Source organism: Flavobacterium psychrolimnae (assembly GCF_003312425.1).
GTDB classification, from domain to species: domain Bacteria; phylum Bacteroidota; class Bacteroidia; order Flavobacteriales; family Flavobacteriaceae; genus Flavobacterium; species Flavobacterium psychrolimnae.
Genome location: NZ_QNUX01000002.1, coordinates 57,672 through 173,014, shown reverse-complemented (window position 1 = coordinate 173,014; position 115,343 = coordinate 57,672). Strand labels below are relative to the sequence as shown.

Sequence of the window (115,343 nt, the reverse complement as noted above, 5' to 3'; positions counted from 1 at the left end):
TTTGTCAAGCTTTTTGGAAACTGACATATATGCTTTAGTCTTAGGCTTGTTGAGTCTAGTAAAACCATTTTTATTTTTGAAAACTGATTCAAAAACAGCAATCATTTCATTAGTTATTTGATTAGCTTTTGATTTCCCATATTCTTCTCCTGCAAAGTTTATTTTTAAAGTATTACCTTGAAATTGAAAGCCTAAAAAGAATGGTTTATTTCCTAAAATAATTTTTTTCCTATTTACTTGTAATAATGCAACACCATGGGTTTCTGATATATGATAATCTTTAAGATTTAAATCAGAAACTACTTTTTTTATAAATGCTTTTTGAAAAATTGTTTCCAATTGATTCTTACGTATGTACTCTTTTTTTGAATAACTTTTATATTTTTCATCTTCTGGATCTTTTTCATGTTTTTTCTTATGACCGTCCATAAATACAGTTTCGTATTCGTGATGATTTTGCATAAAATGATTAAAAGCACCCACCAAATTTTCGAGAGTCTTTATATACTCCTCAATAAAAGTATAAGATCTGTCCTCTTTATTCCATTGTATGCACTGTAAACTTTCTAACAAATTTTCAAATGAAACTGAGATCCATCTAGAGTTTTTTGGAGATTCTGCAGTCAATGATAGAAAAGCAAAGTAGGTATTCTCTTCACAACTTCTTAAATTAACTGGAAGTGCATTTAAATATTTGTCGGACTGAAAACTGTGTTCTGATGACTTAAGTTTATTTTCTATGACCAAAGTAGTGTCATTGGTTCTAATAACAATATCAAGATTGTTTATCTCGGTACCAACAAAATAATTATCCTCAATTATGATATTGTTTGATAAATTAAACAAACTTTTAAAAAAATATTTTTTCTCTTGTTTCGGAAAAATAGTTTCATGCAAATTTAATATCCATGCAAGTGTTTGCGAATGAATTCGCTCCGCATCAGCAAGCATTAATGATTCAAAAAAAGTAGATTGCATTTTCATGGTATTTTTCATATAAATTCGAATTAATACCTACATAAAATAGGATGACCAAATTCCAAACGCCAAAGCTTTTCTATATCAGCAGCATATTCTTGATAAGCATTATCCGTTTGTAATAATTGTACAATCTCATGATTTTCCTGAGCGTCAAAATCAAAAAAACTCACCGCCCAGTCTGCGCTATTAAAATTCCGGTTGCAAATATTTAATGTTCCTGTTCTAAAGTCATTAGAATTCAACTCTTGTAAAATTCGCTCCCTAAGACCAAAACTTCTTGGATTATTGAGATATCCACCTTTGCCATTGTAAACAATTGTGAAATCATCTTTTTTTACTTCGCAGATATGTGCCAGCCCAGAACGCTGTTGCACTAACTTTGTAATCGGGACTTCGCTCTTATGATTTTCCTTTATTTGATTTTGTACCACTAAATCTAAACGAGTCCATAGCCAATATAATCCTCTTCGGTATTTCGGTAATATCAATGTCCCAGAACTCAGAAATATATCTAAAGTACAAAAAGTGTTTGTTTGGCTTTGTTCAATTTGATGGAGAATATCTTTATAATTCATTTTTTTTGTAACTAGAATATAAATCCAAAGTGGCTGTTTGTCTCTTATATTGATATTCGGGATTTATATCCGCTTATCTATTTTTATTTATTTGTGGTCTAATGCGGATTAAATAGTCAATTAAGACTTTCCAATTTTCACCATTCTTTCTGCAACTTCAAGAATCTCTTTTATTGAAAAATTTTCAATTTTATTCTCCACCAGTTTTTGATCTCTTTTTCTCAATGGGTCTTTATGAATTTCTTCCAAAGCTACTTTCATGTAATGGATATATTCACCTTTATCGTCAGAAGGATCTTTTTTAAGTTGTTCTGAAAAACCAACTATTGATTTGGCTAAAACCATTTTATAGGCGTAATCTTCAATAAGATTTTTTTGTTTTACGTATTGATTGGCACAAAATACTGCTGCAATAATTGGAAGTGGAATCAAAGCGATTCTCCCAATAATTAAATGAAGATCATTTGTCTTGTCAAAAGCTACCCAAATGCCTAACAATATTGCTGTTATTATAAAAATGGAAGCACCTAAAATCCATAAAACTGAAAAATACCATTTACGAGCATCTTTTAATTGTGTTTGAAATGATTCACTAATTCCTTCTGCAGTTTTGTAATTTAAAGCTGTCTTAGCACTTTCAATTAATTTTTTTGCATCTTCCAGTATTTTAGCTCTTTCAATATCATAGTCGTTAAGTTTCTGTTTATTTTCTTCGGTTAATTGCTGTAATTCTCCTAAACGATTGTCTCTTTCCTGAACTTTTTGGGCAAAAGAATTTATAACCTTTTCATTGCTTTTTACTTCATTGTAACTTTCAACAATACCTTCAAGGTTTTCGTCAGCTTCGTCTTTAACTTTTAGAAGTCCTGTATTTATGGTTTTTAAATTCTCAGAATTAGTGACTATTTCAATTTTTACCTCATCAACTTCCTCAATTTTTTTTTCAAGATCTTCGAACTTTTTAGTAATGGCTTCTAATTTCTCAGAAACGGAAGTATTTGAATTAGTTGCTTTTTCTTTAATTTCATTGATGAATTTTAAAGCTTGATGAAACTCATCTCTTTGTTCCAAAAGTCCTTTGTTAGCTTCTTGAAATAATTCCCATCTTGCAATATTGGTACGAAGATTATATTTTCGTAGTTTGACTTTTAAACTATCAATGTATTGAAACAGAGATTGAGGTATTTGAATATAGCTCAGGATAGAGTCGAGATCGTTTGCTATCTCATTTCTTTCATCTAAGGTTGAAGCCTGAATGAAAATATTATGCGATTTAACAAAATAGGAAATATCAACCAGTATAGCATCAAGACCTAAATAAATACTTTTTCCGTTGTATTCATTTTCGTTACCAAATTTGGTATTGTAGAATTGAACAGGGTCAAATGAAGTTAACTTTCCTTTGATTTGATCTCGCAAAGTTTTGATTTTAAGTACTGATTGTGTTTCCATATTTATGCCTTTGTTTTTATTACACTAACTCCCCCTTAAACGCCCGTTGCAACAAACTCTGAAACAAATTCTCGCTTTTTGCTAAAGCTTCTTGGGCTTGTTGTTTTTGGGCTTCTATCATTTGTACTCGCTCTGCAAATAAATTTTGGATCTTGAGAGGTGGTAATGGAATGAATATTTTTCTAATAATACCGACATTTATGATATCCATTGTTCCTCCTCGTGAATGATTTTTTAATTGTTTTTCTACGTGAGAACTTTGCAGTAAAAATTTCAAAAAATCGGGTCTAATAATATTTTTATTTGGAGAAATTTTCATTAATCGAGGGTTAATTATGCCTTTTTCAAATACTTCTGGAATTATAGAAACTTTACCATAAGTACCAACTAATGAAATTAATACATCTCCATTTTTTACTTTACAACTCTCTAATTCTTTATACTTTTTTTCATCAATATAATAATTACCAAATGACATATTGTCTTTTATAACCTGTTCTTGACCATATATTTTATATCCATTTTGAACATAAAATTCTTTTTTCAAAGAAGAACCGAATGGACCAGCTTTGATGCTATGTTTTTCTTTTGAAGCGACACTTTCAACTTGTACCGTTTCCCATCCCTTTTCATTCCTCACCGGATCCCCAAACATCTCCATAAACAAACTTTGTATCAAGGCATCATATTTTTCAATAAGTTGCTTGTTGTATTGGCGCAATTGGTCCGCGGTGTCGAGAATTTCGGCTATTTTTTGTTGGGTTAGTAGCGAAGGAAGGGGGATTTCTATGTTTTCAAGTTCTGATTTTGAAATGTGCGGAATTGTTGCTCCAGAACAATTATCTCTTAAGCTTTTGGATTTAGTTTGTAAAAATCTACCTAAAAAATTCGGAAATATTTTGTAATTATCATTAATTACTAATTTGGCTAAAGTACTACCAACAGCACCTTCAAGATTATATCCAATTGTTCCAGCATTTGCGCCGTCCCAAGCAATTAAAACGTCATTTTTTGTGCAAAGAACATTAGATTTGCTATGTTCAGCATATTTAAGATTATTGTCATTCCTTAGATCTCCAATTTGAATATACCTCAAATTGGATGAGTTTACTTCAATGGATTTTTTCCCTTTTGATATTTTTACTATATGTTTTAGTCTAACTTTCTGCATTACTTCAACATTATTTGCAATTCGTTCATTTACTGTTAATTCCATATCTTTATGCTAATTACCCTTTCAAAAGTTTTTTTAAGGATTATGTTTATAGCACCTGCCTTCTAAGCAGGCGTTCAAAGGTTCGTCTCTCGACTGCGCTCGGGATGACAAGCTCCACTTCTGCGATTACAATATAACTGTTAAGGTTATAGGTTTGAATCCAGTCAAGGTCAAGTTGTAACTTTAGGGTTTCTGGTTCGAACCCTGTCGCGGTATTCGAATCCCATCCTCTCTGCTATTTTGTTTTGAGTAGGAATCTAACCAGGAGCTAAAATCCCTCTTTCTCCGCCAATTATTCCAATTGCTTTAGTTCATTTTCAATAAAGGCTTGCAATACTTCTTTGCTAGGCAGTTGCAGTAAATATTTAGACACAAACAGTTTTTCGTCCATTCCGGAAAGGGCATATTCTACCAGTTTTGTTCCTTTTTGGGTACATAACAAAATACCTATTGGCGGGTTGTCATCGGGTTGTTTTACTTCTTCCCTGTAATAGGAAACATACGTATTGAGCTGTGATAAATGCTCGTGCTTAAATTGATCCGCTTTCAGTTCTATTAAAACATGGCATTTTAAAATTCGGTGATAAAAAACTAAATCTACAAAATAGTTTTCCTCGTCTATAAGGATTTTCTTTTGTCGTGCTTCAAAGCAAAAGCCGTTTCCTAGTTCTACAATAAATTCCTGTAAATGGTTTATCAATGCTTGTTCGAGCGTGTTTTCTTCTATTAAATTGTAGTTGCCTAATTTTAGAAAATCAAAAATATAATGGGATTTTATGGAATCTATTGGGCTCGAAGGCTCAATTTTTTGTAACAATTCTTCGAATCCCAAGGCATTATTTTGAGACAAACCGACTCTTTCAAATGCCAGAGAATGAATTTGTTTTTTTAATTGTGCAACTGAGGGTTGCGTTTTTAAAATTAGTAATTCGTAAAACTGTCTTTGTGTTGGGTCTTTTATTTTGATAAGCTCTATAAAGTGGGAGTAAGAAATTCGTTGAATTACTTTTTTATTATACTCTAATAGTTCAATATCATTACTTTGGAATTCTTGGGATGCCATCCCAAGAATGTTTTTACCATCGTTTTGAAATTCTTGGGTTGACAACCCAAGAATTGTTTTTTCTTCTAATTTGAATTTTGCGGATGGCATCCGCAAAATGTTTTCAGTAATCAAATGATTATATTTCTGATAAATTATTGGTGCGTAAAAAGGATAGGTGTTGTAGAATTGCCTACATCTTGATAATTCGGGGGATGTTAATCCTTTAATAGCAATTGTATTGGCTAAGTTAGCCAATAACTTATTTCCATACGTTGCTCTATCCTCTCCATTTTGTTCAAATTCAACAATATAAAAACCAACCAGCCAATTACGAACGGTCATAGAAATATTAACCGCTTTTACAGCTTCTTGTTGCAAAATAGCGTGTGTATGTTGTATGGATTCGGCTAAAGAATTAAAATTTGTCATAGCATTCTTCTTTATAATAGTATTTTAATGTTGTTTTGAATTGGGCAGTTGGCATCTGCCTAATTTTGGGGTTGGCAACCCCAAAATTCGTTACTTCAACAATTGTTCTAACATTTCCAGTGCTCTTGCTCTATCATAATCTAGTTGTTTGATGTCAGCAATGAGTGTTTCGGGTTTATCATAGACCACTTCATCATAGACAATTTCTTTGTAGCGGTTAATGCTCAGGTCGTAATCGTTGGCTACAATATCGGCTTTTGGGATTAGAAAGGATTTTTGAGTACGATCTTGCCCTTCGACTGCGCTCAGGGTGACACCGCTAGTAAACTTTTTCCAGTCTAACAAAATGTTAGGAATGTCGCATTTGCCTTTAAACTCTTCTAAAACACTTTCCGGATCAGCGAAACATTGTTCAAATACCTCTTCCGAGAGTTGAGCGTTGCGTTTGTCGTCCAGACTAAATCCATCAGCTTGCATGTCATAGAACCAAACGGTATCCGTACCACCCGAGTTGGTTTTAGTAAAGAATAAAATAGCAGTGCTTACTCCGGCATAGGGTTTGAAAACGCCGCTTGGCATGGAGATTACGGCTTGCAGTTGTTGGTTTTCTACCAATTCTTTACGAATGCTTTTGTGCGCCCCACTACTACCAAATAACACACCATCGGGCACAATCACGGCAGCACGCCCGCCAAGTTTTAGCATTCTCAAAATCAAAGCTAAGAATAGTAATTCGGTTTTTTTGGTTTTGGTTACGTTTAGTAAACTGCTTTCTACCTCATCATAATCCAGCGCCCCTTTGAACGGTGGATTAGCCAAGATTAACGAGTACTGACTGCTGATGGCGTTGCTTTCGCTCAAGGCAGAATTACCAATAAGCGTTGGGTTTTCCATGCCGTGCAATTGCAAGTTCATGGCGGAAATACGCATCATCGAGGGATCGATTTCTATGCCGTTGAACATATTTTTGTTGTAATGTTCGCGGAATTGTTCTTCTATAAACCAGTCTTCGTGTTTTTCGTGAATAAATTGAGAAGCAGCCACCAAGAAACCTGCTGTTCCACAAGAAGGGTCGCAAATAGTATCGTCTTTTTTGGGTTGGGTCATCTCGACCATCATACGGATAATATGGCGCGGGGTACGGAATTGCCCGTTAGTTCCTGCTTCGGCAATTTTGCCTAACATGTATTCGTATAAATCTCCTTTGGTATCGCGGTTGTCTAAGGGCAGTTTGTCAATTTGTTGTACCACACGGTCTAATAATTTTGCCGTTGGAATCATAAAGGTTGCACCTTTTATGTATTCGGTAAAAGCACCGCCATCTTTACCTAATGTTTTCATAAAATCAAAAACGGTAACATCATTCAAATGACGTTGCGGACGTGTAAAAAGTTCAAACATCACTTCTGAATCCTTGTCTCTGAAGCTGCTCCAGCGTAATTCCCTTTGTTCAGGAGAATAGATGGGCTTATCGGTAGTTACTCCCAGCATATTGGCTCTTTTCTCAATAAGGATTTGTTTGTCGTCCAGTTGTTTCAAGAAAATAAGGTAGGTGAATTGTTCAATTACCGTTAAAGGATTTGATATTCCACCTGTCCAGAAGTCGTTCCAGATTTTATCTATTTGAGATTTTAAGTCGCCTGTGATCATTGGGTATGTTTAATTATTTTGTGATATTGAATTTAATTTTGAAGTGCTCAAATATGGAACTTGCGCCGAAGGTACTACTTTTGAACTTTCTACTAAATTATAATCTTGATCATCGAAGAAAATTTGTTCTCATTGCTTTTAAAATATTATCATTTGCGAAACCTCCTAAAAAGTAAACTTCATCCATATAAACTCCCCATTTTCTTAAGGTTTTAATCATACGTTTATGAGATTGTGCATTTGGAGCTGTAACTATGGTCAATTAGACCCTTTTTTATTCCGTCAATCGTAGCTAATGAGAATTAAGTAGCTAGCCAATCTTCTTTAGCTAATTCCATTACTTGGCCATGAAATTGCATATAACCACTCTATCTTTGCTTTCCTCTTCCACTTTTTTTAATCTTTCTAGTAATTTCTTTTCCAGATACTTTTTATATTGTTCTAAACTATTAGCAAAATTTCGTTTTCTTGTTTCTTTTTTGCTTAAAAATTGGCTTTGACTTTTTACAAAGCTTCCTTTTTAAATATCATTTCTTTTGCTTGTTCGCTCATTTTCTGTTGGTACTTTAGTCATATTTTATCATCTAATTGGTGTTTTAGAATATCATTTACATCAATTTAAGTAACATATTCAGTACATTGGATAGAAATTTTGCCAGCCATAATTTAATTTTTTTATTGGTTTACTTTGTAAAGGAAAAACCAGTATATGGAATGCGTCTACATCAATATAAACTATATTTGTTTAAAACTTATTGCAAAAAATGGATACTTATCTTTTGTTGTACTTGTGTTTTCTATTGATTTGGTAATTTCAAGTTTATCACCAATATCATAATTTCCATGAATTTTGCGATATTGTAAAACATATTTCCCAATATGATAATGTCCTTTTTCATCCTGCTCCAATTGCCCCATTCGATAACTCTCATTTGTTGCTATTTCAATATTTTTATCCTTGATCCATAAATTTGCATTAAGTTCTCTATTAGGATTTTCATCAATAAATTGTTTTAACCATATTAAATAATCTAATAGTTGAAAAACTAAACTTTTGAATAGATAAGGAGATTTAATATTTGAGATATACTCATCCACATTTAGCTTTAAACCTTTTTTATCGTGCTGACTATCTTGAGTAATAAATACAAGATTGTCAAAGAAATACGCCATAGAAGGATGCATAAAATCTTTAACTAAACTATATCCGGAATTATTTTTGTTATTACACAAAAACTTAACTGTTGGATTTAACCCAGTTTTATAGATTTCTTCTGGAATGATACTCAATTCAAATAATCTATCAAAACTGTTTTCTATAATTTTTCTTAATGGCAACAAATTATCTTTTGTTGGTTCAAAATCATTTGTTGTTTTAATTTGTTTCAATAGATTGCTTATTGGTTCATAAATTTTTGAACCTAAATACTTTTCGTTACCAATTTCAAATACTCGTTTGTATTCATTTCTTATTTGAAAATCTAACTGACCTTCAGCCGAAACTTTCAAACTATTAAACAATGCCTCTACATCTTCAGAAATCCCTTTTTTAAACACTTTCTTAAAAGCTTTTTTAAAATCGCTACTATCAAAAGCTTCAGCTTGACCTGTTAGAATATGAATGTCAAATTTCTTTGGAAGTTGTAAAATACGCTCCTTTGCCCTATGAACATAATCTGTATCTTCCGTATCAGCAACATCATCTTCTTTCTCAAAGAATTTTGCATCTAACAGAACACTATCATATAAAACTAAATTCCTTTCCAATTCAGCCATCCCAGCATCTAAAGATTTAAACGGGACCAATTTTAAATCAAAATCTAAAGCTAGCCGTTTAAATGCAGGCATATCTTCATGTTCATCATCTACCCAAAGAATATTATATACTTTATTGCTCATTTACACTATTTTTAATAGGGAATAAAAATTTAAAAACTACTGGATATAGTGGATTAGTATTTAAGTCAAAAGTCCAATCCTCATTTCCAAAATATGCGGCTATTCTATTAATATCGTAACCACCAATGCCTTTTCCTTTATTAACATTATTCGTGCTAAATTTTGAAATAAACTTTTCCTTACTATAATTTTTTGGGAAAGGTTTACCATTATTTTTTATTGAAACTTCTAATTGATTACCAATTAATCCTAATTCAATAACTACTTCATTCGTTTCATCGAAACTATCGAAAGCATATTTATTTGCGTTTGTAAAAATATTATCAAAAAGGATTTTCAATAATGTTAAATTACACTCTAAATATTTTTCAATAGTATCAACATCACTCAAAGGTTTGGGGTTGATTTTGAAATTAAAACCATTATTTGATAGCCCTTTTATAAATTCATTAATTTCAAATAAAGAAATTAGTTCTTTCTTATAATCATTAACTAACAAACCATTTTCTCCTTTTTCAAGAATAGTACTTATTTGATTAATATCATTTTTAAATTGATTAAAAACTTCTTTCAATTCGATACCATAACGCTCAAAAAACTTTGCATTAACAACTTTAAACTCATTGGAATTATTATTCTCAAAAAATCTAATTAAAGTTTTTGCATTTGATAAAATATTTTGTCTTGGCGCTCCTAAAGAATGCTTTAACGAAGCAAATTCGTCAAATTGATGTTTTTTAATACCACTCTTTAGATTGTCTCTTTGTTGCTCTAAATCATAAAGTTTAGAAGTCAATTCAATAAAATAATCTAATTGTTTTTGCTGTTCAAGCAAATTAGGTAAATCAAATTTTATAGATAAAATATCAGAAACTTTTAAAAATGGTATAACAGCCCCTTTTCTAAATGAGTTGGCTTGCTCTATAACATAATCTTTGTAGAATTCCATTACAACAAAAATTGGTAAGGCAATTTTCTTATCTACTCTTAATGCTAAAATATCATCATTAATATATATTGATTCACCACTAAATTCAAAAAAAGTAGGTTTTAATGTTCTACCAATTTTAGAAATCAATAAACAGCTCTCTTCAATTTTACTTACCCGTCTGATAAATGGAATTTCTTCAATTTTATCAATATCTAAATAGAAATTATGGTTATCGTCCTTAAGGTCTTTAATTTTAACCCATTTACCATTTTCACCAGAATTGAATCTTTGTCCTCTTATTCTAGTGACAAATTCATTCAATTTCACACCATCAAAATTTTCTAAAAAGTATCTTTGACAATCTAAAACTCTGTCATGCGATTTAACCTCTTCATTGGAGATTTTTTTTAAAAAACTACTCTCTTTTCCTTTCGAAATAGTTTCAACAAAATCTAAATCTTTAAGTGTTTTAGATTTATTCACACCATTAATTACAAAATCATCAGCAATAATGAAATTTATAAATCCTTTACTTTTTTTAGCTTTATTAATCACTAAAACAGAAGTTTTAATAGCAGTATGATGCAAAATTCCATTTGGAAATGAAATAACCGATTCTATTAAATCTTGTTCAATTAAATGGTATCTCAAATTTGCAATTTGTCCACTAGAAAACAGGAAGCTTTCTGGAACTAAAATAATCATTTTACCATCATTCTTTAAATCATCTAACCCTTTTTCAATCGCAAAATTTTCAAAGTTTCTGATTGTACCCCATTTACCTGATATTCCAAAAGGTAATCTCATTCCAAAAGGTGGTGATGCAATAATTAAATCAAACTTTAGGCTTGTTGGATTCCATTGTTTAATAGAGTCTCCTAAAATTAATGATTTGGAATGAAATGAATTGGTCGCTAATAATCTTAAAACCCCTACAACCCATGTTGTTTGATTAATTTCTTGACCTATGTAATTACTTTGTTCAGGAGCTAAAACTCCGAAAGAAGCTGCTCCTGCAAACGGATTATAAATAATTGCATTGTGTTTAGGATTAGCAATATTTATCATGAACCTACTTAACTCAATAGGTAAAATAAATTCGCCTGAAAATTTACCTAAAGATTGTAAAAACTTATATAAAATGAAATCAAATATTTCTAAGAAATTATCATCTAGTATTTTAGAATCTATAGAGTCTATAACTTCATATAATTGTACGAGTTTTTCCTTTGGTAAACGATAGATTAAAGAATCATAAACGCCATAAATGTCAACAATACTTGAAGCATTAACATTATCAGAATGTCGTAAAAAATCAAGAATAGAAACTTGATTCTCAACAGGATTTGATAAAAACTCATATTTAAAACCAATTCTCTTGATAGTTAATAAAAATAATACTAAATGAAAATCATCAGCACTTATCTCACCTCTTAAAATATTAAAAGAGGACCAAATTTTCTCTGAAATTTCATCCAGCATTTTTTTCTCTACCTTACCAACCATATCAGACATAAATCTTTGTTTTAATAATTACTTCGCAAATGTATTTATTATTTGTGCGGTATATCTGCACAGTTAAATATTTTCAATACTGATCGTATATAAAATAGGGTGATTGTTCATTTTAATAATACCAAATTGAATATTCAAAGTATTGATATCTTCTACTTTTAAATTATTATCATGAAGTCTCCATCCATGTTCTACTCCTGCATCTGGTCGAATTATTATTTTAATTCGATCATTACTAAATTCGAAATATCTATAATGTGGAATTGAATCAGATACGGTATTTACCGTAGATGCATCTAATTCATAACTTAATAATTTTATGTAACTGTCGCGTGATTCATAATCTTTGAATTCGTGGAAAAGCCTTACTGGAGTCCTTTCATTATAGAATTTTTGACCATAAAAAGTAAAATTATCTATTTCAAAATTTAATATTGCTTGCAGTTTATTTAAGAATTGTAGCATTAATAAACAGGCAAATGGTGTTTTTAAATAGCGGTCAGAATAGGATACATCAAACTTTTGCCCTCCCATTTTTGATTTTAAATCTAGTTTATTCGCTAGTTTATTAAGCACTTCATCAGCAATATTTACAGAACTTACAACTGAATTTGTATTAAGATAAGCTTCAAAAATAGTCGCTGTATTTACTAATTTATCTGTTTCTAATGGTTGAAAAATGGCGATATTTGTACTATCTACTCTATAAAGCTCTCCGTTATTAGATTCTCCCCAATTATTATCTAAATCTAGATGTACAGTATCGTTTACAAAATATTGGTAAAGAGTTCCGTCTTGTAGTTGAACAAAAGAAACCGTAGGCAATACTTCGTTTTCAACATTCTTTTGAATCCATAATTTATAACCCCTAGCCACCAATTGAATTAATGTCATTGTATCTTGGTTATTTGCAATTATGGGATCCCCTTTAAGAACTAAATTGACTACCGATTTACTTTTTAAATTCTCTAAAAATAAAATACTATCTAAATCCCAATTTTGTACCAATGGGTTTACGGTTAACCAAACTTGTTTGATTTTTGAAGCGTAGTTTAATTTAGTTAGTTCTTGTTTAATGCTTCCTATCATTCTCTTTGCTGTAGGATAGTTGTTTATTATTTCAGCAGGAATTGTAAAATTATTTATGTTATTCAACCATTCTAGTGCAATATTTCTATCTAATAGATTGATATGCCATTGTGTTTTTCTGTCAATTAAACATTTTGTACACGCATTTTGGCATAAACATTCTAACTTGTTTTTAGATTGTTTAAAAATTTCGTCTGCATATAAAAAGAATTGATTAGCATATCCAGCACCCCCTTTAGTTGTATCAAAGATGAAAATTGTGGAATAATTATCATATCTCTTAATACCAAAATCAAGTTCCCCTAATTCAATAGCTAGATAACTGGCAAGTTCTTTCACAAAAACCGAACCCAATGAATATAATAAAATTTCATTCTTTGAATAGGCATTATTTTCTCTAATTCTAATTTCACAAAAATCCGTTTTGAAGCGACCTCCTAAAATTACATTTGGTCTTATGGTTGATGTTGAAAAATTACCAGAACATGCAGCCCCCCCCTTATCATCTTTACCTCCTCTTAATCTTCTATGATCAATTAGTTCTTCTAATGACAAAGCTGTTTTACCACAATGCAAACACACATGAAAACCACTTCCATTCCCTACATTATAGTATAAAATCTCTCCATTCTCTTCACTTTCTCTAACATCGTAAATAGTATTGCTGTTTTGCTCCCATGGCTTAACATTAATCAACAATGGATCAACATATTGAATTCTTGATGATTCCGATATTTTCCTGTTTGGTGTTTGATAAATATCGACAGCAAAACCAGCAGGTTGAATCATTTCTGTAAAAATACCTTTGTTCCCATCGTTATCAGAAATTAAGCCTCTAAAGTTTTGGTTGTGACAATGTGGACATTCGGTTTCAATATTCTGACCTTCTGATACTTCGACAATTCTTTGATACCCACAAGAATTACATAATTGGATTATTTCTTTGGAAGCTTGATTCCCTCTATTATCATCTAAAATAATCCCAGAAGAATGGTAATTCATACCATCAATAACAATATTATTTCCTGGTGCAAATTCCGTCAATGCTCTTGTTATAAAATATGACGGATTTTCTTTTTTCCTATTATTACTTTTATTTAAAGTTTCAATATTCGTTGTGTCAAATTCAACAATACCAGTTGGCAAGCCTGCAGTTGGCAAAAAACCTTCTTGGGCCAAAAAAGTCAATGCGTTTTTATTAAGAAACTGTAGATATTGAATATTAACAGCTTTAAAAGCGATGGTGGTTTTACCAAATTCATCTTCCATCTCCTTTAGTTTACTTTCGAAACCTTCTTTCTTACTTCTAGCTTTATTAAGTATTTGATTGAAATTTGAAAATACTTTATTCAAAATATAGGTGAAGTTTTTATCTTCATAACTTGTATTTCTTACAATATTAGTTACTTGATTTGAAAAATTTATCACTTCATTGCTCATTAACCAACTTACGAATTTTATGGCAATTGGTTCTACTTCATCAAAAAAGAAGCTTTCGATTTTATCGGTAACTCTAATTCCTTTTACTTCATCAGTTTGTACAAACTTCCCAAGAAAGAAAGCATTTATGTGACGTTCTATCACTTGTGAGCTATTAAAGGAAATAAAAGGAGGTGCAATTTTGTGTGTTAAAGCCCAAGTTGGTGTATTAAAAGCATTCAAACCCACTGGATTTGGAGCACAAACTGTAAAAGCTATTGATTTACTTTCTTTTCTACGCCCCGCTCGTCCTGCTCTTTGTAAATAATTTGCTGGACCCGGTGGAACATTATTCATTACCACTGTCGAGATACCACCAATATCTACACCCATTTCCATAGTTGTAGAACAGTTGAGTATATTTATCTCTGCTTTTTCAAATTTATCTTCTAATTGCTTTAATCTTTTTTCATTTTGTTGTGCCGAATGTTCCCCAGATAAATATAGTGGTCTATTTAAAATTATCTTTTCGTGAATATCATTCCATAAACCGTTTTGCTTCCAATCTACTGAATTACTGCTAATCCAATCTTTTGTAGCTGAAAGATCTAATTCATTTTGCTCATTTCTATTAAATGGTAAATTGAATTTTGGAAATGTGTATGGTTGTGATTGCTTTATCTCAAAATGCCTGATATTATCTTCGGTAAAAGACCCCGTAATCCAAGGAGAAAAACCTTTAAATTGGGTATCTATCAAACGTTTCTTGACTGGACAAAGCCAAAGCTCTTCGGGAATTTGAAGTCTTGTTTTTTGTTCTAAATTTAATTTATATCCTGTATCGTCAATTTCTAAAACATTAGCTCTTATCGATTTCCATATTTCAAGAAGTAGTTCATTGATATCTTCTTCAATCTTATTAGTAATTTCAACTAGACTGAAATAACCCAACCCGGCACATAACAATAATGAAAGTCTATTAGGTCTAGCTTCATTTTTCTTGAATGTAGGCCATTTTTTAGCATTTGTTATAGACGAATCCGCATTGTGAATTTGAAAACTTTTAAGAAATGATGTTGAATAAGGATACATAGAATTATCAATAAAAAAATAAAACTGATTTCTAATTACATAATCAAGTCCAATTTTTAGTAAACTCTTCCATTCTTCAATTGTAATATTATATTGCTCCGCAATTCTTGGCAATTGAACATTGTCTAAATCAGGATAGACTAAACTAACCATTCCTAAATTTTCTAGAGAACGTTCTCTAGGTAATCTTCTGGCAAAATTATCAAATAGTAATGCTCTTGAATATTTTTCAAGATTTATGAAATTATCTTCTCGTGGATTGTTATTTTTAAAAAGTGTCTTTAAGTCGGATTTAGAATTTAAAAAGTCATATAATTGCTTCCATGATAATCTTGCATTTACTGTAGAAGTAGGTTTTAATATATCGATCTGTTCTTGAATCGCTCTTTTTTGAACTGAATTAGTGGCGTGTTCTAAAGATTGTTTTAGAATATTCAATAAAGCATCGTTTGAATTATTTTCAGTTAATCCTAATTGTTCTTGCCACAACTTGTGAAATACTTGAGAACGAATCCAATTGTTTTCATTGTCAATATTTATTAATGCTGATATTTTTGCAGTTCCTTGACGGCTATCAGTAAAGGAAATGTATTTATGTCCTTCCCAAAGCATTTCAGAACGGATTTCATCAGCACCAGGAGTATTCTCTAGAAATATATCTGATAAAATTCTGTTCATAAATGAAGAAGAAATCCTGAAGTGTAAGGGATTTTCAAGATTATTTGAACAATGAGGGCAGACACATTGACCATCACGATCCGCTTCAATAAAAACTTCTTTACTACGATCTATTTTACCATTATTATCAATACCAAATTCCAATGTTTGAGGAACATATCTTTTATTATTATTTCTTTTCGTAAAGAAAAAAGATTGTGTAGTTGCACTTATTTCATCATTATCATCACTATCAATATCATCCACAACAAAATTATCTTGACTGATTGATGTTGAAAGTGTTAAAACTTCATTGCCGTTTCTTTCCAGTTGTTTTTCTGCTTTTAGTAATTCATTACCACAGGAACGACAAGCCACTAGTTCAAACATAGGAAAATTACAATACGAGCAGTTTTTTTCGGCATAAGTGGTCATTGTCCCCATTACACTTTTTGAATCAAAATCTTTATGTTTATCACAATTTGGATTTGAGCAAACATAAACACCACCGATACCACGAGAAAACAAATGAGTCCTTAAGGGTAAAATAGAAACATCATTATTTTTATTTTCAACAATGGTATCTACAATTTCTAGTTTTTCATATATAGAACTTTTCTTTACGTTTAGACTATCTGTTATTTCAGTTAATCTAATAGCATCTGCATTGTATACTTTTATTCTTAAAAGCTCAATTTCCTTTTTATTATCAATTTGAAAAGTATCTGGAAGATTTTTGAATTCTCTTTTACCTGTAATTACTTCTATTTGATGCTTTTCAATCCCACATAGATTAGCCATAAACTCTTTTAAGCTTTTTTCACTTTCTTCACCACTACCAACAGTTGCAGAAGTAATTGCAAATCGTAAGTCTTTAATATCAACCTCAAAAGCATCCACAACTCTTCTTATTAATAAAGCCATTTCTGACGCTGCTGAACCTACTAATGTATGTGCTTCATCTAATAAAATCCAACGTAATTTCCCTTTAGAATTTTCTAAAAGCGGGACATCTTTATCACGGACTAAAATATATTCCAACATTGATGGATTTGTGAAAAGAATTTGAGGAGGCGTTTCTCTAATTTGCTTTCTTGATATTAATTCAGACTTAGCTTCCTTTTTTTTAGCAGCCGTTGAATCTTCATCGGTATTACCATTATAAACTGCATATTTCAAACCATCCAGTGCATTTACCCAGGCACCCATTCTTTTTTTCTGACTCCCAATTAAGGCATTTAACGGATATAAGAAAATTGCTCTGACACCAATTTCGTTTTGACAATTCTCGTACAAATCATGTAATACTGGTAACATAAAACATTCTGTTTTACCAGAACCCGTACCTGTTGTAACTGCAATAGATTTTTTTTCTTTTAAAAGTGTATTCCAACTTGTGATTTGATGGACATAAGGACTTCTATTTTTTGGAAACTCATATTCTCCTTTAATTTTATCAAGTTTTTCAATGAAACTAGTTTGAAACAAATTACTTAAATCACCAAAAGACTCTTTAGCAGGGGTCCATGGAAATGTATTTTGAAAAACTGGCTCAGCGAGCAATTTTTCTTGTTCAAATAAATTTGTTAGATAGTCTTGAAATTGAGCGTCTCCTGTTGCCCAAAGGGATAAAATAGAATCTTTTAATCTTTCTTGAATTTCAGTATATATTTTTTTGAATTTTATTTCTTGGCTCATTCTGCTTTTAGTTTAAATAATAAATTAATGATTCTTCATACCATTTCTTATCAAGGTCTTCTACATACTTAATTCTTCTCCTAAAATTATCGCCATTTACATGCCATAACCCTGTATTAAGACCGTTTATTGAAGATGCTACAGTTAAAGGTGCTATTACAAGAATATTAACTTGGTCGTGCCATTGCTTTTGAGGTATCGGTTTAGTATATTTATTCCTGTCTTTACTAATATCATAAGAAGGAAGTTGACTCATGACACTTTCTCCCAATCGTTGCCTAACGTTATTTAATTCTGCATTAAACACAAAAGTATTGGTGTTCCTTTTTTGAAGTAAACACAGGCTTAGTTTGTTCGATTTAAAATTTAGCATTACAGCAAGTGCTTCAAATATTTCTGGGCAACTTTCACAAATATTTTCCCAATCTGATAGCTTAACCCAATGGAAAGAAAATCCTAAATCATTTTCTAATTCTACAAAATCATTTCCAGAAAATCTGTATTCTTTTACATCAAATTTTATAGCTAAAAAGGCAAATGCTTTTGATGCTAATTCTGATGATGTTGTAATGGCTTTTATAATATCAAATGTTGCAAAAGGCAGGTCATTCTCTTTGCATAAATAATAATAAATCCAAAACCGATTCCATACTTCACTGCTGAAATCTTCGGATAAAAGTAGCTGCGAGTAATTAACAATTCTATTATTTCTATCATCAATTGACGTTAATTCATTATCTGGATTAACACATATAAACTCAGGTTTAATTTTGAATTTTGAATTCTTATCTGAAAAGAGAATAAACTTATTAACGTTAGTAGCATTAATTGAGTAAAAGTCAGAGTCTTTTTTTATTTCAACTTTATCAATATATTGTAAATCACAATCTAATGGTAAAGCATAAACACTGTTTGCAATATCTATACTTTCAATCTCATTAAATCGTATTACATTTTCATCATTTACTTCCCATGTTATTGTTTCTGAAAACTGTTTGATCTTGTAGCTCTTAATTGTTCTACTTCTCCTATTTGGAATTATTTCGCAGATATCCATTTTTAAATAATTATCACAATCGATAATATTAAAAAGCTGAAAAAGAGCTTTAAAAGTATCATAAAACTCAAATAAAGGCTTAATTTTTTTTTCGATCTTTTTTGAAATAATAATTTCTTGATTCTTGTTATTAGAAATTCTGACTTCAAATTCTTTCCCAAAAGAATGTGCAATCAATCGCCAACCTTTTATTTTATCTAGGTATATTTCCTCTTCTTTTATAATATTCTCCTCTTGGTCAACTAATATAACCCCTTGAAAAGGTGAAATTACTTCAGCAATTAGCCCTAAACTTTGATTATTCGCTTTTATTCTAGTTTTAATTGAAGTTGGAAATTTTGAAGGATTTACAATTTTAAAATCAATATTATTTAGATTTATATTGACATCATACAAATCCGATTTATATATTTCTAAAATGAAAGAATTGTTATTTACTCTAATCTGTGGATTATTATTATCTGAACTCGTTGCCAAACATAAATCACCAATATTAAAAACTCTTTCGAACTCATCAATCCCATCATGTGAGATTTTAATATCTAAAACTCCTAACTCTAATGATATGTGTTTTGAATTCCATGACTCTTTATTAACAGACTTCCATTGTAAATCTGGATTATTAATCCTTAAACCCATTTTGTCAAAAACAAGTACTCTCAAGTTGTTTTTTACAATATTTAGGTTGCTTCTAAGTAACCATTTTGGGTTTTCACTTAAAAATGTCCAATCAAATGTATTCTCCGTATTTGTCTTAAACTTAATTGTATTTCCATCAGATTTCTTTAAATTAATTTCATTTTGAAATTTTACTATCGAATACGGTTTATTGCTGATCTCAATATCTGTTTTTTCTTCAATATTTCCTTCAATTGAATACGTATTATCTACTACTATAAATCCAAAATTATTATGGGTATGTCTAGATTTTTCCAAAACAAAATTTTCATTATTATCTGTTGCCCATAATCTTGGGGAATCCAAGTTTAACTTAGAATGAAGTAAATGATTTGAGTCATAAATTTTGTCAAAACTATCAATTAGATAAATTTCTGTCTCAAAATTTTCCTCAAAATTGACAAAAACTTTGAACTGTAAAATTTTGTAAGTATCATTATTTCTTTTAATGAACTTAGCGACTAAATCAGTACCGACAAATAATCTATATTCATTTTGGCAATCAATTTCGTTATCATTTAAAATATATTTAAGTTCATCAATTCCTATTCTTGATGTAATAAGAGTATTAAGGTAAAAAGAGTTACTTTTAGAATTAAAGTTCCATTTGAATTTAATAGCATTATTTGTTTTTCTTCCTTTATCTCTTTCAATAATTAAGTCCTCCGTTAATTGTTTTAAATCTTCGTTCTCTTTAAAACTCAATAACTCAGTTTCATCTTCATCCAATACAGCACGTACAATTTCTAAACAACTACTATATATAATATCATTTTGACTTGATCTAGGCAGCAGATTAATTAAATCCATATTCGTAGAAAAATCACCAATTTCACGTGGATTTAAATGAATAATACTTAAAAGGAAATCCCTATACTTTCCTTTATTATTTTTGATATGATTAAGAGGAAGTCCTCCTTGCAGTAATAAAGTTTTTAGATATAGTGTATTTTGTATTTTTATCCATTTGTATTTTAAAAGGTAGCCTCCTTTTTTCGCTAATTCATATAATTCATCTGCATCAAAACAAAGTGTTGGATATCCAATTGAAGAATATATCTCTTCTTTAGAAGGATATTTTCCGTTGTAACATCTTTTCCACCACTCTGCAAAATATACAGCACATGTACGAGGATCTAATTCAGAGATGCGTTGTACAGTTTTGAAACGCTCTTTTAACTGATTAAATTCAAAATCAGATAGATTATATTTCCAGATAGGTTGACCAGTATGAAAATCTAGATTTCTAGTCTTTAATATTTTGTGAAATCCACTCATACATTTTTTTTTGGTAAAAGTAAAACAGATATGTGCGCTACATGTGCACTAATAATTTTTTGTCATTTTGTTGATTCTATCCTTAACTTTTTGAACTAGAGTAGTTGGCTCTACAACCCGAATTTTTTCACCAAAAGATAAAATCAATGTTTCTAATTCATAATTAGGAATTAACTTTAAATGAACTTCAATATTATTGTTTTTTTCTTTGATTTTTTGAGAACCATGTAATGGTTTTGTTGTTATGTAAGGAATTAGTGTTTTATCCACTTCGAGAATAATGTCTACTACATTTTCATTTGGTATTGTCACCCCAATGATGTCTTCAAAATATTGACTAAAATCAATATCTGTTTCCATATATACTTGGCTACCTGAATCTATTTTTTCTATTCGGTCTAATGCCAAATTTGTAATAGTTTCATAGCCTTGCGATTTTCCAAATAAAAACCAACGCATGTTATATTGCTTTAGATAATATGGATTGATTATAATAGTAGTTAAATTTTCCGTTTTGAAATTCTTATAATCAATATGTAATACTTTTTTATATAGGATTGCATTATAAATTTCTGGAATATATTCTAATCCTTTTAAGTATTCATTTTGTTCAAAACTGATTATAATATCGTTTTGCTGTTTTAAATTAAATGAAGATTCTAACCTTGCATTTATTTCATTAATCCAATTGTATTGTGGTAAACCTTTGAATCTATCTAATGTTAATAAAGCTTCTCTAAGTTGATTAGCTTCTGTTTCATTTAATGGTTGATTTGTAATTGAGAAATTTGAATCTTCATATTTGTAAAAAACTCTTCTACCATCTTTTACTTTTTTTAGTTCTATACTCCAGCCTTGATCGCTTTCCATAAATCTAATATCATCGTAAAGCTGTCTTTTCTTTATACCTTCTTCTTTTCCAGTATATTCACAAATTGATTTGTTGCATTCATTTACAAGATCTTCAATAGAGTAATTTCTTCCGACGTTACGGAAGCACTTGTCTAGAGTTTGGTATCTAATTATAGCGTGTTTATTAGTTGACAAAAGAAATTGATTTTAATAATAATGTTATTCTCACAATAGTACGAAAAAGTAATGGAAATAAAATGAGGAAAACCGTAAACGGACGAAAATAATAAAAAGAGGAAAAAAGATTTATATAGCTTTCTCTCTACAAATTAAAATGGCTACGATAGTGATTTTTTTTAATTTATTTAATGTTTCTAGATTGTTAGAGAACAAAATAAAAAACATTAGTAATTGTTAAGTTAGAATTCAAATCTAGATTTATTAATTCTGAGAAATTTGGGTTATTTTCTTATGTTAGGAATCTGTCTTTCTTCTTATAAATTCACTGCACACGAGTTTCAGATTAAGGAGTAGAAAGATATCCTTTGTGATACGAACGAACACCTTTCTGTTGTAGGAACGTGGTAATCTTTCAGCTTTTTAAAAGTCAGATACTAATTTATGATAGATAAAAGACATATCTAATTATAGATGATTTTATGACTAGAATAGATTGAAACGGCTACAGCATAAATCACTTTTTCAAAGAAAAACGAAAAAAAGAAAACAGATTTGAAATTGGACAATTAGGGAAACGAAGCGCTATAAGTCCCGAAGGGTGACAAAACGAGGAACGAGGCATTTCATTATATATATTCACTGATTTTCAATGCCTTGTTTTGTTCTTTCTCCTTTGGTTGGAGATTTTTACCCTCATAAAAAAACTTTAAAAATAATTTTTAAATATCTTTTGAAAATGTACGCTTCTCAAAATCATATGAAGATAACAGGAAAAAGAAGCGTACTTTTTCAAACAATATTACTTTTGAAATCCACAAAATTCTGACTGCTTTCGGGAAGATTTTTGTGGATATCTTGGGAGGATTATGCAAATCAAAAAATCTTTAATTCTTTGTGCTAACGAGAGTAATAGTATCTTTAAGATTATTATCTGAAATGTAATCCAAAACAAAGTGTTCCGCCTCTTTTTCATTCTCGGAGGAAGTAGAAAATGAGTTAAGATAGAAGTCTTCATTTTCATCAGCAATGTGAATGATTTCAGTGTACTTCTTAGTAATTAAGGCGCCTTTTAATTTCAATACCTTAAGCTCGTCATCTTTGCCAATTTCCTTTTTCACACGGAGTTTAATAGTTTTATCCATCTTGTTAATCTTTTATTATGATTGTAAAATAAAAATATTCTGAAACAAAAGAGAGACCCTGTCTAGAGTCTCTCTTTTGGAATTAATATATCTTCTATAAAAGCCTATTTCGCTTTTAGTAACTTTTCCAAATACTCGACTTTATCTTTTTCAGCCTGAACTAAACGCTCATATAACTCAACTACTTTATCTAGGGGATTAAATGTGCAATTTTGGTTTACTGTAGGACCACTATTAATAACAGATCCTTCATAATTATTCTGAATATTATTTAATACCGTTTCATCGCTATAGTTTTTAATTGCCTCAGCAGAAACGCCTAACACTTCAGCAATTGCTTGTAGTTTTTCTTCATCAATTGTTTCGCTTCCTTCAATGTTAGAAACTGACTGTTGACTTACACCAATAGCAATAGCCAATGCTTCTTGTTTCATACCTCTAAGCTCTCTGATTCGGCTTATATTCCTGCCAATATGTTTTGGTTTTGTTGCTGTTTCCATAGTTCAAAGATATTTAAAATTCTCTAATTTTTTTTAGATCGGTAAAATACAAGTTTGAATTAGTATGATACAATTCCGTTTAGTTCGGTACGGTACAATCTATTGTTTACTTGCATTGTGTTTTGAACAAAAATACAATTTTTCAGATAAGTATTAACTAAAATTTAAAATTATGAATGCAATTGAATTTTCACAGCAAAAAGAGTTGAAGGAAGTAATTACTGAGCACATTAAAACATCTGCGATTTATTGTTTTGGCAGACATGCAACAGCTTATAGTTCGAGCAGGAAAATTTATCCTGATAAAGAACTGCAAAAAGAACATAGTCATTTATACCTCTTAGTTTTTGTACAGGAGACCAAAGATAATGCTGTCAGTGATATAACTGATAAGGTAAAAGCAAAGACTCAGGGTACTTTGACCGCTACTGTTCTTATACACCACGTACAGAGTCTTAAAGACCTCTGCCAAGACCAGCAGTTTTTCTTTTGGCAGATTATGCAGAACGCAGAGCTGTTATTTCAAGATATTAACAAGCCTCCTTATTTAAATATTAGCGAAACTCCCAAAAGAAATTTAAAATCAACATCCCATTACATAGCATGGAGGAGGAATAATATTGTTACAATCTGGGGCTGGGTATATAATGATGATGATGCTTCTAGTTCGGATGAAGTAAAAATGTCCGCTCTTCATCAAATAGTGGAGCAAATCTGTTTGTCTTTGATCCGTGTCTTTGTAGGCTACACTCCTAATCATTTTGCATTAGAGTATTTATTTAATCTCTGTGAATACTTTACTACCATAACTGCAGATTTTTTTCCCCGACAAACACGGGAAGACAAAGCCATATTTAAACTTCTTAAGCAGCAGCCCAACACTTTACGTTTTAGTAAGACTAACGATGTTGATTATTTATATTATCAGGTGGTGGAAGAAAGATGCAAAAATTTTAAAAATCAAGCGGAAATTTTGATTCAAAAGGAAATCAATCGACAAAACCAAGTTGAAAATGAAGCCGAGAAATAAAATAAATAATATGGAAACGGATAAAAATAAAGAACTAGACGCTTTTATTAAAGAAATAACCACATGTGGTTACTTTACTACTTTGAAACCTGATGATAGAAAAAATTATCTCTTCAACGCAAAGATAATTTTTGACAGGTACTCTTCTATGCTTATTGCAGTACAGGATTTATTAAAAACCTGTCTGAATACTATTTATAATGATGAGAATGGAAACGCAACAGAAGTTGAAGATCCTATAAAGCATCTTAAAACCTTGTTAGAAATAGCAGTGCAATTATTGCCAATTAACGAAGGTGAGGTATTTGATGCAGTTCATAAGTTTGTTTTAAAAACTATAGAGTTTGAAAAGACTGATACATTATAACTAGATAAATTATTAATAAAAATATAGATTATGGAAAATGATAAAATCAAATTAAATGAGCTCATAGAAAACCCAGAGCAATATTTTCTACTACTTAAACCATCATTAGAAACAAGAGATGACAATTACATTATTGAATTAAAAGTGGAAGGATATAGAGACCTGTTTTGTATACTATCGGATTTACTTCAAACAACAAGATTAGCTTTAGACGGAATTGAGCTCAGTACTGGGAGTATCGTAAATATTGAAAGATATATTGGAAGTCTTTTGAGAATAATAGAAATGCTAATTCCATTGGAAGAGGCAGAATTACTGGACATCCTACATAGAAAATATTTAAATGAAAACAATAAGAACGCTTCCAATTAACCTGTTTCTATTTAGAATTTTAATAAAACGCCGACTTTGGAGATGTTTTCCAGCTCCCTGCAAGGGCAAGTGGTTTTGAGCTGCGGAAAGTATTTCAAGCAGCTCAAAACACAACTTGCTATTTTCTCTCGAAAATATTATTACCGATGGTTTTAATGGAAAGGGCTTGAGGCCCTTTTTTTGTTTTGCGGATATTTAGGAATTGTTATGTGTTGTGATTGGTTTGAACAAAATCAGTCTTGATAAGGCTGTGTACAAATAGGATAGTGTTGGTATTCCTGGCTTTAATGGGGTCAACTCTATAAATTCCAGAGAAGCTTAACTGCAGTTATCTGCCGAATTAGAAAATATGCATATATGTACCTTCAAACATAAATATTTAAATATATCTTCTCATGCATATTGAGGTATCAATGCAATTCTGTACGGATGCACTCATTTAAAGAAGTATTTAATCCCATAAGTAAATGCGCTTTTATAGCTATATGTATGTACATACGTTTTTACAGTTTTATGCTTTTACATATGTATGCTTTTACGCAAAGACATGAATGCTCCCTTGTGTAAATAAGCAAATAAATAGACTTTTAGATACGCACATATACCCATATCTTGATACATAAATATATTTTCCAAAGAAAACAGAAAATCGGAAAAAAGAAAAAGAAAGCAATTTCAAAGGACGGGATGCAGACAGGACAAAAGGAAACGGAATAAGTCCCGAAGGGTGGTTTGTGAGGAACGAGCAAACCATTATGCCGTAGTCTTTTGGACAGACTGATCCAGCACGTCCTACCTTGTTTTTCTTTTTATCATTTCTTTAGGTAAAATATAAAGTCCAATCCGTACAAAGAGACTGAACAAAGCAAAGATGAGGAATTAAATAAACCAAGAAAAACCCGTTTAGGGATTTAGGTATTCACTAAATCCAGTGATAGGGTTTGTCTTTGCGGTTCAGATAGCAATACATCTCTTCCTTTTTGAGTTCGGGAAAGAATTTAAGAGCATTCTCAATGGCATAGTTGGGAAGAAAGAAAATCTCGTCACGGATAGAAGTAATTATTTTTTCACGACCATAAAAACGGACGATTTCGTCAATTTGATCCTGACCTCCACGCTCAACAATACGGGCAATTACCATTTTATATCCTCCATCCCAGTCAATACTGTCGAATCTAAAATCCCAGAAGAATTTAGGGTGAAGATTAGGTATATGTTTGGTTAATGGCTTCATTGTTTTTTTAATTGGTGTAGTATCAAATATAAGTATTTTTTGCTGAATTACCTGCGAAATCCTCTCTTTTTGTTGGGATTAATCGGTAAATCCTGGCTTTCTGATTTAAATTTATACAAAGGATTTTTTACTGCCAGTTCCAGCCGTTTTTGGATAATTTTCCAGTTTTGCTCTTTTTCTTTCAGCATATCTATACCTTCAAAGGTACTAATCTTGTCATATGTATTCAGACCTATGGAAGCCCAGTAGGGATCCTTATCATATTTTCTCTGATAGGCTTGTAGGTAGAACTTTAATGGTTCTCGTTCAAGCATAAAGTACATGTCAACAAAATCCTTGTACCTGTCTCCGCTCTGATGAATCGCATGGAGTTTCATTGCTCCAATATCTTCATTGGAAATCATGCGGACTCCTTCAGCTGTTTCCACGGAATTCAGAAGAGGGTAATTGTGTGTAACAATATCGACTTTTATATCATCGATGTAGGTAAGAACAGTGTTCGGGAAGAACTGGCTTTCCTTTTCATTTACATCGTAAGTGTCATGCAGATATTTGAGCATCATCTGCGAATTAAAAGTTTTTGTTGTAAAAAGATCTAGATCCACTGATAAGCGATGTCCCAGTCGTAAGGCTAACGCCGTACCGCCGACCAATATATAGTCTTTCAATTTTTCATCTTTCATAAGCCTTTGGAGAAGTTCCCACATCTCCTTGCTAACTGTTTCTTTGTAAAGCATAATTTCACGTTTCTCATGAAATTAATCCCGAAAGCGAGGCACTCTTAGAAAGGGTCCTGTCGTGGCTTTGTTTGACGGAAGTTGTCCTTAAGGCGAAAATCAACATGCGGAAATAGTAAGCCAAATGCTTCCATATTCTCCAATATCCAGAGGCCATTACCAATGATAAAGTATATTGGTTTTTAAATTGTTTAAACGAAACCAGTAATAACGGTAATGGAAAGCAACGGCAAAACTACCTCGCATAAAGGAGGCAGGCATCCCAAGAAAGATCCCGCCGTTCACCGCTATTCTATTAGCCTTAGTGCTGAGGAAAATGCACGATTCCTTTCTCTCTATGAAGCTTCACGAATGGATGTAATGGCCCATTTTATTACGGCATGTGTCTTCCAAAAAGGCATTACAATCGTAACGGTTGACAAGGCAACCATGGATTACTATATGCGCCTGACCACCCTATTCGGACAGTTCAGGGCTGTAGGAACCAATTATAACCAAGTGGTAAAAATACTGTACCGCAATTTTTCTGAAAAGAAAGCCGCAGCCTATCTCTATAAATTGGAAAAACAGACAGCAGAAATGGCGGTATTGTGTCAAAAAATCATTCTACTAACTGAAGATTTTGAAGCAAAATACCTGAAAAAATGATAGCGAAAATCGGAAGAGGGAGCAATCTTTATGGTGCATTGGTGTACAATCAACTCAAAGTGGAAAATGATAATGGGCAGGTTTTGTATACCAATAAGATAATTGAAACTCCTGATGGCAGTTATGCCACCAGTCAACTGTTGCGTTCTTTTGAACCGTACTTGCTTGCCAATCGAAAGACTGAAAAACCAATATTACATATCTCTCTCAATCCTGATCCGAACGATAAAGTAAGTGATGAACAATTTGAAAAGCTGGCTCAGGAGTATATGCAGAAAATGGGTTACACAGAACAGCCTTTTGTGGTATTCAAGCATACAGATATTGACCGTACCCATATTCATATTGTATCGGTTTGCGTGGATGAAAATGGCAGGAAAATATCGGATAAATTTGAAAAAAGACATTCGATGAATGTCTGTCGGGAATTGGAAAAACAATTCTGCTTGATATCGGCTATCGAGAAAAAGCAAAATCCACAAAATCAAATATTCAAACCAGTTGATTATAAGGCTGGTGACATAAAGAGCCAGATGGCTTCGGTAATCCGTCATTTACCAAAGAACTATAAATTTGAGGGTTTCGGCGCCTACAATGCCCTGCTTTCCCTTTTCAATATTACCGCTGAAGAAGTCAAGGGTGAATTTGATGGAATCCCAAAACAAGGACTGGTATATTTTGCATTAAATGAAAAGGGAGAAAAAGCAAGCAATCCTTTTAAAGCTTCGTTGTTCGGTAAACAGGCAGGATATGTTCACCTTCAACAACGCTATGCCCAGTCCAAAGAGTTGTTGAAAAATGAGCCATCCAAAGCTTTGCTTAAGACAACCATTGAGATGTGCTTGCAGACGGCATCGGATGAAAAAGAATTCAAAAAAAGGTTGTTGGAACGAGGTATTAATACCGTTGTAAGACGAAATACCGAAGGCAGAGTTTATGGAATAACGTTTATTGACCATAGTTCAAAATCCGTATGGAATGGTTCGCAATTAGGCAAAAACCTTTCGGCTAACGTATTCAATGACTGGTGGAATAATGGCACTAAAATAGAGCAGCCTGTACAGGGAAATGGTGTTTCAAAGAACAATGCGACTATAAATGAAGATGTCAAACAATCACACAAGCTGTTTGACTTTTTGGTTAAGGAAAATATGTCCTATAGCCACGAAGAAAACAACCTTATTGAAGTCTTTGGAGGGTTATTATCCAATGGAAAAGCAGAAGACTATGATGAAGAATTATTTGCCAACCAAACGAAAAAGAAAGCCAGACGCAAAAAAAGATAGTACATACTATCAATTTTAATCGCTAGCCTTTTTGTTGATTCACGACAAAGGAGTGATTCATCAAATTGGCTGTACCAACTCTTTTTAAAAACAAAGACTGTCCCGACTATAAGAAGGGATTGTCTTTATTTTTTTTATAACTGTTACTAATATTGCTTTGAGACTAATGCAGCCAAAGAGTTCCTAGGTGAGACTGTAATTACTCCTAAGCTGTCAGATGGTTTAAATTCATAAAACTTAAAAACAAACATCGTTTTAACAAAAGGCAAAGGAGGTGAAAAATGAAACAGGAATTTATCAATCAGACTGATGTAGAAGAATATATCTCAAAAAATTATGAAGATATAGAACGGGAAAAAGAACAAAAATTCGTAGATTTAATGATTGAAATTATTGTGTCATTAACATTGAAAGAATTATATGAAGAGGGCGATTAGATATTTAAGATTTAGTCAATTAGGGCAAAGTAATGGCTCGATTGAAAGGCAGGAATTGTATACCGATCAATACCTGCAATATAATAATATACAGTTGGTGGATTCGTTCATTGACAGAGGTAAAAGTGCCAAGACTTTTGACCGTCCAGATTTTATAAAATTACAGGCATTCATTGCCAAGCATTATAAATCGGTGGACTACCTTCTTGTAGACCAGCTTGACCGCTTTAGCAGGGATGCTGGTGAAGCTATGAGTTTGGTCAAACAATTCCAAAAAAAATACAGTATTCAGATTATCAGCGTGACCGAAGGGATCGTTTTTGATTATGATACACCGGGAAGCTTTTTCCGAGCAGGCCTACAATTGTTGCTAGCTGAAGAAGACAATATCAACAGGAGTATAAAAGTGCGTGGCGGACTCTATACAGCCCGTGCAAAAGAAGGTCGTTTCCTTACTAGAGAAAAACCTTTCGGCTACAGCAAGGTTGGAGAAGGAAAACAGCGCCACCTTGAAGTAAATGAGATAGAAGCTAAAATTGTCAAAACAATTTATGATATGTATCTGCGTGATGTGCCGTTATATAAAATCAAAGAAATAGCTTATCAATCAGGTTTTGACAGGAAAGGCAACATGGCTATTGATCGTGTGCTTGCAAATCCTGTTTATGCAGGGCTTGTAAGGGTTGAGCCGTTCAAAGATCTGCCGGGAGGTCTTTTTCCAGCCATTCATGAGCCAATAGTTGATAAGACAACATGGACAATGGTACAGTCCAAAATGAAGAAAGTTGATAAAGTAAAGGTAGTTATCGATGATGAAATACCGCTACGGGGCGTTGTAAAATGCCATTGTGGAACTCCGCTTACTGGTGCGCCTTCTCGTGGTAAATCTGGAAAATACTTCTACTATTATAAATGCAAGCATTCAAAACATAACAATATAAGTGCAATCAAAGCACATGAGCAATTCTTAAACGTCTGCGATCTCATGAGCGTTCCCGAAAGACAAATTAAAGAGATAAGAGATGGCAGTTACGCCTCAATTGAACAGGAAGTAAAGGCAAACAAGAAAAAAGTAGCAGACAAAAAACATGAGCTGGAGGAAGTACAGCGGCTATTAAATGCAGTAGAAGAAAAATGGTTTAGGAACGAGATAAACAAGGATACCTACGAAAGATGGTATTCAACCTACAGTGACCATATATTGACCATTACAGCAGCAATAGAAAGACTTAGCCCAAATCAAGGGAAGGCCTTCGAGATTTTAGACCGTAATCTGGATTTATTGGGTGATATCAAACATGTCTACACAAAGTCAGATACTTTGCAAAAGCGTGAGTTTGTAAAGATGGTGTTCAATGGCAACTTATACTACCAAGAGGGTATATATCGAACACCTACAATTTTAGATATATTTTCTCATAATGCCAGTAAAATGGAGGAAAAGGGATGTCTTATATACAAAAAAAAGAGGGAAAACCTTTCGGTAATCCCTCACAGTGGGCGATGAGGGGTTCGAACCCCCGACCCCCTCGGTGTAAACGAGGTGCTCTGAACCAGCTGAGCTAATCGCCCTAATGCAATTTAGTAATTTTCATTTCCGTATTGCGAGTGCAAATATACAGCTAGAAATCGTATCTGCAAGCAAAAAAGCAAAAAAAATAAAAAAAATATTGCACCTATTTGCTTTCATACTCTATAATAGCACTTTATGTTTCTCATGAATAGCTCCTATTTTTTTGTATTGATTCGTTATAGTCTTACATTTGTAACATAAACAATAGATAATGGCCAGGTTCAAAGAAAATGATTTACCAAAATCAAAAATTACTGCAACTTCACTCCAAAAAGCAACTGTAATATTTCAATATGCAGGAAATCACCGCTGGAAATTTTATGTAGGTTTAATTTTTTTATTATTTACCGGAGCAACTGCTCTTGCCTTTCCTAAATTGATGGGAATGCTAATTGATTGTGTGAAAAACAAAGACAATTCTCAAGCTAATACTATCGCTTTAGGATTGATTGTAATCTTATTTCTTCAATCGATTTTTTCGTTTTTTAGATTGTATCTATTTGTCAATTTCACTGAAAATACCTTAGCCAATCTTAGAGTATCGCTTTACAGTAATTTGGTAAAACTACCGATGTCTTTCTTTTCTCAAAAACGTGTTGGAGAATTAAATAGCCGAATCAGTTCTGACATAACCCAAATACAAGATACTTTAACATCAACCATAGCCGAATTCCTAAGACAATTTATTCTAATTATTGGTGGCGTCCTTTTATTGGCAAACGAAAGTATAAAATTAACGTTGTTGATGTTATCAGTAGTTCCGCTTGTGGCAGTTGCTGCAGTTATTTTTGGAAGGTTCATCAGGAAATATTCAAAAAATGTTCAGGATAAAGTTGCCGAAAGTCAAGTAGTTGTTGAAGAAACCATGCAAGGCATCAGTATTGTTAAGGCTTTCGCCAATGAATGGTACGAAATTGCCCGTTACAACGGAAAAATAAAGGAAGTCGTTAAGATTGCTATCAAAGGTGGAAAGTACCGAGGTTACTTTGCTTCATTTATTATATTCTGTCTTTTTGGAGCTATTGTTGCCGTAGTTTGGTACGGCGTTCGATTAAGTATCAGCGGCGAAATGAGTGTGGGACAATTGATTTCGTTTGTGTTGTATTCTACATTTGTAGGTGCTTCTTTTGGTGGAATCGCTGAACTTTATGCCCAAATCCAAAAAGCAATTGGCGCAACCGAACGTGTTTTTGAATTATTGGACGAAACTCCTGAAAAAATTAATTCGGTTCGTGATCTTGCTACAATTGAAAAAATAAAAGGAAACGTTGCCTTCAAGAATGTAGCGTTCAGTTACCATTCGAGAAAAGAAATTAAAGTATTGAAAGACGTTAGTTTTACGGCTAATTTTGGTCAAAAAATAGCCATTGTAGGTCCTAGTGGAACCGGAAAATCAACTATTGCTTCCCTATTATTACGTTTTTATAATATTGATGAAGGAGAAATATTGGTTGATGGAAAAAATATTTATGATTTTGATTTAGAAAGTCTTCGTGGAAACATGAGTATTGTACCGCAAGATGTGATATTATTTGGAGGAACCATCAGAGAAAATATTGCTTATGGAAAACCAAATGCTACCGAAGAAGAAATTCTTACCGCTTCAAAACAAGCTAATGCTTATAATTTTATCGAAAGTTTCCCAGAAAAATTTGAAACAATTGTGGGCGAAAGAGGAATTAAACTTTCCGGAGGACAAAGACAACGTATTGCAATTGCCAGAGCATTATTGAAAAACCCAAGTATTTTGATTCTGGATGAAGCCACTTCATCATTAGATAGTGAAAGTGAAAAACTGGTTCAGGAAGCGTTAGAAATTCTGATGCAAGGAAGAACAAGTATCATAATTGCACACCGTCTTTCAACTATTCGAAGTGCAGATCAAATTTTGGTTTTGGATAAAGGAAAAATTACAGAACAAGGAACACATCAAGAATTAATAGCTTTAGAAAATGGTATTTATAAAAATTTAAGTAATCTGCAGTTTAGCAATTCTTAAATTTCAGTAGTAATTTGACATAAAAAAACTCCATTCAATAAGATGAATGGAGTTTTTTTTTTATAGATTTTAATACATCTGAATATTAAAAAAACTGAAATTTTACTTCCCTTTTCTGCGGTTGCGTTCTGCTTTTATCATCTCTAATTCACGGCTGGTCTGTCCCGCTACAGAAGTATTTTCTTCTGCACGACGAATCAAGTACGGCATAACATCTTTAACTGGACCAAAAGGCAAATATTTTGCTACATTATACCCATTAGCAGCCAGATTATAACTGATATTGTCACTCATTCCGTACAATTGACCAAACCAAATTCTGTCATCGTTTGTTTTGATTCCTTTTTGTTGCATCAATTCCATTAAACTATACGTACTTAACTCATTGTGAGTTCCTGCAAAAATTGACATTAAATCTAAATGCTCAATCATATAGCGAACTGCTGAATCATAATTTTCATCTGTATCTTCTTTTGAAGCGCATATTGGTGATGAATATCCATTCTCGTTAGCGCGAACAATTTCTTTTTCCATGTAAGCACCACGAACTAATTTCATCCCAATGAAGAATCCATCTTTTTTGGCTTGCTCATGTAATTTTTTCAAGTAATCCAAACGATCCCAGCGATACATTTGCAACGTATTGAAAACAATTGCTTTTTCTTTATTGTATTTACGCATCATTTCGGTAACTAAATCATCCGCTGCATCTTGCATCCAACTTTCTTCACCATCAATCAAAAGGGCAACATTTTTAGAATGAGCATCTTTACAAACCAAATCAAAACGCTCCACTACTCTATTCCATTCTGATTGTTCTTCCGGAGTTAAAGTTTGTTTTTCTCCCAATTTCTCATACAATTCAAAACGACCAAAACCGGTTGGTTTAAAAACTGCAAAAGGAATAGCCAAACGTTCTTTTGCAAATTCGATGGTTTTTAATGTCATTTCAAGTGCCGCATCAAACTGATCTTCCTCTTCTTTTCCTTCCACAGAATAATCCAAAACAGATGAAACTCCTTTGGTGTACATTTTATCTACAACCGAAAGACAGTCCACTTCATTTACACCACCGCAAAAGTGGTCAAAAACCGTAGCGCGTATCAATCCTTCAACAGGAAGATTGGCTTTAAGGGCAAAATTTGTAACCGCAGTTCCAATGCGAACTAGTGGCTGATTAGCAATCATTTTGAAAAGAAAATAAGCTCTATCCAATTCGGTATCACTTTTTAATGAAAAGGCAACTTGCGTATTATTGAATATTTTTTCCATTATTTGTTAAATTTTTGTACAAATATAGACAGAGTTTTGAATATTATTCCCCAAAAATTACCTTATTTTGCGGTTCCAATTAATCCATAAAGATGCAATCAATTCAAGCCAACAGTTATCCAATTCATTTCAACGAAAAAGGATACGAAGCCTTAAACATTCATTTGACAGAAAATAAGTATTCCAAACTATTTATAATTGTAGACAGTAATACTAATGAGTTTTGCTTACCTAATTTTCTACCATATCTGGAAACAGAACTTACTATTGAAATTATAGAATTTGATGCCGGTGAAGAAAATAAAAATATTGAGACTTGCGTCCAAATTTGGAATGTACTCACGGAACTTGGTGCTGACAGAAAAAGCCTTGTGATTAATCTTGGTGGCGGTGTTGTTACTGATTTAGGTGGTTTTGTAGCTTCAACATTCAAGCGTGGAGTTGATTTTATACATATTCCTACTACGCTACTATCAATGGTTGATGCTTCTGTAGGAGGGAAAAATGGGGTTGATTTAGGAAATTTAAAAAACCAAATTGGTGTTATAAATGTTCCAATAATGGTTCTTATTGACACCCAATATCTTGAAACGGTGCCTCAAAATGAAATGCGTTCCGGTCTTGCCGAAATGTTGAAACACGGTTTGATACATGATAAGAAATATTGGGAGCAATTTTTAGATTTAAAAACCATAGATTTTGCTGATTTTGATGCATTAATTTACCGTTCGGTTGAAATAAAAAATGAAATCGTCCTTCAAGATCCTACTGAAAAAAATATCCGAAAAGCATTAAATTTTGGTCATACCTTGGGCCACGCCATTGAAAGCTACTTTTTGGAAAATGAAAATAAAACTACTTTACTGCACGGAGAAGCTATTGCCGTTGGAATGATATTAGAAAGTTTCATTTCATTGGATAAAAAACTAATCAATAAAGAAGAATATTCTGAGATAAAATCCTGTATCAAGTCTATATATGACGACATCATTTTTGAGGAAAAGGACATTGAACCTATCTTGGAATTACTGATTCACGACAAAAAAAATGAGTACGGTAACATTCAGTTTGCATTAATTGAAGGTATCGGAAAAATAAAAATCAATCAATCGGTTGAAAATGAATTAATTCTTAAGGCGTTTCTGGATTATAAATCTTAATTATTTTTTATAAAAAGGATTGCATTGCGTATATAATATTTTTTACATTTGCACCGATGAAAAAAAGTCAAAACAAGCCAAATTATAGTTCCAGTAAAACCCGAAACAATATGTCTTTTCTAAGGATATTGAAGCGGTTTTATTCTATTAAAGGAAACTTTAGTTTTGATGTTTTCCAATACTTAAAAGCAGACCACGAGAAGCTTCAGATCGTATATGCGAACATTCGGGTTTGAATTATAGGTTACTTTATTTTACAATATTTTAATCTATAATCACAACATCTAATGAATACAAAATATTCTGATTTAATCAATCAAACCTACTATTTTCCCCAAGAAGAATTTACATTAAACAAAGATAATCTTCAGTTTCACAATATCGATTTGATGAAATTGGTAGAGCAATATGGTACGCCATTAAAATTTACGTATTTACCTCAAATTTCCAACAACATCAACAAAGCCAAAAGTTGGTTTCGTAAATCGATGGAAAAAAACAAATATGAGGCAAAATATTACTATTGTTATTGTACCAAAAGTTCTCATTTTGAATACATTATGAATGAAGCGTTCAAGAATAACATTCATATTGAAACGTCATCAGCTTTTGACATTAATATTGTAGAAAATCTTTTGGCAAACGGTAAAATCAATAAAAGTACGTATGTAATTTGCAATGGTTTCAAAAGAGACCAATACATCGATAATATTGCGCGACTGATCAATAATGGTCATAAAAACACCATTCCAATTATTGATAATTACGAAGAACTTGACTTGCTTCAGGGACAAATAAAAAGTAAATTTAAAATTGGAATTCGTATTGCGGCTGAAGAAGAACCTAAATTTGAGTTTTATACTTCCCGTTTAGGAATTGGATACAAAAATATTGTTCCATTTTATAAGAAGGAAATCAAGGAAAATAAGAAATTGGAACTGAAAATGTTACACTTTTTTATCAATACAGGAATTAATGACAATGCCTATTACTGGAATGAATTAGTAAAATGTATTAAGGTTTATGTAGCTTTAAAGAAAGAATGTCCTTCGCTTGACGGATTAAATATAGGTGGTGGTTTTCCAATAAAAAACTCACTGGCATTTGAATACGATTATCAATATATGATTGACGAAATCATCAATCAGATCAAAATAGCTTGCGATGAAGCCGAGGTTGATGTTCCTAATATTTTTACTGAATTTGGTTCCTATACTGTAGGAGAAAGTGGTGGAGCTATTTACCAGATTTTATATCAAAAACAACAAAATGACAGAGAAAAGTGGAATATGATTGACTCTTCTTTTATCACTACTTTACCAGATACTTGGGCAATCAACAAACGTTTTATCATGCTGGCAGTCAATCGCTGGAACGATACATACGAGCGGGTTTTGTTAGGCGGAATGACCTGTGATAGCGATGATTATTACAATTCCGAACAAAACATGAATGCTATTTATTTGCCAAAATACAACAAAGAAAAACCATTGTACATCGGATTTTTCAACACGGGTGCTTATCAGGAAACCATTGGTGGATACGGTGGTTTACACCACTGTTTGATTCCGCAACCTAAACATATATTGATAGATAGAGACGAAAACGGTATATTAGCCACTGAGGTTTTCTCCGAACAACAAACCTCTGAAGACGTTTTAAAAATATTAGGTTACGACAAAAAATAAATTACCAACTATTCAATTATTCAATATAAAAATTCGTTAAATTTGAAATTATATTTTTAACGTTTTGATTTCTAAGTATTTAAATTTTAAAAAATGAGCAAAGGACCAATCAGTCAGTTTATAGAAAAGCATTATTTGCATTTCAACTCTGCATCTTTAGTTGACGCAGCTAAGGCATACGAAGAACAATTAGCCAATGGTGCAAAAATGATGGTGAGCATGGCTGGCGCTATGAGTACTGCCGAGATTGGAAAAATATTTTCTGAGATTATTCGTCAGGATAAAGTACATATAATTTCGTGTACCGGAGCAAATCTAGAAGAAGATATCATGAATTTAGTTGCTCATTCTCATTATGAAAGAGTTCCAAATTATCGTGATTTGACTCCGCAAGACGAATGGGATTTATTGGAAAGAGGTTTAAATCGTGTAACGGATACTTGTATTCCGGAACATGAAGCTTTCCGTCGTTTGCAAAAGCATATTTACAAAATCTGGAAAGATGCAGATGACAAAGGCGAAAGATATTTTCCGCATGAGTTTATGTACAAAATGTTACTTTCAGGTGTTCTTGAAGAATATTATGAAATTGACTTAAAAGACAGTTGGATGTATGCAGCTGCTGAGAAAAATTTACCTATTATTGTACCGGGATGGGAAGACAGTACCATGGGAAATATATTTGCATCGTATGTAATTAAAGGAGATTTGAAAGCTTCTACAATGAAATCCGGTATCGAATATATGGTTTTCTTGTCAGACTGGTACCCAAAAAACAGTACCAATGGTGTAGGTTTCTTCCAAATTGGTGGTGGTATTGCTGGAGATTTTCCAATATGTGTGGTGCCAATGTTGTACCAAGATATGGAAATGCATGATATTCCTTTCTGGAGTTATTTCTGTCAGATTTCAGACTCAACGACCAGTTATGGTTCGTATTCTGGAGCGGTGCCAAATGAAAAAATTACTTGGGGTAAATTAGACATTAAAACTCCTAAGTTTATTATTGAGTCAGACGCTACCATTGTAGCACCTTTAATTTTCGCTTATTTATTAGATTTATAGAATATTTTATGAAAAGAGTAATTGTTGATTACGCAAAACTTACCAATGAAATTTTAAACCTATTGGTGGATAAATTTCCAGATGGTTATGATGATTCAAACATTATTAGTTTTAGAAACGCTAAAAATGAATTGGTTGAAGCAGTTGAAGTAAGAACTGAAGACACTATTTATTTAGTAAAAGTGAGCACTAAGCTTGCTGATAGAATTGAAAATTATGATGAAGATGACGAAATTATCATCGATGAAGTTGTTGAACCTATCAAAGGTCTGGATTTAGACGACGATATCGACGATGACGATGAGGATGACGCTATCGACAAACCGGATTCTGATTCAGGAGATGATGAGGATGACGAAGATGCTGATGAAAAAGATTTTTCAGATGAAGATGATGACGAAGATGAGGATTAATTAATCCTGTTTTAAATATACTTATAAAAAGGAACTCATTCACGAGTTCCTTTTTTTATAACTTTAGACTTCTAAATATACGCCAAAATGACTCATGAAATTTTACACGCCAAACTCAAAGAAAACTTTGGTTTTGAAAAATTCAGACCCAATCAGGAAGAAATAATAAACTGTATTATTTCCGGACAAGATACATTGGCAATAATGCCTACAGGTGGAGGAAAATCAATTTGTTTTCAATTACCAGCATTGGTATTTCCTGGAATCACAATCGTAATTTCTCCGCTTATTGCTTTGATGAAAGATCAAGTTGATGGCTTGAAAGCGAATGGAATTGAAGCCTGTTTTATCAACAGCAGTCAAACCGAAGACGAACGTCAATTTTATATTGAAAGTTTAAAATCCAATGCGATTAAGCTCGTTTACATTGCTCCGGAAAGCTTGTCTTTTCTTGACAATATTTTCAATAGTTTGACCATAAGTCTTATCGCTATTGACGAAGCGCATTGCATTTCATCTTGGGGACATGATTTCCGACCAGCTTATACAAATCTTGGATATCTAAAAAACCGCTTCCCTTCTACCCCAATCTTAGCTTTAACTGCAACTGCTGATAAAGCTACACGTAAGGATATTAGTGAACAATTAAACCTTAAAAATCCAAAACTATTTGTTGCTTCTTTTGATCGAAAAAATTTAAGTTTAGAAGTTCGTCCCGCTTTGGACAGAGTCAAACAAATAATAGATTTCATACAAGAAAAACCTAACGAATCCGGAATTGTATATTGCTTGAGCAGAAAAACAACCGAAGAACTGGCCGAAAAGTTACAAAAAATAGGCATTAGTGCTAAGGCATATCACGCCGGTTTAGACAATCAAATTCGCTCGAAAACACAAGATGAATTTATCAATGATGATTGCAAAGTCGTTTGTGCAACCATTGCTTTTGGGATGGGAATTGATAAATCAAATGTGCGCTGGGTGATTCATTATAATTTACCAAAAAATATCGAAGGCTATTATCAGGAAATTGGTCGTGCCGGTCGCGATGGTTTGCCATCAGAAACGGTATTATTTGAAAGTTACGGCGATGTAATTCAATTGCAAAAATTTGCTTCTCAAGGTTTAAACGCTGAAGTACAACTTGCCAAACTGGAGCGAATGAAACAATATGCCGATGCGTTGAGTTGTCGCAGAAAAATATTGCTCTCCTATTTTGGCGAACTCGTTACAGATAATTGTGGAAATTGTGATATCTGTAAAAATCCGCCGCTTTTTTTCGATGGAACCATAATTGCTCAAAAAGCATTATCGGCAATTATTCGGTTACAGGAAACCGAACCACTGCCTGTAATTATTGACTTTTTGCGCGGTTCTAAAAATGCTTATATTTATGAAAAAGAATACCAAAACCTAAAAACATATGGTGTTGGCGCAGATCTTTCGTGGTTTGACTGGAATCAATATTTGATACAATTGATTAATTTAGGCTATTGTGAAATTGCTTTTCACAAACAAAATAAAATTCGACTAACTTCTTTAGCGAAAAAAGTACTGTTTGAAGGCGAAAAAGTACAACTGACCACCATTCAGAAAATCAATATTGAGAAACAAGAAACCAAAGCAACAAAAACTAAATCAGTAGCAAATTCGCTTTTTGAAACTTTACGTAAATTACGTTATGAAATTTCTAAAGAAGAATCCGTTCCTGCTTATGTAATCTTTAGTGATGCGGCTTTGCGCCAAATGGAAACTGAAAGACCGATGAGCGTTACCGAATTACTGGCAATCGACGGTGTTGGAAAAGCAAAACTGGAAAAATATGGAGATGCTTTTATCAAAGCGATTATTGATTTTCAAAAATCTAAAGTTCTCAGAAAAAAGAAAGAAGCCACTACTTATAAAGAAACATTGGAACTTTATAAAAATGGATTATCAGTGGAGGAAATTGCCCAAAAAAGAAAATTAGGATTAAGTACAATTATGTCACATTTAGCGAAATTGTACATTGATGGCGCCGAAATAGATTTGGATTCGTTTATCTCAAAAGAAGAAGTTTCTCAAATTGCCGAAGCGCAAGTAAAACTAGAATCACCAAATGCCTTAAAACCCTATTTTGATTATTTTGAAGAAAAAATAGATTATGGAAAAATCCGATTGGCATTGGCAATATTAGAAAAAGAAAATGCTGTACTTTAATTCATTTATATGATAAAATCCTTTCCTCCTTTTGTAAATTCTCAAACCAAAATTTTGATTTTGGGAACCATGCCTGGCATTGCTTCATTGGAAAAACAGGAATATTATGCGCACAAAAGAAATCATTTTTGGAAAATAATGTACACGTTGCTGGATAATTTACCAATAGCTGAAATCTTTGAAGAAAAGATACAATTACTCCAAGCTAATAATATTGGGCTTTGGGATGTTTTAGAAAATTGCGAAAGAAAAGGAAGCTTGGACATCCATATCAAAAATCAAAAAGAAAATGATTTTGAAAGCTTGTTTAGAGAATTTCCAGAAATTACTACAATCATTTTTAACGGAAAAGAAAGCCATAAATACTTTCTGAAAAAATTTGGACAAATAAAAGGCATCACGTATTATGTGATGCCTTCAACTAGTCCTGCAAATACTATGTCATTTGACAACAAGCTAAAAATCTGGTCAACAGGTTTTGAATAAATTATAAATACCTTTCCTGAAAAACCTTTTGATGGTATTTTTGATGACCAATCATAATAAAACCAATCGCACGAACCGATACAGCTGCATTCGAAGCAGTTCCAATTCTCTTTAATTGTTCTTCAGATAAACTTTTGAAAAGAAACAAATTCGAATGTCGCACAGCTGAAAATTCAGTTAGCAAATCTTGAATACTTCTATTGGCAGCTTCAGTATTATTTACATAATCATTTTCATCAAAACCTGGTAAAGGCGTTTGGTCATTTCGGGAAATACGCAAGGCGCGATACGCAAAAATACGCTCGGTATCTATGACATGCTGAATAATTTCTTTGATATCCCACTTCCCTTCTGCATATCTATAATCAAATTTATCCATTGGGATATTTTGCACAAAGCGGATAAAATCATGCAATGAAATTTCTAATTCTTCTATTAAATTTACGTCTCCCAAAGCGTTTACATAAGGAGCATAAAAAGGAGCATATTCATTTGTTGGCAATTGTGTTGACATCATTTTTTTTATCGTTTAAGCGGAATTTCTACTAGCATTTGTATTTCCAAAAAGAGAACGAGTCACTATTTTTTCGTACACTTTTATTAACGCTTCATCAGGTTGAGCCTCTTTGTTTAGTTCATTAATTCGCAATAAAGCATATTGCTGTATTGTTAACAATGGCAAAACAATACGTTCTCTTATTTGTATTGATGCTTTACCATCAGGGTAATTTTCCATTAACTCTTTATGACCCGCAATTTTCAAAAGCAATCGTTTTGTTTCTAAAAATTCGTCATAAATTATTTGCCAAAATTCACCAAATTGAGGATCTTTTTTCATGTAAGCTGTCAGTGGGAAAAATGACTTAGCCAATGACATCATACTGTTTTCTAACAAGGTTTTGAAGAACAAAGAATTGTCATATAAGTCCTGAACTTTACTCCATTGATTTGTATCTTCAAAATGTTTCAGCGCCGTCCCTACACCAAAAAATCCGGGTACATTTTGCTTCAACTGGCTCCAAGAACCCACAAAAGGAATCGCACGTAAATCAGCAAAATCTAAATGTTCTGATTTACTTCTTTTGGATGGTCGGCTTCCAATATTCGTTTTAGCGTAATATTTCAGCGTACTCATTTGTTCCAAATAAGGAATAAATTTAGGATGGTTTTTAAAGCTTAAATACTTTTCATAACCAAATCCTGCCAATTGATCCAATATATTTTTCTCATCCAAAGTCAATTCATTTTGTCCTTTACTAAAAACCTGATTGGTCACACCAGCACTTAGTAAATTCTCCAAGTTATAACGACAGGAATCTAAAGTTCCAAAATTAGAACTAATCGTTTGTCCCTGTACCGTAACCTGAATTTCATTGTTTTCAATATTTGGCCCTAATGAAGCATAGAATTTATGTGTTTTTCCACCACCACGGGCTGGAGGTCCACCACGACCGTCAAAGAAAATTGCTTTTACACCATATTTTCTGGAAATTGCAGTAAGCTCTTCTTTTGCCTTATAAATACTCCAATTCGCCATTAAATAGCCTCCGTCTTTTGTTCCGTCAGAGAAGCCAAGCATGATGGTTTGTTTGTTGTTTCTACTGGCTAAATGTGCCGCATAAGTTGGATTGGTGTACAATTTCTCCATGATTTCATGCGCATTTTGCAAATCATCAACCGATTCAAAAAGCGGAATAATATCAACTGGAGGATTCTCCCAATCACTCAAACGGAATAGCGCAAAGGTTTCCATAACATTCAGCGCGCTTTCATTATTACTAATTATATAGCGGTTGGCGCCAAATTCGCCATTATTTTCCTGAATTGTTTTAATTGCCTGAATGGATTCGATTGTCAAACGAGTCATCTCATTCGGAAAAACAGCTGCATCAAGATTTCCGCTTACATTTGACAAAACCTTGAGTTTCTCTTCTTCTTTTAATTCAAAATAATTTTTCGGAAAAACATCAGGATCAGCTTTCAGATAAAATTCAACAACGTCATTAAACACAGCATCATGAATTTTACTATTCTGACGAATATCTAAAGATGCAAAATGAAACCCAAATAAATTTACTTTTATCAGAAGCGCATCCAATTCATCTAAATATAACGATTGATGTTGATCAATAATAATTTGTTTTATTTTACTCAACTGTGATTTAAATTCGTCAAGAGTAATGAAAATTTCTCCTTTGGAATAAAAGACAGACCTGTAAAGTTTTTGTTCCAGTTCAGTAACCAAAGTATCTACACCAGAGAAAGTTAGTTTTCTTTTTAAATCTCTCATTTCGATGTAATAACATTTCAAAATCGAAGTTCGCAAGCGTTCCGCTACTTTCAAAGTTATTTCGGTTGTTACAAATGGATTCCCATCACGATCACCACCGGGCCAAAAACCAAGTTTAATCAAAGGATTTTTTATGGAGTTTCCTTTAAAAATATTTTTTTGAAGATAGTGCACCATCTCACCGGAAGTATGATAAAATACATTTTCAAGGTACCAAATCAGACTTACTGCTTCATCAAAAGGATTTGGTTTTTCGTTTTGAATAAAGGGAGTTTTACCTAATTGAGCCAGTAATTGCTTAATGTTCAGTAAGTCATTTTTACGAATCGCTTCAGTTAAATCATTGATAATTCCAAGCACAGCACCAGGATAAAACTGTGTAGGATGCGCAGTTAAAACTGTTCTAACATTGAAATCTTCCAGAAAATCGACCAATTCGTCTTCTTTGTCTTTTGCATCTGATTTTTCCTTAATATCTCTCAACGATCCTCTTCCCTCCATATTATTAACAACCGGAAAAGCAGCATCTTCAATAGCATCAAACAAAACAATCTGACGTTCGATATATTGAATAAAACGAAACATGATATCAATCTTATCCGATTCTGAAGGATCGTGTAAATACCTTTTTGCAAAAAAATCAACAATCTCCTTAGGAGTTTCTTGTTTTTTGAATCCTGTATCGCAAATATCTGTAAATAAAGGCAGTAAAGCTCCTGTATTATCTATGGATTGAAAGGGCAATGTAATAAATACACTATTATAAATGTTGTATTTAGAGAGAACATCCTGGTTGAAACGTTCAATTTTAGGTAATGTGTACATAGTCTAGTTGTAGTTGGTTTAGTTAATTTCTCATAAAAAAAACCCCAAGAATTAACTTGAGGTTATATTTATATATAGCGCATTCAAGATTAATTACATATTTTTGAAAATAGTATGCATCAACCGCTTCTTATCATTTATGCTTTCCTCTAGTGAGATCATCGTTTCAGTTCTGTAAACCCCATCAATATCGTCAATCATAAAGATAACATCTTTAGCATGTTTAGTATCTTTTGCTCTAATTTTACAAAAGATATTAAATTTCCCAGTAGTAACAGAAGCTACCGTTACAAAAGGAATTTCATTAATTCGTTCCAAAACAAATTTTGTTTGAGACGTATTGTTTAGAAAAACACCTACATAAGCGATAAAAGAATATCCCAATTTGTCATAATCAAGCACTAATGAAGATCCCATTATGATACCGGCATCCTCCATTTTTTTAACTCTGACATGGACAGTTCCTGCAGAAATCAATAATTTTTTTGCAATATCCGTAAATGGAACTCTTGTATTGTCTATCAACATATCTAAAATCTGGTGATCTACTTCATCTAAACGAAATTTACTCATAACTCTTTAATTAATATTATTAATTGCTTTAACAAAGTATAAAAATATACATAAAAACAATAAAAAGACAAAAATATTATATTTTTATCATTCCGTTAACAATTTTTATGTTATTATCTAAATAAAAATCAGCTTTTTGGTTTAATTTAGGAATTGAATCAAAATCATCTTTATAAAGTGCTCCTTTAGCATCGTATTCAAAATGACCAAAATAATTTTCTAAATCGCCTATCTGTGATACATAAGCATTAAAACAAATCTGATTTTCAATTAACTCTTCTTTGTATTGTGCTGCAAAATTGGTGATTATTTCGATACCATCATAATTTATTTTGATGTTTTTATACATTAAATCATAAAAAACGACTTTATTTTGAGGAATATTCAAATATTTGTCAATTCCGTTGCTAACTATATCGTTTTCGCTAAGTATGGTAAAACTTGAAATTAGCGCCATAAAAACATATTTACGCGTCTCCTCTCTTTGATAATCGTTTGCAAAATGACCCGCTTCAAATAATAATGTAGGTACTCCCAAACATTGAAACGTGTCACCAATACAGTTTATATTGAAAGAATCATCAAAACGACCAATTTGATTCGGTAAATACTTCTGAAGCTCTTCATTTATACTCGCAATCAAATTAATAGCCTTTAATCTCGATTCGTTTATTTCTCTTTCTTCATTATAAGAAGGCGCCAAAAATGATAATGTAGCCGGCTTACCCGTATCGCTTACGCCAAAAATAGTACGCTGATCATGAAGATTAAAGCAATAATCCGGTTTGAAAGATTCAAAAACCTCTCTTAAAATCTTGCTCTCTGGTTGTGTAAGCGCTTGCGAATCACGATTTAAATCTACTTTATTAACATTTTCCCTTGTATATAATGTAGCACCATCAGGATTCAACATCGGAATGATGCAAAAAGTAAAAGCACTTAATAATTGTTGTGCCAATTGCGAACCGCTTTGTAACACATTCAAAAAATCAAATAACGCTTTTGTAGTCGTACTTTCATTTCCATGCATTTGTGACCAAAGGAGAATTTTAGTTTCACCTTCTCCAATTTCATATGAATAAATCGACTTTCCTAAAACTGATTTTCCAGTAATTTGAAGTTGATTATTGGTATTTAATTTTTGTAATAACGGTTCAATAGAATCTAAAGTGATGTAACGACCCTGAATAGTTTCTTCTTTATACTGACTGAATAATTGTTCTAAATCCATGCTGTTTAATTTGATTTACAAAAGTAAACATCTTTATATTTACATTTGTAATCAAATTAAATTAAGAATATTTCAATCCTGTAAACAAATTTTTATGTTTTAAGTTAATCCTTTTATTACTTGTAGTTGACAAATGTTACTTAATAACTCAATAATAACTAAAATATTAATTATCATATATTTAAAATACATTACATTATTCTATACTTTATATTAATTAGTAATGTAAATACTAATTACATTTGTAATTTTGGTATTCTGATTGGTTTTGATTACATTTGTAAATAGTTAATTCATATCAATAATTTACAATGGTAAACATAGAGGAATTTATAAAAAGATTAGAAATCATACTGGATTACTACAGCTTGAATGCTTCTTCTTTTGCGGATAAAATTGGTGTACAGCGCTCCAGTTTGTCTCACCTACTCTCAGGAAGAAACAAACCTAGCTTGGATTTTATTCTTAAAATATTAGAAGTTTTTCCTGATGTAGATTTGCACTGGATTTTAAATGGAAAAGGAAATTTTCCTAAAAATTCACAACAGTCAGTCATAAAAGAAAATAATGTTGAGCAAGTTGTAAAACAAAATATTCCTGCTCCATCTTCTGCTGAAATAATTCCTGAGAATTTATTTTCCGAAATTAAAATTCCACCTGTAATCCCAACTTTGGAAACAAAAAAAATAGAAAATAAAAATAGCGATACAGAATCCGATTCTACTGAAATAGATAAAATCGTTATTTTTTATAAGAATGGAACTTTTAAAAGTTATGTTCCCGATTAAAAAAAGAACCCCATTTCGGAATTTCGAAATGGGTTCTCATACATTATTTTGCTGTAAAAATTATTTCAATAGAAACTGAATTTATTTTTTACATTATCATTTATTCAAATGAATATCCGTTTTCCGGAATTTTACCTTTTACACCTTTATAGTGTTTCTTCAAAACTGCCATATCACTTTCAATATCTCCAGAAGGTAAAACTGGATTTCCTAAGTTCACTTCTTTTCTTCCAAAATCAAACGTGACAGGAATTATAGGAACATTTGCTTTTAAAGCGATATAATAAAATCCTGTTTTTAATTCGGTAACTTTTTCACGGGTTCCTTCAGGGGCAACAGCCAAACGAAAAATTTCTTTCCTTTGAAAAATAGCCGCAATAGAATCGACTTTATTCAAACCGCCAGAACGATCCAGTGGTTCGCCGCCCATATATCTAAAATAAAATCCGAAAGGAAAACGAAACAATTCCTTTTTACCAACCCAATTCATTTCTAATCCGGTAATGCCTCTGGTGAAAATGCCCAAATAAAAATCATGCGCACTTGTATGCGGCATAACCATCATGACACATTTTTTTATATTTGCGTCAATTCCTCCAACTATTTTCCAACCCATGAGCCTGAAAAATATCCATTTGTAAAATTGTTTCTTCATTCTTTCATATTTCACACAAAATAAATAATTTAAATCTTATTTTTGGGTAAAACTGCCTCTAATGATTAAAAAAATATTCAGTTATCTCATTCCAATAAAAATTTACGAAACAAAATCTTTGTTGAGTAAATCGATTGAAGTGACTTGGGCAAATGGCGAATTAGTTTTAGATTCTGAAAACGCCAATTATTCGTATGGTAGTTTGCAACGCATATTGAGATTAGGATTAAAAAACATAGGTTTTGAAAAAATAGTTTCCATGAAACATATTCTTGTTCTGGGAGTTGCCGGCGGAAGCGTTATCAAAACATTAGTGGACGAAATAAAATACAATGGAAAAATTACCGGAATTGAAATCGATCCCGAAATAATTAAAATAGCCAACACCTATTTCAAGCTAGACGAGGTAAAAAATCTTGAAATTGTAATTGATGATGCTTTCGAATTTGTTCTAAAAACCAAAACCAAATACGACCTAATTATTATTGATATTTTTCAAGATACCACAATGCCAAATTTCTTATTTGAAACTTTTTTCATTAATAGAATCTGTTTTCTTTTAAAGAGTCATGGTTTTATTCTTTTCAATACTATGTTACTGAATGAAAGTCAAAATATAAGAAATAAAAAATACGTATCCGAGTTCTTCAAAAGTGAATTTCGAATAAAAACTATTCCCAGATTAGAAGTTCACAACGAGTTGATTTTAATTGAAAAACTAACTTAAATAGTACAAGTTTTTTATGAAAATTTACAATACAATTCTGGCAAAGCAACACAATTATTTTGTACACTTACATGGCGCTATTTAACACTTTGCTGGAATGAAAAAAATTTTAAAAAAACTGCTTCTTGGAAAAACGTCAAAGGGCGCTCAACCTAAGTTTAATCCCATCCAAAAACGGATTCAGAATATTCAATCCATTTGGAATAACGATCATCAGGAAGACAATGGAATTGAAAAAATTGTCCGTTTAATATTGGCTTCGTCCCAATTACTTTTTCCAGGGATTTACATTAAATATTGGGCTAGCAAGAAAGGTGTTGAATACCAAGATTTAGCGTTAGACTTTTATGTTTTATTAAAAGTGATTTTTCCAATAGTGATATTAATAAATCACTGGCAAAGCCATCAGTGGATTATCTGGATTCTTGTTTATGTTTTTTTGGAAACTGTTTTTTATATTCCAACACTGATTTTTGCATCTGATTTATTTTCAAAACCACGCTCATATAAGAGATCCATGTTGCTGCTTTTCTTTAACTATTTAGAAATTGCATTTGCATACGCCGTCTTTTATTCTGTTGGAAATTACATGAACAAACCGTTTTTCCATTGGTTTGATTCGGTTTACTTCAGTATTGTAACTTCCTCTTCCATCGGCTATGGCGACTACCATCCCATTACACCAATAGGGAAATTTCTAGTTACTACACAAGCCTTATTGTTTCTTTTTTTCATTGTGCTTTTCTTGAATTTCTTTTCCACCAAAGTAAAAACGAAAGGCTATTTCGATCATGAAAATCTGGAATAATTACAACATTTTTCTCGCTTTTTCTAAATCTTCGGGAGTATCAATTCCGATACCGACATGTGTCGTTTCCACCATTTTAATTCGTTTTCCAAATTCCAGATAACGTAATTGCTCCAGTTTTTCGGATGCTTCCAAAGATTGCATCGGTAAACTGTAAAAATCCAATAAAGCTTGTTTTCTAAAAGCATAAATCCCGATGTGTTGCATGTAGCGAACGCCCACATTTTTCTCTCTAGGATACGGAATTACCGAACGTGAAAAGTACAAAGCGAATCCGTTTTGGTCCACAACCACTTTTACATTATTGGGATTATTGATGTCGTATTCATTAGTGATTTCGCGCATTAACGAAGCCAAATCCACTTTTTTATCCAAATCATTTCTAAAAACTTCAATGACTTTTGCCAAAGGTTCTGCATCGATAAATGGTTCGTCTCCTTGTACATTGATTACAATATCAACGTCCAGATTTTCGACTGCTTCCGCAATTCGATCGCTTCCTGATTCGTGTTCTTTAATACTTTTGATGGCTTTTCCGCCATGAGAAACGATTTCGTCATAAATTAAATCCGAATCCGTTACCACAAAAACATCATCAAACAATTGCGTGTTTATAGCTGCTTCATAGGTTCTTAAAATGACCGTTTTGCCTCCCAAATCCTGCATTAGTTTTGCGGGAAATCGTGTCGAAGCGTAACGGGCTGGAATGACTGCTATTATTTTCATTTTTGATATTTTATTTTACCGCTAAGGCACTAATTGCAAAGGATTATTTTAATTTTTTATTTTCTACCTCTTTTAAAATACTCATTTGCTGTATCGCTATTTGATTGAGTTTTACTAATCGTTCTTTTTGTGGTAAATTTTCGTTAATAAAAAGAGCATTTAAGTTTTCAAGATTAGACAAACAAATTAATTCATTTATTGAGGCATAATCTCGAATATTACCTTTTAGATCAGGATTTAATTCACGCCATTGTTTAGCAATTATTCCAAACAAAGCCATATTCAAAACATCAGCTTCATTTGCATACACGATTGAAATTTGCAAGGCATTAAGTGTTTTGGGTATCAAATTATGCTTTATGGCATCCGTATGTATGTGATAGTTTATTTTTGTTAATTCCCTATGTGCGGACCAGCCAATATGTTTTTGCTCCTCTTCTTTTAAACGCTGAAATTCTTTAACTATATAAAGTTCAAATTCAACCGAAATCCAACTGGCAAATTTAAAGGCAATATCCTTATGAGTAAAAGTCCCTCCATATCGTCCTGATTTTGAAACAAAACCAATTGCATCTGTTGTATTTATCCATTTTTGTGGTGACATCGTAAAGGCGTTCAAACCCGCGTCTTTTTTAAACCCCTCGAATTCGAGGGGTTTAAAATTTGGGTTATATAATGTTTCCCAAAGTCCTAAAAACTCTATTGTATTTCTATTTCGCATCCAATTTCCAATGGTCGCACTTGTGTCGTCAGTTTTGTGTTTTGCAATGTCTGTAATAGAAATATAATCGTTCTCATTGATTAAAACTACAGTAACTTCAGTATTTATAACTTTAATTTTAGCCATATAAATTATTTGTAATCCTTATAATAACAGTAGTATGTGCAAAAATTGCACTTACTGAATTCTATTTAATTCCCTTAGCTGCTGTAAGCAATCCTCTGGATTAAAACTCTTATCTTTTATGAGTATGTTCCAAAACGGAACTAACTGAATTATTGAAAGGCAATTGTTTCATAAATGTTTATCAGGGAAATGTAATTACTTAGAATTACTAACAGTATTATAATTTTGATTAGTCTCAAACTCTTTTAATGTCTTACCAGATTTAAGCTTCCATTCGGTAAGACCATTTGCACTTCTTCCCATTACTATTGCAGCAGCAGCTGAAGGACTACTAAATAAAAAATCTTCAGAAAACTCAAGAAATTCAACTTTATCAATAAAAATTGCGTCATAAGTTAGCTTTTCTCTTAATTTAACAAGATTAAAATTCATTGAGTTTGTTGTGTCTTTCGCTGCTTTTGAACCTTTATAAACTACGAAACCATCTGATGTTGGTTCACCTGTAGCTTCGGCACCGCGAGCCCCTCTTAGATAAAAAACATCTGTAATCTGCTTTTGTTTAATTTCTCTTTTTTCATCAAACACTTTATGACCAAGAGTATTAACAAGCATTTTTATATTTTCTATAAATTCTTCCATTTCAGATCTGTCAGATTCAGAAATCGATGATTGCGTTGGAATAATTGAGTTTTCAACTTTATAGCGTTTAGCTGAGTGTGCTATGTTATGAAGTCTATTTTCTAAATATTTTACGTGAGCTTTATTTAAATTTTCATCTTTACTTATAAAAACAATAGTCTCATGCCAAAAGTCCTTTTGGTTTAAATGTTGATTTAGTCGTTTTAATATTGATTCTGCTTCTCCAATATAAACTAAGTCTTTCCCCTCTTCATCTTTCCCGAATAAAAGATATACTCCAGTACTTGTTAAATCATTACGATCAATACAATCTTTTACTTTTATACGTGGGATTTTATATGCTTTTCCAGACCAATTAGAAAGTTCGCAACTCATTCGTCCGTTTGGCTCTCCATCTATTAAAAATATTTTTATTGTTTTACCAAATTTCATTTATCTTTTATTTTTTTCTTAAATTTTGTGCAAGGAATGTCAAATATAAGATTTATTTTATAAAAGCCTCCTACATAATCTTCACCGAAGTCATACTCAATGAACCTGCCAATAACTTATCATTAAACAAACTGAGTTCTTCGGATTTCCCTTTTAATCCCAAAGTATAAATCAAAGGTAAATAATGTTCTGGCGTAGGAATCGCTAATTGAAACGCTTTGCTTTGCTTTTCAAAATCAATCAATGGTTGAAAATTTCCATCCAGTAAATAATTATTTACTGATTCCCTTGCTTCAATTGCCCAATCATAACCGTAATTATCTTTATTGAAATTGCGATAATCGACCAATCCCAAATTATGAACAATGTTTCCGCTACCTACAATCAAGATTCCTTTGGTAAGCAAGGCGCTTAATTTCTGAGCCAAGTCAAAATGGTATTGACCGGATTTAGTATAATCAATACTCAACTGAATCACGGGAACATTTGCTTCTGGATATAAATGCTTAATTACACTCCATGCACCATGATCCAAACCCCAATGTTCATCCAGCTCTACTTCTACTGGCGATAATAAATGTTTGGTATCTACTGCTAATTCCGGACTTCCTTTTGCTGGATATTGGACATCGAACAGTGCTTGTGGAAAACCGCCGAAGTCGTGAATCGTTCTTGGCATTTCCATTGCGGTAACCTTTGTCCCTTTGGTAAACCAATGCGCTGAAATACACAAAATGGCATTGGGTTGCGGCAACGTTTTAGCCAAATTTCGAAAACCAGTCACAAACTGATTTTCTTCAATGGCATTCATCGGGCTGCCGTGTCCTAAAAACAGCACCGGCATTTTTTCGGTATTCGAAAAAGAGCCTGAAATTTTATGTAAATCGTTTAAAGTGTTCATTACAAAACTATTTTAAAATTATTGAACCATTTAAGTCATATAAGGTCATTTAAGTTTTTCTTTGATTTTAGCTTATATGACTTATATGTTTATCAAATTTACTCTACAAAATTCTCATCTTTAAATCCTATCAAATATAATTTATTTTTTGCTCGGGTCATAGCAGTGTACAACCAGCGAATGTAATCTCTATTGATGCCATCCGGCAAATACGGTTGTTCTATAAAAACAGTATTCCATTGACCACCTTGTGACTTATGACAGGTTATTGCATACGAAAATTTAACTTGAAGTCCGTTGAAATATTCGTTGGCTTTCACTTTTTGGAATTGCTTGAATTTGGTTTCGCCTTCATAATCTTTCAAAACTTCCTGATACAATCTATTTGATTCTTCATAGGTCAACGATGGCGATTCACTTTTTATGGTGTCCATTAATAATACCGTTTCAAATGGAATCTGATTGGGGTAATCAATCATTCGAATTTTTACTTTGGCAAACTTAAAACCATACAATTCTTTGATATTGAAAATTTCCAATATTTCGATAATATCACCATTGGCAATAAAACCCGCTTCATCCGAATCTTTCAACCAAAAATAATTGTTCTTCACCACCATCAGAAAATCGCCAGTGGAAAGTTCACTTTCTTTATCGAGGATTTTGGTTCTAATTTGCTCATTATATTGATTCGCTCTTTTATTCGAACGAACAATAAAAGCAGTGTCTTCTATACTATAATTACTGTAGGCGGAATTGATGGCATCCTGAATATCATAGCCATCTGTCAACCGAACTATATCTTTGAATTTCTTGACATCAAATTTGAATTCATCAATAAAGGAATCCTTCAATAATTCCCGAAGTTCAGTTGCGTTATGCAAAATCCCAGAATTTTCTTCCTGACGCATGACTTCGTCTAACTCGATATGCTCTACTTCCTTATCATAATTCATTCCCAAAGTGCGAATGTCCAGTGCGGGACTGATATCTAAATTAACCGGAGGCAACTGAGCCGTATCTCCCAATAAAATCATTTTGCAATTGGTTCCCGAATATACATACGAAATCAAATCATCTAATAAGGAACCGTTTTCATACAACTTAGAATCGGAATTCGTGTCTGAAATCATAGAAGCTTCATCGACGATGAAAATAGTGTTCTTGTGTTTATTTTGTTGCAACGTAAACGAAACGCCGCCACCGGAAGATTTCTTTGGAAAGTAGATTTTTTTATGAATCGTAAAAGCCGGTTTATTTGAATAATTGGCAATCACTTTTGCCGCACGACCTGTTGGCGCCAACAAGACATATTTTTTATTGATGTTCAATAAACTATTTACAATCGTAGAAATCACTGTTGTTTTTCCCGTTCCCGCATATCCTTTTAAAACAAAAATGGTTCTATTATCGATTTCAGTCAAAAAAATAGCAATTTTTTGAAAAAAAACATCCTGTTTATACGTGGGTTGAAAAGGGAACTTTTTTTGTAAAAGACTATAAAACAGGGAGGAATTCATTTCGTGTTATTTGACTGCAAAGTAAAGAATGTTTTTTCAATTTCAAGGTCAATAGCAATTTCAATTTTCAAATACTGTTATTGTTTTTTTGCCACTGTGATTGATATTGATAATGAAATTGATTTTTAAATTTGTAAGTTTGCGTTGTTGAAAAAATCAATAGTATGATAAACATAGCCGAAAAAAAATATAAAAAACTTTCCATTCAAGTTTCCTTGACAGGACTTTCTTTTTGTTGTTTTGACACGCTAAATAATACCGTAATTTCATTCAACGAAGTTCATTTTGATACGTTCCATAAAGCTACAAAAATTGAAGATTTGTTTGCCGATGCTTTCAACAATCATCCAGAATTAAAGGATTCCTATGATGAAATTCTTGTAATTCACAATAATAATCTTTCAACGTTTGTTCCGGAACCGTTATTTGACGAGAACTTTTTAGGCAGTTATTTGCAATACAACACAAAAGTTTTTGAAACTGATTTTTTCGCTTTTGATGAAATTCCAAACTATCAAATGAATGCGGTGTATATTCCGTATGTGAATATTAATAATTTTTTCATTGACCAATTTGGAGCTTTCGATTACAAACATGCAAATAGTATTTTGGTTTCAAAACTTTTGGTTGCCTCCAAAAATAAGGATGAGAAAAAAATGTTTGTACATATTAATACAGGTCATTTTGAAATCATTGCGGTTCAGAACCAAAAATTATTACTTTTCAATTCTTTCGATTACAATACACCAGAAGATTTCTTGTATTACATTTTATTCACCGCTGAACAATTAAACTTAAATCCCGAAAACTTCCCATTGGAACTAATCGGAAATATTGATACCGTAAGTGATTATTTCAAAATCGCTTACAAATACATTCGCAACGTTTCCCTCATAGATGTGGAAGATTTGCGATGGAACAATTATTTTTCTGAGGCCGAAAACAGAAATCATTTTATACTTTTCAACTCATGAGAATCATTTCAGGAAAATACAAAGGAAGACGCATTTTTCCACCAAAAGGATTACCCGTTCGCCCTACAACCGACATGTCTAAAGAAGCGTTATTCAATGTTTTGAACAACCATTTCAGCTTTGAAGGACTTAAAATATTAGATTTATTCGCAGGAACAGGAAATATCAGTTACGAATTTGCCTCAAGAGGAAGCACACCAATCACTTCTGTTGATGGTGATTTTGGTTGTGTAAAATTCATCAAGCAAGTAGCTGCCGAATATGATTTTAATATTGCTGCCACAAAAAGCGATGTTTTCACGTATTTAGAAAAATGTAAAACGTCCTACGATATTATTTTTGCAGATCCACCGTATGCTTTGGACCAAAAAACTTTCGAAAAAATTATCTTATTAGTTTTCGAAAAAGAATTGCTTAATGAAGATGGAATGATGGTAATCGAACATTCGAAATATACCAAACTGGATCACATGATTCACTTTTCGTTCCAAAAAAGTTACGGAGGTTCTATTTTTAGTTTCTTCGAAATTGGCGCTGGTGATTCAGAAGATTCTGAAAACGAATCAGACCAAAATGATGGTGAAGAAGAATAATTTAGGTTTAGGAATTACGATAATTTTTCTAGTATTTTTTGATAAACGGGAGTTGCAATACCATGTTTTACACCTTCATTAACCACATATTTTGTTAGGGAATTCGCTTCCGTTTTATGCCCGGCCAATAAGTCTCTGTGCATGGATGACGTATTATCCTTTGGCGATTTTTCGAGTTTCGTTATCGTTTGGGCAACAATATCATTGGGCAACTTTAACCCTTTTGCAACAGCAACAGCAGTAATCTCATTCAACAATGAAATATAAAATTCCTTATATTCAGGATTGTTTAAAACACCTCCTATATTCTCATTCAAATACGAAGTTGCTGAAGCCAATGCCGAAATAAAAATAAATTTTTCCCAAACCGTTTCTTCAATATTTTCGACAAGATAACTTTCTATATTGGCGTTTTCGAAAATAGATTGTAATTCGTTCAATCTAGAAATTGATACTGTTTGCGAACCAAAGAATAATTTTTCGTAAGAGCCAACTTTCTTGATAATGCCGGGAGATTCAATCATTGAAACAATATAAACACAACCTTGCAATACTGTATTTTTAGGAAATACTACTTGAATGCGTTCTGTAGCATCAACTCCATTATATAAAGGTAGGATTGTGGTCGTTGCCGAAATACATTCTTTTATGGATTCAAAACTGGTTTCAATATCATAGGTTTTAGTGGCGCAAATAAGATAATCGAGATTCCCGATTTCATCTGGGTTATCAGAAACTAAGCTCGGAAAAACGGTCATTTCATCCGTATCAGTTTTTATTTTCAATCCATTCTTGGCTATTGCTTTTTGGGTTTCGCCACGAGCAATAAACACGATTTCGATTACATCTGATTCAAAATAAGCCTTGGCCAATAATCCACCAAAATAGCCGCCTACTCCACCTAATCCTAAAATTCCAATTCTTGTTTTCATAAAAATATCTGTAATGCTTGGTTATGAATGTCTTTAATATTCATACAAATTACTTCAAAAGTACCAAAATCTTTAACATAAACTTCTAAACTGTTGTATCGAAAGAATAAATCAAAATGGTAACTTTGCTTTTTTGCAAAAATTATGTTAGACAAAGACAATACCATTGAAGTTCAAGGCGCTCGCGTTCACAACTTAAAAAATATAGACGTTTCTATTCCTCGTGAAAAACTGGTCGTTATTACTGGCCTTTCAGGTTCCGGAAAATCCTCCTTAGCTTTTGATACCATTTATGCCGAAGGGCAACGTCGTTATGTAGAAACTTTTTCTGCTTATGCACGTCAATTTTTGGGAGGCTTAGAACGTCCTGATGTCGATAAAATCGACGGGCTTTCTCCTGTAATTGCCATCGAACAAAAAACAACCAGTAAAAGTCCGCGTTCCACCGTGGGAACTATTACTGAAATTTATGATTTCCTGCGATTATTGTACGCTCGTGGCGCTGATGCCTACAGTTACAATACCGGCGAAAAAATGGTTTCCTATTCTGATGAGCAAATTAAGGATTTGATCATTCAGGATTTTTCAGGAAAACGAATCAATATTTTGGCTCCAGTTATTCGTGCTCGTAAAGGTCATTATGCGGAGCTTTTTCAACAAATTGCGAAGCAAGGTTTCCTTAAAGTTCGCGTAAATGGAGATGTGCTGGATATTACTTTAGGAATGAAATTAGACCGTTACAAAACACATGACATCGAAATTGTTGTTGACCGAATGGTTATTGAAGATACTGCTGACAATGAAAAACGTTTGACAGAAAGTATTAATACAGCCATGCATCACGGTGAGAATGTGCTGATGGTTTTAGATCAAGATTCTAATGAAGTTCGGTTTTTCAGCAGAAATTTGATGTGTCCAACTACTGGAATCTCCTATCAGAATCCAGAACCGAATTTATTCTCTTTCAACTCACCAAAAGGTGCTTGCGACCATTGCAACGGATTAGGAACGGTAAATGAAATTAATCCGAAGAAGATTATCCCAAACCCAAAATTATCTATAAAAGCAGGTGGTTTTGCTCCTTTGGGAGAATATAAATCATCCTGGATTTTCAAGCAATTGGAAATAATTGGTGAAAAATATGGCTTCAAATTGACAGATGCAGTTAACACCATTCCTGCTGAGGCGATGGAAATGATTTTGAATGGCGGAAAAGAAAAATTCACAATCAACTCCAAAGATTTAGGCGTTGCCAGAGAATACAAAATTGATTTTGAAGGAATTTCACATTTCATCAAAAATCAACATGACGAAAGCGGTTCCACAAGTATAAAGCGTTGGGCAAAGGAATTCATGGACGAAATAAAGTGTCCGGTTTGTGAAGGTTCCCGTTTGAAAAAAGAAGCGTTATTCTTTAAAATCAATGAAAAAAATATTGCCGAATTGTGCGATATGGACATTTCGGATTTGACCGCTTGGTTTAATGATTTAGACATCCATTTATCTGATAAACAAAAGCGCATCGCTACTGAAGTAATCAAGGAGATTAAGGACAGATTGAATTTCTTGATGAATGTAGGTTTGGATTATTTGGCTTTAAGCCGAAGTTCAAAATCCCTTTCAGGTGGTGAAGCACAACGTATCCGTTTGGCTACTCAAATTGGTTCGCAGTTGGTTGGAGTTTTGTATATTTTAGATGAGCCAAGTATTGGTTTACACCAAAGAGACAATGAAAAATTAATTCATTCTCTCGAACAATTACGTGATATTGGAAACTCAGTGATTGTGGTAGAACACGATAAAGACATGATTGAACGTGCGGATTATGTAATTGATATTGGTCCAAAAGCCGGGAAATATGGCGGTGAAATCATCAGCAAAGGAACACCTGCCGAAATTCTAAAACATCATACTATTACAGCGATGTACATGAATGGTGAAATGAAAATTGAAGTTCCAAAAAAACGTAGGGAAGGAAATGGAAAATTCCTAAAACTGACTGGAGCTACAGGAAACAACTTGAAAAATGTTTCAATAGAATTGCCCTTGGGCAAAATGATTTGCGTGACTGGAGTTTCGGGAAGTGGAAAATCAACTTTGATTAATGAGACGCTCTACCCTATTTTGAATGCGTATTATTTCAACGGTGTCAAAAAACCGCAGCCCTATAAAAAAATTGAAGGATTGGAACATATCGACAAAGTGATTGATATTGACCAAAGCCCTATTGGTAGAACACCTAGAAGCAATCCGGCAACGTACACCGAAGTTTTTACAGAAATCAGAAATCTGTTTACGATGACTTCCGAAAGTATGATTCGGGGATATAAAGCAGGACGATTTAGTTTTAATGTAAAAGGCGGACGTTGTGAAACCTGCGAAGGGTCAGGAGTTCGTACGATTGAAATGAACTTTCTGCCAGACGTTTATGTGGAATGTGAAACCTGTCAAGGGAAACGTTTTAACAGAGAAACATTAGAAATTCGATATAAAGGGAAATCCATTTCGGATGTGTTGAATATGACTGTAGATGAAGCGGTTCCATTTTTTGAAATGATTCCGAAGATTTATAGAAAAGTAAAAACGATTCAGGATGTTGGTTTGGGTTATATTACCTTAGGTCAACAAAGCACCACACTTTCCGGCGGTGAAGCGCAACGCATCAAACTGGCGGGTGAATTATCAAAAAAAGATACCGGAAATACGTTTTATATTCTGGACGAACCTACAACAGGATTGCATTTTGAAGATATTAGAGTCTTGATGGAAGTGATCAATAAACTGGTTGATAAAGGAAATACGATTTTGATTATTGAGCATAATATGGATGTTATCAAACTGTCAGATTATATTATTGATATTGGTCCTGAAGGAGGAAAAGGTGGCGGACAGCTTGTTGCCAAAGGAACGCCTGAAGAAATTATAAAAAATAAAAAAAGCTATACGGCGCAGTTTTTAAAAAAAGAATTACTTTAGTATTTAGAAGCCCTAGCCCAGATTGCAGTAAAAATCCTTATGAGCCGGGGTTCGGCGATTAAGATTGAAACGAATAGCTGGAAGTAGCTCCAAAAAAATAAGATTATAAAATAGAGAATATGAGATTAGAAGATTTTGATAATGACGAGGATAAAGTTATCCAAGACCGATTGAAAAGAAAGACGTGGAATGAGATTAGAACCAATGACAGTTGGGCAATTTTTAAAATTATGGCCGAATTTGTTAACGGTTATGAAAGTATGGGACGCATTGGTCCTTGCGTTTCTATTTTTGGTTCCGCAAGAACGAAGCCTGAAGATCCTAATTATTTATTGGCAGAAAAAATTGCATACAAAATCAGTAAAGCCGGTTATGGCGTAATTACTGGCGGCGGTCCTGGAATTATGGAGGCCGGAAATAAAGGTGCACATCTTGGCGGTGGAACATCAGTGGGATTGAATATTGAATTACCTTTTGAACAACATTTTAATCCGTATATCGACAACGACAAAAATTTGAACTTTGATTATTTCTTTGTTCGAAAAGTGATGTTTGTCAAATATTCACAAGGTTTTGTGGTGATGCCGGGAGGTTTTGGAACGATGGATGAATTGTTTGAAGCAATCACTTTGATCCAGACGAAAAAAATTGCCAGATTTCCTATTATCCTTGTGGGTACGAGTTTTTGGTCCGGATTGATTGAATGGGTAAAAACTGTTTTAGTTGAAAAAGAACGTACGGTTAGTGCTGACGATTTGAACTTATTCAAAATTGTAGATACAGAAGATGAAGTGGTCGATGTATTGAATGCCTTTTATAAGAAATACGATTTATCACCAAATTTTTAATAAAAAGAAGCTGCCTCAAAAACAGCTTCTTTTTTTTGCTTAATTTTAAGGTACATCTAAACAATTATATCGAATTATAAGTATATTTATTTTTTTAATAAATAATACCGAAATTTGAAAGCATATCTTAAAATAACACTCCATTTCCTTATTTTATTAACTTCATTCAATCAATATGCCCAGCATCAATCTAAGATGAAAGTTGAGCTTAATGCTGCTAATAAAACACTGGCTATCAAGCAGGAAATTATTTTTGTAAATCAGTCGGATGACACTTTGAACTCGATTGTTTTGAATGACTGGAATCATGCATTTTCCAACAAAAATACACCACTTGCCAAGCGGTTTTCGGATGAATTTTACAGAGGCTTCCATTTAGCCAAAGAAGAGGAACGCGGAAGTACAATAAATTTGATTGTTAATGATGCAACTCAGCAGTTTTTATCTTGGCAAAGAACAGAGAAAAACCCTGATTATATTGTTGTTGAACTTAAAAATCCGTTACTTCCAAATCAAAAAGTAGCTTTACATCTTTCCTATATTACCAAAATTCCCAACGAAAAGTTTACCAAATATGGCTACTCTAACAATGGTAGTTTTAACTTGAAAAACTGGTATCTCACTCCTGCCCGATATGAAAATCATTCTTTTGTAAAAAACAGTAATAACAATCTGGATGATATTGCAAATGCCGTTTCTGATTTTGAAATTGATCTTAAAATCCCGAGAACCTTAGAAGCCAGTTCCGACTTAAACAGTGAGAAAACATTTGGGAATGATGACTTTTTATATTACCGATTATCGGGAAATAACAGAACTGATTTCAGTTTGATTATTGAAACCAAATCAAGTTTTGAAAGTTACAGAAATAGTTCTGTTGATGTGCTTACTGATTTAAAAAACAACAAAGTAGATAATATTCAAAAAGCGATTGTAATTGACCGAATTGTAAACTTTGCCAATAATTTAATTGGAAAATATCCATACGAGAAGATTATAGTTTCGCAAACTGATTACGAAAAAAATCCTTTTTATGGATTAAATCAACTTCCGTCATTTTTAAGTCCCTTTCCAGATGAATTTATTTTCGAAATTAAATTTTTAAAAACGTATTTAAATGAATATTTAAAAAAGAGCTTGCATTTGGATCCAAGAAAAGATAATTGGATTTATGATGGAATTCAGGTTTATGCAATGATGAAATATATGGACGAAAATCATCCCAAAACAAAAATGATGGGAAGTGCCTCTAACATCCGCTTGCTTAAAAGTTTCAATCTTACTAATATTGATTTTAATGGTCAATACAGTTATTTTTATATGTTGATGGCTCGAAAAAATCTCGATCAGCCTTTAGGGGATCCAAAAAATACTTTAGTAAAATTCAACGAACAAATAGCCAGTAAATATAGGGCGGGACTGAGCATTCGGTTTCTTGATGACTATTTACAAAACAATGCTGTCCCAAACAGTATTAAACAATTTTATGAAAAAAACAGAATTACGCAGGTATCCAGATCTGATTTTGAAACAATTATAAAATCAAATAGCAATAAGGATATCAATTGGTTTTTTAATACCATTATTAATTCAAGAGATATCATTGATTATAAATTTTCGAGCGTAACAAAAACCAAAGACAGCATCACTTTTTCTGTCAAAAACCGCACAGGAACTCCTATTCCGATTCCGATTTATGGTACCAAAAAAGGAGAAATTGTTTTTAAGCAATGGCTGGATATTGAAGAATGCGACAGCACCTTTACGATTCCAAGAAATAATATTGATAAGATCGTATTAAATCTGAAAAACGAAGTGCCAGAATACAATTTAAGAAATAACTGGAAGAAATTAGAAGGTTTTTTTCCAAATAATCGCCCCGTTAAATTTGTATTTATGAAAGACTTGGAAGACCCGTATTACAATCAAGTATTGTATGTTCCATCAATATATTACAATTTATACGATGGTATAACTCCGGGACTTCGACTGCACAATAAAACCATTCTGGAAAAACCTTTTATTTTTGATGTGAATCCGTCCTACTCTACTAAATCGAATAATTTATCCGGTTCAGCTGTATTTGTAGTCAACCAAAATTTTAGAAAAAGCAACCTATATAATGCCCGATATTCTATCAGCGGTTCCTATTTTCATTATGCGGAAGATGCGTCATATTTTAGATTAAATCCGGCCATACAGTTGCGCATTAGAGAACCTAATTTTAGAGATAACAGAAAACAACTTTTCTTGTTTCGACAAGTAATTGTAAATAAAGAGAAAAGTGCTTTGGTTATTGATAATTCCCCTGAAAATTATTCGGTTTTTGATGCGAGATACATTAATACAAAAACGGAGGTTACAAATCATTTTAATTTCACTACAGATTTACAAATTTCTGGAAAATTTGGAAAAATCACTAGTGAAATTGAATACCGAAAACTCTTTGAAGACAATCGCCAAATTAATTTACGCTTCTACGCAGGAAGTTTTTTGTACAATAAAACGCAATCCGATTTTTTCAGTTTTGCATTAGACAGACCCACGGATTACCTTTTTGATTACAATTATTTTGGTAGATCCGAAAGTACGGGACTATTTAGTCAACAATATGTAGTTGCAGAAGGTGGTTTTAAATCAAAAATTGCAACTCCATTTGCCAATCGATGGATTACCAGCTTTAATGCAAGTTATAGTATTTGGAACTGGATTGAAGCGTACGGAGATGTTGGGTTTATTAAAAATAAGGATGTGAAACAACGATTTGTTTATGACAGTGGGATTCGGCTAAATCTTGTCACAGACTATTTTGAATTGTATTTTCCGGTGTATTCCAGCAATGGATGGGAAATTTCACAAGACAATTACAATGAAAAAATACGTTTTATTGTAACTTTTTCTCCTAAAACATTAATCAATCTTTTTAATCGAAAATGGTTCTAATCTAATATTATTACCCCTATTTATTAAACTATTCTCAGTAATTAAAGTATAAAATTACATATAGCAAAAAAATAAAGTTCTTTTTCATGGAATAAATTATAAAAATTAAATTCTATTTTTTTCAATGTATTATGAAAAGAGGTTGTTTTTAAGTAAATTTGCAATTCAAAGTTATACTTTTCAATTATGATAAAAGAAAAAACCAATACTACATTGACATTTGAAGATTTCAAAATCGAAGTTTTAAAGGACTATACAACAGCCATAATAAGCAGAGAATGCAGTTTATTAGGACGTAAGGAAGTATTGACTGGAAAGGCCAAGTTTGGGATTTTTGGTGATGGAAAAGAAGTGCCACAACTGGCAATGGCAAAAGCTTTCAAAAATGGCGATTTCCGTTCTGGATATTATCGCGATCAAACTTTTATGATGGCTATTGGTGAACTTACAATGCAACAGTTTTTTGCCGGACTATACGGTCATACTGATATTGAACAAGATCCGATGTCAGCCGGAAGACAAATGGGCGGTCATTTTGCAACGCATAGTTTAAATGAAGATGGTTCATGGAAAGACTTAACAAAACAAAAAAATTCAAGTGCTGATATTTCTCCTACAGCGGGACAAATGCCAAGATTATTAGGTCTTGCTCAAGCATCAAAAATATACAGACAAGTTTCAGGAATACCAGATGCCTCTAATTTTTCTAATGAAGGAAATGAAATTGCATGGGGAACTATTGGGAATGCAAGTACATCCGAAGGCCTGTTTTTTGAAACAATAAATGCCGCCGGAGTTTTACAAGTTCCTATGGTAATGAGTGTTTGGGATGATGAATATGGAATTTCTGTTCACGCCAGACACCAAACTACAAAAGAAAATATCTCCGAAATTTTAAAAGGATACCAAAGGGAACACGATACCAACGGTTTTGAAATTTTAAGAGTAAAAGGTTGGGATTATGCGGACTTGATTGCTACTTATGAGAAAGCTGCTGAAATTGCCAGAGAAAATCATATTCCAGTTTTGATTCACGTAAATGAATTGACGCAACCTCAAGGACATTCGAGTTCCGGTTCACATGAAAGATACAAAAACGCAGACCGATTGGCATGGGAAAGAGATTTTGATTGTATTCGTCAAATGAAATTATGGATGATTGCGATTAATATTGCATCGCCTGAGGAAATCGAAGCTATTGATGTGCAAGCTAAAAAAGACGTTTTAGAGGCTAAAAAAGCCGCTTGGAATGCTTTTATAGAACCTATCGTTGAAGAGCAAAAAGAATTAGTTGCTTTATTGCAAAAAATAGGGGAATCTAGTAATAATAAGGAAACAATATTAAAATTCATTGCTGATTTAAGCGGAATCAAATCTCCTTTGAAAAAGGAAATTTTGGTAACAGCCCGAAAAGTATTGCGTTTAATCCTTAATGAAAATGGAAAGCAAGAATTATCGCAATGGATTACAGATTATACAATTAAAACCCAAAAGAATTTTAGCAGTAATTTATTTTCAGAAACTGAATTAAATGTGTTTTCTGTTGAAAAAGTTTTACCGGTATATCCTGAAGATGCAAAAGAAGATACTGATGGACGAATGATTTTGCGTGATAATTTTGATGCTATTTTCACTAAATATCCTGAAGCATTAATCTTTGGAGAAGATGCAGGAGCTATTGGTGATGTAAACCAAGGTTTAGAAGGGATGCAGGAAAAATACGGAGAACTTCGCGTTGCCGATGTTGGAATTCGTGAAGCTACCATTCTAGGTCAAGGAATTGGAATGGCTATGAGAGGTTTACGTCCAATTGCTGAAATTCAATATTTAGACTATTTATTATATGCCATTCAAATCATGAGTGACGATTTGGCTACACTCAGATACAGAACAGTCGGTAAACAAAAAGCACCATTAATTATACGTACGCGTGGCCACCGTTTAGAAGGAATTTGGCATTCTGGTTCTCCTATGGGAATGATTATCAATGCCATCCGTGGAATTCACGTTTTGGTACCGAGAAACATGACACAAGCAGCCGGTTTTTATAACAGTTTGTTAGAATGTGATGAACCTGCTTTAGTGATCGAATGCTTGAATGGCTACCGATTAAAAGAAAAAATGCCGTTGAATTATGGTGAGTTCAAAACGCCAATTGGAGTTGTAGAAACCTTGAAACAAGGAAGTGATATTACATTAGTTTCGTATGGTTCTACTTTGCGATTGGTTCAGCAAGCCGCCAAAGAATTACTTGAAGTTGGAATTGATTGCGAAATAATCGACTTACAGTCTTTGCTTCCATTTGATATCAATCAAGATGTGGTTAAAAGTATTGCTAAAACAAATCGTCTGTTGGTAATTGATGAAGATGTTCCTGGTGGCGCTTCAGCTTATATTTTACAACAAATAATTGAGCAACAAGACGCTTATAATTATTTAGACGGTAAACCGCAAACCCTTACTGCAAAAGCCCACAGACCAGCTTATGGAACAGATGGAGATTATTTCTCTAAACCTTCTGCAGAAGATATTTTTGAAAAAGTCTATGAAATGATGAATGAAGTAAACCCTTCAAAATATCCTAGTCTTTACTAAAATCAATTTATTTTAAGATATAAATCCTAATCAGCAATGGTTAGGATTTTTTTTATTTTAAATTCGAATTCAGATAAACAAATAAAATGCTATCTTGTTCTTTAATTTAATAATTTTAATACAAACAAAATGAGAAAAATAAGCTTGATTTTAGGAATGCTGGCAATGATTACTATTGTTTCCTGCAAAGAAAAAGAAGAAGTCGCTGTACCTGCAACACAAACAGAAACTTCAAGCGAAGTTACTACTAACGAAAAAACAACCACAGTTACAACCAAAGCTGAAGACAGTACTGCCATAAAAATAAGTACTGACGGAGTAAACGTGACTACCAAAGATGGGAAAACTAAAACTAGCGTGAATGTTTCTGGTGGAGAAGCTAAAGTGGAAATAAAAAAATAGTAATCGAATATAATTCACAAAAGTGAAAGTCGTTTTTAAAAAATAAAGACGCTTTACGCTATTTTGAAATTAGTTTTCTAAAAAAATTGAAAGCATTAATTCAAAATTATAAGTTATAATGCCAACGTAAAATTTTTATGTTGGCATTTTTTATTTAATTTTAGTGTTTTAAAAAAATTACTATAAATGATAGCATTAGAAACGCTCTTGCACGACATTGAAAATGTTAAAGTGATAGACGCAAAAATTGATTATAATCAATATATTCCTTTGGATTTATCCAATAAAAATGAAACTCTTAGAGAACGTAATATTGATAATGCTGTAGATTTCGAAAAATATATCGAAAGCTATTTGATGGAAAACAATGCCAAAGTAGCCTACGGAGGCTATAACGAAATTAGAAATTTATATAAAAGAAGTGAAATCTTCAACGATTCGAAAACCGAAGAACGCAACATTCACATTGGTTTAGATTTATGGATTAAAGCGGGGACACCTGTTTTAGCTGCAGTTGACGGATTTATCCATAGTTTTAATTACAATACGGGCGTGGGAGATTATGGTCCAACTATAATTTTAGAACATAAAATTGAAGAGCACACTTTTTATACCTTATATGGACACTTATCCTTAGAAAGTATAAGTCACATTGAAATTGGAGATGCTTATGAAAAAGGACAGCAAATAGCCACTTTGGGTGATGCTTCTGTAAATGGGGATTATGCTCCACATTTACATTTTCAAATTATAAAAAAAATTACAAATTCCTTTGGCGATTATCCCGGTGTCTGCAGCGCAAGTGATTTAAATCACTATTTAGAAAACTGTCCAGATCCTAATATCTTATTAAAAATAAAATAAATCATGAAAAAATTAATTATTGTTTTGACTATTCTTTTACTTGTTGGATGTAAATCAAAAAAAGTAGTCACTGAGCCAGAACCAGAAGTAGCTAAAATCGAAAAACTTGGATTAGCTGAAATTAGTGAAACTCAAAAAAGTAAAGCCTATGAATTAGGAAAAAGAGTTTTGATGACCTGTAATACCTCTAAATTCAAACCTTTTACTTCAAGTGAAGCAACACCATCAGTAATAAAAAACACGACTGTTGAGCGATTATCAAAAACATGTAATAGATTTCGTCAGTATTATGGAACTTTTATTGATCTTCAATTAGTGGAGGCCTACAGAAATAACTTCGAAAACACAACCGTTTTTCGCTACAAAGCTTTGTATTCGAAAAAAGTTGCAAATAAAGAACTTCGTGTCACGATGAACTCAGAAAACAAAGTTTCTTCCATAAAATCATTAGATTGGGTTAATTCTTTTCCAATGAATTAATTACCAATTAAATTCTTCTTATAAAGTTTGTTGTCTAATAATTCTTGCTTTAATTTAAAAATAAGAGTAAAGCAAAATATTTAATATAGTTGTAAACTAAAAAATAAGAATTTACATATTAAAAAAAATAGCCAATTAAGATAAAAAATTAAAGTCATAATTAAGTAAGCTTTAAAAATAATTATATAACAAATTTTTAATTCACCAAAATTACCTTTAAACCCTTATATATTACCCTAAAGAAATAAAAAAAATATGTCCCTCAAGATCAATTCAGTCGACAATAGCGAGTTAAAAAAATCGCAATCCCATATAATTGTAGAAATTATTCAATATGTTCCCAATGCCGTTTTAAGTCGAACTATCATCAAAAAAACAACTGGCAACATAACTGCTTCTTCATTTGATGCAGGCGAAGAATTAGCAGAACGTACTTCCCCTTTTGATAACTATGTGCAAATAATAGACGGTACAGCCGAAATATTTATTGATGAAATAAAACACTCTCTCAAATTGGGAGATGGAATAATTATACCAGCACATTCCACACATTCATTTAATGCGAATGTACAGTTCAAAATGATTTCAACAACGATAAAAAACGGATACGAGGATTAAACTATACTTTATAATTAAAAATGATATCAGTTTCTTTATTGAAGAAAACTATGATAAGAGAAATAAATTTAAAAAAAAAATAGAAAAAAAGAAGTGATTCTTTTCTAAATAATTATTTATTTTAGTACTAATAAAAACAACATAACACCAACAAAATCAGATAATTATATGCGTTTAAAACGTAATTTAATTTGAGAAATAAGTCTGAAAAAACAAATAAGCCTTGACTACAGATTATTTTATAACTTAAAACTATAATTTTATAATGTATCTTTAATTTGAAAAAGTAAATTTGCGCAAACTGTAAAATAAAAATATTTGAAACTATATATAAAATACATGGTAAGCAATCGCTGCAAAATGGCAGTGAAAGAGGAATTGAAAAAGCTGAAACTTCACTTTATGGTTGTTGATCTTGGTGAAGTAGAAATCATGGAAAATATTTCTATGGAGCAAAGACAACTCTTAAAAGCGGCACTTTTAGATTCAGGACTTGAATTGATGGATGATAAAAAATCCATGTTAATCGAAAAAATTAAAAATGTAATTATACAAATGGTGCACCATACGGTTGAACCCATTAAAATTAATTTTTCGGATTATTTGAGCCAACAATTAAATCATGATTACACCTATTTGTCTAACTTATTTTCTGAGGTACAAGGAACTACAATTGAACAATTTATAATTTCCCATAAAACGGAACGTATTAAAGAGTTGATTATTTACGGAGAATTGAATATTACGGAAATTGCATGGAAAATGAATTACAGTAGTGTTGCTCATTTATCCAGTCAATTTAAAAAAGTTACTGGCCTATCCCCTTCTCATTTTAAACAATTAAAAGACAAAAGACGCAACCCAATTGAGGAAATTGGTAAGTAGGAAAAATAATTAAATCAATTTTTTAATAAAAATAGAAATCATATATAGTCACGTATCAAAATATGCCAGAAGCTTGATTGAAGCTAGTTTAGACCCTACAATCTCAATAAATACTGCAGGGAAAATTACGGACGTTAATGAAGCAACGGTAAATATTACGGGAATAAATCGTAACATTTTGATTGGTTCTGATTACTTTAATTATTTTACCGACCCTCAAAAAGCAAAAGCAGTATATCAAGAAGCTTTTGTAACTGGATACGTGACGGCTGCTCCTCTTACGCTTCATCACAAAAAAGGCAAACTAACTGATGTATTATTTAATGGGTCAGTTTATAAAGACGATCTTGGAAATGCATTAGGATTAGTGATTGTATCCAGAGATATAGCCGAACAAAAATGGGCTTTAGATCTAAAAATTGCGAACAAAGAACTTGCGTATCAAAACAATGAAAAAGAAAAACGGGCTGCTGAATTGGTACTTGCCAATGAAGAGCTTACTTTTCAAAACACATTAAAAGAAAAACGAGCAGCGGAATTAGTGATTGCCAACAAAGAATTGGCATATCAAAATGATGAAAAAGAAAAACGTGCCGCTGAGTTAGTAATTGCTAATAAAGAATTACTATTTCAAAATAAGGAAAAGAAAAAGAGAGAAATTGTAAATAAAGAACTCAATGAGCTCAATTATACTGCAAAATTAGCTTCTCAATATTCTTTAAGTCTCATTGAAGCAAGCCATGATCCATTGGTCACAATAAATACCAAAGGAAAAATTACCGATATGAACGAAGCATTGGTGAATAGTACTGGTATGACACGACTAGAACTTACTGATTCTGATTTTTTTGATTATTTTACGCAAAAGCAAAAAGCGAGAGAAGTATATCAAGAAGTATTTGAAAAAGGATTTGTTGCTGATTCACCTCTTACCATCAGACATAAAGACGGAAAATTAACCGATGTTTTATTCAACGGTTCTGTTTATAAAGATGATAAAGGAAATGTTTTAGGTGTTGTAATTGTTGCTAGAGATGTCACTGAACAAAAAAGAATCGCTACTGAATTAATTGAGGCTCGTGTTTTTGCTGAATTGGCTACTGAAATTGCCGAAGAAGCAAAGAAAAGTGCAGAGAGTGCTACTATTATTGCTAAAAATGCTGTAAAGACAAAGCAACAATTTTTGTCTAATATGAGTCATGAAATTCGTACGCCGATGAATGCTATTATCGGTTTTACAAAAGTAATTTTGAAAACAGACTTAACTACTAAGCAAAAAGAATACTTAGAAGCTATAAAAATGAGTGGCGACGCATTAATCGTTCTTATTAATGACATTCTGGATTTAGCAAAAGTAGATTCCGGTAAAATGACTTTTGAAAAAATACCATTCAAAATGAAAGCTTCAATAAGTGCAATGTTGCATTTGTTTGAAACTAAAATTCAAGAGAAAAACTTGAACCTGATTCAGGTATATGATGATAAAATTCCAACAAATATTATAGGCGATCCGGTTCGTTTGCATCAAATTATTTTAAATTTAGTTAGTAATGCAGTAAAATTTACAACGAAAGGAAAAATAACTGTAAGTGTTGATTTGTTACATGAAGATGCTGAAAACGTAATTCTACAATTTGCTGTAACAGACACAGGAATTGGTATTGCCGAAGAAAAAATTGAAAAAATATTTGAAAATTTCCAACAAGCATCCAGTGGAACTTCAAGATTGTACGGCGGAACAGGTTTAGGACTTGCTATCGTGAAACAATTAATAGAACCACAAGGCGGTAACATTATTGTGAAAAGTAAAGTTAATGAGGGTTCAACATTTAGTTTTACTCTTCCTTTTCAAAAAGCTAATGCTGATGCTGAATTAGAAAATGAAATACTAGAATTAGATTCTGAAGTAAAAAACATAAAAGTACTGGTCGTTGAGGATATTCCTCTCAACCAATTGCTAATGAAAACATTATTAGATGATTTTGGATTTCAGTACGATATGGCTGAAAATGGAAAAATAGCCATTGAAAAACTAAAAAATAATGATTACGATATCATTCTGATGGATTTGCAAATGCCAGTAATGAATGGTTTTGAAGCTACAGAATACATTCGGAATACCATGACGTCAAAAATACCAATTATCGCTTTAACTGCTGATGTAACCACAGTCGATTTGGCTAAATGTAAAGCAGTTGGAATGAATGATTACCTTGCAAAACCAGTTGACGAGAGATTGCTATACAGTAAAATTGTAACGATATTAAAAAAACCTGCACTAGTTAAACTTGCTGAAAAGCAAAAAGACATGACGGTTGTAAAGGAAAAAATAAAATATATTAACTTGGTTTATTTAAACCAAAGAACTAAATCGAATCCCGCATTAATGGTGGAAATGATAGCTTCATATTTACAACAAACGCCGCCATTAATCAATACTATTAAACAAAGTTTTGAAGAAAAAAACTGGGAATTATTAGGCGCGGCAGCACACAAAATGATTCCATCTTTTTCAATAATGGGTATTAGTCCTGATTTTGAAAATATGGCCAAAAAAATCCAAGACTTTGCAATGGCACAAGAAAAAACCGAAGGAGTAGCAGATCTGGTTTTGGAATTGGAAAAAATTTGCTTACTAGCCTGCGAGGAACTTCAAGAAGAATTAAACATAATTAAAAATACCATATAATGAACACCAACGATAAAGTGAAAATATTTCTTGTAGACGATGATGCATTGTTTTTGAAATCACTAGAAATTGAATTTTTAGAAAATGCTGATTTTATAGTCGAAACCTATCCAACCGGAGAACTTTGCATTGCAAATTTGTCTAATAATCCTGATGTAGTAATATTAGATTATCAACTGGATGGAATTGTTGAAAATGCAATGAACGGTCTTGAAACCCTTGATCAAGTAAAAGCTTTCAATCCTGAGATTCCGGTTATAATGTTATCCTCTCAAGATAAAATTGAAGTGGCGGTAAATTGCATGCATCACAAAGCGTTTGATTACGTAGTGAAAAGCGAAACAGCTTTCGTTAGATTACAAAAAATAATTACCGCTATTTTTAAATACCAAAAAATGGAGAAAGAATTAAATTGGTACATGGATCGTATGTAATACATGCTGTTTTGTTCAAATTTAAGGTAAAGATTAAAACTGGTTTTTTTGATTTGTTCCAAAATAAAAACCAAAATTGTTAAAAAAAGATGCGAAATAAAGAGACATCAGACTTGGAAATTTCATTGCTATTGGAAGCTATCTTTCAGAAATATGGTTATGATTTCAGAGAGTATTCCCAAGCCCATATCAGGCGCAGGATTATGAATAGAATGGCGGTATCGCAATTCGAAGATATTGCTGAAATCCAATCAAAGGTTTTAAATGATGCCACATTTGCATCAGAAATCTTACAGGATTTATCTATTACAGTAACAGAAATGTTTCGTGACCCTTTATTTTACAGGTCATTACGAGAAAATGTTATTCCAATTTTGAAAACCTATCCCTTTATAAAAATATGGCATGCTGGCTGTGCCACTGGGGAAGAAGCTTATTCCATGGCTATTCTTTTACAAGAAGAAGGTTTGTATGAACGTACAACCATATACGCAACTGATTTTAACCAGATGGCTTTGAACCGCGCCAAAGATGGTATTTTTTCGAATAAAATGATTAAAGAATATACGTCTAATTATCAATTAGCTGGAGGAAAAGAATCTTTTTCGAATTATTATACTTCCAATTATGATAATGTTATTATGAATCAGTCCTTGAAAAAAAATATTGTTTGGGCAAATCATAATTTAGTAACCGACAGTGTATTTGCAGAAGTAAACTTAATTTTATGCCGGAATGTGCTGATTTATTTTGATAAAAATTTACAAAATAAAGTTCAGACTCTTTTTTATAACAGCCTCATAAATGGTGGTATTTTATGTTTGGGATCAAAAGAAAGTTTACGATTTTCTGATTTGTACGCCCATTATATCGAGTTAGACACAAAACAAAGAATATTTAAAAAGAAATATTAAAAATGTATTATGAAGCAATTGTAATAGGAGTTTCTTCTGGTGGAATGAAAGCTTTAAAGTTTTTATCTTCATCCTTACCAATACATTTTAGTATTCCAATTATCATTGTACAGCATTTAAGCTCAAAATCTGATAGTCATTGGATTCATCTTTTAAATGAAAAAAGTCAACTGAATGTAAAAGAAGTTGATGAAAAAGAAAAAATTACAAAAGGCTACATTTACATTGCTCCTCCAAACTATCATTTGATGATTGAAAAGGATCAAACTTTTTCACTTACAATTGACGAACGTGTAAATTTTGCCAGACCATCAATCGATGTGTTATTTGAATCAGCCGCCGAGGTCTTTAAAAATAAATTAATTGGAATAGTACTTACAGGATCTAACAGTGATGGAACAAATGGAATTATTCGAATAAAGAAATACGGTGGTTTAGCTATTATTCAAGATCCAACAACAGCTGAATCTGAATATATGCCAAAGTCAGCAATTGCAGCCATAATCCCGGATCATGTTTTATCATTAGAGAAAATAATTGAGTTACTGCTAAAAATAGATCACAAGAACAAATAATCAGCATCAATATTACAAATAATACTATCAAATGAACCTAGGAAGAAAAATAATTATTGGATTTATTGCTTGTGCGATAGTACTTTTTTGTGTTGCGATTTTTTCATTTAAAAACACTGAAAAATTTGTTGCTTCAAATAATTTAGTAAACCATTCCAATCAGGTTTTATATGAATTCGAACAAATACTCAAATCTTCCATTGATGCAGAAACTGGCGTGCGAGGATATATAATAACAGGCGATGCTATTTTTTTGACACCTTTTTCAACAGCTAATTCGAAGATAATTGAGAAAATTGAAAAGGTAAAAGAACTAACTAAAGACAATTCCACTCAACAAAAAAACATTGAGGAACTTACAAAGCAATTCAAACTTAGGTTAGAGAATTTAAATAAAGGAGTTATCCTTCGGAAAAATAACTTTGAAAAAGCCAAAACTTTTGTTGCTTCACGTGAGGGAAAACAAATTCAAGATGAAATAAGAAAAAGAATTGAAAAAGCACAAGCAGTAGAACGTATATTACTTGCTCAAAGAGTTCAGGAAAGTCAGAATGATGCGAGTAAGTTTAATTTTGTTTTTGCGGTATTATTGTTGGTTATTGGGATGATTCTTATCGCAGTATACACCATCATTGCTAAAAATTTGAAGGCTTTAAAAAATTCAGAGTCGGAAACTGCTGAAAAAAATTGGTTGCTTACAGGTAATGCTGAACTTAACGAAAAACTTATTGGCGATCAAAACATAATTCAACTGGCAAATAATACAATCAGTTTTTTATGTACCTACATGAAAGCCAATATTGGCGCCGTTTACCTATTTAATGAAAAGGATAATACTTTGAAATTAACTGGAAAATTTGCTTTTAGTTCAGCCAAAGACACCACCGAAATTTTCAAATTAAATGAAGGATTAATTGGTCAGGCTGCGTGGGAACAAAAACAAATTTCTTTGACAGATATATCAGAAGATCAGATCCGAATTACGTCATCGGTACTGAATGCGAAGCCAAAAAATTTGCTCATTACTCCTATTTTACTTGACGGCAGAACCATAGGTGTTATAGAAATTGGTAAGCTTAGTGATTTTACCGAAACTGAAAAAGAATTCATCAATGTTTCAATGAGAAGTATTGCCATCAGCATAAATACTGTTCAACAAGCTGAAGAAAAAGAATTGAGAGCTGCAGAATTAGCTATTGCTAATAATGAATTGGCGTATCAAAATGACGAAAAAGAAAAAAGAGCAGCTGAATTAGCGATTGCAAATGAAGAACTAGCGTATCAAAATGAGGAGAAAGAAAAACGAGCTGTTGAATTAAGTTTTGCCAACAAAGAGCTTTCAAATCAAGCGGAAGAACTTCAAATACAGCAAGAAGAACTGAGACAGCTAAATGAAGAACTTGAACAACAAGCACAAAATCTCAAGCAACAGCAAGAGGAATTGCAGATGACCAATGAAGAATTGGAAGAGCAAACCCAATCATTGGAAGAAAAAAATAAAGAAGTTGAAGCTTCCAAAAATGATATTGAGAAAAAAACAAAACAACTTGAAATCAGCAGTAAATACAAATCGGAATTTCTTGCAAACATGTCGCATGAATTAAGAACGCCACTGAATAGTTTATTAATTCTCTCAAAAGATTTATCCGAAAACAGAAAGAAAAATTTAGACGAAGTTCAAGTTGAAAGTGCAGAAATAATTTATAAAAGTGGTCATGATCTTCTTGTATTAATAAATGAAGTGTTGGATTTATCCAAGATTGAAGCCGGGAAAATGAATGTAAATATTGAAAAAGTATACATCAAAAATTTCAGTCATAATTTACTTCGTGATTTTAAACATCAAGCGGAACAAAAAGGATTAACGATATTGTGTGAATTAGCATCAAATTTACCTGATTTCATAAATACTGACTCGCAACGATTGAATCAAATATTGAAAAATCTTTTATCCAATGCAATCAAATTCACCGAAAATGGAAGTGTAATTATACGCATCGAACTTTATACGGAAACTACTTTGAACATTTCTGTTACTGATACAGGAATTGGAATATCAGAAGACAAGCAATCGGCTATATTCGAAGCTTTTCAACAAGCGGAAGGCGGTACTTCCAGAAAATATGGCGGTACAGGTCTCGGACTTTCTATTTCACGAGAACTTGCTAAATTATTGGAAGGAGAAATAAAAGTAGACAGTAATTTAGACCAAGGATCAACATTTTCGCTTATTATTCCACTAGCAATTTACCCTACGCAAGAAGCTGAGCAAGAAATTCCCGTGCAACCAATTTCGACTCCGCGACGCTCCGAGAATGATGTTAAATATTTAAATTATCCAACCATTCAAGACGATAGAGAAGTCATAAATGCCGATGATAAAATAGTACTAATCATTGAAGATGATCGAAATTTTGCTGCTATACTTTTAAAACAAGCGAACAAAAAAGGATTCAAATGCTTGTCCGCTTCATCTGGCGAAGACGGGCTTTTGCTTGCTGCAAAATACAAACCACAAGCCATCATTCTCGATATGGGATTGCCGGGAATCAAAGGAAAACAAGTGTTACATGAATTAAAAGTTAATCCTTCCGTAAGACATATTCCGGTGCATATTATATCCGCAAATGACCGTTCGCTGGAACCCATCAGAGAAGGTGCGGTAGAATATTTGATGAAACCAATAGCAAAAGACGAACTGGAACAGGCATTCAACAGGATTGAGAATTTTGTGGATAGAAAAATAAAAAAACTGTTGATTATTGAAGACAGTGAAAATTCCAGAAAAGCAATGAAAATACTCATTGGAACCGGTGATGTAGAATGTTACGAAGCGGCGACTGGAAAAGAAGCGATAGCAATATTTGAAAATAATCACATAGATTGTATTATTCTGGACATCGGATTGCCTGACATGACTGGCTTTGAACTGATCCATACGCTAGGCGAAATGAAAGGCCACAACCTTCCTCCTATTATCGTATATACCGGAAAGGAACTTACTAAAGAAGAAAATAATCTTCTACACAAATACTCAGACAGCATTATTATAAAAGGCATAAAATCAGAAGAACGATTGCTGGATGAAACTGCCCTTTTTCTTCACCGAACCGTCAGTAATTTGCCAAAATCAAAACAAATTATGATTCATAATTTGCACGATAAAGAGGCAATTTTTCAGTCTAAAAAAATCTTGCTGGTAGATGATGACATGCGAAATGTTTTTGCTTTATCAAAAATATTGCAAGAACGTGGAATGGAAGTCATAAAATCCGAAGACGGAAAAAACGCATTGAATATGCTTGAAGTTCATAATGATATTGATTTAGTTTTAATGGATATTATGATGCCAGAAATGGACGGTTACGAGGCAATGAAACGCATACGATCCCAAATAAAATTCAGAAACTTACCCATAATTGCCCTAACCGCAAAAGCGATGAAAGACGATAAACAAAAATGTATTGATGCTGGCGCTAATGATTACATCACTAAACCAATTGATGTAGATCGTTTACTGTCATTGATGCGAGTTTGGTTAAGTAAATAATAAAATAATATCAAAAAGGCGGTAAATCCCCAAAGTCATTACGTTAAATTTTTTGTTGCTATTTCAATATTCATAAAGAATAAGCAACATTCAAACTTTTATTTTACAATTAAAAATGAAAATAAATAGCCCTGTTAAAATTTTATTAGTCGATGACTTACCCGAAAACTTATTCGCCTTAGAAGTTATACTTTCTGACGAAAATTATTCATGTGTCAAAGCAAATTCCGGTAACGAAGCTTTAAAAATTCTGTTGCATCAACAAGATTTTGCACTCATATTAATTGATGTGCAAATGCCGATGATGGATGGATTTGAAACCGTAGAATTAATTCGACAAATTGACAAACTTAAACATGTTCCCATTATTTTTTTGACGGCTAGCATGGATAATTCGGTACAAATTTTCAAAGGATACCAAGCAGGAGCTGTTGATTACATGATCAAACCACTTTCTCCAGAAATATTAAGAGCAAAAGTGGCTGTTTTTGTGGATTTACATACAAAAAATCAAGAATTATTATTTCAGGCGCAACAACTTAAAAAACTGAATACCGATCTTAATGCCCAAAAATTACGGTCTGACTATTCTCTTAGCCTTATTGAAGCGAGTCATGACCCTTTATTTGCAATTAGCCCCGAAGGAAAAATCACCGACATGAATAATGCATCGGTAGAAGTAACTGGTATCGGGCGTCAGGAATTAATTGGCACTAATTTTTTTGAATATTTTACGGAACCGGAAAAAGCCCTCGAAGTTTATCAAAAAGTATTTGAAAAAGGATTTATTGCTGATTCTCCTTTAATTCTTCGTCATAAAAACGGCAAATTGATTCATGTTTTATTCAATGGTGCCGTGTACAATGATGACAAAGAAAATGTGCTTGGAGCAGCAATTGTTGCCAGAGATGTGACTAATCAAAAAAGAATTGAAACAGAATTAATTGAAGCTAAAATATTTGCGGAATTAGCAACGGAAATTGCAGAAGAAGCAAAAATAAATGCTGAAAATGCTAAAGCCATTGCTGAAAACGCTATGAAAGCAAAACAGCAATTCTTGTCAAACATGAGTCACGAAATACGTACACCAATGAACGCAATCATTGGCTTTACAAAAGTATTGTTCAGGACAGATTTGACCTATAAACAAAAAGAATATTTAAGTGCAATTAAAATAAGTGGAGACGCATTAATCGTGCTGATTAATGATATTTTGGATTTGGCAAAAGTAGACGCCGGAAAGATGACTTTTGAGAAAACGCCTTTCAAAATGGAATCTTCTATTACAGCGATGCTTCATTTATTTGAAAACAAAATTCAGGAAAAAAACTTAAAATTAGTAAAAGAATACGACAATAAAATTCCCGATGTTTTGGTTGGAGACCCGATTCGTTTGCATCAAATCGTTTTAAATTTAGTTAGCAATGCTGTTAAATTTACATTCAAAGGAAAAATTACCGTAAGTGTTGATTTGTTGCATGAAGATCATGAAAAAGTGATCCTTAAATTTGCTGTAACTGATACTGGAATAGGAATTTCCGAGGAAAAAATAGGAACAATATTTGAAAATTTTCAACAGGCAACCAGCGGAACTTCAAAATTGTATGGTGGAACTGGACTTGGACTAGCTATTGTAAAACAATTAGTCGAACCGCAAGGAGGAACTATTCGTGTAAATAGTATTATTCATGAAGGTTCTACATTTAGTTTCACCTTGCCTTTCCAAAAAACGAATGACAAAGCTCAGCTGGAAAACGAAGTGACAAAGATAGAATCTGAATTAAAAAATATAAAAGTATTAGTGGTTGAAGATATTCCGTTGAATCAATTATTGATGAAAACATTACTGGATGATTTTGGATTTGAGCGTGACATAGCCGAAAACGGTAAAATCGCTATCGAAAAATTAAAAGAAAAAGAATACGAAATTATATTGATGGACTTACAAATGCCGGAAATGAACGGATTTGAAGCTACAGAATACATTCGTAAAACAATGAAATCAACTATTCCAATAATTGCTTTGACTGCGGATGTTACGACAGTGGATTTAGCAAAATGCAAAGCCGTGGGAATGGACGATTACCTTGCAAAACCAGTAGACGAAAAGCAATTGTATAATAAAATAGTTAGTATTTTAAATCAGTCAAAACTTAATAAGCTTCCTCAAAATCAGATTGACAAATTTGAAGATAACATTGTGACTGAGGAAAAAATACGATGTATTAATCTCGGGTATTTAAACCAGAGAACAAAATCAAATCCAAAATTGATGATGGAAATGATAACATTGTATTTAGGACAAGTTCCGCCATTAGTACAAACGATGAAACAAAGTCTGGCAGATCAAAATTGGTCTTTATTAGCAGCTTCGGCGCATAAAATGATACCGTCCTTTTCAATTGTTGGAATCAGTTCCAATTATGAAAACATGGCAAAAAAAATTCAAGAATTGGCAACAGCTCCGGAAAAGTCAGAAGAAATTAAGGACTTAGTACAGGAAATTGATGACGTTTGCCAGCAAGCTTGTGTGGAATTGAATGAGGAATTTGAATTAATTAAAAATGGGTTGTTATAAAAGATTATAGTAAAACTCAGGATATAATTTTTGCTTTTTTTAATAATTCCTTTTTCGTTTGGAGTCATTAACCTCGTCATTTAAGAATAAATAGAAATCCTTAATAATTGGTACCGAAAAATCTTTCTGTTGACTTTTTGAAAAAACCGTTGAACAAGGCTAAATTTACGGAAGCCTAAAACACCTTTTCTACTCACTAACAACTACTTAAAACTAATAAATTTAAAATTTTGATGTAATATTTTTTTCTAAACTGTGAATGATATAACTTTTTTTAACAATTGTGTAACACATTGAGCGTGTAATCAAAATACATTTGTTTTATAATTATGATACCCAATTATTGGATTCCTAATTATTTAAAGTGTTTGTTTTTTAAACCTATTCGGTTAAAAACTGAGACTAAAAAAATATATAAATCTTAAAAATAAAAATTATGAATCTTAAAAGAATCTTTGGAGCTTTACTTACAGCTCTTGGAATAGGTGGCCTTATTTACACTGCAGTTATATTTGCAAGTACTTCAGGTGAAACAACAGATATTAAAGCGCTAATCATTTACGGTGTACTTGGTGTACTTTTCTTCGTATCTGGAATCAGCTTAGTACGTACAACTAAAGACGAAGCATAAATTGTATTGTGCATGTTCAGTTGTTCTTAATTACAAATTAATTCAATAGACATGCAAAAAATGATTTATTGATGTTCTATTTATTTTTTTCAATTCTGTCATAAGAATTCTTAACGTTTATTAATTTTTAACGTTAAAAAATATTTAGATACGATTTTACAAATGAAATTCTCTCTGTTTTTTTAATATTCAGAGAGAATTTTTTTTTACTCAATTTTGGTTTTCATTCTCCTTTGGAAATAAATAAATAAATTTTTATTATTTTAAAAATTACACCATGAAAATAGCCGTCTTTAGCACAAAACCATACGACAGAGAATACTTAGACAAGTTTAATATTGAAAGTAAACATGAATTAGTATATTTTGATGCGCCATTAAATAGTGAAACAACGAATTTAGCGATAGGATTTGAAGCTGTTTGTGTATTTGTAAATGATGTAATCGATAAAAAGACGATTGGAAAATTATCAGAAATCGGTATCAAGCTTATTGATTTACGTTGTGCAGGATTTAACAATATTGATCTTGCAGCAGCGGCAAAATACAACATCAAAGTTATGCGTGTCCCAGCATATTCGCCACAAGCCGTTGCAGAGCATGCCGTTGCATTGATTTTGACTTTAAATCGTAAAACACATAAAGCATACAATAGAGTTCGGGAAAGTAATTTTTCGTTAGAAAACCTTACCGGATTCAATCTTTATGAAAAAACGGTTGGAGTAATAGGAACAGGGAAAATTGGTGCGGCTTTTTGCCAAATAATGCTTGGATTCGGTTGTAATGTTATTGCTTACGATGTTTTTGAGTCAGAAAAATTAATTCAGAAAGGAGTTGTTTATGTAACTTTAGAAGAATTAATTAAAAACTCCGATGTAATTTCCCTCCACTGTCCTCTCACTTCTGAAACCAAACACCTTTTTGACCGCGACGCTTTTTCAAAAATAAAAAAAGGAGCTATGTTGATAAATACTAGTCGAGGTGCTTTAATCAAAACTTCACATGCTATTGAAGCGTTAAAAAAAGAGCAATTAGGCTATTTAGGAATTGACGTTTATGAGCAGGAAGAAAATCTATTTTTCAAAGATTTGTCAGAAAGTATCATTCATGATGATTTAATTGAGCGATTAATGGCCTTTCATAATGTCTTAATTACACCACATCAGGGCTTTTTTACCAATGAAGCATTAGACAAAATTGCTATTACTACATTACAGAATTTTTCTAATTTTGAAGATGGTTTACCCTTAGAAAATGAAGTAAAGTAAAATACTAGCTTCAAATTACCCACTATATGTGAATATTACAACTCTCGGGTAATATTATGTAATGAATTTTAGCTTATTAAATCCCAACTTTACATTTATGCATTAGTATTCAACATAAATCTACACAAATGAAAAGTACAATCACCAAAATGGACAAAAAAGCCACATTGCAAAATACGAAAGGAAATTCAGATGAAACGAATCTCGAAACGAGTGAGAGTTGTCGAAATATTTTTGTAGAGGAATTAAAAGAAATTTATTTTTCAGAAAAGGCATTAATTATCTCCATTCCTATACTGATTCAAAATGCTGCGACTGATGAACTCGCAGATGCCCTTAAAGTGCATCTTCAATTTACAATAGACCATATCAAACGCTTGGAAGAATTTTTTAATTCCATTGGCGAAAAAGATATTATGTTGCAATATGAGGCAATGTATGGCATGGCTACCTCACAAAAAACAGAAAAAATCACAAGTAATCTATCTAAAAAATAAAAAAAAATGGCTATTCAAACCGTTAATCCTTTTACAAATAAAGTTGTCCGTTCATTTGAAGAAATGAATGATAAAACAGTTGACATACTGGTGGCACAATCCGAAAAAACATTCACTTCTTGGAAAAAAGAGAGTTACGAGAAACGAGCTAAAATTTTACACAAAGTTGCTTCTTTAATGCGTGAAAAAAAGGAACATTTGGCAAAAATTATCACGCTAGAAATGGGTAAATTAATTGCTCAGGCTGAAGGTGAAATTATGTTAAGTGCCGATATTTTTGATTATTACGCTACAAATGCTGCGATATTTTTAGCAGATAAACATCTGGAACCAGAATACGGCAGCGCTTACGTGCGTTGTAGTCCAATGGGAGTCATTCTTGGTGTTGAGCCATGGAATTTTCCTTTTTATCAAGTCGCCAGATTTTCAGCACCAAACCTTATGATAGGAAATACAGTACTTGTAAAACACGCTTCCTCAGTCCCGCAATGTGCAATTGCCATTGAAGATTTATTCATTGAAGCTAGTGCGCCAACAGGTCTTTATACCAATCTATTTATTTCAGGAGAGCGAGCATCAGCTTTGGTTGCGGATAAAAGAATAAAAGGTGTTGCGTTGACAGGAAGTGAAGCAGCAGGTGCCAGCATTGCCAGTGAAGCAGGAAAAAATTTAAAAAAATCTGTGTTAGAATTGGGAGGAAATGATGCGTTTATAATTCTTGATGACACTGATATTGATAAGGTCGTGGATTGGGCAGTAGTAAGTCGAATCAATAATAACGGTGAAAGTTGTGTGGCCTCAAAAAGATTTATTGCTCTTGATAGCGTTGCGGACGAATTTATTGAAAAATTTAAAGAAAAATTGTCAAACCTAGTTATGGGAGACCCGATGGATTCTAAAACAGAATTAGGTCCGATGAGCAGCGAAGAAGCTGCCGTCCATATTATTGACCAAATTAGAAAGTCAGTTGATGCTGGTGCGACTATTTTATTAGGAGGAACTCGTGCTGACCGATCAGGAGCTTTTGTGAAACCTACAATTTTAACCGATTTAAAACCAGAAATTCCAGCCTATTATGAAGAAATTTTTGGTCCGGTAGCTTCTTTCTATAGAGTGAAAAATGAAGAAGAAGCCATTGAATTAGCAAATGATTCTAATTTTGGTCTTGGTTGCTCAATATTTTCCCAAAACGTAGCACGCGCTGAACGAATTGCTGATAAAATTGATGTTGGAATGGTGTTCATCAATCATCCTGCTTCAACAAAAGCTGATTTGCCTTTTGGAGGTGTGAAGGATTCTGGTTATGGAAGAGAATTATCAGAATTAGGAATTCAGGAATTTGTAAATAAGAAGTTAATACGCATAAGTGGAATTTCTGATCCATTGTAGATTTAATTCGATTAAAATAGAAATATATTTTGTTAGGTAACGTTTTTTCTGATTTGCCAGATTGGCGTAACGGCATCAAGAACATAGGGGTTTTCCAATCTTCCGCCTATGACCAACGAATCGGTACACGAGCTTGATACCCGTTAATTAGAATAATAAAAAAGAATGTTACCTAACTTAATTTGTAGTTTTAGGCAATATCAAGGATTTCGTTTAAAATTATTTTTAAACGAAAAGTATCATTACACAACCTTCATCCTTTTTAAATATAAAAACATAGTTTCCACAAATATTAAAAATCATTTTCAAACGAAATGAAGACTAACTAATAGTTTAGATTTCTAAAAACACTTGCTATCTGAAATAATAAGTTATGCGAGTATAACCATATTTTTAACTGGTAATTTTAATTCACAATTTAATAAATATAAGTATCTTTATATCAATTATTTAAAATATAAATTTATAAAAACTATGGAGTTATTTACACCAAAAAAATGGGGTTCGATCGACCTTAAAAATAGCATAGTTATGGCACCGATGACAAGATGCAGAGCGATTGGTAATGTTCCTAATGAACTAATGGCTAAATATTATCAGCAACGTTCTGGAGCTGGTCTAATTATAACCGAAGGAACCTCACCTTCACCAAATGGACTAGGATACGCTAGAATTCCTGGGGTTTTTAATGCTGAACAAGTAGAAGGGTGGAAAAAAACCACAAGTATTGTCCATAAAAATGGAGGAAAAATAATTGTTCAACTGATGCATTCCGGGAGAATCAGTCATCCGCTGAATATGCCCAAAGGAACACATATATTTGCGCCATCTCAAGTCAAGGCAGCTGGACAAATGTGGACAGATGCCAATGGTTTACAAGATTTTGTTGTTCCAAATGAAATGACTCTTCAAGATATTTTGCATGCTAAAACTGAATACATTTCTGCGGCTGAGAATGCTCTTTTTGCAGGATTTGATGGTGTCGAATTGCATGCTGCAAACGGGTATTTATTAGAAGAATTTCTTTCTCCGGTAAGCAATATTCGAACAGATGAGTACGGAGGGAGCATAGAAAACCGTTGCAAATTTGTGATAGAAGTGGTTGCAGCTGTAGCACAAGCCATTGGAAAAGAAAAAACCGGAATTCGACTTTCTCCTTATGGTGTAGCTAGTGACATGCCACATTATCCTGAAATTGACGCTACATACGATTACTTATCCAAAGAGCTGAATAAACTTGATATTGCGCATATCCATCTTGTGGATCATTCGGCAATGGGTGCTCCTGAAGTTCCTTTGGAAATCAAAAAATTAATTCGTCATAACTTCAAGAATTCCTTAATTACCTGTGGTGGTTATACCAAAGAAAGTGCAGAATCAGCACTTAAATCTGGACTTACAGATCTTGTTGCTTTTGGAAGGCCTTTCATCAACAATCCTGATTTAGTAGAAAGATTTCAAAATAATTGGCCTTTATCAGAAGACCTAAATATGGATTTATTTTATACGGCTGATGAAAAAGGATATACTGATTATCCAGTTTATAAAATCTGATTCCACTCTATTTTTCGCTTTTTAACAACTCATTTAAAAGCAAAGTTAAAATGAAAGATGTATCTAAATTGCTAGCTTTATTAGGAGACGAAAAAGACGCTTTGTTGAATCATGTTTGTAAAACAATATCTAAAGAGCAACTTCATTTGCCCAAGTCATCTCAATTAGATTCCGTTTTTTTAGATAGTAATCGAAATGCACAAACCATTCGGAGTTTGACACAACTGTACCATCACGGCCGACTTTCGAATACGGGTTATCTTTCAATTTTGCCGGTAGATCAGGGAATAGAACACACTGCAGGAAGTTCATTTGCTCCCAATCCAATCTATTTTGATCCAGAAAATATCATAAAATTAGCGATTGAAGCTGGATGTAATGCAGTTGCTTCAACAATGGGCGGTCTAGCAATGCTTTCAAGAAAATATGCCCATAAAATTCCGTTTGTGGTAAAAATAAATCATAATGAACTATTGACTTATCCCAATAAATTTGACCAAATCATGTTTGGGAGCGTTCGTGATGCTTGGAATATGGGAGCTGTGGCTGTGGGTGCAACCATTTATTTTGGCTCAGCCGAATCTAACAGGCAAATAATTGAAGTGGCAAAGGCTTTTGAAGAAGCGCATACTTTAGGAATGGCAACGATTCTTTGGTGTTATTCCAGAAATGATGCATTTATAAAAGACGGAATTGATTATAATACGGCGGCAGACATCACCGGTCAAGCCAATTATTTAGGCGTTTCAATTCAGGCAGATATCATCAAGCAAAAATTACCAACTCATAATGGAGGTTTTAGTTCAATACACTTTGCCAAAACAAATCCGGAAATGTACACGAAGTTAACCAGTACAAATCCAATAGATTTATGCAGATATCAAGTTATGAATTGTTACTCCGGCAGAATTGGGATGATTAATTCAGGAGGCGAATCTAAAGGCGAATCTGATTTAGCGGAAGCTATAAAAACCGCTGTAATAAATAAAAGAGCTGGCGGAGCCGGAATGATTATGGGAAGAAAAGCTTTTCAACGACCGTTCCATGAAGGCGTTGAGCTCATACATTCTGTTCAAGAAATTTACTTAGCCAAAGAAGTCTCAATTGCATAACTTATATTTAGGTTTAAACTTTTATGATCACCATTAAAATTATCTCTAGAAAAGCAAAAATCTATATTTGAATGTCCAGTTCTAAAGCTACATAAATTTCAATACAAATTGGTTTATTTTTATTTAAATCTCTGTTTAACAATTAATTAATGAATTAAAAGTGTGAAAGATGTAACTAATTCTTGTAATCTTATAATACTTTTTTAAAGCAATAAAGAGATCTTTGTAACATGCACTTCTTGGATAAAACATAAATAAGTTTTTAGTTTAACTTGGAAGTTTAAAACAAATTATTTTACAAATTAAGAGTAATAAATAAAATACAGAAAACATGAAAATTAAAATCGGAATTACAGAAGCACATTTAAAAAACAGTATTTCAATCCTTTCTTCAATTTTAGCAAATGAAATGACGCTATATATTAAATTAAGAAAATTTCATTGGAATGTATCCGGACAAAGTTTTATGGAACTACATAAATTGTTTGAAGGACAATATACTCAACTGGAAGTTTCAATTGACGAAACGGCAGAACGTATTAGTAAATTAGGTGGAAAAACGATTGGAACAATGAAAGAGTTTTCGGAGCTAACAATTATCAAGGAATCTCCAAATCAGTATCCAGGTCAAAAAGAAATGCTTCAAGAATTAGTAGAAGATCATGAAACGCTAATCGTTCAGTTGAGAAAAGATGTTGACGCAAGTGCTGACGAAAATAAAGATGCAGGAACAGCTGATTTCCTAACTGGATTGATGCTAGCTCACGAAACAATGGCTTGGACATTGAGAAGATATTTAGAATAATTTAAAAAAATACAATAGTATAATAATGGAAAATTTAGAATCAGAAGTTTACGTTACTTCTACAAGTCATTGCAGAGTTGGAAAAATAACTGCTAAAAAATATATTGAAGAATCTACACTGACACCCGAAAAAGATTTTCAACAGTAATATTTAGTATAAAATAAGAATCTGCAGCCATTTTTGTTTTATTTCAACAAAAACAGTCGACTTTAAAAAAAATTAATTAGAACTATTTAAAAAAACTTCTTTTAAAACTGTCTCCCTGAGCAGTTAACAAAAGAATGACTTTTTTAAATAGTTCTTTTTTTGCTTTCTAATTAATTACTAATTGATGGTATTCTTTTAGATTAAAAAAGGAAAATTTCTTCCCAATGTGTGAATGATACAACTTATTGCAATAGTTCTGTAACAATCGTTAACCCAATGTTGATAACCTTTGCATCAAACAATATAATATAAATAAAGATGAAAAAAATCCTATTACTGTGTACATGCTTAGCATTTACATTTATCTCAAAAGCGCAAACCATAGACAAGAAATGGAATGTTGGTCTTCATGGTGGTGTAACACAATACCAAGGTGACTTAGGCAACAATTTTTACAAAACTGATAAAGCATTTTATGGTTTTGGCGGTGTTTCTGTTTCTAGGTATTTAGGTCGTTATTTCGATTTGAACTTTTTAGCTTCAAAGGGAACTATTGGTTACAACAACAGTCCTTCAGGTAGTTTCAAAAGCGATTTCAATTCGGTTGCATTAAATCTAAGATTTAACATGACAGGTCCTGAATCTATTGTAAGACCTTATGCATTTGCTGGTGTTGGAGCTATGTTATTTGACAAAGATTTAAACTTTGATCAAGATAGAATTGATTATGCGCTACCTACAGCGGGTGGTGGATTAAATTTTAGATTGAGTGATGTAATTACATTGAATTTACAAGAAACATTCAGTTTTTCTAACAAAGACAGAAGAGATGGTGTTGAGAATGGCAAAAAAGATGCTTATTTATCTCACATGGCTGGTTTGACTTTCAATTTAGGAGATAAAAAAGATGCTGATAATGATGGTGTTTCTGACCGTAATGACACATGTCCTGGAACTCCGGCTGGTGTAGTTGTTGATGCAAATGGTTGTCCATTAGACAGAGACAAAGATGGTGTTGCTGATTATTTAGATACTTGCCCAGATGCAGCAGGTTCTGCATTACTGAACGGTTGCCCAGATTCAGACAATGATGGCGTAGCTGATATTAATGACAAATGTCCAGATACTAAACCAGGAACTAAAGTAGATGCTACTGGTTGTGCTATGGATAATGACAAAGATGGAATTACAAATGATTTAGACCGTTGCCCTGATGTTGCTGGTCCAATGAGTTTAAATGGTTGTCCAGATTCTGACGGAGACGGTGTAGCTGATATTGATGACCGTTGTCCTACCGTAAAAGGAACTATCGAAAATAAAGGATGTCCTGAAATTACAAAACAAGATGTTGAGAGAATTACGTACTTAGGAAGTAAAATATTCTTTGAAAACAATAGTGCTAAATTAAAAATAGGTTCATTAGCTCAATTAGATGAATTAGTTAATATCATTAATAAATATGATGCTTCTAATTTAGTTATCGAAGGTCATGCTGATAGCAATGGTAGCGATGCTTTGAATTTAGAATTATCTCAAAAACGTACTGAATCTGTTAAAAATTATTTAATGGAAAAAGGTGTTTCTGGATCAAGAGTAACAGCTGTTGGATATGGTGAAAGTAAACCTATCTCAACAAATGCAACGGCTATTGGACGTGCAAAAAACAGAAGAGTAGAGTTGAAAATGACCTACGAAAAATAGTAAGATTAGGTTGGGTTTTTGGTTTGGTTAGTTGAGGGCTGTTGGAAACAACAGCCCTTTTTTTATGTTTTACAGTGAAATCAGTAATTATTAAATTATACGTGAAATCTAGTTTCTGAGGACCATTCAAAGCAAAATATAATACAACTAGCTACACAATAAGCATATATGCCTTGGTAGTATCTTTTGCATTATTAAGCTCGATTATAAATTTGATTTGTTTTTATAAAGAATTTAGATGTGAATTATATAAATTTTACATAAATTTATATAATAATTTTCAGGAATAAATAGCTGAAATTTAGACTTTTATAATTAATTATTACAATATGTTAAACCACGTAACATTTATAATTACCAAAAAACAAATTATTATGACAGCATCAAAAAAACTAGGGATTTGGATGGATCATTCCTTTGCTCATTTAATGGAATTCACATCAAAACATTTTGAGATTGAAACAATTGAATCAAAGTTTTCAATCAAGGAGAACAAAAAAGATTTGGCAAAGAATGAAAATTTGATGCTTGAAAAAGAGAAAAAACAATTGTACGACTATTACAAAAAAATAGGAGAAACTATTAAAAATTACAAACGCGTAATCCTCTTTGGTCCTACCGATGCCAAGGTAGAACTTTTTGATCTTCTTAGTGAAGACGAGCGTTTTCTGAAGATTAAATTCGAAATCAAAAACACGGATAAGATGACTGCAAGCCAGCAACATAATTTTGTGAAAGAATACTTTTCTGAAGCATAATATTAATCACCTAAAATCACTTTTTTAAACAAATAAATAACTTTAAATAAATAACAAATGAAAACCAAACCCATAGGAATTATATTGATTGTTTTAGGAATATTAATGTTGCTTTATAATAGCTTTAATTTTACAACTACCGAAAAAGTGGTTGATATAGGTCCAATTCAGGTCAATAAAGAAGTAAATCATCCCATCGCCTGGTCTCCTATTATAGGAATTGTACTTGCTGTAGGAGGAGTTGTTTTATTAGTGGTTGGCAACAAAAAAAATGCATAAATTATTTAAGGGTCTAATTATTTACGTGTGAATAATATAACTTTTTACAATATTTATATAACATTTTTTAGTGCTTTACTTGTGAAATTTGTATGGTAAAACAACTCAAATTAACATACAATGACAATTCAATTAAATTCTGATATCAAAAAATTATTCTTAGGCGCTTTAGCAGTAATTATGTTGTTAACTTTTACCTCTTGCGGGAAAAATATAGCTTTTCAAAACTCATCAATAGTTCCGGCAGCTGAGGGAAAAGTGAGTGTAAAAAAAGACAGTAACAAAAATTATTCGATTGGAATAAAAATATCAAATTTAGCCGAAGTTACTCGATTACAACCATCAAAAAACGTGTATGTAGTTTGGATGGAAACTGAAGAATCTCTTGTGAAAAACATTGGACAAATAAAAAGTGACACTGGATTTATGTCGTCAAAACTTAAAGCGAGTTTTGAAACAGTAACTTCATTTGAACCTTCAAAAATATTTATTACTGCTGAAGATAATGCAGATGTACAATACCCTGGAATGCAACTAATTCTAACAACAAATAGATTTTAGTTTGTTAAGCAGATTTTCGATGTCCAATTTATTGGATTTGATTATTCTGAAAACAAAATGAATAATAGTTTTTATATAAAGACCAAAATATCTTTCAGGAACAAGAGGAAACTGATTTAAATAGTAAATATCAAAACTATTATTTACCAACGATTCCCTCCAGAAAATTATAGTTGAAGTAAGTTTAATACCTAATAGTTAAGATGATGAATAAAGAAAAATCTATCGTAGTTTTAAATAATCTTATTGAAATCAATAATGAAAGAATTGAGATTTATAAAACGGCTAAAAAAGTAACAGAAGAAAACGATTTAAAAGATTTATTTTCTGAATTTCAGAATACAAGTACCATTTTCAAATCAGAACTTGTCGAAGAAGTTCAAAAAATGGGTGGAGTTCCTATTTTTGTAGTTAGAAATAACAATTTGTTGGTAAGAATTTGGGTTAATTTTAAATCTAAATTTATAGGAAAAGACAGAGAAGATATTTTGAATACAATGGAATATAACGAATTTGTAGCGATAAAAAGTTATAAAGACACCTTGTCTGATAATTTAGATCATCTTACTGCAGAACTTCATATTTTGCTTAAATCACAACAAATGTTATTGACTGCGCATCATGATAAAGTTAAAAAACTAGGCGACTTGATGTTATCTTAAATTTTAAATATGGTGTGAATTTTACTTTTTGTCATTTCGTTATTTAAAATTTTGAAAGTTTTATTGACTTGAAAACAGAAATTATCTTCCAGAATTTCATCAAAATGGATTATGCATTTTTAATATGATTGCAGAGTCATTCCTAAGAACACTCTTTTCTTTTGCTATTCTTCCACTTAAATTAGAATAAGAGATTAAATGCATCCAAAAATCAAAATTAATAGTAATGATAAATGAATAATACAATAACCGAAAAAAAAGAAAGTATAACTATCTATTTGAAAGATACTTTTAATGATGTTGGTAAAGTTACCTTGTTTGCAGGACGTTTCTTTAAAGAGGTCGTAAAACCTCCATACGAAATGAAGGAATTCATTAAACAATGTTATGTCATTGGCTACAAATCGTTACCATTAGTGACCATCACTGGTTTTATAATGGGATTAGTTCTTACCTTACAATCAAGACCAACTTTAGCTAAATTTGGTGCAGAATCCTGGTTACCAAGTATGGTAGCGTTATCGCTTATCAGAGAAATAGCTCCTGTAATAACCGCTTTAATTTGTGCCGGTAAGGTTTCGTCAGGTATTGGTGCTGAATTAGGTTCCATGAAAGTGACAGAACAAATTGATGCCATGGAAGTTTCTGCCATAAATCCTTTCAAATATTTAGTTGTCACCAGAATTTTGGCTACCACACTTATGATTCCTTTATTGGTCATTTATGCTGATGGTATTGGAGTTATTGGTGGTTATGTAGGTATAAATATTCATGGTGATGTAAGTTTGTATCGCTATCTGGCACAAGTTTTAGAATCAATTACCTTTTTAGATATATTTCCGGCAACCATGAAAACTTTTTTCTTCGGTTTTTTCATTGGTATGATTGGCTGTTATAAAGGATTTAATGCTGCTAATGGAACCGAAAGTGTGGGTAAAGCAGCTAATTCTGCGGTAGTAACTGCATCGCTAACCATATTTATTATTGATATGCTTGCGGTACAAATAACTGATTTATTTTTCTAAAATGACACAAGAAATCACAACAACAGACCGCACTCCTATTTCTAAAACAAATGCTCCAGTTATAGAAATAAAAGATCTTTATAAATCCTTCGGGAAAAACGAAGTTCTTAAAGGGGTTACTTTAACCGTAAACAAAGGAGAAAACCTTGTTGTATTAGGAAAATCCGGTTCAGGAAAATCAATTACGATAAAATGTTTAGTTGGATTAGTAGAAGTAGATAAAGGGGAAATAAATGTTTTTGGAACTGACATCACAAAATTAGATAATACTGAGCTTAACGAAATTAGAATCAGAATAGGTTTTTTGTTCCAAAACGCCGCTTTATATGACTCCATGAGTGTTCGCGAAAATCTTGGCTTTACTTTAAAAAGGCATGCTAAAGATTTGACAGCTGAGGAATTAGAAAGTCAAATTATAGACGTTTTAGAAAGCGTTGGTTTGAGTGAAGCCATTGATAAGATGCCTTCGGAATTATCCGGTGGTATGCGCAAAAGAATTGGATTAGCAAGAACTCTCATCCTGAAACCTGAAATTATACTTTATGATGAACCCACTACAGGATTAGACACGATAACTTCAAGAGAAATCAGTGAACTTATACTGGAAATCCAAAAGAAAAATAAAACATCTTCTATCATAATTACACATGATATGCCGTGTGCGAAACATACTAGCGATCGTATCGTTATTTTGAAAGAAGGCGTCATACATGTTGAAGGAACGTATGAAGAATTAGAAAAAAGCGACGATGAATGGGTTCGTTCTTTTTTCATCTAACCAATTAAAAAATAAAAAATGAATAAAGAATCTGGATACCAATGGAAATTGGGAATGTTTGTAATTATAGGATTGGTACTTTTTGTGGGAACCATATATTTTGTTGGAAAACAGAAAAATTTATTTGGATCTACGTTTGAATTGTACTCTAAATTTAATTCGGTTAACGGACTTGAAGTGGGAAACAATGTTCGCTTGTCTGGAATTAATATTGGTACTGTTGAAGAAATTGATTTTCTAAATGATACCTCAGTGGTAATTAAATTAGTCATAAGAGACGAAGTTCGTAAATACATCAAGAAAGATGCAATTGCGAGTATTAATTCCGATGGTTTGATGGGTGATAAAGTTTTGACAATTTCATCTGGTAAAAACTCTACTGTAATAGTTGAAAACAACAATTATATAACTTCCAAAAAATCTATAGAAATGGATGATTTAATGGTGAGTGTCAAAAAAAGTGTTGATAATGCAGGTGTCATTACGGCTCAATTAGCGCAATTTAGTTACAGCATGAATAACGGAAACGGTGCACTATCCAGGTTAGTTTCTGATGAGGAATTTGGAAACAGCATTAAAACTATGGTTACTAATCTTGAAAATAGCTCTACGGAATTCAAAAGATTTACAGTAAATATGAATAATGGAAAAGGCGCCTTATCAAAATTGGTTAGCGATGAAAGAATGGGAAAAGTAATTGATTCCTCATTAACGAATGTTAAGTCAGCAACTAAAGGCCTAAATGAAGTTATTGAAGCTGCAAAAAATAATTTCTTATTGCGAGGTTATTTTAATAAAAAGAAAAAAGAAGAAGAAAAAAAGCAGGAAGCAGCAGCTGATTTAGAAGAGGAAGAAATGAAAAGAGAATTAAAAATAGGTGCTGAAAATGATTCTTTAAAATAGTCCGAAATCACAATATTTACTGATTTAAAACATCATACTTGTTAGCAACAATTATGATGTTTTAAATTTTTTATTTTAAATACCAACCCATTTTATCCATTAAAATACTTTATCATGAAAACAGAAAAAGAAATCAATCAGGCAATACTCGAAATTACTATGAAAATCCGTAATGAATATCCTGAATTGATCAAATATTTATTAGAGATGCCAGTGACAATTCCTGACGTTGAAAATCCCGAAATGACTATTAAAGTATTGACTGATTATCATGAATCACTTAAGAATATAGTAGAGAAATACATTTCAAGTCATAAATAAACATAAAACGCAATATTGTTGTTTTCAATTGATTTCTTAATAGTAAAAAAATACTTTTTTATTTATTTAGATTTTCCCATAATCTGTGTTAATTTTTATTCAATCAGTGAATAATGAAACTAATCTTTAAAGTTATATAACTGCAAAAACCTGTAAACGCCTGAACTTTGTAAAGTGAAAACTATTTCGCATACAATACACAATAAATAAATGGATCCGATAGAGCGCGAGGGAAACTGGGAAGAACAAAAAAAAGAGCTAAAAGAAAAGTTTGCTGCTTTAACCAATAATAAAGCACTTTTTTCTGAAGAGAAAAAAGAAGAAATGCTAAAAAAGTATCAAGCAATACTGGGAATATCCAGAGCAGAATTACTACAAATATTTGAAGGTCTTTAGGTTCTACTATCCTTCAAAATCCTCTTAGATTACTGTATTTAAAATTAAAATTTTGTCGAAAAATAATTTTAGCATCTTTAAAAATACTAGCAAAAACACAATAACAAACTGTACATTAAATCAATAACTTAAAACAATTCAAAATGAAAAAAATATTTTTTACACTTGCCATTACAACATTTATGGCTGGAACTCTTTTAGTAGGATGCCAAGACACCTCAAAAAAAGAAGAAGCTGCTAAGGATAACGTAGAAGAAGCAAGAGATAATCTTGATGATGCAAAAGAAGAATTGTCAGATGCAAGAGCAGCAGCTACCGAGAAAGAATGGAATGATTTCAAAGAAAGTACTGATTCTACAATTAAGCAAAATGAAATTCGCATTGCAGAAATGAAAACCAATATGAAAAAAACTGGTAAATCAATTGATGAAATGTATGCTAAACAAATTGAAGCATTAGAGCTAAAAAATAAAAACATCAAATTGAAAGTGCAAGAGTATAAAAATGATACTAATAGTGACTGGCAATCTTTCAAAGAAGAATACAATCGAGACATGGATGAACTAGGTGCTGCAATGAAAAACTTGACAGTAGATAATAAATAGAAAATGTAAAAGGCGAGTTTTAGAACTCGCCTTTTTTTTGGTAATAATATAACTATCAGCATTTTAATAATTTAACTATTTATTAAAATACTCTAAAGTGTGAATAATGTAACTTTAAATAAAAGTAATGTAACAATAGCCTAAGGTAAGATGCGGATATTTGTAATATAATAATTCAATTAAAAAACAAACAAAATGAAAAATTCAAAAAAACTGATTTTTGCTTCATTAGTATTAAGTTTCATGAGCTTTACAAGCGCACAAGCGCAAGAAAAAACACCTTCTTACGGTTTTAAAGGTGGACTAAATTTTTCTAATTTTTATACAGATAATGTGGATGACAGTAATATACTAACAGGTTTCAATGCTGGTTTATATGCTAAGTTCCCAATTACAAATAGTATTGCAATTCAGCCAGAAATAAATTACACAACTAAAGGTTCTGAGCAAATATACGATAACGCAGTATTCCAGGGAACATCAAAATTCAATATCAATTATATTGAAGTACCTGTTTTATTAGTTGCTAATTTGACTGATAATTTTAATGTACATGTTGGTCCATACGCAGCCTACATGGTTAGTGGAAAAACATCAACTGAAACTAATTTTGGATCTTCTACAAGTGAATTAGACACTGATGATTTCAACAAGTTTGACGCTGGTATTTCTGGTGGTGTAGGAGTAGATTTAGATGTAGTAAACTTTGGTGTTCGTTACAACTATGGTTTAACTAAAATAGGAAAGGACAATAACTTTACTTCTTCTGACGCAAAAAACAGTGTTTTTAACGTTTACGTAGGATTGAGATTAAACTAATAAATAATAACTAATCATTTAAAACTAAAAATCATGAGCAACCTTCTTTACACCATCGCAGTAATCTTAGTTATCTTTTGGGCAATTGGATTTTTTGCCTATAGTGCAGGATCAATTATTCACATTCTTCTGGTTATTGCAGTAATTGCAATCTTATTCAGACTTATATCAGGTAGAAGAATTTAATTCAAGACTACTAAAAAAAATCAAAATTATAAATCATTAAAAAAAAACAAAATGGGAAATCTTCTTTATACAATCGCAGTAATACTAGTAATTTTTTGGGCAATCGGATTTTTTGCATTCAGCTTAGGATCAATTATTCACGTACTTCTTGTTATTGCAGTAATAGCAATACTTTTTAGACTTATTCAAGGTAGAGGTATATAATTCAATTTTTTAAATTAATAAAAATAAAAATAAATAATTATGAAAGCAGATAAAATAATATTAGGAGTTTTAGGCGGAGTAGCTGTAGGAGCATTATTAGGAGTATTGTTTGCACCTGAAAAAGGAGACAAAACAAGAACTAAAATTATGGACAAAAGTAATGACTACGCTGATGAATTAAAAGGCAAGTTAGATACTTTATTAGGTACAATTACTCAGAAATACGAGAAAATCTGGAAAGAAGGTGAATCTTTAGTATCTGAAGGAAAATCAAAATTCTATGATGCTAAAAATGAAGGTGAAACTTTACTTGCTGAAGGAAAATCAAAATTTTACGATGCAAAAAACGAAATTAAAAATACAAATATCTAATTCGATATTCAATTTTTAAGATTTCAATATTCAATACGTTTACAAATTATATCATGGAAAACAACGCAACAACAATAGAAATGCTTTTCGAAAGAGCAGAGAATTACACTAAAACTACAGTAGAATTGGCGAAGTTACATGCAGTGGATAAAACTGCTGATGTTATGTCTTCTCTTATTTCTAGATTAGCTGTTTCTATTGTTTTTGCAATGTTTGCCTTTTTGGTCAATATTGGCCTTTCCTTATGGATTGGAGAATTAGTTGGGAAACTATATTATGGCTTTTTCATTGTATCGAGTTTTTATTTACTTGTCGCAATTATTCTTTACATTTTTAAAGATGAGTGGATTAAAATGCCTATCAGCAATTTCATGATTGTTAAAATGCTTAAAAAAAATTAATATGAAAAAGATAAACCAAACAGACATTCTTAAGGAAACTATCTTATTAATGAAAATGAAACAAGCTGATGAATTAGTACAACTTAAAGATCAGTATCATTATACCGTTGAAAGCTTAAAACCAATAAATCTTATAAAAAATGCGTTTGGCATTATAGCTACATCCCCAGAAATTAAAGGAAATATCCTGAGCAATGTTTTAGGAATGACTACAGGATACATTACTAAAAAAGTTTTATTAGGATCTACTCACAATCCAATAAAAAGAATATTGGGAACAGTTTTACAATTTGTAATTACCAACATTGTTACTAAAAAGACCGAAAAACTACAAGACAACGACTTAGAAAATGTCTAATTTTAGATTAATATTTTTTTACTATTAAATTCTATATCTTTTTAATTATTATCTTTAATTTTTTATTTTTGATAGGAAATTACAAGCTTTTTGACCTATTTTTAAAAAAATTTTCAGTAAAGATTTTAAATTGAAGCAAGATGATTAAAAGAGTAAATAAGGAAGAATTAATAATTCAAAATAATCAACTTGCTTTTCAAAACCAAGAAAATGAAAAGCGTGCTGCTGAATTAATTATCGCTAACAAAGAACTTGCTTTTCAAAACCAAGAAAAAGAAAAGCGTGCAGCTGAATTAGTTATTGCCAATAAAGAACTAGCTTTTCAAAACCAAGAAAAAGAAAAGCGTGCAGCCGAATTAATTATTGCCAATAAAGAACTTGCTTTTCAAAACCAAGAAAAAGAGAAGCGTGCAGCAGAATTAATTATTGCCAATAAAGAACTTGCTTTTCAGAACCAAGAAAAAGAAAAGCGTGCTGCTGAATTAATTATTGCAAACAAAGAACTTGCTTTTCAAAACCAAGAAAAAGAAAAGCGTGCTGCTGAATTAATTATTGCCAATAAAGAACTTGCTTTTCAAAACGAAGAGAAAGAAAAAAAAGCAGAGCAGCTTGTCAAAATCAATTCTGAATTAAATAGCGCTAAGGAATATCAAAAAGCGTACATTAATGGACTACAAGAAATTATGTTCATAACTTCACACCGTGTACGACAGCCCGTTACAAACATATTAGGAATTTCTAACCAATTAGATCAAACTTCCAATTCTCAACAGGAAGTTAAAGACTGTATAGAGTTCATCAAACAATCAGCATTAACTCTTGACACATTTACGAAAGAGCTTACTATTTTTATTTCCAATTTAAAACAAAAAGGAAAAGAATTAAATGTTGATGATTTAAATAATTTTTAGTTCAAAGTTATTTAAATATAACTTTTAGTTCCTACTACCACTCCAATTTCTACTGGTATTAAAAAGCAATTATTTATAACGCTGTTATTTCATACGGTACAAATACTACTTTTCGTTTACATTATTTTAAAATATAGTTTTAGAATAATGAATACTCTCCTATTTTTCTTTTTTCCAATTATCGTCTTCATTTATATTTTTTTTCTTCCTAACAATTAATTGTGATAACACAATGTTAACACTTTTTAAATATTAAAACATTGATTTTAAATAACTTGATTATTTTTTTAACAAATAAAATAAGTGAATCTTACAACTTATAAAGTTAATTGTATAACTTATTTAGTCGATGAAAGGCTCACCTTTGACGATAAAATACTTAATCCCCTAAATTTAAAAAAATGAATACTAAAAAACTACTACTAACCTTTGCAATACTGATTATTGCATTAATTTCAGGTTGTGCAGAAGACAATTTTATTGAGACAGAAGGTGTCTGTCCTGTAGTATCTTCTACAATTCCATTAAATGGGGCTTTAGGTGTTCCCTTAAGACAAGTTATTTCTGCAACATTCAATGAAGAAATGAACCCAACAACGATTAATGAAGCTACTTTCATTGTTACGGAAGCTAACGGTACTGCTGTTGCAGGTACAGTTACTTATAGCGGAACAACTGCTACATTTACTCCTTCAAGTTTTCTGAAACCAAACACTACTTACACTGGAAGAATTAAAACTGGTGTTAAAGATGTTATGGGTAATGCCCTTCAAACGGATTATGTTTGGACATTTAGTACTGGAATGGTTATAGTACCTACTGTTATTACAACAGATCCTGCAAATAATGCTACAAATGTTCCTTTAAATAAAACAATTACTGCGACATTTAGTATTCCAATGGATCCATTGACAATAAATAATTTTACTTTTATCGTAAATCAAGGAACTAATTCAGTTGCTGGAACGATTGCTTACGCTGGTTCAGTCGTAACTTTTACACCAACTGCTGCCTTAACTCCTAATACAATTTATACAGTTACAATTACTAATGGTGCTAAAAATTTAGACGGAACGCCTTTAGCTGCAAATTATGTGTGGAATTTCACTACAGAAGCACCTCCAACAGTGACTGCAACTGACCCTACTAATAATGCTAAAGGAGTAAGTTTAAACAAAACGGTTACTGCAACATTCAGTGTACCAATGGATCCTTTAACTTTAAACAGTACAACATTTACAGTAAAACATGGAACATTTACAGTGCCTGGTGTAATTACTTATGCAGGTTCAACAGTATCTTTTACAGCTACTAATGGATATGTTGCAAATAATGATTATACGGTTACAATTACTACAGGAGCAAAAAGTGTATCAGGTATACCATTAGCAAATAATTATGTATGGAAATTTACTACCGCTGCTGCACCAACAGTTACTGCAACTGACCCTCTTAATAATGCAACTGGAGTAAATCTAAATAAAACGGTTACTGCTACATTTAGCACAGCTATGGATCCTTTGACTATTAATGCCACAACTTTTACTTTAAGACAAGGTACGACTGTTATTGCAGGAGTAGTTTCTTACAGTGGAACAACCGCTTCATTTAATCCAGTTAATTCTTTTGAGGCAGGACTTACTTATACTGCAACTATCACAACAGGAGCTAAAAATGTAGCAGGTGCTTCATTGGCAAATAACTATGTATGGACTTTCTCAACAGTGAATCCAGCAGTTGTTACTCCACCTCCAGCAGCCGCTAGCGGTTTATTTTTCGGAGTTTTTGGAGGAAACGCAGGAATTACGAATCAAGGTTTGAATACAGTGATTAATGGAAATATTGGAACAACCGCTGCTGCGACTCTAGTAACAGGATTTCATGATGGTACGACAGGAGATGTATACACAGAAACTCCTCTTAATGTAGGACGTGTAAGTGGAAGAATCCATACAGCGCCCCCAGCTCCAGGTTCAGCAGCCTCTGCAGCTATTGCTACTCAAGGATTAGTTGATGCAAATGCAGCTTATCTTAGTATTTCTCCAGCACAAAAACCAGGTGGAATGGATCCAGGTGCAGGTGAATTAGGGAATCTAGTTTTAGCTCCAGGAATTTATAAATCAGCAGGTGCAACTTTCAAAATATCAAATGGTGATTTAACTTTAGATGCTAAAGGTGATCCTAATGCAGTTTGGATTTTTCAAACAGCAGCTGGTTTAACAGTAGGAATCGCTGGTCCAAATGGTGCTAAAAGTGTAAAATTAGTAAACGGTGCCCAAGCTAAAAACGTATACTGGTATGTTGGTACTGCAGCCGTGATTAATGGCGCTGGTGGTGGAGTTATGACAGGAACTATTATTGCTTCTGCCGGAGTTACATTCTCAACTGCTGGAAATGCTGTGCAAACGGTATTGAATGGTAGAGCAATTTCATTAGTAGCTTCAGTTACTATGGTGAATACAACTATCAATGTACCTGCTAATTAAGCATTAGTCCAATAGATTTAATAAACAAAAAGTTTTATCCCGTCGAAAGGCGGGATATATTTAAAATGAATCAAACAATATAAATAATATGAACAATATAACTAATTTAAAAAAGGGATTACGCCAAGCTTGGTCCCCTAATAACTTACCAATCAAAAGTCTTTTACTTGTGTCTTTGACATGGTTAAGTGTTCAAACACCTATACAAGCACAGGAAGCACAAGCAATTAAATATGCAAAACCTTCTTGGTATTTTGGAGTTGCCGGTGGAGCAAATTTCAACTTTTACCGTGGTTCTACAAATCAGCTAAATGCTGCTTTTACACCTCCTGCGACTTTTCATGACGGTGACGGTGTTGGACTTTTTATTGCGCCGCTTTTAGAATATCGCCCTGCTACTTCTAGATGGGGAGTTATGTTACAAGCAGGTTTTGATAGCCGTAAAGGTTCTTTTGACCAAGTGCTTACAGCATGTGACTGTCCAGCTGATTTATCTACTGATCTTAGTTATATCACGGTAGAACCAAGCGTACGTTTTGCTCCGTTTAAATCTAATTTTTACCTTTATGGAGGTCCACGTTTGGCTTTCAATCTGGATAAATCATTTACGTATCAGTTAGGAATTAATCCTGCATTCCCAGATCAAGAGCCTTCAGCGGCGGTATCGGGTGAATTTAGTGAAATTGAAAAAACTATTTTGTCCATGCAAATTGGCGCTGGATATGATATTCCACTTTCTTCTGATAGTAACAAAACACAATTTGTTTTATCTCCTTTTGTTTCTTTCCAACCTTATTTTGGTCAAAATCCACGTGCTACAGAAACTTGGAACATTACTACAATTAGAGCTGGTGTAGCGCTTAAATTTGGTCAAGGACAAAATATCCAACAAGCTACAGATATGGTAAAAGACCGTGAGGTTGATTTTACTGTAAATTCTCCTAGCAATGTTCAAGGTGAAAAAAGAATGACTGAAGTTTTCCCACTTAGAAACTACGTTTTCTTTAACGAAGGATCAACTGAAATTCCAAACCGTTATGTTTTATTAACGAAAGATCAAGTGAAAGACTTTAAAGAAGATCAATTGGAAACATTTGCTCCTAAAAATTTATCAGATCGTTCTAAACGTCAAATGACAGTTTATTATAATGTGTTGAACATCCTTGGGGATCGTATGCAAAAAAATCCTGCTGCAACTATTACTTTGGTTGGTTCATCAGAAAAAGGAAATACAGATGGTCTTGCTATGGCAGAATCAGTGAAAACGTATTTAGTAAACGTATTTGCAATTAATGCAACTAGAATTACAACTAAGGGTCAAGATAAACCAAATATCCCATCAGAACAACCAGGAGGAACTCAAGAATTAGTGTTGCTACGAGAAGGTGACCGCAGAGTTTCTATTGAAAGTAACAGTCCTGATTTATTGATGGAATTTCAAAGTGGCCCTGATGCTCCATTAAAACCAGTTCAAATGGTTGCTTCGCAAGTCGCACCCGTTGACAGTTATGTAACCTTTAATAACAAAGGAGCTGGTGAAGCTTTATCTTCTTGGTCATTACAAATAGCTGACGAACAAGGAAAAGTACAATCTTTTGGACCGTATACTGAAGAAGAGGTTAAAATTCCTGGAAAATCAATTTTAGGAAATCGTCCAGAAGGTGATTTTAAAGTAAAAATGATTGGTCAAACCAAAAGTGGTAAAATTATAGAGAAAGAAACTCCGGTTCACGTGACACTTTGGACTCCTGCTACAATGGTAGAAGGTACAAGATATAGTATCATCTATGAATTTAATACGTCAAAAGCAATTACGATGTATGAAAAATACCTTACTGAAGTAGTTACACCCAAAATTCCTGTAGGAGCAACGGTTCTTATCAAAGGTCATACTGATATTATTGGTGAAGAAGTGTACAATCAAGGATTATCTCTTGCACGTGCAAATGATGCAAAAAATATCATTGCAAATGCTTTAGCTAAAACTGGTAGAAATGATGTAAAATTTGAAGTTTCTGGTTTTGGTGAAAATGAAAACAATTCTCCTTTTGAAAATAAAACTCCAGAGGAACGTTTTTACAACCGTACCGTAATTATTGATATTATTCCTGCTGTTAAATAATTTAAAGTAGTCGGAGAATACATTTTATAAATACCCAAAAGGATAGAAACTAAAAAGTCTATCCTTTTTTTTTGTGCCAAAATTTAAAGTACAAATGCTTCGTAACTTCATGAATTGGAATCACTTCTTTTTAATATTTCTATTAAAAGAGACTATCTTTTATTTTTGCAAGTCCCTAATTATATTTCAAAGTGTGAATTTTCGCAAAATAATTAGTAATTTTACTAATCACTTTATGTAAAACATGACTGATAACGAGAAAACCCTGGTAAAATTCTATTCTGCTTTTTCAAATGCAGATGCAAAGACAATGTGTGAATGTTACGATTCAACGATACAATTTCGTGATCCTGTTTTCGGTTTATTGAAAGGAAATGATGTTTGCCAAATGTGGAAAATGCTGATAGAAAAAAGTAATGGAAATATTAAAATCGAATACTCAGATATAAAAGCTACTGAATATTTAGGTTCTGCACAATGGATTGCAACTTACAACTTCAGCAAAACAAATAGAAAAGTAGTGAATGTAATTCAGGCTCAATTTCAGTTCAAAGACGGACTAATTATTAAGCATACGGATGAATTTGATCTTTATAAATGGTCGAAACAAGCCTTTGGAATTACCGGACATCTATTTGGATGGACCGGTTTCTTTCAGAAAAAAATTCAAGAAAAAGCACTCTTATCCTTGAAAAAATATAAAGACACCCACCATGTTGATTGAAACTCTAAAGATACTTTTCAATAGGGATTTAAACATTCTTAAATTTGAAATTGAATCGTACCAAAATGAAATTAATCTTTGGAAAATCGAAAGTAATATCAGCAATTCAGCAGGAAATCTGTGTTTGCATTTAATTGGAAACTTAAATACATACATTGGAGCCGAATTTGGAAAAACCGGATATATCAGAAACAGAGCACTCGAATTTTCACTGAAAGACATTCCAAAAACAGAATTGCTTTCAAAAATCGAAGCAACGAGAATTGTGGTTAACAATGCGCTTAATGTTATTTGTGAAGAAGATTTAAATACAGAATATCCCCTTTTAGTTTTCCAAAATAAAACTTCAACTGAATTTATGCTTATCCATTTGACTACGCACCTAGCCTATCATTTGGGTCAAATCAATTACCACAGACGATTATTAGATACTAAAATGTAATTATAAGAAACATTCAATTTACTGTATTTCAATACTTTAAAATTCGTACTTTTATTAAAAATCGTTTACAATACGAATCGTAAAAACGGATTTAAAAACAAATTTGTATGTTGCAATCTTCTAAGACACCCGTTATATTTCACTCCGACAGAAAATATTCTGTTTTAGAAATTCTTCAGTTAATAGTCTTAGCTTGTCTTCTGCTTTATTTTGGCAAAACACTATTTATTCCGTTAAGTTTTTCTTTACTCATTGGTTTTATTCTGTATCCTGTTTGTAAATGGATGGAAACAAAAGGAATAAACAAAGGAATTGCTATTTTCATTTCCATTTTAGGAGCAACTCTTTTGGTCGGAGGTATCATCTACTTACTAATAGCGCAATTTTCAGAATTCCTTCAAGAGTGGCAATCGTTGCGAGTGAAACTAGCCGAAACAGTAAATCAATTGAGCCTATTTATTTCAGAACGATTTGATATTAGTTTGGAAAAACAAAGTGATTTTATCAATAATACACTCAACAACTCCGGTTCACAAGCCTTTTCAATCGTTCGGAACACCGCTTATTCTCTGTCTGAATCAGCATTTTTTCTAATCATGATTCCTGTTTTCTCTACATTAATACTCTTCCATCGCCAGATGTTATCGAATGCCTTATATGAGCTTTTTCCTCCTGAAAGAAAAAACACCATTCATGAAATCCTTGTGGAAACCATTCATGAATATTACAATTTCATTAAAGGAATGTTGGTAGTTTATTTAGTAGTTGGCTTATTAAACAGCATTGGACTTTGGATAATTGGGGTACCAAATCCCTTTCTGTTTGGTTTTATAGCCTCAATTTTAACTTTTATTCCGTATGTTGGAATCATGATATCCGCTCTTTTGCCCATTGCAGTTTCCTGGATTACGTATAATTCCATTTGGTATCCACTAGCCGTTATTGTAGTTTTTTCAATTGTACAGTTACTGGAAGCCTATATTATATTTCCATTTGCAGTAGGAAGCCGCTTGAAAATAAATACATTGGTTATAATTATTGTGGTAATTGTGGGAGGTATTTTATGGGGCGCTGCAGGAATGATTCTTTTCATTCCTTTCATCAGTATAGCAAAGTTGATTGCGGACCGCACACCAAGCTTAAAGACGTTATCCGTTTTATTGGGAGACGGTGAACAAAAGAAAACTACGAAATAATCTATTTCAAAAGGGCAAAATCAAACGCCCAATTCAATTCATTTTTATACCATAATTGTCCCTCTGAAACTTCCAATGGACAGTCAAAATTATTGGTATAAAGCGCTCCGGTTCCTAATCCCTGAGGCATTACATTATGTTGTAAAAACGTCCATTGCGCGATGGCATTCAGTCCAATATTACTCTCCAAAGCAGAGGTAATCCACCACCCTATTTTATGCTTTTCAGCCAATGAAATCCATTCTTGCGTGCCTCGAAAACCACCCACAAAACTAGGTTTCAAAATGATGTATTGTGGCTTGATTTTCTCTAATAATTGTTCTTTTTCAGCCAAAGTAAACACACCAATCAGCTCTTCATCCAAAGCAATAGGAAAAGGAGTGGCTTTACACAGTTCTGCCATACTGTCAGTATGATTTTTTTGTATTGGTTGCTCAATACTATGCAACTTAAATTCAGATAGTTGTATTAATTTATTTAAAGCTTCATTTTCATCAAAAGCCCCGTTAGCATCCACCCGAATTTCGACTTGTTCCGGAGTGAAATGTTCCCGAATAAATCGCAATAATTGCAATTCTTTATCGAAATCTATCGCTCCTATTTTGAGTTTAATGCAACGGAAACCCTGTGCTAGTTTTTCTTCGATTTGTTGCTTCATAAAAACCTCCTCACCCATCCAAACTAAACCGTTTATCAAGATAGATTTTGTACCATTTGTAAAGTCCGAAGGAAAGAGTAAAAAAGGAGTTTCACTCACTAAAGATTGAAACGCCATTTCGACTCCAAACTGTATTGAAGGAAACTCTAATAACGCTTCCCAAAGATGGTCTTTTCCAAGATGAATATTATCACAAGTCCATCGCAATTTTTCTTCATAATCCGGCCGATCATCAATACTCAATCCGCGAAGGATTCCGCATTCTCCTATTCCTCTTTTACCATCTTGTTCCAAGACAATAAACCAAGTTTCTTTTTCGGTCATAACGCCACGGGAAGTTCCCGATGGGCGTTTGAAATTAAGGATGTATTTGTGGTACGTTGCTTTCAAAAAAATTATTAATTATGAGTTATAAATTATGAGTTACATATTCGCATGATAAAATAAGCAATACCTAATCTTGTTAAGTCGAGACCTAATTGATGAGTCTCGACTGCGCTCGACTTGACAAATCCTTAAAGAGAATAATTTTACTTTTCCATCAACTTCAAAATTCTTTCAAAATCACTGGAAGTTATTCCTGCCTTTTTGAAAGCAGCGAAATCTTGTTTTATTTTTTGAGTCCAACTCAAACTATCTGTAACATTTTGAGATTGATATTCTTTATAAATGGCTTTAGCTGACGAATAATTATCATTTAATAAATAGGCATGCGCCAAATTCAATTGTATCAATAACTCTGTATTATCAATTTTTTCGCCTTCTTTTAGGAATTTGATCGCTTTCCCGTATTGCTTCGTCAAAAGATAACTACTTCCTATTGCGTTGTAATCCAAAGCAGTTGCTTTTCCATCATTGATTATTGTAGCAAGTTTCACAATAGCCTCACCTTGCTTTCCTTGTTTTGCTAGTACAGCGGCTTGCTTGCGCAAATCGTCATAAACACTTTTAGAAAGACTGCTTTCACCAAAACAACTGTTTCCAAAATCTTTAAACGCTTTAGCACGCTCTACAGTCAATAATTTCTGAAATTCCTTAAAGGTGTATTTGGATTGAATTTTATCGAGGATACAAACGCAAAAATCATCTGAATTGGTCATTTTTTGAGCCAAATTGGATGTTTTACATTGATCGATGATTGCTTTTCTGTTTTCAAGTGTCCAGCCACGACTGAGTGTATTATCGACCCATGGCACGACTTCCAGAATAATTTTTTGGTTCATAATCCAGTTTTTACTTTCGAAACCAAACCATAAATTCCCTGAATTCGATTGCATGCAAGCAGATTTCTCTGTAGATAGTCGCTTGGCATCTTTACTGACTGGTGTATCTTGAACCAAACAAGCATCATCTGTTTTTCCGTTTTCTTTGTATTTTGTAGCAAATTCAGCGCTAGAGAAAACAGCATATTTACATTTATCATCTCCTGAAATTTTAGACAAAATAAAAACTGCTCCTGCTGAACCTTGACTGATTCCCGTTGGGTCTGGTATAGCTTTTAAAACCGAAACTAAACTACCCGCCATTTGCTGATTTTTATCCAAAAGTGTTATTCTGTAAACGACTTCGGTGGTACCTTCGGGGAAATCTTGGGTTTTTATGATGATTCTGTCTCTAGCGGAAACCGTAATTTCTTTGGTTGTAGCACGGGTTTTATCCCAATAGCCGTCTTTTTGAGAGAAAACGGTATTTGCAGTAATTAGCAACAAAAATAAAACGATAAAATTCTTTTTATGCATGATTGACTTGGAATTCTTTAAAATTTAAACACAAAGTTTTAGCAAAGTTGATAAAGTGTTATAGCAACGATTAACCTAGCCCTGATAGCAGCGGTATCCTTTACTTGCTTTTTTAAGCAAGTAAAGATACAAGCGAATAGCAGGAGATTGCTTCGAAAAACTCGCAATGACTTTACAAGTCTATGGAACTTCCTATTTCCAGTAACATCAAATCTTTTCCTTTATTGAAAAATTTACGAATGGATTCTTTATGGTCGATTTCGATATAACCGAAAGTATCGTAATGGTAGCCTAGAATTTTATCGCAATCCAAGAAATCAGAAGCGATTATGGCATCTTCGACATCCATGGTAAAATTATCGCCTATCGGCAAAATTGCTAAATCAAGTTTAGTGCGCATCGGAATAAGTTTCATATCCATTGTCAGAGCTGTATCACCTGCAATGTAGATATTTTTATGTTCGCCTTCAATGACAAAACCGCCCGGATTTCCTCCGTAACTGCCATCAGGAAAAGAACTGGAATGAATCGCATTTACATATTTCAATTTCCCAAAATCAAAATTCCAACTTCCTCCGTGATTCATGGGATGTGATTGAAACCCTTTTGCACCATAATAACCTGCAATTTCTGCATTGGAAACAATTACCGCATTCGTTCTTTTGGCAATTGCCTCGACATCGAGAATATGGTCCCCGTGAGCATGCGTAAGCAAAATATAATCTGCTTTCAAAGAGTCAATATCAATGTGAGCTGCATTTGGATTAGCCGAAATATACGGGTCTACAATGATGTTTTTGCCACCAACTTCGATTCCTAATGACGCGTGACCGTAAAATGTTATTTTCATATTTATTAATTTAAAAATGGAATGATTCCCTATTTGATTATTAATTTATCTCCCGCCTAAAAAAGTATTCACAATGATATCCGAAAAAAAGTAAATCATACCTAATGAGAGTAACACTGAAAGTGCAAAAGTACTCAGCGCCAGTTTTTTTAATTCAGGATCTAATTCCTTAGCGTTTTGATTTTTATAAACGGTAATTAAATGTTTGATTAAAGGGATATAGGCTAATAAAAACAAGTATTGATCAAAATGAAAATCGTCAGTAAATGCAAAAATCAACACCAAAACCATCGCCGCTACAATCAGAAAATAATGGTATATTTTAGCTTTGGCTCCGCCAATTTTCACAACAATCGTGTTTTTATTTGATTTTCTATCCGATGCTTCATCTCGCATATTGTTCAAATTCAAAACACCCACGCTCAATAATCCTATAGCGACCGCCGGCAAAACCAACAACGCATCCAATTGTTTCGAGTATAAAAAATTCACTCCTAAAGTACTCACCAATCCGAAAAATACAAAGACAAATACATCGCCAAATCCACGGTAGCCGTACGCCGTATTTCCAACCGTATAGCGAATGGCAGATACAATTGACAGAATTCCCAATACTAAATAGAAAAAGGAATACCATAGATTTGTATCTCTAAACGCATAATAAATCAACAACATCGCTGAAAGCAACGTCAAGGCTGATGTAATTATAATAGCGCGCTTCATGGCTTGTGGAGTAATCACACCGCTTTGTATCGCCCGTTTTGGCCCTACCCGATCTTCATTATCTGTTCCTTTCATGCCATCACCGTAATCATTAGCAAAATTGGACAGTATTTGCAATCCTAATGTTGTCAATATAGCAAATCCAAATAATCGCCAATTAAAGACCTCGGTTGGCGTTAATATACTATCTGTTGGGTGCGCCAAAGCATACATACTCCCAACTATTATTCCAGAAACCGATAAGGGTAAGGTTCGTAATCGTGCGGCTTCAATCCAATGTTTCATATTTTTTTATTTAAAAATTTGCAGTTTAAAACTTAAGATTTGTTGCACAGACAACTTTAAACCTTACACTTTAAACCATTTTGTTACATCCAATTGCTATCGGAAGTTTCTATTTCGTACAACCAAAGATTGACTTGTTGTTTTACTATTGAATAATTCGCTAACTGAAAATCTATATTTCCTCCTGCAGTATGCAATATTACGGAACCAATATCTAACTTTTTATGCCAGAAAAGCTGCGAAGTTGTAATTGCTTGTATTTTACTGGGCTCAATAATATCATTGCTGATATCCCAAGCGCCACTTTGCTTTATTATAAAATTCTGGTGAATAAATAATCGATTATTTTTAAATCTAAAATACTGGATTAATCCAATAACAACTACAAACACCGGCACCACATAACTATATTCAAAAATTATAGGCTCAAGCCAATACCCAACCGCCATAAATCCCAACAAAGGTAATCCTATTGTCAAGAAAATCGAAAACATAAGTTTACGAAAATTAGGTTGCAACATCAACCCTTTTTCAGGAATTTTATGAAACAATAATCTCAATATCGAATCTCTCTCTGCTTCACTACATCCCGGAATTTCAATTATTGATTTTCGTTCTTCTTTTTCTCCGCTGGTCGCTTGTCTAATTTTCAGCTCCAGAATCCCCATTTTCTTTTGGAAATAATTCCTTTTAACGGTCGTAATCTGAACTTTTTCAGGCTTGATAATAGTGCTTTTTGTGTTCAACAATCCAAAAGACAAAAGCAAAGATCCTTTTTGTCGGGTTATTTTGTAATCATAGTATTTGAAAACAGTACGGATTACATTCACAACCAAAACCACTACAAACAATAGTATTATCGATGTTAAAATAGTTTGCAGCACTAAGTTTTTATCGATGTACGAACCTACTTTTTCTTCATAAACTTTACTTTCGTCTCCAAAATTTTGAAAATTCTCATATATCGTACTAAAGAAAATCACTAATAAAGCTATACTTCTTCCATAATTGGACGTGATTCCAACTTTCAACAAACTCAAAAAACTGATTTTAATAAAAGGATGCGCGGCTTCAAAAAGTTTTTGCTCGGTTTCCTCCAATGAAGTTGTTTCTGTTCCAATTGTAGTCTTTAGTTCTTCATTTTCCAATAAACGAAATTTCAATTCTAAAGCCAATTCATGTGAAATCGCTTTGATAGCGCCTTCTTTTTTATTGCTTCCGGCTGTGTCTACATCCAATTCATAAACACTAACTAACTTTTGAATAAAAGACTGGTTGATATTTACTTGTTGGATTTTACGCAGTTGAATCGCAGTTTTGGTTTTATTAAAAACGCCTTCTGTAATGATAAATTCGTCGTTTTCGGAATCCAAAAAGAAAGTAAAATTCAGGTATTTCAAATAAGAAATAACTCCAATACTTACAAATACGGCAAGTATCCCAAGGAAAAAATACAATTTATTAACCTCGTCAAACTTAAAAATCCAAATCACAATCATAGGCCACAACGCTCTGGCGTATTGCTGAAGCGTGTAAAAAAACATCACCAAAATCCCTATTGAAGATTGCCTTTGTGGCTGACTAAAATCGGCTCCCATTACAATTGTTTTTGTATTTTACCCATCAACAATTGTTTGATATTTTCAGCTTGTTCTTTTTCGATTCCAGGTATTTCAATATCACTGGAACTTCCACCAGCAGTAAAAATTTCAATTTTAGCCAGACCAAAATACCGTGAAATTAATCCTTCATGCAAAGCCACGTGCTGTACTCTATTATAAGGAATTACGATTGTATTTGTAGCAATAATTCCGTACCTGAAAAGCACATCGTGTTCTCTGAATGCAAATCCTTTTTTCTTAAATGCAATAATAGAAAATGCTACCAACAAAACTGAGAATACAGGAATAACGACACCTATAATCAACCAGACTCTTCCAGAAAACAGTTCGGGTTTAAACATGGAAACAAATATTGGAACAAGAATAAGTATACCAATAAATAACGCCAAATTAATCAATACCACCCAAATGTATTTAGAATGCAAATTCGTAAAAGTTACTTCCTCAAATTTTGGAAGTTGGCGCGTATCAATCGTTTCGTTTGTAAAATTTTCCATTTATAAAATTTTGTTTAAAGCGCAAGGTCTAAAGTTTAAAGTTACTTTTCAAAACAACTTTAAGCTTTAAACATCAAACTTTTTATGGCAACCATTTTTTCTCGAAATTCGGTTTTCTTTTCTCCAAAAATGCGTTTCTTCCTTCTTTAGCTTCTTCGGTCATATACGCAAGTCTTGTTGCTTCACCGGCAAAAACCTGTTGTCCCACCATTCCATCATCGGTAAGATTCATCGCAAATTTCAGCATTTTAATCGCCATTGGAGATTTTTGCAAAATTTCCTGAGCCCATTCGTAAGCCGTATCTTCTAGTTCAGCATGCGGAATTACCGCATTCACCATTCCCATATCCATAGCATCCTGAGCCGAATAGTTGCGTCCCAAGAAGAAAATCTCACGTGCTTTTTTCTGTCCAACCATTTTAGCTAAATAAGCCGAACCGTATCCACCGTCAAAACTGGTTACGTCAGCATCTGTTTGTTTGAAAATAGCGTGTTCTTTACTCGCCAAAGTCAAATCGCACACCACATGTAAACTGTGTCCTCCACCTACTGCCCAACCTGGAACTACAGCGATAACTACTTTTGGCATGAATCGAATTAAACGTTGCACTTCTAAAATATTCAAACGATGTTGTCCATCATCACCTACATAACCTTGATGCCCGCGTGCGTTTTGATCGCCGCCACTGCAAAAAGAATACACGTCATCTTTAGACGAAGGCCCTTCGGCAGAAAGTAAAACGACACCAATTGAAGTATCTTCTTGTGCATCGTAAAAGGCATTATACAATTCAGCAGTAGTTTTCGGACGGAACGCATTGCGCACATCTGGTCTGTTGAACGCAATTCTGGCAACGCCATTGCATTTCTTATAAGTGATATCTTCGTATTCTTTAGCAGTGATCCAATCCATTACAATTGATTTAAATTATTTTAGTGTAAAAATAAATCATTTTTTACATTTTATCTATTCTATTTGCATAACCTTATGGTAATCCTTCTCTGATTAAAGGCTTTAAAACGTTAAAAAACAATAAAAAAACAGCATTTTAACAGTCGCCAATTCAAATTATTTTTAATTTTAGGACAAGCTAATCAGATGAATACAAATTCTTTATCTTGATTAATTATTGATTCTTCACTGATTTATTAACCTAAAAAAAGAATGTATTGAATGCAATTAAAAATGTTGTCGCTCCTTTTTCTACGGTAATAACTTATAAAAATATTTTCAAAGCCCCGATAAACGAGCTAATGATACTAGCATTTGCCCCAGCAGTAAAAAATAAAAAGTAACACCTACGGTTAATTAAAGAACTATTTTCTTGTCCTTGCAAAAGTGAGACATTAATAAACAATTGTTTAGAAAATTATCTTCCAATATATAGAAAACCAACGGCCTTATTGTGAAATTATTTCTTAACTCTCAAGCAAGTGATTGTACATTTAAAGACAAAACTATCTTTTAAAGTACTTACGCTTAAGTTAATATTTTTAAAATAGTATCGAGTATACTATTGCGCTTAGAAGCGGATAAAGCTACTTTGAACTTCAAATTTATTTTAATGTTGCCAGAATTTAATATTCTAAAACAGCATTAAAAAGAGAAAGACTAACCGTTACGATTAGTCTTTCTTTTTTTTATTCCTTAACCAAGTAAATTCCGTCTTCCTTGATTTCGATTAATTTCTCTCGATATAAAGCGCCAATGGCTTTCTTGAAGGTTTTCTTACTCATTTTCAAAACCGTTTTAATATCTTCCGGATGTGAATTATCAGTCAAACGCAAGAAACCTCTGCTCGCTCTTAACTCATCCAGAATTTTTTCTGCATTTGGCTCTATACTTTGATATCCTTGAACTTGCAGTGCCACATCAATCTTATTATCCGGACGTATTGTCTTGATATACCCTCGCATGCGGTCTCCCGTGCGAATCGCATCATCATAAACTTCATCTTTGTACATCAAACCTTTGTACTTTTCGTTGATGATAACGTTAATTCCTAATTCAGTAATATGAGAAACAATTAAATCTACTTCTTCCCCTTTTTCAACCGTCAGGTGATCATTTTTTAAAAACTGATTCAATTTACTGGAAGCCACCAAACGATTGGTTTTCTCGTCCATATAAAGGTAAACCAGGTAGCGTTTTCCTTTTTCCATCGGACGCGCCTGCTCTTTAAACGGAACCAAAATATCCTTTTCCATTCCCCAATCCATAAAAGCACCAATCTGATTGGTATAATTCACACGCAAAAGTGCAAATTCATTCAATAATACATACGGCTCTAATGTCGTGGCAACGGGTCTTTCTTCGTGGTCCAAATACACAAAAACAATCAACTCCTCACCTATTTCAAATTCGTTTGGCACGTATTTGTTAGGCAATAGAATGTCATGAATTCCTTCGGGATCTTTTTCTGGATTTCCCAGAAACAAACCCACTTTGGTATCACGTAAAATGGTAAGCGTATTGTATTTTCCTATTTCAATCATTTTCTTTCAATTTCTAAAGCGCAAAGGTACGAAGTTTGAAAATAGCAAATTAAGAAACCGTCCACAAAAAAACAAAGTCCAAATCCGATGGCTATTTTCTTTTTTAGGAGCAGCACTTTCCGCTTTTTTCATCACGAGTTGTCCCGCTGTCCGCAGTATTCACGCCCAAAAGCGTGGGATACTTACTTCCATCGGGGCTAGATTAGGACGTTTTGTTTTTCAAAAAGATAAATCACTCTCTCTGTCATTCCGACTAAGGAGGAATCTCATTATAAATATTCATTTAAATATAATGTAAACACTAAACATGAAATGAAGTACTGAAAAATGACAATTGAAATAGACAGGACGTTCATTTAAAAAAACAGAAATTAACTTTGTAAAACTACGATTACAATTTCATACTTTAGAACAAAATTAAATCAATTCAGACAAGACCTATTTTCGTAAACATTGCTACTTTATATAAGGTAAAAAACAAAAACAAATTTATCATGGCAAATCACATATTTAAAACAGCAGTAGTAAGCAAAGAATCTTTAAAAACAAGTGTTCAAAAAGCAATGACGTTAGTACCGACAGGAACTATATTCGTTGCAGGAGTTGGAAAAATCAAGGATTACCAAGGCACTCATCAAATGATGTTAGAGATAGTTCAATTAAAAAATTTAAAAGTACCAGATACAAAAGGGAATCTATTAGATACCTTAGATATAAGAAATAACAAATTTACAGTAAACAACAGAG

General features: G+C 32.5%; 102 protein-coding genes and 1 tRNA gene (2 of these 103 cut by a window edge). 66 read left to right on the top strand and 37 right to left on the bottom strand.

Features of this window, described 5'->3' with window-relative positions:
* The 14 genes from DR980_RS02990 to DR980_RS02925 form a co-directional block, all read right to left on the bottom strand.
* A protein-coding gene (locus DR980_RS02990) for a PD-(D/E)XK nuclease family protein (RefSeq protein ID WP_113633783.1) crosses the window boundary here: on the bottom strand, window positions 1-996 show its 5' portion. 117 nt of this gene lie to the left of the window's left edge; only the first 996 of its 1,113 coding nucleotides appear in the window; the start codon lies at window positions 994-996; the stop codon falls past the left edge of the window.
* An 11-nt stretch (window positions 997-1,007) separates the two neighbouring features.
* On the bottom strand, window positions 1,008-1,556 hold the full coding sequence (locus tag DR980_RS02985; RefSeq protein ID WP_113633782.1) for a hypothetical protein: 549 nt from the start codon (window positions 1,554-1,556) through the stop codon (window positions 1,008-1,010).
* Between the two features lie 120 nt (window positions 1,557-1,676).
* Window positions 1,677-3,008 (bottom strand): coiled-coil domain-containing protein, encoded by a 1,332-nt coding sequence (locus DR980_RS02980; RefSeq protein ID WP_113633781.1) that lies wholly within the window; start codon window positions 3,006-3,008, stop codon window positions 1,677-1,679.
* A 19-nt stretch (window positions 3,009-3,027) separates the two neighbouring features.
* Window positions 3,028-4,224 carry a restriction endonuclease subunit S gene (locus DR980_RS02975; protein WP_113633780.1) on the bottom strand — a complete coding sequence of 399 codons (1,197 nt, stop codon included), beginning with the start codon at window positions 4,222-4,224 and terminating at the stop codon, window positions 3,028-3,030.
* Between the two features lie 292 nt (window positions 4,225-4,516).
* Window positions 4,517-5,698 (bottom strand): PDDEXK nuclease domain-containing protein, encoded by a 1,182-nt coding sequence (locus tag DR980_RS02970; RefSeq protein ID WP_113633779.1) that lies wholly within the window; start codon window positions 5,696-5,698, stop codon window positions 4,517-4,519.
* A 90-nt stretch (window positions 5,699-5,788) separates the two neighbouring features.
* The gene (locus DR980_RS02965) at window positions 5,789-7,348 is read right to left on the bottom strand and encodes a class I SAM-dependent DNA methyltransferase (protein ID WP_113633778.1); all 1,560 of its coding nucleotides are present in this window, start codon (window positions 7,346-7,348) and stop codon (window positions 5,789-5,791) included.
* A 109-nt stretch (window positions 7,349-7,457) separates the two neighbouring features.
* Window positions 7,458-7,610 carry a 5'-nucleotidase gene (locus DR980_RS16405; RefSeq protein ID WP_208630784.1) on the bottom strand — a complete coding sequence of 51 codons (153 nt, stop codon included), beginning with the start codon at window positions 7,608-7,610 and terminating at the stop codon, window positions 7,458-7,460.
* Between the two features lie 473 nt (window positions 7,611-8,083).
* A complete protein-coding gene (locus DR980_RS02955; RefSeq protein ID WP_113633777.1) occupies window positions 8,084-9,247 on the bottom strand; it encodes a hypothetical protein in 1,164 nt (387 codons plus the stop codon).
* Window positions 9,237-11,693 carry an N-6 DNA methylase gene (locus tag DR980_RS02950; protein WP_113633776.1) on the bottom strand — a complete coding sequence of 819 codons (2,457 nt, stop codon included), beginning with the start codon at window positions 11,691-11,693 and terminating at the stop codon, window positions 9,237-9,239. The genes DR980_RS02955 and DR980_RS02950 overlap by 11 nt, the downstream gene beginning before the upstream one ends.
* A 63-nt stretch (window positions 11,694-11,756) precedes the next feature.
* The gene (locus tag DR980_RS02945; protein WP_113633775.1) at window positions 11,757-17,648 is read right to left on the bottom strand and encodes a DEAD/DEAH box helicase; all 5,892 of its coding nucleotides are present in this window, start codon (window positions 17,646-17,648) and stop codon (window positions 11,757-11,759) included.
* A 7-nt stretch (window positions 17,649-17,655) separates the two neighbouring features.
* Window positions 17,656-20,661 (bottom strand): hypothetical protein, encoded by a 3,006-nt coding sequence (locus DR980_RS02940; RefSeq protein ID WP_113633774.1) that lies wholly within the window; start codon window positions 20,659-20,661, stop codon window positions 17,656-17,658.
* 48 nt (window positions 20,662-20,709) lie between these two features.
* On the bottom strand, window positions 20,710-21,708 hold the full coding sequence (locus tag DR980_RS02935; protein WP_113633773.1) for a helix-turn-helix transcriptional regulator: 999 nt from the start codon (window positions 21,706-21,708) through the stop codon (window positions 20,710-20,712).
* A gap of 869 nt (window positions 21,709-22,577) precedes the next feature.
* Window positions 22,578-22,835, bottom strand: a complete 258-nt coding sequence (locus tag DR980_RS02930; RefSeq protein ID WP_113633772.1) for a hypothetical protein — start codon at window positions 22,833-22,835, stop codon at window positions 22,578-22,580.
* 104 nt (window positions 22,836-22,939) lie between these two features.
* Entirely contained in the window at window positions 22,940-23,335 is a 396-nt protein-coding gene (locus DR980_RS02925) for a helix-turn-helix domain-containing protein (RefSeq protein ID WP_113633771.1), read from the bottom strand.
* Window positions 23,336-23,507: 172 nt separating this feature from the next.
* Here DR980_RS02925 and DR980_RS02920 point away from each other — a divergent pair, with 172 nt between their 5' ends.
* The 3 genes from DR980_RS02920 to DR980_RS02910 are packed head-to-tail and all read left to right on the top strand — an operon-like array spanning window position 23,508 to window position 25,104.
* Window positions 23,508-24,365: a hypothetical protein gene (locus DR980_RS02920; protein WP_113633770.1), complete on the top strand. Its 858-nt coding sequence runs from the start codon at window positions 23,508-23,510 to the stop codon at window positions 24,363-24,365.
* A gap of 10 nt (window positions 24,366-24,375) precedes the next feature.
* Window positions 24,376-24,732, top strand: coding sequence for a hypothetical protein (locus DR980_RS02915; protein ID WP_146779209.1), 357 nt, complete (start codon window positions 24,376-24,378; stop codon window positions 24,730-24,732).
* Between the two features lie 30 nt (window positions 24,733-24,762).
* Window positions 24,763-25,104, top strand: a complete 342-nt coding sequence (locus DR980_RS02910) for a hypothetical protein (RefSeq protein WP_113633768.1) — start codon at window positions 24,763-24,765, stop codon at window positions 25,102-25,104.
* 922 nt (window positions 25,105-26,026) lie between these two features.
* Here the strand turns inward: DR980_RS02910 and DR980_RS02905 are convergent.
* Together DR980_RS02905 and DR980_RS02900 are read right to left on the bottom strand one after the other, a co-directional pair.
* Window positions 26,027-26,338, bottom strand: a complete 312-nt coding sequence (locus DR980_RS02905; RefSeq protein WP_113633767.1) for a DUF6922 domain-containing protein — start codon at window positions 26,336-26,338, stop codon at window positions 26,027-26,029.
* Between the two features lie 47 nt (window positions 26,339-26,385).
* Window positions 26,386-27,075, bottom strand: coding sequence for a nucleotidyl transferase AbiEii/AbiGii toxin family protein (locus DR980_RS02900; protein WP_113633766.1), 690 nt, complete (start codon window positions 27,073-27,075; stop codon window positions 26,386-26,388).
* A 216-nt stretch (window positions 27,076-27,291) separates the two neighbouring features.
* Between DR980_RS02900 and mobA the strand changes: the two genes are divergently transcribed.
* From mobA to DR980_RS02885, 4 genes are all read left to right on the top strand, one after another.
* Window positions 27,292-27,723 (top strand): conjugal transfer protein MobA, encoded by a 432-nt coding sequence (gene mobA / locus DR980_RS02895; protein WP_113633765.1) that lies wholly within the window; start codon window positions 27,292-27,294, stop codon window positions 27,721-27,723.
* Window positions 27,720-29,009: a conjugal transfer protein MobB gene (mobB, locus tag DR980_RS02890; protein ID WP_113633764.1), complete on the top strand. Its 1,290-nt coding sequence runs from the start codon at window positions 27,720-27,722 to the stop codon at window positions 29,007-29,009. Before mobA ends, mobB begins: the two co-directional genes overlap by 4 nt.
* Window positions 29,010-29,290: 281 nt before the next feature.
* Complete coding sequence (locus DR980_RS16320; RefSeq protein ID WP_167400534.1) at window positions 29,291-29,446, top strand: hypothetical protein; 156 nt, start codon at window positions 29,291-29,293, stop codon at window positions 29,444-29,446.
* Window positions 29,430-30,953, top strand: coding sequence for a recombinase family protein (locus DR980_RS02885; RefSeq protein WP_113633763.1), 1,524 nt, complete (start codon window positions 29,430-29,432; stop codon window positions 30,951-30,953). Before DR980_RS16320 ends, DR980_RS02885 begins: the two co-directional genes overlap by 17 nt.
* Here the strand turns inward: DR980_RS02885 and DR980_RS02880 are convergent.
* Window positions 30,944-31,018 (bottom strand) — tRNA-Val (locus tag DR980_RS02880). The two genes, DR980_RS02885 and DR980_RS02880, sit on opposite strands and share 10 nt — an antisense overlap.
* A 212-nt stretch (window positions 31,019-31,230) precedes the next feature.
* Between DR980_RS02880 and DR980_RS02875 the strand changes: the two genes are divergently transcribed.
* Complete coding sequence (locus DR980_RS02875; protein WP_113633762.1) at window positions 31,231-33,018, top strand: ABC transporter ATP-binding protein; 1,788 nt, start codon at window positions 31,231-31,233, stop codon at window positions 33,016-33,018.
* A 102-nt stretch (window positions 33,019-33,120) separates the two neighbouring features.
* Here DR980_RS02875 and DR980_RS02870 read toward each other — a convergent pair whose 3' ends face one another.
* On the bottom strand, window positions 33,121-34,290 hold the full coding sequence (locus DR980_RS02870) for a proline dehydrogenase family protein (protein ID WP_113633761.1): 1,170 nt from the start codon (window positions 34,288-34,290) through the stop codon (window positions 33,121-33,123).
* Window positions 34,291-34,382: 92 nt separating this feature from the next.
* On the opposite strand from DR980_RS02870, the gene aroB reads away from it, so the two are divergent.
* The 6 genes from aroB to DR980_RS02840 all read left to right on the top strand — a co-directional run bounded on the left by aroB (window position 34,383) and on the right by DR980_RS02840 (window position 41,301).
* Window positions 34,383-35,450, top strand: a complete 1,068-nt coding sequence (gene aroB, locus DR980_RS02865) for a 3-dehydroquinate synthase (protein WP_113633760.1) — start codon at window positions 34,383-34,385, stop codon at window positions 35,448-35,450.
* Window positions 35,451-35,737: 287 nt separating this feature from the next.
* Window positions 35,738-37,138, top strand: coding sequence for a type III PLP-dependent enzyme domain-containing protein (locus DR980_RS02860; RefSeq protein WP_091169894.1), 1,401 nt, complete (start codon window positions 35,738-35,740; stop codon window positions 37,136-37,138).
* Between the two features lie 93 nt (window positions 37,139-37,231).
* Window positions 37,232-38,203, top strand: a complete 972-nt coding sequence (locus tag DR980_RS02855; protein ID WP_073353127.1) for a deoxyhypusine synthase family protein — start codon at window positions 37,232-37,234, stop codon at window positions 38,201-38,203.
* 8 nt (window positions 38,204-38,211) lie between these two features.
* Window positions 38,212-38,616 carry a DNA primase gene (locus DR980_RS02850; RefSeq protein ID WP_113633759.1) on the top strand — a complete coding sequence of 135 codons (405 nt, stop codon included), beginning with the start codon at window positions 38,212-38,214 and terminating at the stop codon, window positions 38,614-38,616.
* Between the two features lie 87 nt (window positions 38,617-38,703).
* Entirely contained in the window at window positions 38,704-40,815 is a 2,112-nt protein-coding gene (recQ, locus tag DR980_RS02845) for a DNA helicase RecQ (protein WP_113633758.1), read from the top strand.
* 9 nt (window positions 40,816-40,824) lie between these two features.
* On the top strand, window positions 40,825-41,301 hold the full coding sequence (locus DR980_RS02840) for a DNA-deoxyinosine glycosylase (protein ID WP_113633757.1): 477 nt from the start codon (window positions 40,825-40,827) through the stop codon (window positions 41,299-41,301).
* 1 nt (window position 41,302) lies between these two features.
* On the opposite strand, the gene DR980_RS02835 is transcribed toward DR980_RS02840, so the two are convergent.
* The 4 genes from DR980_RS02835 to DR980_RS02820 form a co-directional block, all read right to left on the bottom strand.
* Window positions 41,303-41,818, bottom strand: a complete 516-nt coding sequence (locus DR980_RS02835; protein WP_113633756.1) for a DinB family protein — start codon at window positions 41,816-41,818, stop codon at window positions 41,303-41,305.
* A 12-nt stretch (window positions 41,819-41,830) separates the two neighbouring features.
* Complete coding sequence (locus DR980_RS02830; RefSeq protein WP_113633755.1) at window positions 41,831-44,416, bottom strand: phosphoenolpyruvate carboxylase; 2,586 nt, start codon at window positions 44,414-44,416, stop codon at window positions 41,831-41,833.
* Between the two features lie 93 nt (window positions 44,417-44,509).
* A complete protein-coding gene (locus DR980_RS02825; protein ID WP_072943262.1) occupies window positions 44,510-44,989 on the bottom strand; it encodes an Lrp/AsnC family transcriptional regulator in 480 nt (159 codons plus the stop codon).
* Window positions 44,990-45,065: 76 nt separating this feature from the next.
* Window positions 45,066-46,220 carry a M14 family metallopeptidase gene (locus DR980_RS02820; protein ID WP_113633754.1) on the bottom strand — a complete coding sequence of 385 codons (1,155 nt, stop codon included), beginning with the start codon at window positions 46,218-46,220 and terminating at the stop codon, window positions 45,066-45,068.
* 311 nt (window positions 46,221-46,531) lie between these two features.
* On the opposite strand from DR980_RS02820, the gene DR980_RS02815 reads away from it, so the two are divergent.
* The gene (locus tag DR980_RS02815; protein ID WP_113633753.1) at window positions 46,532-47,008 is read left to right on the top strand and encodes a helix-turn-helix domain-containing protein; all 477 of its coding nucleotides are present in this window, start codon (window positions 46,532-46,534) and stop codon (window positions 47,006-47,008) included.
* A 100-nt stretch (window positions 47,009-47,108) separates the two neighbouring features.
* On the opposite strand, the gene DR980_RS02810 is transcribed toward DR980_RS02815, so the two are convergent.
* Window positions 47,109-47,663 carry a 1-acyl-sn-glycerol-3-phosphate acyltransferase gene (locus tag DR980_RS02810; RefSeq protein WP_113633752.1) on the bottom strand — a complete coding sequence of 185 codons (555 nt, stop codon included), beginning with the start codon at window positions 47,661-47,663 and terminating at the stop codon, window positions 47,109-47,111.
* Between the two features lie 61 nt (window positions 47,664-47,724).
* Here DR980_RS02810 and DR980_RS02805 point away from each other — a divergent pair, with 61 nt between their 5' ends.
* Both DR980_RS02805 and DR980_RS02800 read left to right on the top strand, forming a co-directional pair.
* Window positions 47,725-48,390: a spermidine synthase gene (locus tag DR980_RS02805; RefSeq protein ID WP_113633751.1), complete on the top strand. Its 666-nt coding sequence runs from the start codon at window positions 47,725-47,727 to the stop codon at window positions 48,388-48,390.
* Window positions 48,391-48,487: 97 nt separating this feature from the next.
* A complete protein-coding gene (locus tag DR980_RS02800) occupies window positions 48,488-49,198 on the top strand; it encodes a potassium channel family protein (protein ID WP_113633750.1) in 711 nt (236 codons plus the stop codon).
* Here the strand turns inward: DR980_RS02800 and kdsB are convergent, their stop codons facing one another.
* From kdsB to DR980_RS02775, 5 genes are all read right to left on the bottom strand, one after another.
* Window positions 49,199-49,924, bottom strand: coding sequence for a 3-deoxy-manno-octulosonate cytidylyltransferase (gene kdsB, locus DR980_RS02795; protein WP_113633749.1), 726 nt, complete (start codon window positions 49,922-49,924; stop codon window positions 49,199-49,201).
* 43 nt (window positions 49,925-49,967) lie between these two features.
* Window positions 49,968-50,771: a KilA-N domain-containing protein gene (locus DR980_RS02790; RefSeq protein ID WP_113633748.1), complete on the bottom strand. Its 804-nt coding sequence runs from the start codon at window positions 50,769-50,771 to the stop codon at window positions 49,968-49,970.
* A gap of 195 nt (window positions 50,772-50,966) precedes the next feature.
* Entirely contained in the window at window positions 50,967-51,842 is an 876-nt protein-coding gene (locus DR980_RS02785; protein ID WP_113633747.1) for a GIY-YIG nuclease family protein, read from the bottom strand.
* Window positions 51,843-51,912: 70 nt separating this feature from the next.
* Entirely contained in the window at window positions 51,913-52,743 is an 831-nt protein-coding gene (gene ygiD / locus DR980_RS02780) for a 4,5-DOPA-extradiol-dioxygenase (RefSeq protein WP_113633746.1), read from the bottom strand.
* A gap of 98 nt (window positions 52,744-52,841) precedes the next feature.
* Window positions 52,842-54,263, bottom strand: a complete 1,422-nt coding sequence (locus DR980_RS02775) for an ATP-dependent DNA helicase (RefSeq protein ID WP_113633745.1) — start codon at window positions 54,261-54,263, stop codon at window positions 52,842-52,844.
* A gap of 164 nt (window positions 54,264-54,427) precedes the next feature.
* Here DR980_RS02775 and DR980_RS02770 point away from each other — a divergent pair, with 164 nt between their 5' ends.
* Entirely contained in the window at window positions 54,428-55,237 is an 810-nt protein-coding gene (locus tag DR980_RS02770) for a DUF3822 family protein (RefSeq protein ID WP_113633744.1), read from the top strand.
* A complete protein-coding gene (locus tag DR980_RS02765) occupies window positions 55,234-55,830 on the top strand; it encodes an RsmD family RNA methyltransferase (protein ID WP_113633743.1) in 597 nt (198 codons plus the stop codon). Before DR980_RS02770 ends, DR980_RS02765 begins: the two co-directional genes overlap by 4 nt.
* Before the next feature lie 14 nt (window positions 55,831-55,844).
* Here DR980_RS02765 and DR980_RS02760 read toward each other — a convergent pair whose 3' ends face one another.
* Window positions 55,845-56,762, bottom strand: a complete 918-nt coding sequence (locus tag DR980_RS02760) for a ketopantoate reductase family protein (protein WP_113633742.1) — start codon at window positions 56,760-56,762, stop codon at window positions 55,845-55,847.
* A gap of 144 nt (window positions 56,763-56,906) precedes the next feature.
* Between DR980_RS02760 and uvrA the strand changes: the two genes are divergently transcribed.
* The 46 genes from uvrA to DR980_RS02535 all read left to right on the top strand — a co-directional run bounded on the left by uvrA (window position 56,907) and on the right by DR980_RS02535 (window position 105,726).
* Window positions 56,907-59,738, top strand: a complete 2,832-nt coding sequence (uvrA, locus tag DR980_RS02755; RefSeq protein ID WP_113633741.1) for an excinuclease ABC subunit UvrA — start codon at window positions 56,907-56,909, stop codon at window positions 59,736-59,738.
* Window positions 59,739-59,857: 119 nt separating this feature from the next.
* Window positions 59,858-60,586 carry an LOG family protein gene (locus tag DR980_RS02750; protein WP_113633740.1) on the top strand — a complete coding sequence of 243 codons (729 nt, stop codon included), beginning with the start codon at window positions 59,858-59,860 and terminating at the stop codon, window positions 60,584-60,586.
* A gap of 195 nt (window positions 60,587-60,781) precedes the next feature.
* Window positions 60,782-63,529 carry a gluzincin family metallopeptidase gene (locus tag DR980_RS02745; protein WP_113633739.1) on the top strand — a complete coding sequence of 916 codons (2,748 nt, stop codon included), beginning with the start codon at window positions 60,782-60,784 and terminating at the stop codon, window positions 63,527-63,529.
* Window positions 63,530-63,715: 186 nt separating this feature from the next.
* Complete coding sequence (locus DR980_RS02740; RefSeq protein WP_113633738.1) at window positions 63,716-66,124, top strand: alpha-ketoacid dehydrogenase subunit alpha/beta; 2,409 nt, start codon at window positions 63,716-63,718, stop codon at window positions 66,122-66,124.
* Window positions 66,125-66,253: 129 nt separating this feature from the next.
* The gene (locus DR980_RS02735) at window positions 66,254-66,526 is read left to right on the top strand and encodes a hypothetical protein (RefSeq protein WP_113633737.1); all 273 of its coding nucleotides are present in this window, start codon (window positions 66,254-66,256) and stop codon (window positions 66,524-66,526) included.
* 186 nt (window positions 66,527-66,712) lie between these two features.
* Window positions 66,713-67,390, top strand: a complete 678-nt coding sequence (locus DR980_RS02730; RefSeq protein WP_113633736.1) for a peptidoglycan DD-metalloendopeptidase family protein — start codon at window positions 66,713-66,715, stop codon at window positions 67,388-67,390.
* A 3-nt stretch (window positions 67,391-67,393) separates the two neighbouring features.
* Window positions 67,394-67,870, top strand: a complete 477-nt coding sequence (locus DR980_RS02725; RefSeq protein ID WP_113633735.1) for a hypothetical protein — start codon at window positions 67,394-67,396, stop codon at window positions 67,868-67,870.
* A gap of 255 nt (window positions 67,871-68,125) precedes the next feature.
* Entirely contained in the window at window positions 68,126-68,488 is a 363-nt protein-coding gene (locus tag DR980_RS02720; RefSeq protein WP_113633734.1) for a cupin domain-containing protein, read from the top strand.
* Window positions 68,489-68,827: 339 nt separating this feature from the next.
* Window positions 68,828-69,373: a helix-turn-helix domain-containing protein gene (locus tag DR980_RS02715; RefSeq protein ID WP_113633733.1), complete on the top strand. Its 546-nt coding sequence runs from the start codon at window positions 68,828-68,830 to the stop codon at window positions 69,371-69,373.
* A 73-nt stretch (window positions 69,374-69,446) separates the two neighbouring features.
* Window positions 69,447-72,062 carry an ATP-binding protein gene (locus tag DR980_RS02710; RefSeq protein WP_244199244.1) on the top strand — a complete coding sequence of 872 codons (2,616 nt, stop codon included), beginning with the start codon at window positions 69,447-69,449 and terminating at the stop codon, window positions 72,060-72,062.
* The gene (locus DR980_RS02705) at window positions 72,062-72,496 is read left to right on the top strand and encodes a response regulator (protein ID WP_113633731.1); all 435 of its coding nucleotides are present in this window, start codon (window positions 72,062-72,064) and stop codon (window positions 72,494-72,496) included. The genes DR980_RS02710 and DR980_RS02705 overlap by 1 nt, the downstream gene beginning before the upstream one ends.
* An 89-nt stretch (window positions 72,497-72,585) precedes the next feature.
* A complete protein-coding gene (locus tag DR980_RS02700) occupies window positions 72,586-73,410 on the top strand; it encodes a CheR family methyltransferase (protein ID WP_113633730.1) in 825 nt (274 codons plus the stop codon).
* A 2-nt stretch (window positions 73,411-73,412) separates the two neighbouring features.
* On the top strand, window positions 73,413-73,985 hold the full coding sequence (locus tag DR980_RS02695; RefSeq protein WP_113633729.1) for a chemotaxis protein CheB: 573 nt from the start codon (window positions 73,413-73,415) through the stop codon (window positions 73,983-73,985).
* 31 nt (window positions 73,986-74,016) lie between these two features.
* On the top strand, window positions 74,017-77,535 hold the full coding sequence (locus DR980_RS02690) for a response regulator (RefSeq protein ID WP_113633728.1): 3,519 nt from the start codon (window positions 74,017-74,019) through the stop codon (window positions 77,533-77,535).
* 115 nt (window positions 77,536-77,650) lie between these two features.
* Window positions 77,651-80,113 (top strand): response regulator, encoded by a 2,463-nt coding sequence (locus DR980_RS02685; RefSeq protein ID WP_113633727.1) that lies wholly within the window; start codon window positions 77,651-77,653, stop codon window positions 80,111-80,113.
* A 436-nt stretch (window positions 80,114-80,549) separates the two neighbouring features.
* Window positions 80,550-80,744 (top strand): hypothetical protein, encoded by a 195-nt coding sequence (locus tag DR980_RS02680; protein WP_113633726.1) that lies wholly within the window; start codon window positions 80,550-80,552, stop codon window positions 80,742-80,744.
* Window positions 80,745-81,021: 277 nt separating this feature from the next.
* Window positions 81,022-82,011 (top strand): 2-hydroxyacid dehydrogenase, encoded by a 990-nt coding sequence (locus DR980_RS02675; RefSeq protein WP_113633725.1) that lies wholly within the window; start codon window positions 81,022-81,024, stop codon window positions 82,009-82,011.
* A gap of 128 nt (window positions 82,012-82,139) precedes the next feature.
* Window positions 82,140-82,508 carry a DUF892 family protein gene (locus tag DR980_RS02670; RefSeq protein WP_113633724.1) on the top strand — a complete coding sequence of 123 codons (369 nt, stop codon included), beginning with the start codon at window positions 82,140-82,142 and terminating at the stop codon, window positions 82,506-82,508.
* A 6-nt stretch (window positions 82,509-82,514) separates the two neighbouring features.
* Complete coding sequence (locus DR980_RS02665) at window positions 82,515-83,897, top strand: NAD-dependent succinate-semialdehyde dehydrogenase (protein ID WP_113633723.1); 1,383 nt, start codon at window positions 82,515-82,517, stop codon at window positions 83,895-83,897.
* Window positions 83,898-84,371: 474 nt separating this feature from the next.
* Window positions 84,372-85,451, top strand: a complete 1,080-nt coding sequence (locus DR980_RS02660; RefSeq protein ID WP_113633722.1) for an alkene reductase — start codon at window positions 84,372-84,374, stop codon at window positions 85,449-85,451.
* Between the two features lie 50 nt (window positions 85,452-85,501).
* Window positions 85,502-86,563 (top strand): class I fructose-bisphosphate aldolase, encoded by a 1,062-nt coding sequence (locus DR980_RS02655; RefSeq protein WP_113633721.1) that lies wholly within the window; start codon window positions 85,502-85,504, stop codon window positions 86,561-86,563.
* 331 nt (window positions 86,564-86,894) lie between these two features.
* The gene (locus DR980_RS02650; protein ID WP_196854032.1) at window positions 86,895-87,368 is read left to right on the top strand and encodes a Dps family protein; all 474 of its coding nucleotides are present in this window, start codon (window positions 86,895-86,897) and stop codon (window positions 87,366-87,368) included.
* 25 nt (window positions 87,369-87,393) lie between these two features.
* Entirely contained in the window at window positions 87,394-87,516 is a 123-nt protein-coding gene (locus tag DR980_RS16595) for a hypothetical protein (RefSeq protein ID WP_262510246.1), read from the top strand.
* Window positions 87,517-87,834: 318 nt separating this feature from the next.
* Window positions 87,835-89,217, top strand: coding sequence for an OmpA family protein (locus DR980_RS16650; protein WP_113633720.1), 1,383 nt, complete (start codon window positions 87,835-87,837; stop codon window positions 89,215-89,217).
* A gap of 374 nt (window positions 89,218-89,591) precedes the next feature.
* Entirely contained in the window at window positions 89,592-89,975 is a 384-nt protein-coding gene (locus tag DR980_RS02640; RefSeq protein WP_113633942.1) for a hypothetical protein, read from the top strand.
* Between the two features lie 57 nt (window positions 89,976-90,032).
* The gene (locus tag DR980_RS02635; protein WP_113633719.1) at window positions 90,033-90,254 is read left to right on the top strand and encodes a hypothetical protein; all 222 of its coding nucleotides are present in this window, start codon (window positions 90,033-90,035) and stop codon (window positions 90,252-90,254) included.
* Between the two features lie 120 nt (window positions 90,255-90,374).
* The gene (locus DR980_RS02630; RefSeq protein WP_113633718.1) at window positions 90,375-90,815 is read left to right on the top strand and encodes a hypothetical protein; all 441 of its coding nucleotides are present in this window, start codon (window positions 90,375-90,377) and stop codon (window positions 90,813-90,815) included.
* A 203-nt stretch (window positions 90,816-91,018) separates the two neighbouring features.
* The gene (locus DR980_RS02625) at window positions 91,019-91,477 is read left to right on the top strand and encodes a PA2169 family four-helix-bundle protein (RefSeq protein ID WP_113633717.1); all 459 of its coding nucleotides are present in this window, start codon (window positions 91,019-91,021) and stop codon (window positions 91,475-91,477) included.
* Between the two features lie 233 nt (window positions 91,478-91,710).
* Entirely contained in the window at window positions 91,711-92,502 is a 792-nt protein-coding gene (locus tag DR980_RS02620; protein ID WP_394335930.1) for an MlaE family ABC transporter permease, read from the top strand.
* A 1-nt stretch (window position 92,503) separates the two neighbouring features.
* Window positions 92,504-93,280 (top strand): ABC transporter ATP-binding protein, encoded by a 777-nt coding sequence (locus DR980_RS02615; protein WP_113633716.1) that lies wholly within the window; start codon window positions 92,504-92,506, stop codon window positions 93,278-93,280.
* 18 nt (window positions 93,281-93,298) lie between these two features.
* Window positions 93,299-94,183 (top strand): MlaD family protein, encoded by an 885-nt coding sequence (locus tag DR980_RS02610; protein ID WP_113633715.1) that lies wholly within the window; start codon window positions 93,299-93,301, stop codon window positions 94,181-94,183.
* A 114-nt stretch (window positions 94,184-94,297) separates the two neighbouring features.
* A complete protein-coding gene (locus tag DR980_RS02605; RefSeq protein ID WP_113633714.1) occupies window positions 94,298-94,504 on the top strand; it encodes a hypothetical protein in 207 nt (68 codons plus the stop codon).
* A gap of 210 nt (window positions 94,505-94,714) precedes the next feature.
* On the top strand, window positions 94,715-94,900 hold the full coding sequence (locus tag DR980_RS02600; protein WP_113633713.1) for a general stress protein CsbD: 186 nt from the start codon (window positions 94,715-94,717) through the stop codon (window positions 94,898-94,900).
* 143 nt (window positions 94,901-95,043) lie between these two features.
* The gene (locus DR980_RS02595) at window positions 95,044-95,505 is read left to right on the top strand and encodes a hypothetical protein (protein ID WP_132064771.1); all 462 of its coding nucleotides are present in this window, start codon (window positions 95,044-95,046) and stop codon (window positions 95,503-95,505) included.
* Between the two features lie 195 nt (window positions 95,506-95,700).
* Window positions 95,701-96,324, top strand: a complete 624-nt coding sequence (locus DR980_RS02590; protein ID WP_113633711.1) for a porin family protein — start codon at window positions 95,701-95,703, stop codon at window positions 96,322-96,324.
* A 33-nt stretch (window positions 96,325-96,357) separates the two neighbouring features.
* Window positions 96,358-96,510 carry a lmo0937 family membrane protein gene (locus DR980_RS02585; RefSeq protein WP_113633710.1) on the top strand — a complete coding sequence of 51 codons (153 nt, stop codon included), beginning with the start codon at window positions 96,358-96,360 and terminating at the stop codon, window positions 96,508-96,510.
* A gap of 51 nt (window positions 96,511-96,561) precedes the next feature.
* Window positions 96,562-96,714: a lmo0937 family membrane protein gene (locus DR980_RS02580; RefSeq protein ID WP_113633709.1), complete on the top strand. Its 153-nt coding sequence runs from the start codon at window positions 96,562-96,564 to the stop codon at window positions 96,712-96,714.
* Window positions 96,715-96,753: 39 nt separating this feature from the next.
* The gene (locus tag DR980_RS02575; RefSeq protein ID WP_113633708.1) at window positions 96,754-97,086 is read left to right on the top strand and encodes a YtxH domain-containing protein; all 333 of its coding nucleotides are present in this window, start codon (window positions 96,754-96,756) and stop codon (window positions 97,084-97,086) included.
* 53 nt (window positions 97,087-97,139) lie between these two features.
* Window positions 97,140-97,487 (top strand): hypothetical protein, encoded by a 348-nt coding sequence (locus tag DR980_RS02570; protein WP_113633707.1) that lies wholly within the window; start codon window positions 97,140-97,142, stop codon window positions 97,485-97,487.
* A gap of 1 nt (window position 97,488) precedes the next feature.
* Window positions 97,489-97,845: a hypothetical protein gene (locus tag DR980_RS02565; RefSeq protein ID WP_113633706.1), complete on the top strand. Its 357-nt coding sequence runs from the start codon at window positions 97,489-97,491 to the stop codon at window positions 97,843-97,845.
* Between the two features lie 140 nt (window positions 97,846-97,985).
* Window positions 97,986-98,756, top strand: a complete 771-nt coding sequence (locus tag DR980_RS16460) for a diguanylate cyclase (protein WP_243698820.1) — start codon at window positions 97,986-97,988, stop codon at window positions 98,754-98,756.
* 401 nt (window positions 98,757-99,157) lie between these two features.
* Window positions 99,158-101,242: an Ig-like domain-containing protein gene (locus tag DR980_RS02555; protein ID WP_113633705.1), complete on the top strand. Its 2,085-nt coding sequence runs from the start codon at window positions 99,158-99,160 to the stop codon at window positions 101,240-101,242.
* Between the two features lie 88 nt (window positions 101,243-101,330).
* Complete coding sequence (locus tag DR980_RS02550) at window positions 101,331-103,364, top strand: OmpA family protein (RefSeq protein ID WP_113633704.1); 2,034 nt, start codon at window positions 101,331-101,333, stop codon at window positions 103,362-103,364.
* Window positions 103,365-103,608: 244 nt separating this feature from the next.
* Window positions 103,609-104,088 (top strand): nuclear transport factor 2 family protein, encoded by a 480-nt coding sequence (locus tag DR980_RS02545; protein WP_113633703.1) that lies wholly within the window; start codon window positions 103,609-103,611, stop codon window positions 104,086-104,088.
* Entirely contained in the window at window positions 104,078-104,530 is a 453-nt protein-coding gene (locus tag DR980_RS02540) for a DUF1572 family protein (RefSeq protein WP_113633702.1), read from the top strand. The genes DR980_RS02545 and DR980_RS02540 overlap by 11 nt, the downstream gene beginning before the upstream one ends.
* Window positions 104,531-104,637: 107 nt before the next feature.
* Window positions 104,638-105,726 (top strand): AI-2E family transporter, encoded by a 1,089-nt coding sequence (locus tag DR980_RS02535; RefSeq protein ID WP_113633701.1) that lies wholly within the window; start codon window positions 104,638-104,640, stop codon window positions 105,724-105,726.
* A gap of 1 nt (window position 105,727) precedes the next feature.
* On the opposite strand, the gene DR980_RS02530 is transcribed toward DR980_RS02535, so the two are convergent.
* From DR980_RS02530 to DR980_RS02495, 8 genes are all read right to left on the bottom strand, one after another.
* On the bottom strand, window positions 105,728-106,774 hold the full coding sequence (locus DR980_RS02530; protein WP_113633700.1) for an o-succinylbenzoate synthase: 1,047 nt from the start codon (window positions 106,772-106,774) through the stop codon (window positions 105,728-105,730).
* 140 nt (window positions 106,775-106,914) lie between these two features.
* Entirely contained in the window at window positions 106,915-108,123 is a 1,209-nt protein-coding gene (locus DR980_RS02525; RefSeq protein WP_113633699.1) for a tetratricopeptide repeat protein, read from the bottom strand.
* A gap of 172 nt (window positions 108,124-108,295) precedes the next feature.
* Complete coding sequence (locus tag DR980_RS02520; RefSeq protein WP_113633698.1) at window positions 108,296-108,973, bottom strand: metal-dependent hydrolase; 678 nt, start codon at window positions 108,971-108,973, stop codon at window positions 108,296-108,298.
* A gap of 45 nt (window positions 108,974-109,018) precedes the next feature.
* Window positions 109,019-109,981, bottom strand: a complete 963-nt coding sequence (menA, locus tag DR980_RS02515; RefSeq protein WP_113633697.1) for a 1,4-dihydroxy-2-naphthoate octaprenyltransferase — start codon at window positions 109,979-109,981, stop codon at window positions 109,019-109,021.
* Between the two features lie 83 nt (window positions 109,982-110,064).
* On the bottom strand, window positions 110,065-111,579 hold the full coding sequence (locus DR980_RS02510) for a PH domain-containing protein (RefSeq protein ID WP_113633696.1): 1,515 nt from the start codon (window positions 111,577-111,579) through the stop codon (window positions 110,065-110,067).
* Complete coding sequence (locus tag DR980_RS02505; RefSeq protein ID WP_113633695.1) at window positions 111,579-112,100, bottom strand: PH domain-containing protein; 522 nt, start codon at window positions 112,098-112,100, stop codon at window positions 111,579-111,581. Before DR980_RS02505 ends, DR980_RS02510 begins: the two co-directional genes overlap by 1 nt.
* Window positions 112,101-112,182: 82 nt before the next feature.
* The gene (locus DR980_RS02500) at window positions 112,183-113,013 is read right to left on the bottom strand and encodes a 1,4-dihydroxy-2-naphthoyl-CoA synthase (RefSeq protein WP_113633694.1); all 831 of its coding nucleotides are present in this window, start codon (window positions 113,011-113,013) and stop codon (window positions 112,183-112,185) included.
* A gap of 728 nt (window positions 113,014-113,741) precedes the next feature.
* Window positions 113,742-114,596 carry a CvfB family protein gene (locus tag DR980_RS02495; protein ID WP_113633693.1) on the bottom strand — a complete coding sequence of 285 codons (855 nt, stop codon included), beginning with the start codon at window positions 114,594-114,596 and terminating at the stop codon, window positions 113,742-113,744.
* A 494-nt stretch (window positions 114,597-115,090) separates the two neighbouring features.
* Between DR980_RS02495 and DR980_RS02490 the strand changes: the two genes are divergently transcribed.
* Window positions 115,091-115,343: the beginning of a hypothetical protein gene (locus DR980_RS02490; protein ID WP_113633692.1), read on the top strand. 1,643 nt of this gene lie beyond the right edge of the window; only the first 253 of its 1,896 coding nucleotides appear in the window; it begins with the start codon at window positions 115,091-115,093; the stop codon falls past the right edge of the window.

Excerpts from the sequence above, each read along its gene's own strand:
- DR980_RS02495 (WP_113633693.1), bottom strand. The coding sequence starts at position 114,596 with ATGATTGAAATAGGAAAATACAATACGCTTACCATTTTACGTGATACC.
- DR980_RS02660 (WP_113633722.1), top strand. The coding sequence starts at position 84,372 with ATGGAGTTATTTACACCAAAAAAATGGGGTTCGATCGACCTTAAAAAT.
- DR980_RS02770 (WP_113633744.1), top strand. The coding sequence starts at position 54,428 with ATGATAAACATAGCCGAAAAAAAATATAAAAAACTTTCCATTCAAGTT.
- DR980_RS02925 (WP_113633771.1), bottom strand. The coding sequence starts at position 23,335 with ATGGAAACAGCAACAAAACCAAAACATATTGGCAGGAATATAAGCCGA.
- DR980_RS02555 (WP_113633705.1), top strand. The coding sequence starts at position 99,158 with ATGAATACTAAAAAACTACTACTAACCTTTGCAATACTGATTATTGCA.
- DR980_RS02655 (WP_113633721.1), top strand. The coding sequence starts at position 85,502 with ATGAAAGATGTATCTAAATTGCTAGCTTTATTAGGAGACGAAAAAGAC.
- DR980_RS02930 (WP_113633772.1), bottom strand. The coding sequence starts at position 22,835 with ATGGATAAAACTATTAAACTCCGTGTGAAAAAGGAAATTGGCAAAGAT.
- DR980_RS02675 (WP_113633725.1), top strand. The coding sequence starts at position 81,022 with ATGAAAATAGCCGTCTTTAGCACAAAACCATACGACAGAGAATACTTA.
- DR980_RS02850 (WP_113633759.1), top strand. The coding sequence starts at position 38,212 with ATGAAAAGAGTAATTGTTGATTACGCAAAACTTACCAATGAAATTTTA.
- ygiD (WP_113633746.1), bottom strand. The coding sequence starts at position 52,743 with ATGAACACTTTAAACGATTTACATAAAATTTCAGGCTCTTTTTCGAAT.
- DR980_RS02830 (WP_113633755.1), bottom strand. The coding sequence starts at position 44,416 with ATGTACACATTACCTAAAATTGAACGTTTCAACCAGGATGTTCTCTCT.
- menA (WP_113633697.1), bottom strand. The coding sequence starts at position 109,981 with ATGAAACATTGGATTGAAGCCGCACGATTACGAACCTTACCCTTATCG.
- DR980_RS02740 (WP_113633738.1), top strand. The coding sequence starts at position 63,716 with ATGATAAAAGAAAAAACCAATACTACATTGACATTTGAAGATTTCAAA.
- DR980_RS16320 (WP_167400534.1), top strand. The coding sequence starts at position 29,291 with ATGAAACAGGAATTTATCAATCAGACTGATGTAGAAGAATATATCTCA.
- DR980_RS02690 (WP_113633728.1), top strand. The coding sequence starts at position 74,017 with ATGAACCTAGGAAGAAAAATAATTATTGGATTTATTGCTTGTGCGATA.
- DR980_RS02700 (WP_113633730.1), top strand. The coding sequence starts at position 72,586 with ATGCGAAATAAAGAGACATCAGACTTGGAAATTTCATTGCTATTGGAA.
- DR980_RS02635 (WP_113633719.1), top strand. The coding sequence starts at position 90,033 with ATGAAAACCAAACCCATAGGAATTATATTGATTGTTTTAGGAATATTA.
- DR980_RS02705 (WP_113633731.1), top strand. The coding sequence starts at position 72,062 with ATGAACACCAACGATAAAGTGAAAATATTTCTTGTAGACGATGATGCA.
- DR980_RS02745 (WP_113633739.1), top strand. The coding sequence starts at position 60,782 with ATGAAAGTTGAGCTTAATGCTGCTAATAAAACACTGGCTATCAAGCAG.
- DR980_RS16460 (WP_243698820.1), top strand. The coding sequence starts at position 97,986 with ATGATTAAAAGAGTAAATAAGGAAGAATTAATAATTCAAAATAATCAA.
- DR980_RS02630 (WP_113633718.1), top strand. The coding sequence starts at position 90,375 with ATGACAATTCAATTAAATTCTGATATCAAAAAATTATTCTTAGGCGCT.
- DR980_RS02680 (WP_113633726.1), top strand. The coding sequence starts at position 80,550 with ATGAATCTTAAAAGAATCTTTGGAGCTTTACTTACAGCTCTTGGAATA.
- DR980_RS02855 (WP_073353127.1), top strand. The coding sequence starts at position 37,232 with ATGAGCAAAGGACCAATCAGTCAGTTTATAGAAAAGCATTATTTGCAT.
- DR980_RS02500 (WP_113633694.1), bottom strand. The coding sequence starts at position 113,013 with ATGGATTGGATCACTGCTAAAGAATACGAAGATATCACTTATAAGAAA.
- DR980_RS02985 (WP_113633782.1), bottom strand. The coding sequence starts at position 1,556 with ATGAATTATAAAGATATTCTCCATCAAATTGAACAAAGCCAAACAAAC.
- DR980_RS02525 (WP_113633699.1), bottom strand. The coding sequence starts at position 108,123 with ATGCATAAAAAGAATTTTATCGTTTTATTTTTGTTGCTAATTACTGCA.
- DR980_RS02915 (WP_146779209.1), top strand. The coding sequence starts at position 24,376 with ATGGAAACGGATAAAAATAAAGAACTAGACGCTTTTATTAAAGAAATA.
- DR980_RS02715 (WP_113633733.1), top strand. The coding sequence starts at position 68,828 with ATGGTAAGCAATCGCTGCAAAATGGCAGTGAAAGAGGAATTGAAAAAG.
- DR980_RS02810 (WP_113633752.1), bottom strand. The coding sequence starts at position 47,663 with ATGAAGAAACAATTTTACAAATGGATATTTTTCAGGCTCATGGGTTGG.
- DR980_RS02940 (WP_113633774.1), bottom strand. The coding sequence starts at position 20,661 with ATGAGTGGATTTCACAAAATATTAAAGACTAGAAATCTAGATTTTCAT.
- DR980_RS02605 (WP_113633714.1), top strand. The coding sequence starts at position 94,298 with ATGAAAACAGAAAAAGAAATCAATCAGGCAATACTCGAAATTACTATG.
- DR980_RS02900 (WP_113633766.1), bottom strand. The coding sequence starts at position 27,075 with ATGCTTTACAAAGAAACAGTTAGCAAGGAGATGTGGGAACTTCTCCAA.
- mobB (WP_113633764.1), top strand. The coding sequence starts at position 27,720 with ATGATAGCGAAAATCGGAAGAGGGAGCAATCTTTATGGTGCATTGGTG.
- DR980_RS02610 (WP_113633715.1), top strand. The coding sequence starts at position 93,299 with ATGAATAAAGAATCTGGATACCAATGGAAATTGGGAATGTTTGTAATT.
- DR980_RS02580 (WP_113633709.1), top strand. The coding sequence starts at position 96,562 with ATGGGAAATCTTCTTTATACAATCGCAGTAATACTAGTAATTTTTTGG.
- DR980_RS02510 (WP_113633696.1), bottom strand. The coding sequence starts at position 111,579 with ATGGGAGCCGATTTTAGTCAGCCACAAAGGCAATCTTCAATAGGGATT.
- DR980_RS02565 (WP_113633706.1), top strand. The coding sequence starts at position 97,489 with ATGAAAAAGATAAACCAAACAGACATTCTTAAGGAAACTATCTTATTA.
- DR980_RS02535 (WP_113633701.1), top strand. The coding sequence starts at position 104,638 with ATGTTGCAATCTTCTAAGACACCCGTTATATTTCACTCCGACAGAAAA.
- DR980_RS02870 (WP_113633761.1), bottom strand. The coding sequence starts at position 34,290 with ATGGAAAAAATATTCAATAATACGCAAGTTGCCTTTTCATTAAAAAGT.
- DR980_RS02805 (WP_113633751.1), top strand. The coding sequence starts at position 47,725 with ATGATTAAAAAAATATTCAGTTATCTCATTCCAATAAAAATTTACGAA.
- DR980_RS02815 (WP_113633753.1), top strand. The coding sequence starts at position 46,532 with ATGGTAAACATAGAGGAATTTATAAAAAGATTAGAAATCATACTGGAT.
- DR980_RS02965 (WP_113633778.1), bottom strand. The coding sequence starts at position 7,348 with ATGATCACAGGCGACTTAAAATCTCAAATAGATAAAATCTGGAACGAC.
- DR980_RS02685 (WP_113633727.1), top strand. The coding sequence starts at position 77,651 with ATGAAAATAAATAGCCCTGTTAAAATTTTATTAGTCGATGACTTACCC.
- DR980_RS02695 (WP_113633729.1), top strand. The coding sequence starts at position 73,413 with ATGTATTATGAAGCAATTGTAATAGGAGTTTCTTCTGGTGGAATGAAA.
- DR980_RS02520 (WP_113633698.1), bottom strand. The coding sequence starts at position 108,973 with ATGAAAATAACATTTTACGGTCACGCGTCATTAGGAATCGAAGTTGGT.
- DR980_RS02615 (WP_113633716.1), top strand. The coding sequence starts at position 92,504 with ATGACACAAGAAATCACAACAACAGACCGCACTCCTATTTCTAAAACA.
- DR980_RS02575 (WP_113633708.1), top strand. The coding sequence starts at position 96,754 with ATGAAAGCAGATAAAATAATATTAGGAGTTTTAGGCGGAGTAGCTGTA.
- DR980_RS02885 (WP_113633763.1), top strand. The coding sequence starts at position 29,430 with ATGAAGAGGGCGATTAGATATTTAAGATTTAGTCAATTAGGGCAAAGT.
- DR980_RS02750 (WP_113633740.1), top strand. The coding sequence starts at position 59,858 with ATGAGATTAGAAGATTTTGATAATGACGAGGATAAAGTTATCCAAGAC.
- DR980_RS02760 (WP_113633742.1), bottom strand. The coding sequence starts at position 56,762 with ATGAAAACAAGAATTGGAATTTTAGGATTAGGTGGAGTAGGCGGCTAT.
- mobA (WP_113633765.1), top strand. The coding sequence starts at position 27,292 with ATGGAAAGCAACGGCAAAACTACCTCGCATAAAGGAGGCAGGCATCCC.
- aroB (WP_113633760.1), top strand. The coding sequence starts at position 34,383 with ATGCAATCAATTCAAGCCAACAGTTATCCAATTCATTTCAACGAAAAA.
- DR980_RS02975 (WP_113633780.1), bottom strand. The coding sequence starts at position 4,224 with ATGGAATTAACAGTAAATGAACGAATTGCAAATAATGTTGAAGTAATG.
- DR980_RS02625 (WP_113633717.1), top strand. The coding sequence starts at position 91,019 with ATGATGAATAAAGAAAAATCTATCGTAGTTTTAAATAATCTTATTGAA.
- DR980_RS02820 (WP_113633754.1), bottom strand. The coding sequence starts at position 46,220 with ATGGATTTAGAACAATTATTCAGTCAGTATAAAGAAGAAACTATTCAG.
- DR980_RS02840 (WP_113633757.1), top strand. The coding sequence starts at position 40,825 with ATGATAAAATCCTTTCCTCCTTTTGTAAATTCTCAAACCAAAATTTTG.
- DR980_RS02540 (WP_113633702.1), top strand. The coding sequence starts at position 104,078 with ATGTTGATTGAAACTCTAAAGATACTTTTCAATAGGGATTTAAACATT.
- DR980_RS02570 (WP_113633707.1), top strand. The coding sequence starts at position 97,140 with ATGGAAAACAACGCAACAACAATAGAAATGCTTTTCGAAAGAGCAGAG.
- DR980_RS02505 (WP_113633695.1), bottom strand. The coding sequence starts at position 112,100 with ATGGAAAATTTTACAAACGAAACGATTGATACGCGCCAACTTCCAAAA.
- recQ (WP_113633758.1), top strand. The coding sequence starts at position 38,704 with ATGACTCATGAAATTTTACACGCCAAACTCAAAGAAAACTTTGGTTTT.
- DR980_RS02910 (WP_113633768.1), top strand. The coding sequence starts at position 24,763 with ATGGAAAATGATAAAATCAAATTAAATGAGCTCATAGAAAACCCAGAG.
- DR980_RS02665 (WP_113633723.1), top strand. The coding sequence starts at position 82,515 with ATGGCTATTCAAACCGTTAATCCTTTTACAAATAAAGTTGTCCGTTCA.
- DR980_RS02600 (WP_113633713.1), top strand. The coding sequence starts at position 94,715 with ATGGATCCGATAGAGCGCGAGGGAAACTGGGAAGAACAAAAAAAAGAG.
- DR980_RS02735 (WP_113633737.1), top strand. The coding sequence starts at position 66,254 with ATGAGAAAAATAAGCTTGATTTTAGGAATGCTGGCAATGATTACTATT.
- DR980_RS02545 (WP_113633703.1), top strand. The coding sequence starts at position 103,609 with ATGACTGATAACGAGAAAACCCTGGTAAAATTCTATTCTGCTTTTTCA.
- DR980_RS02950 (WP_113633776.1), bottom strand. The coding sequence starts at position 11,693 with ATGTCTGATATGGTTGGTAAGGTAGAGAAAAAAATGCTGGATGAAATT.
- uvrA (WP_113633741.1), top strand. The coding sequence starts at position 56,907 with ATGTTAGACAAAGACAATACCATTGAAGTTCAAGGCGCTCGCGTTCAC.
- DR980_RS02785 (WP_113633747.1), bottom strand. The coding sequence starts at position 51,842 with ATGAAATTTGGTAAAACAATAAAAATATTTTTAATAGATGGAGAGCCA.
- DR980_RS02875 (WP_113633762.1), top strand. The coding sequence starts at position 31,231 with ATGGCCAGGTTCAAAGAAAATGATTTACCAAAATCAAAAATTACTGCA.
- DR980_RS02945 (WP_113633775.1), bottom strand. The coding sequence starts at position 17,648 with ATGAGCCAAGAAATAAAATTCAAAAAAATATATACTGAAATTCAAGAA.
- DR980_RS02970 (WP_113633779.1), bottom strand. The coding sequence starts at position 5,698 with ATGACAAATTTTAATTCTTTAGCCGAATCCATACAACATACACACGCT.
- DR980_RS02550 (WP_113633704.1), top strand. The coding sequence starts at position 101,331 with ATGAACAATATAACTAATTTAAAAAAGGGATTACGCCAAGCTTGGTCC.
- DR980_RS02905 (WP_113633767.1), bottom strand. The coding sequence starts at position 26,338 with ATGAAGCCATTAACCAAACATATACCTAATCTTCACCCTAAATTCTTC.
- DR980_RS02590 (WP_113633711.1), top strand. The coding sequence starts at position 95,701 with ATGAAAAATTCAAAAAAACTGATTTTTGCTTCATTAGTATTAAGTTTC.
- DR980_RS16650 (WP_113633720.1), top strand. The coding sequence starts at position 87,835 with ATGAAAAAAATCCTATTACTGTGTACATGCTTAGCATTTACATTTATC.
- kdsB (WP_113633749.1), bottom strand. The coding sequence starts at position 49,924 with ATGAAAATAATAGCAGTCATTCCAGCCCGTTACGCTTCGACACGATTT.
- DR980_RS02585 (WP_113633710.1), top strand. The coding sequence starts at position 96,358 with ATGAGCAACCTTCTTTACACCATCGCAGTAATCTTAGTTATCTTTTGG.
- DR980_RS02650 (WP_196854032.1), top strand. The coding sequence starts at position 86,895 with ATGAAAATTAAAATCGGAATTACAGAAGCACATTTAAAAAACAGTATT.
- DR980_RS02670 (WP_113633724.1), top strand. The coding sequence starts at position 82,140 with ATGAAAAGTACAATCACCAAAATGGACAAAAAAGCCACATTGCAAAAT.
- DR980_RS02720 (WP_113633734.1), top strand. The coding sequence starts at position 68,126 with ATGTCCCTCAAGATCAATTCAGTCGACAATAGCGAGTTAAAAAAATCG.
- DR980_RS02835 (WP_113633756.1), bottom strand. The coding sequence starts at position 41,818 with ATGATGTCAACACAATTGCCAACAAATGAATATGCTCCTTTTTATGCT.
- DR980_RS02825 (WP_072943262.1), bottom strand. The coding sequence starts at position 44,989 with ATGAGTAAATTTCGTTTAGATGAAGTAGATCACCAGATTTTAGATATG.
- DR980_RS02980 (WP_113633781.1), bottom strand. The coding sequence starts at position 3,008 with ATGGAAACACAATCAGTACTTAAAATCAAAACTTTGCGAGATCAAATC.
- DR980_RS02595 (WP_132064771.1), top strand. The coding sequence starts at position 95,044 with ATGAAAAAAATATTTTTTACACTTGCCATTACAACATTTATGGCTGGA.
- DR980_RS02955 (WP_113633777.1), bottom strand. The coding sequence starts at position 9,247 with ATGAGCAATAAAGTATATAATATTCTTTGGGTAGATGATGAACATGAA.
- DR980_RS02800 (WP_113633750.1), top strand. The coding sequence starts at position 48,488 with ATGAAAAAAATTTTAAAAAAACTGCTTCTTGGAAAAACGTCAAAGGGC.
- DR980_RS02775 (WP_113633745.1), bottom strand. The coding sequence starts at position 54,263 with ATGAATTCCTCCCTGTTTTATAGTCTTTTACAAAAAAAGTTCCCTTTT.
- DR980_RS02725 (WP_113633735.1), top strand. The coding sequence starts at position 67,394 with ATGAAAAAATTAATTATTGTTTTGACTATTCTTTTACTTGTTGGATGT.
- DR980_RS02920 (WP_113633770.1), top strand. The coding sequence starts at position 23,508 with ATGAATGCAATTGAATTTTCACAGCAAAAAGAGTTGAAGGAAGTAATT.
- DR980_RS02620 (WP_394335930.1), top strand. The coding sequence starts at position 91,711 with ATGAATAATACAATAACCGAAAAAAAAGAAAGTATAACTATCTATTTG.
- DR980_RS02790 (WP_113633748.1), bottom strand. The coding sequence starts at position 50,771 with ATGGCTAAAATTAAAGTTATAAATACTGAAGTTACTGTAGTTTTAATC.
- DR980_RS02765 (WP_113633743.1), top strand. The coding sequence starts at position 55,234 with ATGAGAATCATTTCAGGAAAATACAAAGGAAGACGCATTTTTCCACCA.
- DR980_RS02730 (WP_113633736.1), top strand. The coding sequence starts at position 66,713 with ATGATAGCATTAGAAACGCTCTTGCACGACATTGAAAATGTTAAAGTG.
- DR980_RS02640 (WP_113633942.1), top strand. The coding sequence starts at position 89,592 with ATGACAGCATCAAAAAAACTAGGGATTTGGATGGATCATTCCTTTGCT.
- DR980_RS16595 (WP_262510246.1), top strand. The coding sequence starts at position 87,394 with ATGGAAAATTTAGAATCAGAAGTTTACGTTACTTCTACAAGTCATTGC.
- DR980_RS02860 (WP_091169894.1), top strand. The coding sequence starts at position 35,738 with ATGAATACAAAATATTCTGATTTAATCAATCAAACCTACTATTTTCCC.